Source organism: Polaromonas sp. P4_F6, from assembly GCF_056401275.1.
The window spans coordinates 278,099-374,812 of record NZ_JBFUJQ010000004.1 but is presented as its reverse complement, the minus strand read 5'-3'; the positions used below and the strand labels follow the sequence as shown (position 1 = coordinate 374,812).

The following is a 96,714-nucleotide window of genomic DNA, read 5'->3' as shown; positions in this document are numbered from 1 at the left end:
CGGTCACGGCGGCCATCGGCAATGCACGCGCACTGGCGGCCAACGACGACCTCGCGAGCGCCGCGGCCTGCCTGCAGGAGCAGCTCGCGCTGCAGCCCACGGCGCGCGACCAGCTGCTGCTGCAGATCCGCTTGTGCGAGCTGCTGCTGCAGCACCGCCCCGGCGCGGCCCTCAAGGCCTTTGCGCAAGCCGTGGTGCAAGCCATAGACCGCCACCAGCTGGGCACCTGGGACCCGGCCATGGCCCTGGACGGCCTGCAGGTCGCCTACGGCGTGATGACGCGCAACGAGGAAGACCGGGACGCGGCCGATGCGCTGCTGGCGCGCATTGTGGCCTTGGATGCGGCGACCGCGGTCAAGCTGGTGACTTGAAGACTGGCAAGCAGAAGAGCCATATCCGCAGATTACGCAGATTACGCAGATTACGCAGATTTCCGCAGATTAAAGGCAAAGAATTTGTACTCAGGACTTCACGTCTGAGTCCATTTGCTGATCACGCGGCCTTGCACTGCGATTGTCTTCATCTGTGGAAATCTGCGTAATCTGCGGATAAATTGATCTGCCAACTCTCAGCGCGCCGGAACCCCTTCGCGGCAAGCCACGCCCGGACTTCCCGGTTTTAACGATCCGGCGTCGATAAATCCAACAAAGATTGGCCGCGCACGGACAATCCGCCCCGCCCCTCTTCGCAGGCTCGCATACCGTTCAGCCTTGCCCCAAAAAAGCTCAACCAACCCATGGCAAGCAGCCAGCGGCGGAACATCAAAACACCTCCCCATCAAGCGACCGCCACGAGCTTTGCTCAGCAGGCAAAGCGACGGGAGGTTTCTGTAGCGAAGGGGAGCGATGAGGACACACACGAACGGAAAACCGGCCGCCAGTTCGGCGTCGGTGAATACGTCCTGTTTCCGCCCAATGGCGAGAACGGGCATGGCTTGTTCACCACCTAGGTGCCCGGGATCTCGCAGGCCCGGGTGATCATGAGACGCCTCAGGCTCCGGCAGGCAAAAGAATAAGCCGGCTCCCCGAAAGCGTCCGGCGAAAGGTGTGTGCACATTGACACTGGTTTGGTGACAAGTCTGTGTGCATTGACACTCATTTGTTGGGCCGCTCGCAGGCTTTTCGTGTGCGTGAATATTCACCAAAGCCCATGAATCCCTCTTAAAAAGTCCGCATGCAGACAAACCCCGCGCCTGCGCACAGGGGCGTCTGAATAATCGGCCCGTGCTTTAAAGGCGGCCCCGAAATTCCCGGCCTGGGCTACTCCTCAAAACAGATTCGTCTTCGCCTCGCAAACCTGACTCCACGCGAACCGAGAAACAAGAAACCTCGCCATGGCTCAAACATCAACCGTTTTCAAGCTCCCGCCCTTTCCAGGCCGCCAGGCCCGTGCGGCCCGTCCACCACTGTCAGTCAAGCCCATGCATGGCGAACCCCACAACACGGCGAACTTGCGTCGCCTGAGCCGCATTTTGATGCCGGCTTTGCTAGGCCTGAGTGCAGGTTGCGCCACCGAGGTGACAGAGGATCCCAAGACCTGCGGAGCTTGGAGCTTGGTCACCAGCTCACCCATTCTTTTGTTTGAACAGTCTTTACCTCAAAGAGGAAAGCCATGAAAAAATCCCTCCGCGATGTCTCGCGTTTCAGCGCAACGGCAGCTTACCGCTATCGCCTGACTTGCCTCGCCATTGTTTTTATTGTGATCGTCATCCTGGCGGTGGGCAGCGCACTGATCCTGGCCTTCGATGAGTCGGCACCGCTGCCGATCTATGGTTTTGACTTTTCGCTGGACGACGGCGCGCCGGGTTTTCTTCATCCGTTTTCTCGCGCTGGCACATGCCCATTCGGAAATCGCTCATGGGTAGCACCTTGCAGTATCCCGTGCATCTGAGCAAGCCGTCGCTGGTCAAGCAATACCCCGAGTGGGAACTACTGCGCCGCCAGATCATCGACAAGGCGATCTACTTCAGCGACCAGCTGGTGTTTGATTTCAGGCGCATGCTGACGCAAAGCCGGAACGCCGAGATGGCCGGCCGCCTCATGTGGCAACTGGTCAAGCCCTATGCACCCCAGGTGCTCATAGGCCCTGGCTTTGGCGCGTCACCCTTGTTGTTCTCGACGGCGCTCGCGGCGCTAGCCGATGGTGTGGAGCTGCAAACCCTGATGGTGCGCGACAAGCGCAAGGCGCACAACCAGAAACGCTGGGTGGAGGGCGACCACGCCTCGGCCGCCGGTAAACGCGCGGTGATGCTGGACGACTTCATGAAGGCCGGCTCCGCGCTGCCGCTGGTGCGCGAAGCGCTCAAGGCCGACTCAATCAAGCTCGACATTGTGGCCCTGGCGCTCTTCTTCGACATGTGGGAGCCACTGGGCTCGCGCCAGATCAGCACCTCGCAGCTCCCCGTCGTGAGCCTGTTCGCGCGCCACGACATAGGCCTGAGCCGCGACTGCCACGACGCAGTGCCGCCGCTGATGAAAGGCAGTGCCCCTGATTTTGTGAACGAAACTCCGCGCTGGTGGCGCGTGGGCTTGAACAGAGACATGAGCTATCCCACCAAATGCGCGCCTGTCATTGCGGACGGCGCTGTATTTGTCGCCGACGAACACAGCACGCTGTGGAAACACGACCTGGACACGGGCGACATTCACTGGTCCGTGCCCAGCCTGGAGAGCCCGAAAAAAGGCATTGTCCAGAAACTGCAGCTGGTGCAGGGCAGCCTCATCTACGGCTGCTACGACGGCAGCCTAACCCGGGTGAACGCACAGACCGGCGCCATCGAGTGGCGCTGGAAAATCGATTCCAGCATCCATGCCACACCTGCCATTGACGAAGCAGGCGGCCGGGTCTTCATCAACACCGAGCAGTGGAATGGCGGCCAGCCTTGCGGCCATCTTCAGTGCCTGGACCTCGCGACAGGCCGCCTGTTGTGGAAACACAGGCATGCCTGGTGGCCGCCGGGAAGCGCGGCTTATTGCGCGGCTACCGGCCTGGTGGTGGCTCCCTGCAATGACGAAAGCCTGTTGGCCTTGGATGCGGACTCAGGTAGCGTGAAGTGGCGCTTCAAGACCGAGGGCCTGGTGAGAGGGCAAGCACTGGTCGCCGCGGTTCAAGGAAAGAGCCGCCTCTATGTCGCCACCGAGCGCGGTCGCTTGCATTGCCTGGATACAGCCACGGGCGAAGTGATCTGGACTCGCCGCTATGGCCAAGGCCTATGGCACCAGTTCCTCGTGGCCGACGACCAAGCTGTGTTTGTGATGGACGGGAAATGGCATTTCATGGCCTTGGACCTTGAATCAGGCGCCACGCGCTGGCTCAGCCGATTGCGCAGCCCGGGGTGCTGGCAGCCCGTGCGCTGCGGCAACTACCTGGTGGTGCTGTCTCGCCAGGGTCATCTGGCGGTGTTTGACCCGGCCCGGGAAATCAAGGTCTGGGAGGGCCGCATTCCCGGCAGCTATCACCAGCCACCGGCCATCGCCGTAGACGCGTCGGGAAAAGCCGTGCTGGTAGCGGCCAGCTCGTCATCAGGGCTGCTGACCTTTGACATCCATGCCCACTATGCCGAGGCCACGACCGACCCAAAAGCCAGGCCCTCGCGCACAACCCCCCAATGCCTTACGGAAGCCACCCTATGACCTCTCATCTCCAACTCGTTGACACAACGGCGGCCGATGCTGCAGCAACAACCTGGTTCGTCGTCAGCCAGGTCAAGTCCCATCGGGTGGTCTATTTCACCGACGACCCCAACTACACACCACCCACCGAAGGCGACTGGTACTACGTCAGCCCTTACCAGGGTGAACTGCCCAAGGGCATCAGCCTGCGCAATTGCTGGGGCTGGCGCTTTAACGGCATGGAATTTACCGATGCCCGCGAAGACAAAAAGCCCGGCTCGGCACAGGCGCTGCTGTCCAGCAACAAGGAGGCATTGCACAAGCTGCTGCGCGACAAAATTGATGTTCTGCGCAAACCCCTGATGCCCCGCTCCGCGATGGGTCATGCGACGCGTACGCGCAGGCTTGAGGAGGCCAGGGCGATATTGAGTTGCAAGCCCGGTGAATCGGGCGGTGCGGCTGATGAGATACAGGGCTGGGAACTTCTACCCGCCAGCGCCGCTGCGCGGGGAATCAGCCTGCAGGCCATGGCCAGACGCACCGTTGATGCGTACAGGGACGAAATGCGTGTGCTGCTCGAAACCGAAGTGCTGCGAGACGCGATGGCCGTCGCCATTGATGCCGCCACCGATCAGGAAGAACTCATGGCCGTACGCCATCGCCTGATGAATGAGATTGCACCCCAGACCGATGAGAAATTCAAGGCCAAGCCGGAGCACACCACGCCGCGGCAATTCGCGGCGCAGCCGGTACCGGAGCAGCTTGAGCAGGAAAGGCTCAGGCTGGGCGTGCAGCTGCGCCTGAAAATCAATACCCTGCGGCGCGAATATGTCTCCGACTATCTGCTGGACGACATGGTGCTCAAGCACAAGGGGCGCATTGCGCAGGAAGTGCTGGCGCACGGCGGGCAGATGCCGCAAAACATCGACGCAGCCGTGCTGATCAGCCATGCGGCCGGGCGCGGCCAAACCCTGGCCCAGGCTGCCACCGAGGTTTTGGCCGAGATGGATGAAGCCGCCAGGGTGCTGCTCGATACCGAACAGCTCAAGGACGCCATTCTTGCCAGGATCGCCACGGTGAACTCTTTCGCCGAAATTGAGATGATCAGCAAGGCGATTCACAGGCTGTCGCTGGAAACACTGGCGGCGCCGGTGCCGGCGCCAAATCCGGTGCCCGGGCCAGTAGCGAAGGCTTCCAAGCCAACCTTGGCAGAGAACGCCAATCCCAATTCCGGCCCGCGCAATGCCAAAACCCTGGCGCGAATCCGGGAGCAGGTGATTGAAGCCTCCCACAGGGCTGCCGAGGTCACCAGCGTTCCCGAGGTCGACACACTGGGTTCGGCGGCCTTTGTGGCGATGGCCAAGGCGGGCCAGCCCTTTATCTTGAAAGGCATTGTCAAACAGTGGCCGCTGGCGGCGCTTACGCCGCAGGCCTTGCAGGAGCAGTTTGCGGCGTTGCGGGTACAGGCGCGGGTGGCTGACTATGTGGAGACGGCCTTTACGCCGCAGCGGCAACGCAGGGACATGACCCTGGCCGGCTACTTCCAGCTGATTGCCCAAGGGGATGACGGCGGCTTGCCGCCCTACCTGGGCAACCAGGTGCTGCCCGAACTCACCGCCTTGTGCCAATGGCCCGACTATTTCCAGAAATGGGACAAGCCCCGTATCTGGCTTGGCCCTGAAGGCACGGTTACCCCCTTGCACTGCGATTACGACGACAACCTGTTTGCGCAGGTCTGGGGGCAAAAGCGCTTTCTTCTTTATCCGCCGCACCACGCTCAATTCCTGTACCTCCGCGAAGCCAATCCGGCCTTGTTCGCTTCCTCGTTTGACCCCGAGGCGCCCGACTATTCGGCATTTCCGCTGGCGAAGCAGGCGCGGCCGATTGAATGTGTGCTCCAGGCTGGCGAGATGCTGTTTCTGCCGGCCGGGTGGTTTCACCATGTGCGTGCGATGAGTTTTTCCTTGTCGGCCAACCGCTGGACGCGGGAGCGGCCCCTGGCTTTGAGCGAACAGTAAACCTGCAAAAAAACTCGGGGAGATTTCTATGCGTCACTTTTCTTTTTTATTTACCGCCGTAAAAAATGGCGCTGCCTACGCGCTGCTTGTGGCGATGCTGTTCTGTGCCGGCCCTGCAAGCGCCAAGGTGGTCGAAGAGGTCACCAAAGTTCCCGTCAAGGTCACCGACGCTTACGGCAAGGCCATTGCGCAGGACATCGTGGTCACGGTGTACTTCGATGACGCCGCGCCCAAGCCCTATCCAGTGCTGGTCCTGAACCATGGCCGCGCACCCGAGCCCGAAAAACGCGCCGCCATGGGACGGGTCAGGACCTCCGCCAACTCCCGCTGGTTTGCCCGGCTGGGCTTCATGGTGGCCGTACCCACCCGCGTAGGTTACGGTGACAGTGGCGGCGAGGATGTGGAAGACACCGGCCCTTGCGGCCGTAAAAACTATCCTCCAGGCTACGCCGCCGCGGCCCAGCAAACCGTGCAGTTACTTGAATTCATGCGCCAGCGGCCTGATACGGCCAAGGACCGCGCCGTCGTCATGGGGCAGTCCATGGGCGGCGCCACCGCCATTACCGTAGCGGCCATGAACCCTAGCGGCGTGCAGGCCATCGTTAACTTCGCGGGCGGCGGTGGCGGCAACCCCGCCACCATGCCGCAAAACCCCTGCGCTACCCCCTTGCTGGAACGCATGTTTGCCACCTACGGCAAAACCGCCCGTATTCCCACATTGTGGGTTTACACCGAAAACGACATGTTTTTCGGTCCCAAGTTTCCCAAGCAATGGTTTGACGCTTTCAAGGCCGCGGGCGGCGTCGGCGAATACGTCCTGTTTCCGCCCAATGGCGAAAGCGGTCACGGCCTGTTCACCCAGGCGCCCGAAGTTTGGCGGGCCCGGGTGATCGCTTTCCTGCAGGCCAATGGCTATCCCGATAACGGCAACGGGGGCCGCATCAACCTGTACTTTGATCCCGTCACGGGCTCCGGAAATCTCTATCGTCAGGGCACTACCAGTGCCAATTTCACGCAGGAGGCTATTCCGGCAGGTAGCCGTTTTGACATGCGTGCCGATGGCAGCCTGGTCATCATCAAGCCCGGCAATAGCACCGTGACTATCAGCGCTCCGGGCATTGCGCCTGCCCCGGGCGGGGCGGTGATGCCAGGCTACCGGATCGTCACGGAGATTACTTCCGGCTTGTACCTAGGTCGCTCCAACTCGGGTGGGGGCGCGCAGGTGCTCTACACGCAAGGATTGGGCGATGCCAATCCAATCATTGCCTGGATGCCACCCGGCGCAAAGATCGAGACATTCAAAACCAACGCTTCTGACCGCAATCCCAGCGTTGTCGTCATCACCGATCCGGCGACCAACGCCAAAACTTATTACGACGCCGTCACCCGTGCTATCGGAAAATTCGACAGCCAGGGCAATGGTCAATTCACTTTGCCCGACGGTACTGTGCAGAAGGTTTCTGCGAGCGACTGGTATATCACTCCCAACGGCAGTGCTGCACTCGTCAACCTCGACGGTTCGGTGTCTTATTTGTCCAAAGTGGGCAACAGAGTCGAATTTTCTACTTACATCGGTCCCGAAATTCGCCGGCTTTCGTCCATGCCCGAGCAGCAGATGGGTGGGAATGGGAGCGGTGATGGCAACAACAGCACTGGCGCGCCGCGTGTGAGTCAGGTCGCGCAAGACATCTGGAGTACCGGCAGTACTCCCGCGCAGTTTGTCAACCTGATTGGAGTGCAGGTTGCGCAAGCTGCTGGCCCCAACTCGCTGAACTACGTTAACAGCACGAAGGTCAACGAAGACAACGAGGCGCAAATCACACTGGCTCAGTTGCAGGCCCAGGGCAACGGGGCCGACATTGACGGCACAGTAAGCGCCTTTGTCATCAAGGCCGTGAGCAGCGGCGGCCTGCGCATAGGGGCTACGGCCGCCACGGCCGCGGCCTGGAATGCCAGCACCAACAACACCGTGGACGCGACGCGCAACGCCTACTGGACGCCGGCGCTGAACGCCAATGGCACGCTCAATGCCTTTACGGCTGTAGCCAAGGACAACGGCGGTGCGGAGTCCGCGACGGCCATCCAGGCCAAAGTAGCCGTCACGGCGGTCAATGACGCGCCCACCGGAACGGTGACCATCAGTGGCACGCCTACCCAGAACCAGACCTTGACAGCAGCCAACACCTTGGCCGATGTGGATGGCCTGGGGGCGGTCAGCTATCAATGGCTGGCGGGCGGCACGGTAATCACCGGCGCCACCGGCTCTACGCTGATGCTGACGCAAGCCCATGTTGGCAAAGCCATCAGCGTCAAGGCCAACTACACTGATTTGCAGGGCACGGCCGAAAGTGTAGCCAGCGCATCCACCGCGTCGGTGGCCAATGTCAACGATGCGCCCACGGGAACGGTCAGCGTGCTGCGGGCCGGCGCAACCGTCACGACCGCCACCGCCCTTAAGCAAGGCGACGTCTTGAGTGCGGCCCACACACTCGCGGACATCGACGGCCTGGGCGCTGTGGCGTACCAGTGGTTTGCCAATGGCACAGCGATTGCCGGCGCCACGGCGGCTTCCCTGACGCTCATGCAAGCCCAGGTCGGCAAGACCCTCAGCGTCAGGGCCGCGTATACCGATGGCTTGGGCACGGCCGAAGCCGTCATGAGCGCGGCCACGGGGACGGTGGCGAATGTCAACGATGCCCCCACCGGAACCGTCAGCCTGTTGCGTGGCGGCTTGTCCGTTGATGGCGTGACGACTGTCCAGCAAGGCGACACCCTGAGCGCCGCGAGCACTCTGGCCGATGCTGATGGACTGGGCGCGCTGGGCTACCAATGGCAAAGCTCCACAGACGGGGCTAACTGGAGTGCTATCAGCGGCGCGACCGGCAGCAGCTTGACCCTCACGCCGGCCCTGGCCGGGCAAAGGGTGCGTGCGGCCATCAGCTACATCGATGGCTTTGGCGCCACGGAGAGCGTAACCAGCGCGGCTACGGCGGCCGTCAACCGCATGGTCGGCACGGCCGGCGCGGACACCCTGGCCGGCACCGTGGGCGCCGACAGGCTGGAAGGCCTGGCCGGTGACGACGCTTATACCGTCAATCACGCGGGCGACGTGGTGGTTGAGAACGCCAACGAGGGCCTGGACACTGTCAGCAGTGCCATGGACTACACCCTGACAGCCAACGTCGAGAACCTGACCCTGGCGGGCACAGCCACCATTGGCGGCACAGGTAATTCGCTGGACAACCTACTTACCGGCAACAGCGCCAGCAATGTGCTGATAGGTGGCTACGGCGCGGACACCCTGATAGGCGGACTTGGCGATGATGTGCTTGATGGCCCTGTCACAACTGCCGGTGTCTCGGCGACTGTGTATGTGACGGGGGCCGCTGCCGCAAGATACGCCGTGGACGGGACTGGTGCCGTCACCGCGTTTGCGCTCAGCGATGGCATTGTTCCTTCCGTATCGGCGGGCCAGTCCTTGAAGGTTCAGAGCGGCGGCAATCTGGTCACGGTCTATGTCACCTCGGGTAGCCGCATGGATGGCAGCCAGATATATGCGAGCGGAAGCCGCATCTACCTGAGCGGGAAGCTGGCCGACTACAGCCAGGCGATTAACCAGGAATCGGGTGTCTACACCTTCACCCGCATTGCGGGCCTGTCCGCAGGGCAAAGCGAGTCTGCCATGGCGCTTGTGTCCGATGGGAATGTCCGCCTGTACTTTGCCGATGGCAGCATTGGGCTCAACGTTTTCGCCGACACGCGCCTGGCTGATATTGATATGAATGCAGGCACCGCGCTGTTTCACCCGATACAGCAAGGCTGGCTCACGGGCAGAACGCAAGCCTGGCCCGCCAGCATTCCGCTGCTGAGCCAGGGTGCCGACCGGCTGGTGGGCGGCCTGGGCGATGACCAATATTTTGTGGATGACGCGGGCGACGTGGTGGTAGAGAACGTCGCAGAAGGCATGGACACCGTGCGGTCCAGCATCAGCTACACACTGAGCACCAATGTCGAGAACCTGACCCTGACCGGTGCAGCCGGGCTCAACGGCGCGGGCAACACCCTGAACAACACGCTCACCGGCAACAGCGGCAACAACACGCTCCGTGGCGGCTGGGGCAATGACACGCTGACGGGAGGCGCTGGTGATGATGTGATGGATAGCCACAGTCCGGAGATAAACAAGTTGTATGTCATCAACACCGGAAACGGCATGGTGGCTCGATCCACCGTGGGAGACCAAGTGGTGGAGATGACCATGTCGGGTGGCTGGCTCCCTTCTGGCCATGTGGGCCAGACCCTGCAGATTTTGGGTTCAACTTCCGTTGACAAGGTCTATGTGACGGCCGGCAGCAGTGTGGATGCCACGGGTTTGGGCGGTGGCGTTGATGAAATTTACCTCACAGGCCGCCTTGGCGACTATGCGGCGGCGTATGCGGGCAACACGATCACGCTGACGCGCCAAAGCGGTTTGCCCACCGGTCAGGCGGAGGTGGTCAAGCTCAGCGGTGGCACGGCTGTCCAGCTCGACAACGTGTACTTCAGCGACGGCTTCATTCAGAACTATGCACTGTCCAACGCCATCAAAGCCGGCACGGCCGCGGTGCTGAACCCTGGCCAGCGCACGGATGCCTCCGTTGCCGCCCCGGCGGTGTTCGGCGAGGGTGCCGATGCCATGGCGGGCGGTACGGGCAACGACATTTTTATGGTGGACGATGCGGGCGACGTGGTACTGGAAAACGCTGGCGAAGGTACAGACACGGTGCAGAGCTACCTGGCCAACTACTCTCTGACCGCTAATGTAGAAAACCTCACGCTGCTGGGCAACCTGAATGCCAGCGGCACCGGTAACGCCCAAGCCAACGTGTTGGTCGGCAATGCCGGCAACAACACCCTGGCGGGCGGTGCGGGTGGCGATACCTACCAGGCTTATCGCGGCATGGGGCAGGACCGTGTTGTCGAGAATGATGCAACACCGGGCGTCACAGATGTGCTGTCTTTCGGCGCAGGCATCAATGCTAACCAGCTGTGGTTTGGTAAATCCGGCACCGACCTACAGGTCAGCATCATAGGCACAGCCGACCAGTACACGGTGCAGAACTGGTATGCGGGTAACCCATACCACGTCGAACAGATCAAGAGCGGCGACGGCAAGACCCTGCAGGACACACGGGTTGACGCGCTGGTGCAGGCCATGGCCGCCTTCACACCGCCGCCCATGGGCCAGACAAGCTTGTCGGCTTCGCAGCAAACCGCGCTCGCGCCTGTACTGGCGGCTAATTGGCATTGAGAAAAAAAACGACGCCGGGGGAGCTCCGACCGGCTGTCGTCCCCCCCTCTTAGCGGGCGGGGGTGGCCGGTGGCGTTGATGCCGCCGGCGCGCCCTGCTGCAGCTGCGCCGCGGCCAGTTCCTTGAACAAGGCCTGGGTGTCCTGCGGCTTGTGCGGTGTCATGCGGGTATCCCAGCACACGCCGATCTGCTTGGGCAGCGAGACTTCTATGGCCGGCACTGCCGTGGCGTTGGAGAGTTTGGCCTGGATGCCGCGCTCCTCGCGCGCGAACTGGGCGTCCTGCAGGCGCTGCTTCTCGGCCGTCTTGTCTTTTTCCTGGCGCTCGAGCTGCTCGAGTTGCTGCGCCGCCTTGAGGATGGCGTCCTGGCCCTCGAAGTTGTAGCGTAGGCCGACCTGGCGCACGCCCAGGGCGTCCAGCCGCGCGCGCGCCGCCGGGAACTCGTCGACGTTGAACTGGCGCGCGCCGTCGCGGAAGTCCTGCAGGAAACGCACAACGCCGCTGGAGCCGGGGTATTTCTTGGTGAGCACCACGTCCTCGATCTTGATCTGCAGCGTGACGTCGCCGCACTGGCGATCACCCAGCGGGAAGCTGTCGCTGACCGGGAAGTTGTAGTTGTTGAGCACGCGCGCGCCAGACGCGCACTGGATGGCCAGCACCGTCACAAAGGGCTTGGCCTTGGCGCCGGGGTTGACGCTGGTGGGCTGCGCGGTGATGGTGAGCTGCTGGGCCTGGGCCTTGATGGCCTCGACCTTCTGCTTGATGTCGGCCAGTGCGCGGTCGATCTGGGCCATGGCCTGCTGGGCCTGCAGCTGCTCCTTCTGCACCGCGAGCTTGTCGGTCTGGTCCTGCAGTTCGGCGCGCTGCTGCGTCACCAGTTGCTCGACGCGCTTGCCCGCCGCGTCGTTGAGCATGGGCAGGAACTGGCGCGTGAAGGGCACGCTGTAGCCCAGGGTCTGCACGATGGCGAAGCGGTTCGCGTCGCGCTGCAAAAAGGGCTTGGCCGGGCCGTCGGCAAAGGCCCAGACGGTGCCCTTGGCGCCGTAAAGCTGGTCCACCATGGCCGCCATGTTGGGCGCGGTCTGCAGCGGCCAGTCCACCTTGGAGGCCCATTCGCTCTGCAGGCTGCAGGAGGCCTGCTCCTCGGTGTAGGCCAGCACGAAGCGCAGCGGCCCGCCCATGAGCTGCCAGACGATTTCATCGCTGGGGCTGTTGTAGCCCACCTGCCTGCGCAGCTGGACCAGGCTGTCGGCCGTGGACTGCAGGGCCGAGGCCTTGACGGCCGGGTCGGTGGAAAAGCCGTGGAAATCCACCGCCGCCTGGTAGGCCTTGGCCGGCCCCACCACCACGTCGGTGGCCACGGCGTTGAGGTCCTTGAAGAACTTCTGCAGCGTGGCCGCCGCGTCCAGGTTGTTCTTGAGGGTGTCCTGGCCCAGCTTGGGCGCGCCGCCCAGGACTTCCTTCATGGCCTTGCCGCCCACGTTGTTGATGGCCCCCACCACATTGAGCGCCTCGCCCGCGGTGCCGGAGCGCGCGGCCTGCCGGCGCAGTTCGGCCAGTTCGCGCGACAGCCGCAGCCAGCTCGGCAGCTGGGCGGCGGGAAGGTCGCCGAACTCTTCATTGAGCCTGTCCATCACGCGGAAGTAAGGGCTGCGCGCGCTGGTGATCAGGCCCATGGCGGCGCGCCATTCGGCCTCGCCCGACAGCGTGCGTTCGGTGCCTGAAAAACCGGTGGCGAACTTCTGCCAGGCCTGGATGCGGTTTTCCTTGTACCAGGCTTCGAAGGCGCCGCGCTGCGCGAGGAACTTGGGGCCGTCGTCTATGCTTTTTTCCATCTCCGCGAGGAAGCTGTCGATTTCCTTCTTGCCCGGGCTGGTGAAGGCCGCGGACACCACGGGCAGCGCCTGCCCGGCCGCGGGCGCGCGGGCCTGGCTGGTGCCGACCCAGAAATCCTGCACCGTGACGGGCTTGTGCAGCGGGTTGGTGTCGGGCAGGTCGGCCAGCCAGCTGAGGTTGGGGTCGTGGAAAGCCAGGCGGTTGAGCAGCTGCTGCTCATAACGCAGGCGCACCGGCACATAGGGGTCGGTGGGCGCCGACCAGGCGATGTTGGAGATGTAGAGGTCGTTCAGGCGCGTGTAGAGCTCGGGGGTGTAGCGCGAGATGTGCTGGCGCTGCGGCATGGCGAGCAGCGTCTGGCGGTCGGCGCCGCGCTCGTGCGCCTGCAGCAGGTTGATGTAGCGCACCAGGTTGCGCATCATGCGCGCGAACTCGTGGTTCGGGTCGTCCTTGAGGATGCGCTCCGAGTCTTCCTGGTAGTTGGCGTCGGTGGTCGGCAGGATGTAGCGGCGGAAATTGCCGGTGTAGCTGCTTTTGAGGCGGTCCTCGAGGTCGTCCATGTTGGTGGTTTCCACCATCCACTGGCTTTTCCAGCTGTCGTTGCGCCGCTCAACCAGGGAAATGGTGTCGCTCAGGCGCTCCAGCGTGGTCGCGTCCTCGTCCAGGTTGCCGGTAAAACGTATGCTCAGGCGGTCTTTCTCCTGCAGCAGCGACAGCGTCTGCATGTTGTCCAGGAAACCGATGGTGATGAAGATCGCCGCCGCGACGCTGAGCAGCACCCAGGCCAGCATGCCGAGGTTCTGCGTGGCGGTGCGCCAGGGGTTGCGCAGCGAGGCCGGCAGCGAAATGCTGCGGTCCTGCGGCAGTACCCGCCCGAAAAAATCATGCAGGAACAGCCCGGCGTTGGCGCTGGGGTGCGGCGGCACCGGCGGCAGCACCTGGCCCAGCAGGCTGGAGACGGCGCCGCCCTGCTGCAGGCCGCTGCTGAAGAACAGGCCGCGCAGGAAAGGCGTCTCAAGGTAGGCGCTGTCGCCGAAGCAGGCGCGCAGGAACACTTCCAGGCCGGGCTTGAGCTGGCCCAGCTCGTTGGGAAACATCAGCAGTTCGGGCGCGACCGGGGTGCCGCGCGCCACCAGCACGGTACGCAGCACCTGCAGCCGCTCATGGATGTTGCCGAAGGCCTTGTCGAGGAACTGGTTCTCGCCGGGCTCGCCGCCATCCGGCTCGGCCAGGTAGCCCATGGCCTGCTCCAGCGAGTTTTCGCTGAGCTGGCGGGCCCACTCTTCCATGCCGTAAATGCGGTCGCACTGCGTGACCATCACATAGACCGGGAAACGCTTGCCGAACAGGCGTATCAGCTGCTCGATGCGCTCGCGCACCACGCGGCCTTCTTCCAGCAGCGCGTCCTTGTCGGGATGGGACAGGCGCTCGGTGCTGATGGCCAGCACCAGGCCGTTGAGCCCTTCCTTGCCGCGGTACTTGGCCAGCAGGTCCAGGCCCAGCTCCCATTCGCTGCGGTCCTGCTCGAGGTCGGCCGCCTCCACGTAGCGCCCGGCGCAGTCGATGACCACGGCGCGGTCGAAATACCACCAGTCGTAGTTCGAGGTCTGCTCGATGCGCGCGCTCTGGCTGACCTTCTGGATCGAGGAGGACAGGCGCGTGCGCGTCAGCGCCGTGGTCTTGCCGGTGCCGGAGCGGCCCACCACCATGTACCAGGGCAGCACATAAAGCGGGTTGCCGAAGCGCTTGAGGCTGGACGCGCGCAGCGTGGCGGCTGCCGTCTTCCATTTGCGGATCAGCACCGCGCGCGGCGACGCCTGCTTGGCCACCTTGTCCTGGCCGGCCGATGACAGCTGCGCCATGCGGCTGCGCGAGCGATACACCTGCACCAGGCGGATGATGAAGCGCACCAGCAGGTACAGCCCCAGCACCCCGAAGAACACGGCCACGGCCGCCCACAGCGGCCACTCCATGTAAAGGGCCAGGCCCCAGCTCAGCAGCGCCAGCACCGTGAGGGCCAGCAGCCAGAGGACGATGCTACCCAGCGCCTTCATTTGATCTGCGCCATGATGGAGCTGGCCGTCTGCCAGATGATCAGGTGATAGATGCCGTAGAGCACGGCCAGCACGGCCAGCGGCGCCAGCAGCACGCTGAGCGTGAGCGAGGAGACGCGCCAGCGCCAGCGGCCCTCGCCCGGCTGCTTGCCGCCCTTGCGCCCCACGCTGGCATAGGCCTGCGGAAACAGCACCTTGCCCGAATCCCCGTAGAGGCCGTCGCCTTGCACCAGCTGCGCCAGGCTGGCCTGCTTGATGTCTTCCAGGGTCTTGGGATTGCGGTCATGGCCGTAGCGCCCGGCAAAGCCCATGGCCAGGCAAAAGAAATACACCTCGCGCACCGCCAGCTGCTGCGGGCCCAGGGCCTCCAGGCGGGTGAAAAATTCGACCCCGGCGCTGGACACGTTGAAATAGCGTTTTTGCAGCAGCAGGCGCTTCCATTCCTCGGCACCCGGCCAGGCGGTGGCCAGCAGGAGCTCGTCGGCCCAGGCGGCCACGGCGAACATGCCGCTCATCGTGTCGGCCTCGGCAATGCCGGCTTCCTGGGCCTTGCGGCGGGCGTCGGAAAGCAGGCTGTCGAGCTGGTCCTTGACCGATGCCGCGCTTGCCGAGGGCTGGCCCTGGAAGTGGCGCACATAGGCCATGAAGGGGATGAAACAGTCAACAAGGCGCACGCGTTATCTCCGCAACACAACAATTTCGGCCTTGAGGTCGGCCGGCGCATCCATCCAGTACAGCGCGACGGAGCCCTCGCGCTCCACCATCTCCCACTGCTGGCTCATCTGCTCGATGCGGAAATAGTAGGAGTATGAGCGGCGCGGCAGGCCCTGCGGCGCGGCCGCCATGTGGATCAGCTCCAGCCCCGGCAGCGCGTGCGCGATCAGGCCCGGCATCTCGTCGGTGGCGGCCAGGCGCGCGTCGCGCTGCACCGCGTCCACCACCCATTCCATGTCTTTTTCGGTGCGTATCACCAGGTAGAAGCGGTTGCGCTGGCCGAAGAAATTACGCGGCAGCTGGCCCACGTGGTAGTCGCCCTGGGGCTGCAGGATGGCCAGGAACTCCGGCCCCACGGTGATTTCATTGAGCAGGTGGCTGACCATGGTGCGCACGCGGTCGAAACACTTGCCGAGGTCGGCGTGGTCGTAGGGCGGCAGGCCCGGCGTGCCGTCCTCGGCCTCGCCCAGCATGTTGAAGCGCTCGGAAAACGAGCTCAGCTCGCCGATCAGCTGGCGCATGGCGCCGTAGGCCAGCCAGGGATGGACCTGGCGTGTCTCGGTCAGGTGGAACAGGTAGGGGCTGGCGCGGTTCAGCGAACGCAGGGCCAGCAGGAACACCATGTAGCTCGCGTCGAACTCGGCCTTTTGCATCTCGCGCGGGCTTTTGTACTCCTGCAGCTGGCGGGCGCGCCCGGTCAGCTCGTCACGGATGTCCTTGACCAGGCGCAGCAGCACGTTGGAGCCGGAGATCGCGTAGCAGGGCGGGATGAAGCTTTCGGACAGCTTGATGGCGTCGCCGTCGCGCACCAGGCGCGCGATGGGGATCAGGCTGTAGTCCTGCAGCTTGTCGATCTCGCCCTCGAAAAACACCTTGACCACATGCAGCAGCGTGCGCACCTGGGCCGCCGGGCCGTCCGAATACAGGTCGGCGACCTCGGGCGGGTTGGCCAGCGTGGCGTAGCGCGTCGCGGCGCCGCCGGCGGCCGTCAGGTCGGCCGCGATGGTCACATTGTTTTCGGTGGCGCTGAGTTTTTTCAGGCCCAGGTAGACCGTGAAGGGCTTGTCGCCCTCCACCCAGTCCACGTCGAAAGGCCTGGCCTTGATGACGGCATTGCCCGGGTACTCTATATAAGTGCGGTCCTGGAACAGCAGGCGCGCGGCCTGCACTTCCACCGTGCGGTTGCCGGCCGCCGCGGCGACCAGCTCAAGTTCGCCCACGCCCCAGAAATGCGGAAGGCCCGACTCCTGCATGGGCTTGTGCTGGAACTGGTTGTGCAGGTCAGCCATCTGGAAATGCTGGGACTGCAGGAACATGCCCTGGTGCCAGTAAATGCCTTGTTTTTCTTCCATGTGCTGCCTGCTGTCCTTATTTGTCCAGTTTCTTCACCGCGCTGTTGGCGTTCATCACATCCTTGAGCGTGTCCGGCGTCAGCTTGATCTCCCGGCCCCCGCCATCGAGCGGAACCGCTTCGCTGGCTTTTGTCCCCGCCGGGTCCCGGTTCAGCCGCTCGGCATTGAGCAGCTCATCCGGCCCGAAGTTCAGGCGCAGCGCCAGGGTCGCCGGCGCGGCCTTGTAGGTAGTGCTGACCATTCCCTCGCTCTCTATCGTCAGCGGCACCTCGAACAGGCGCGCGCTGCGGGCCGCATCCATCTGGTAATACCCGGCCGCGATGCCCACAAATTTGGCCTTCTGCGCCCGGTCCAGCTGCAGGATGCTGTGCTGGCCCGGCGTCACGACGTAGCGCGCGAAATGCACAAACCCCTCGCCGCCCTTGCCGGTTTCCAGCGATTTTCCCACCAGCGCCGCGTCCGCGATCAATTTATAGAAGGCCGCGGAGTCTTCCATCTGGTAAACACCGAGTACCAGCGTATGCGCTTCACCACTGTATTCATTGAGCCGGTTGTCGGCCTCGACTTCCACCAGGATGGCGTTGCGCGCGAAACTCCAGGCGATTTCGGCCACGGCTTCCTTGCGCGTGTTGCCGCCCATCATGGAATTGGCCGTGGCGCAGCCGCCCAGTGCCGCCAGCGCGGCCGCGGCCAGGCAGGCGCCGGCCACCCGCCATGCCCACACCCCATGAAACCTTTGTTCAACCAAGTTTTGCCTGCTCGTAATTAAAGGTAATTTTGGTGAATTCATTCGGGAATGAAGATAATAAGCCATGCAAATTGGAGCGGCAATTTACCCGGGGCTTATCTGCATCGCGCTGGCGCTGCCGGCATTGCCCGCCCTGGGCCAGGACACCGCAGCCGCCCCCGTGGCCGATCTCGAGGCCCCGCCTCCGCCCGTGGTGGCGCCCGTGCTGTACGCCTACGCCACGCTGGCAAGCACCCGCAGCGTCGAGCAAAGCTGCTGGCAGGTGCTGATTCCCGAACGCCAATACCTGGTGCGCCAGAACAACGCCAAACCCTGGCTGCTGCGCAACGCCGTGCCCCTGGTAGGCGCGGCCATGGGCGGCTTCACGGGCGGTTTCCTGCTCAAGCGCCATGCCACGGCCGCCGTCTACAAACGCTGGGCCGTGCCGGTCATCGTCGGCAGCGCCGGTGCCGGCTTTGTGCTGGGCCCGGGCGGCGTGACCGGTGCCGTCGTGGGCGGTGCCATCGGCGACAAGCTCGGCAAGCACAAACCCGCCATCACCGCCGCCGGCATGATAGGCGGCGCACTGGCCGGCAAGGCGCTGTGGGACATGGTGTTCCCGCCCGCCGTGCCGCCCGAACCACCCAATGGGCCCGACGACGACATCCCGGTGGAGGTCTTTCTGCGCGACCAGCAGTGCGGCACGCGGCTGCAGACCGCGCACAGCCAGTCGGTCTACCGCGTCGGCTACCGCTTCAACGACGAGGAGCGCGTCGCCGAACTGCCCTACGACCCGGGCGAAGCCCTGCTGGTCGGCGCGGGCGGCGAGATCACCGGCCCGGCGCGCAAACGGCTGGACTGAGAGCGGCTCTCCTGAACCCGGAAGAACCCGCTGGTTCACACCAGCCTCAGGAGGGTGGCTTCCGCATCCGTTTCCTCGGCATAAGGCATAAAAAGAATCGAGTCGGGGCAACCCTTGACCTTGACGAAGTAGGACGTGTTGTCATCGACCTGGTTGCGCACCGCCCATGCGGCGTACTCATTCCCCGCGACTTCCAGCTTCATGCCCTCCTGCGCGAACTCCAGCGTGGTTTTTTCCGGCAGCATGGCCTTGGGACCCACGGCCTGGAACTGGATCTCGGCGCCGCCCCCCGTCACGCCGAACACCACGCCATCCCAGGCGCCGGCCACCGGTCCGATCTCGAACCACTGGCCCAGGCGCTCGTTGCCCAGCACGTCGAGCCGGAATTCGGCCGGCGCCGCCTTGGGCGGCACATTGGCCTTGGCCACGATCTTGGCGGGCCAGCTTGCGCCCGACTCGAGCAGCACTTCGGCCTGCGCCATCAGCGGCGGCAGCGCGGCCTGCTCCGGTGGGGGCGAATTCCAGAGCGTGAGCATGGGAAAGCCGCCGCGCGCGCTGCGCAGCGCCGAGGCCATCAGCGACAGGCCGTAGCGCACCGAAGGCTTTTTGATCTCGTCCGCATCGACCAGCACCAGCCAGGCGTCGGCCTTGGCTTCGAGCAAGGCCTCCAGCGCGACGCGCCAGGCCATCTTGTCGGGCTGGTCGACCCAGAAATGCCCCTTGCACTGCAGGCCATAGCGTTTGAGCACCGCGGTCACGGCGGCCACGCGGGGCTGGTCTTCCTTGAGGGCGGTGATCCAGACGGTTTTCATGTTCTTTTCCTTTGCTTGGGGCCTGGTTGGGAGCGTTCAGCCCATGATCATGACAATCGCCTGGCTGGGCGCCAGCACCGAGCCCACCCCGTTGCCGTCGTTGTGTTTCGTCGGGTCGCCCAGCTTCACCGCCGGGTTGCCCTCCAGCTTGACCTTCATGCTGCCCATGATGAACTCGGCCGGCCCCATCATCTTTCCCGACACCACACCGCCAGCCACGCCCGCCTGGTCGCCGTTGCTCATGGGGATCTTCGAAGCCTTGGTCAGCGCCGGCATGCCGCCTATCAAGACCTTCATGGTGCAGGGATTGCCCATCATGGGCATGGCGATGTTCGGGTAGGGAATGGGAACCGGCGGCGCGGGCGGCGCGGGCGTCTTGCAGACGTCGGGCATGGCCATGCACTGGCCGTTCTGTTTGGTGACTGCGAACATGGTTGTTGTCCTTTTCGGCCGGCTCAGCCGAGGTCGATTTTTTCGGCGTCTATCTTGACCTGGCCTTCGGCGACCACGCTGGCGTGGCGCGACTTCAGGTGAAAGCGCTCGGCCACCTGCAGGCGCATGCGGCCGGCGCGGGACTCGTCGAGGTTTTCCGTCCAGCGAAAGCTGTTGGTCGCCTTCTGCACCAGGCGGCCCACGGTGGAGGTGACGGCCTGCGCGACCGTGCGCACGCTACCCAGGCTGGCGCTGAGCTCGCCGACCGTCGACGCCAGGCGGTTGAACTTCAGCTCCCCTTGCGCCGCCGTCACGTCAAGCTGCGGCGCCTTCATGGACACGCTGCGCGAGCCTTCCAGGCCGATGTCGCTGGCGACAAAGGCCAGCGCGCCCGCATCGGCGCGTATGCGTGCGCCGCCCGGCAGCGCCAGCACGCCATGCTGCGCATCGGCGCGCGAGAGCACGGCCAGGATGTAGGGCACGCAGGTCAGGCCCACGGCAACGCCCTGGCAGACCAGCACGGTGTCGCCGCATTCGGGCTCGACCAGGCAGCTCTCGGCGCGCAGCGCGCGGTCGGCACCGGCGGTGCCGGGGGCCGTGCCCAGAAAAAACCATTTGTCGGCCCGGCCGGTCACGACGGCGGCCACCAGGCCGGGGACGGCTTGCGGCAGGGGGGAAGCGGAAGGCAGGGAAGCATTGGACATGGCGTTCTCTTTCTCAAAAAAGTTCAGGCGGCTTGCCAGCGCTCGGCGCGCAAAAGTTTCTCATCGGTCTCACGTGCGCCGCTACGGTTGGCGCCGTCCCAGCGCGTGCCCTTGTCGAGCATGGCGTGCAGGTTGGCGTGGCTCATGTCCGCGCGGCTGAAGTCGGCGTTGGACAGGTCGGCATGCGACAGGTCGCAGTAGACCAGGCCCGCATTGGCAAAGCTGGCATCGGCGGCCTTGATGCGCTGCATCACCGACATGTGCCAGCGTGAGCCGTCGCAGCGCGCGCCGCTGAAGTCGGCGTCGCTGGCGTCGGCCATCTCAAAAACCGCGGCGCTCAGGTTGGCGCCCGCCAGGCTGGCCCCCATCAAGGCCGTGTAGGTGCCCTGCACACCGGCGAGCTGGGCTTTTTGCAGCTGGGCGCCCATGAAGCTGGTCCGGTCCAGCGCCAGTCCCGAGAAATCGGCGGCCTGGAGCTTGCAGCCGTTGAGGATGGCCATGGTCAGGTCGCACCCGGCGAAGCGCTGGCCCTCCAGCTTGCAATCCTTCAAATAGGCCTGCACCAGTTGTGTCCGTTCAAAACGCACGCTGCGCAGGTCGGCGGCCATCGCCACCCAGCGTGTGAGGTCGGCGCCCGTGAAGTCGGTGCCGTCCAGCGTGCAGCCGTCGCACGCCGCCTTGAAAAACTTCGCGCCGGCAAATTGCGCGGCGCTGAGGTTGGCGGCATCCAGCGATGCGTGGCTGAAATCGGCGCCCTTGGCCTTGGCGCCGCTCATGTCGGTCTTGGCCCAGCTCGCGTGCGAGGCATTGGCCGCCTCCAGCCTGGCGCCCGCCAGCGCCGTGTCCTGCATCTGGGTGGCCGACAAGTCGGCGCCCGAGAGGTTCGCCCCCGTGAGGTCGCAGCCTTGCCAGACGCTGCCGGCAAGCTTGCTTCCCGACAGGTCGGCGTTTGCCAGCCGCACCTTCTCCAGGTGGCAGCCGGTGAAATCCACACCCGACAGATCGGCGCCCGACAGGTCGGCGCCGGCCAGGTGGCGGCCTTGGGCCAGCTGGGCCAATGCGTCTTTTACATCCATGGTGTTTCCCCTGCTGCGGCCATTCAAACCACCGGCTTTCTGACCTGGAGAAGGGTCTGGTCGATGTTGGAGCCTTCCAGGCTGGCGATGGTCGGCGTGGTGTCATAAAAGTCCACGCCGTAGAGGTTGGCCTTGCGCAGCAGCGCGCGTTCGGTCGTGGCCTTGCGCAGCGAGCCCTTGTGCAGGTTCACGCCGGTGAAGTCGGCGCCGCTCAGGTCGGCCTTGTCAAAGCGCGCGCCTTTGGCCGATGCGCGGCCGAAGTTGGCGCCCGCTGCCTTGATGTCGCTGAAGTCGGCGTTGTCGAGCACGGCGCCGCCGAAGGCCGCGCCGGCCAGCATGGCGCCGCCCCAGGCGGCGCGCTCAAGCTGGGCACCCGGCAATTGCGCCCCGGCAAACTGGCTGCCGCCGTCGGCGCGCGAGGCGCGCAGGCTGGCGCCGGCGAAGTTCGCGCCGCTCGCGTCGGTCCGCTGGAAATCGGCGTTGTCGCCGTTCGCGCCGGCAAAACTCGCCTTGCCCACCTTGGCGCCGGCGAAAGCGGCGCCCGTCAAGGTGGCGCGGGCAAAGTCCGCGCCGGCCAGGTCGCCGTCGGCAAAACTGGTGCGCAGCGCCGTGCAGCCCGCGGCCTTGAGGCCGGCCATCTTGGCGCCGTCAAACACGGCATCGCTCAGTTTGGCGCCCGCCACGCTGGCCGCTGAAAAGTCGGCCCCGCTGAAGTCGGCGTGCGAGAGGTCGCTGCTGTCCAGCTTTGCCTGCTTGAAGACGGCCTGGCCCGCGCTGGCGCCGCCAAACTTCGCGCCCTTCAAGTCGGCCTCGCTGAAATCGCCGCCCTGCAGCAAAGCCTGGCTGAAGTTGGCGGCGGCCAGCTTGCTGCCGGCGAAACCCGTGCCTTCCAGCAAGGCCCCTGAAAAATCGGCGCCGGCAAGGTCCAGCGCCGACAGGTCGAGCCCCGACAGGTCGTGCGAAGCAAAGCCTTTGCCGGCCGCATGGCGTGCAACGACTTCCTCGCGCGTCAACTTCTGTGCCACCGGCGGTTTTGCCGCGGGCAAGGCAGGCAGCGAAACCGCCGGAAGCTTGATGGCCGGTGCCGCGACGGCCGGCGCAGCCATGGCCGCCCCGAGGGCCGCAAAGGCCTGGTCGACATCCGGGCCCGGCTTGCGGAAATCCGCGGCCAGCCCGGCCAGCTCCGGCCGCGCGTCGAACTCCTTCTGGATGTCCTGCTCGGTGATGCCGTGCTTGCGCATGGACGCTCGCGTGTCGGCCTCGATCTGCTTGACCATGTCTTTCAACTCGCCCGCGCTCGGCGCCGGCTCCGGCGGTGGCTGGCGAACCGCGGCGGCCACCTCCGCCTCGCTGATGTTGTGCTGCTTCATGAGCGCGCGGGTGTCGGCCTCGAGCTCCTGCGACATCTTTTCCAGTTCGGCCAATGTAGGCGCGGGCCCCTCAACCGGCGGCTTCAGGTACGGCGCGATGTCGGCATCCGTGATGCCGTGCTGGCGCATCAGTTCGCGCGTCTGGGTCTCCAGCGCGGCCGCCTGGGCCTGCACCGCGGCGAGCTCCGGCGGCATGGCCACGGCCACTGCCGGCACCGTCAGCGCGGCGGCCGCGGCTGGCACGGCGGCGGCCGCCGCGGCAGGGACTGCCGCGGCGGGGGCCGGTGGGATCTCGGCGGCGGCAACCGCCGGTTGCGGCAGCTTGGCCTGGAACACGCGGTAGTAATGATCCAGCGGCAGCGGCGCACTGCGCATGTCCTCCCACTCGGCCAGCAGGTGCAGCACATCGTCGGCGTCCTCGTCGGCCACCGTCGCCAGCGCGCGGAACAGCACGATGCCGCAGCCCTGCCCTGGAAACAGCCAGACGGTTTCCGCGCGCGCCGTCAGCTCCACAAACTCTTCACCGCCGGCCACGCGCCGGTTGATGAAACAACGCGCGCGAAGCTGGGGCAAGGCCGAGCTGAGCACGGCGCGTTGCGGGTGCATGTTGTGGACCGCGATTTTTTCATCGCCGCGGAAAAAGCCTGCCAGGCGCTGGTCGGGCGGTGCCACGTTGAAAAATGCGGGCTGGGTATCGTCGGGCAAATGCGGCCAGCTTGTTTTGAGCCAGGCGTCGTTGAAAGTACCGAGGTGCCGCTTGCGCAGCGGCGAGTCAGGCGGCAGCGACCAAAAGCCGGCGGCGGGCGCTTCGTCACCGGGCCGCAGCACCAGCTTGGCCATGTGCTCCACGTTGGGCAGGGGCAGGCCTTCGCTGCCATCGGCGTTTTTCAGCTTGGCCAGGCCCTTGCCGGCGGGGTTGTCAGCAGAGTCCGGTCCGCCAAAAGCCGTTTGCGGGCTGATCGCCATGCGCGTGAACGGCTTGGGCGCGCTGGCGATGCCCAGCGCGTTGAAATGCCGGTCGCCGCTAACGCGCAGCGTTTTGGACAGGCTGCCGACCTGCACACTGACAGCCACCTCGGGTGCGGCCACACCCGAAGGCGCGTGCGCGGCGCCGAACACCAGGAACTCGCCGGCCGGCTTGGGCAGGCCTTCGTCCATGACGGCGTCGCTGCCTATCGCCTCGGCCGCCACTTGCCACATCTGGGCCTCGGGCAGCAGCGCCGCGCCCGGCGTTTCGTCGAGCGCGAAGAAGGCCATCATGCCCACCGAGAGCTGGTTCTGGCGCGCAAAGCGAATGCCGCGATGCAGCAGGCCCAGCGAGTCTGGTTTGAATACTTTCATGGCTGTGCGCTCAACCCAGCTGAATCAGGTTGCCATCCAGCATGACATTGACGCTGTAAAACCGGATGCCTGCGTCACCGGGCCCGTTAATGGCGACCCTTAGCGGCGTGACCTCAATGGAAGAGGCGGCACATTCCAGTTTGACCTCCGCGGGTTTGACTTCCACCTTGCCGGCGCCGCCGGTCAAGGTCGCGCCGGCGGCGATATCCAGCTTGAGCTCCGAAATGCCGGAAGTGGCGGTCAAGCCGGCGGCGGCAAGCTTCACGCTACCGCCCAGAGGCTGCGTCAGGTTGATCTCGCCTGCCGGGTTTAAGGTTGCGAGTGTCGCCGCCTGGGTCTCAAGTTGCAACGAGCTCGGCAACAACAAACTACTGTTCGCCAATTTGACACGTGTCTGCGTGAGCTCAATGGTGGAACCCAAGGTGTCCGCGGGCGGCGCTACAAACGGAACGGGCGGCACGCCGGGCAATGCCGGCGGGGGCAAAGGCATGGGCAAGCCGGCATGCAGGGTGACGTTACCCGGCGCAAGCTTGATTCGGCCCTGGCTGACCGGCGGCAGGTTCGTCGAGTAAATCTCCGCGCCCGAAGCATCGAGCTTGATATTGCTCGCGAAGGCCAGGGACGGTTTGGTCAATTCACCGAGGGTGCTCGCCAGTCCCGCGAGCACGCGGTTGATGGCAAGGGCCGTCCCGGGCCCGGACACAATGCCCAGCGCGCGCGCGGACCAATTGCCCCAGCTGTTGTCCTTGAATTTCGCTTTTCCCTTGTCGTCCAGGTCAGCGCCCTGATTGATCAGCGCACCGGCGGCAACACCCGCCGCGACGTTCAGTCCGGTCGCCAGCAGCACGGCCTTCTTGACGGTCGCCTTGGCGGCATCGACGGCGGCGGCAAGCGGGGCGGCCTGGCCACCGGAAATCATGACCTCCTTGTTGCCGCTCAGCTTGCCCGAGTCCTTCATGGAAATGGCCTCCGAATCGTCCAGCGTGATGCTGCGCCCGAGCTTCCACGCCATATCGTTGCCGTAACTCAGCGTCGCACTGACACCCAACGCCACCTTGTTGGCGACGGAGGCGGTCACCGAATTGTCGATCGAAAGGCCAAGGGTGTTGTTGTAGCCGACCTTGATCGCATTGGTGGTGCCAAACGTGATGCTCTCGGAACTGCCGCCCGTGGAGGCCCAGATGCCGGGGTAGGTCGCCTTGGGTGCTTCCGGTGCAGCTGGGCCGGTTGCGCCCGTTGCCCCGGTTGCTCCCGTCGCCCCCGTTGCGCCGGTTGCGCCGGTTGCGCCGGTATCGCCTTTGTCGCCCTTGTCGCCTTTGCTGCCGTCCTTTCCATCCTTACCGTCTTTGCCGTCTTTGCCCACGGTGCTGTGGCGCCCCTCGGGATTGCCGATCACCAGCGCACTGTTCTGGTAGGGCGAGGTGATGTAGACCACCTCTTTGCCCTGGGTGTCATCCATCAGGATCTGGTTGCCGCCGGCGGTGGTGACCAGGCTCTGCGCCGGGTTCTTGTTGTTCACCATGCTCGGGTTTTCCGAGTTGGGCACCGCGTTGACGATCACCGGCTGGTCGGGGTCGCCGTCCACAAAGGAGAGCAGCACTTCCGCGCCCTTGTGCAGGGGGAAATGGATGCCGTGGCCGTGGCCCGCGTACGGGGTGGCCATGCGTATGCGCGCCGATCCCTTGTTCGGGCCCTTGCCGGTGCGGCTGAAGGGCAGCTGCACCTTGTACTGGCCGAGTTCGTCCATCTCGGCATACTGGCCGCTGCCCTCGGCGTCAACGATCGCGCTGATCGTGCCGGCCACATGCGGCCGGATCATGGAGCGCTTGGGGCGGAACTGCACGTCGGCCGGGATGGCGCGGAACTTCGAGCTGTAGCGGGTTTCGCCCGCCGCGTCCTCGTAAGCCGTCTTGATGCCGGCCAGCAGCACACCGGCCTGCGAGCCCTGGTGCTCGATCTCGGTGACCAGGTATTTGCCGTTGAAGTCGCTGCGATAGTGCCCGGCCATGCGGATGAAATAACCGCTGCGTATGCCGGTGGCGGTGGCGCTGCCGGTGAAGATTTTTCCCTCGCAGAGGATTTCCTGGGCCCGCAGCTTGGCGTAACGCAGGCCTTCATCCTGCGTGAGGAAGTTTTCGCCGTACAGCATCACATCGCCCATGCCGGCGTCCGACACCGGCGCGGACTGCTTGAGCGGGACCGCGGCGTTCAGGTAGTTAAAGCCCTGCAGCACCACCTGTTTGGGCAGGGGTTTTTGCCGGCAGGCGAAATCCTGCACCGAGTCCTTGGCTTCGCCGCTGGCGAGGTTCTCGACCGGCCGGTAGGTCACCGCGCGCACGTCCGCGGGCTGCTTGATCGAGGCGTCGACCAGCAGCAGTTTTTCCTTGTCGCCGCTGTGGTCGAAGCAGTAGTAGATGCCTTCCTTTTCCATCCAGCGCGTGATGAAGTCCAGGTTGGTTTCCTGGTACTGGCAAACGAAGTCGCGCTCGCGGTACTCCCCGGCCAGGCCCTTCTGGTAGTCGGCGGAAGACAGCCCGCTGTCCTTGAGCACCGTCTCGAGAATGTCCGGAATGCGCTGGCCGTCCAGGTGGACGTCGGAGGTGCGGAACTGGCCCAGGCGATGCAGGCGCGGCGCCAGCACGGCGCGGTAGAACACCAGATCGCCCACCTGGTGCAGCTGGTCGAATTCGGCGATGACGCCGTGGTAGGGCGTGGCCATGTCCTGGTCGCGCGAAAAAATCGTGAAGGTCGCCGGGTTCGACAGCATCTTGTCGAACTCGATGCCGGCGTCGTTGGACAGCAGCGTGAGCTCGAACGAAAAGTTCTGCGAGATCGCCTCGAAGCCCTTCATGTTGACGACCGCGAAGGTGTCGTCGGCAAATCCGCCGGACTTGAAGGCGAAGCGTTTGTTCGCCGCTGTCAGGTTTTTATCAAGCGAAGTCATAAATTCCCTCTTTTTTCTTTCTGCCTTGCGTCAGTCAGGCCGCGGCGGCAAGGGGCGCGTCGGAAAACACGACCGTGAAGCCGGCGTCGGCGTCCAGGCCCAGCGCCACCTCGCCGGCCTGCACGCCCGTGCTCATGCGCGCCAGGATTTCCTGGGACATCAGGGGCATGATGGTGCTGCGCAGGATGAAGTCGACGTTGCGCGCGCCGGTCTCGACCTCGGTGCAGCGCGCGGCGATTTGCGCGACGACCGCGTCGCCGTAGGTAAAGCGCATCTTGTTGTTGTGCGCCAGGCGCTTGACGATCTTGTCCAGCTTGAGCCGCACGATGCCGGCGAGTGCGTCCTGCGCCAGCGTGAAGTAAGGAATCACCGTCATGCGCGCCAGCAGCGCCGGCTTGAAGTGCGCCGACAGGATGGGCCGGATCGCCGACAGCAGCGTGGCGGCGTCGGGCTTGTCCTCGCCGGCCGTCATTTCGGTGATGACGTCGGTGGCCAGGTTGGAGGTCAGGAAGATCACCGTGTTGGAAAAATCGATGTCCTTGCCTTCGCCGTCGGAGAGCATGCCCTTGTCGAAGACCTGGTAGAACAGGTTGAGCACGTCGAGGTGGGCTTTTTCGACCTCGTCGAGCAGCACCACCGAATACGGGCGCTGGCGCACCGCCTCGGTCAGCACGCCGCCTTCGCCGTAGCCCACATAGCCGGGGGGCGAGCCTATCAGGCGGCTGACGTTGTGTTTCTCCTGGAATTCGCTCATGTTGACGATGACGGTGGATTTTTCGTCGCCGAACAGGATGTCGGCCACCGACAGCGCGGTCTCGGTCTTGCCGACGCCCGAGGGGCCGGCCAGCAGGAACACGCCCAGCGGCTGCTGCGGGTCGCGCAGGCCGGACTTGGCGGTCTTGAGCACTTCGGCGATCTGGTGCATGGCGTGGTCCTGGCCGCGTATGCGGCCGCACAGCACGGACTCCATGCGCATGACGCTTTCGGCCTGGTCGCGCAGCATCTTGCCGACCGGGATGCCGGTCCAGTCCGACACCACCTTGGCGACCACGTCCGGGTCCACGTCGACGCGCACCAGCGGGTTGGCGCCCTGGGCGGCCTCAAAGGCCTTGCCGGCCTCGGCGACTTTTTGCGACAGCGCCTCGAGTTCGGCCGGCGCCGCGTTGGCGGCCTTGGCCGCCAGGCTGGCGGCGCGCGCGGCCAGCAGCGCGTCGGCCGCGCTTTTTTGTTTGTCCCATTCGGCTTTCAGCACCTCGGCCTCGGCGGCCAGCGTGGCCACCAGGCCGGCGATGGCGTCCAGGCGCTCGCTGTCGACCGGCTGGTGGTTGTCGCGGTCGCGCTCCAGGCCGCGCTGCTCGCGCGCCAGGGCCTGCATCTGGCGTTCCTTGTCCTCGAGCACGTCGGGCTTGGCGCTTTGCAGCACCTTGACGCGCGCGCAGGCGGTGTCCAACAGGTCCACGGCCTTGTCGGGCAGCTGCCGGCCGGTGATGTAGCGGCTGGAGAGCTCGGCCGCCGCGACGATGGCGTCGTCGCGCATCACGACGCGGTGCACGTCCTCGTATTTTTCCTTCAGGCCGCGCAGGATGATGACGGCCGTGGCAAGGTCCGGCTCGTCGAGCTTGACCGGCTGGAAGCGGCGGGCCAGCGCCGGGTCTTTTTCGAAATACTTTTTGTACTCGGCCCAGGTGGTGGCGGCAATGGTGCGCAGCTCGCCGCGCGCCAGCGCCGGCTTGAGCAGGTTGGCCGCGTCGGAGGTGCCGGCCTGGCCGCCCGCGCCTATCAGGGTGTGGGCTTCGTCGATGAACAGGATGATGGGTTTGGCCGAGCCCTTGACCTCGGTGATCACGCCCTTGAGGCGGTTTTCGAACTCGCCCTTGACGCTGGCGCCGGCCTGCAGCAGGCCCATGTCCAGGCCCAGGATGGTCACGTCCTTGAGCGAATCGGGCACGTCGCCGTCGACGATGCGCAGCGCCAGGCCTTCGACCACCGCGGTCTTGCCGACGCCGGGGTCGCCGACGCAGATCGGGTTGTTCTTGCGGCGCCGTGCCAGGATGTCCACCATCTGGCGGATTTCCTTGTCGCGCCCGAACACCGGGTCTATCTTGCCGTTGCGCGCCTTGTCGGTGAAGTTTTCGCAAAAGCGCGCGATGGCGCTGCCTTCGCCGCCGGCCGCCGCCTGGCCGCCGGGCGTGCCGCCTTCCGCGGCGCCCGGGGTTTCCTCAATCGAGGCGCCGCAGGTCGCGCCGAAGCCGCTCAGCAGGCTTTCGCGGTTGAGCGCGCGCAGGGGCTCGGCGTAGTCGCCGGTGGCGTAGTAGCTGGCGCGCGCCAGGAAGGCTAGCAGCACGGCGCCGGAGCGTATGCGGGCCTCGCCGAGGTTGACCGAGGCGATCAGCCAGGCGTCCTGCATGAGCTCGAGCAGCAGCGGCGAAAACGCCGGCTTGCCGGCGTTGCCGGTGCGCATGTCCTCCAGGGCGCGGTCTATGCCGCGCTTGACCAGCGCCGCGTCCACGCCGTTCTGGCGCAGCAGCAGCGCGACGTCGGCCTGCACGTTGTCAAACAGCTTGACCAGCAGGTGTTCGACGGTGATCTCATAGTGGCTGCGCGAGACGCACAGGCCCACGCCGTCTTCCAGCGCCTGCTTGGTGAAGGCATTGAGGCGTCCGACCAGGGGTTTGAGTTCGACCAGCAGCATGATGTTTCTCTTTCTTGCGGTGTATGAAGAAGGGATGCCGAAAATTAAAGGGTGAACTGCACGCGGGTGGGCTGGCGCACGCGCTCGGGTGTGAGCCAGGTGTCCAGCCCCAGGCGCGTCCAGTTGGTGGCGGCCGATTCCGGCGCAGCGTCGGCCGCGTCGAGCGTGCGCGCGGCGCGGGCGTCCTCGTGCCGCAGCTCGAGCACGATGCGCACCTCCAGCGGGTCTATCAGGTAAAAGCGCACCAGGAACTCCAGCCGCTCGTGGCCGGGCGTGCCGGGCAGCAGCTGGTGGAAGGAGTCCTCGGGCAGGTCGCTCAGCGTGATGGTGATGCTGCCGCTGTAGTCGTCGATCTGGCTGCCCATGTAAGTCGTCTCGCCGAGCTCATGGGCCTGCTGGCCCAGGCGCAGGCGCTGGTCGGCCGGGATGGGCACGTGCTGCAGCGTGCAGCATTCGACCCAGACCCTGGCCGGCCTGAAGGCGTCGGCCAGCAGGGTGTGCAGGCCCGAGGCCGAGCGCGGGTGCATGTTGAAGAGGCCGGCGTAGCGCAGCAGCCCGTCGGCGGCGGGCAGGCCCGCGCGCAGGTCGCCGTCGCGCAAGCCTATGAAGGCATAGAGCTGGTCCAGCACGCCGGCGTCGCCGTCTTCCACCACGCGGTCCTGCAGCCGGTGCTTGCGCCAGGCGTCGAACAGCAGCGGGTACATCGCATGGTGGATGACGTCCAGGAAGTCGCGCGTGGCATGGCGGCCTTCGCGTTCTTCCTCGAACAGGTCTTCGGTGTAATACGTGGGCAGCGGCGAGGCCACGCCGTAAAGGCCGAAGAAGTTGGCCGTGATGCGGTAGCCGCCGCCAGCCCGAGGCTCTATGCGCTCGATGTCGTTTTCGGGAAAGCCCAGGCTCAGCCGCGGCCGTATGCGCAGGCTGTCGGTCGGCATGCCGCGCGCCTTGCCGAACAGGCGCAGCAGGCGTATGGCCTGGAAATAGGAGAACCTCTCGCCGTGGGCGAGGAGTTGCTCCTCTACAGCAGCGGCTGCTGACCCAATCTTGGCGGCCATTTGAAGACTGCTCCTGTGAAAGCGTCTTCAAGCTCGACGCGGGTGTAGGAATTGATGCCGGCGTAGTCCCCGATGAAACGGTCCAGGACGCAGCCGAACAAATACATGTCGCCGATGCCGGCGAAGAAATCGAGCCGGCACTTGATGCGGATCTGCTGGCCGCGCAGCAGGCTGCCGCGCCCGACCAGCCGCGTCTCGGGCGTGGCGGTGACTTCCTGGATGCCGTCGATGCGCCGGCGGTTGGCGGTTTCCGGGCCCTGCTCCTGGCGTTCGGAAAACACATAGAGGTTCAGCAGCTCGCGCAGGTTCTCGGCGCTGGCGACGGACAGGAAGTTCAGCGAGACGTGCGAAATCAGGCGCCAGAGCAAGGCCTCGCCCGAGGGCGGGTTCAGCGGCGCGGTCATGGGCCGGATGTTGCGAAAGCTCATGCGGTCGGGCGAGCTGCTGGTGGGCCGGCTCAGGTCGCCGAGCTTGAGGCTTTCCGGCAGCTGGCGGTTGGTGCAGGTGATGCGCACTGACAGGGTCTCGGGCAGGGGCAGGTCGCCGGGCGGGTAGGCCACCGACAGGAAGACCTCGCTGCCCCGCCCCACCGTGGCCTGGCGCAGCGTGGTGCGGTAGCTCAGGGTGTTGCTGCCGTCGTGGCGCAGCATGCCGAAGGGCACGTAGCTGCGCTCGCGCGAAGCTCCCTGCTGGTAGCCGACGACCTGGTCCACCGAATAGATCTGGTAGTGCTGGCGGTTGGCGGCCTCGGGCATGAGGCGGTATTCGCTGGCGCGGTGCTCGTGGTTGACCGGGTCGGCCGCGTGCTCGAACAGGTTGACCACGGGCACGATGTTGAGCATGAAGCTGTCGCCGCGTATCTCCGGCATCCAGTCGGGGATCTGGTCCAGCAGCACGGAGACCTCGAACAAGGGGCCGCTGCCGCCGGCCAGCGCCTTGTCCAGGCCGGCGATGTCCACGAAAAGGAATTTTTCGGGCAGGACAAAAAATTCCTGCAGGCTGCGGTAGCCCTGGAAGGCATGGCTGGGGTAAGGCAGCAGCTCGCTGTCGAAGCCGGCCTGGCGCAGGGCCTTGGGGCCGAGCTCGGCCACCGTGCCGTCGCCGCGCGTCAGGCTCACCGCCTTGACGTGCTTGGCCAGCAGCAGCAGCAGCTTGGAGGCCTCGGTGTAGCCRCCGCCCAGGAAAAGGCGCAGCGAGGGTGTGGTCCATTGCGCGACGTCCAGCCCGCCCTGCAGCGCGAACTTCAGGACCAGCCGCGGCGCCTGGCCGGGGCCGCTGGCCAGGCGCGCGCTTTCGAGCACGACCGGATGGACCTGCAGCTCGGTGCAGGTGCGAAAGCGGCAGGGCGTGCCGTCCACCGGCACGGAATCGATCTTGGTGCCGGCGGCGACGCGCACGCTTTCGGCCAGCATGCCCTTGGGCTCGAAGCTGACCAGGGTGCTGGCGGGAATCGGGCGCAGGTAGTGGGGGAACAGCAGGTTGGCCAGCTCCTGCACGAACTCGGGGAATTCGTCGTCCAGCTTCTGGCGCGTCAGGCCCGTGAGGAAAGCCACGCCTTCGAGCAGGCGCTCCACGTCGGGGTCGGCCGAGGAACCGGCCAGCATGGGCGCCAGCGCCGGGTTGGCCTGTGAGAACTCGACGGCCAGTCCCTTGAGCTTGTTCAATTCATCTTCATAGTACCGATTGAACATGGGGTTCTTTCACTCGCTCGGGGGACTGTTAAAGGGCCGTTGAAATCAGTTGATGTTGACCTTGCCGTTTGCGCCAACCGTGGTGGAGAGCTGAAGCGGAATCTCGCGGTCATCCACTTCAAGCCGGCCTTCCAGCGCGAACCGGATGGACAGCACGTCGGTCGACTCCCGGCTCATCACCACGCGGGGCGACTTGATGCGGGGTTCGTACTTCAGCACCATGCGGCGGATCTCTTCTTCAATATCGCCGGTGGAACCCGCGGTGAGCCCGCCGGCGATATTGGTGAAGTCGGGCACGCCGAAGAGGGGATCGAGCTGCACGCTGCCTTGCCGGGTATTGAGCAGGCGAAGAAGGTGGTTGGTGACCGACCGGACAAGAATATCGACCTGCGTCTGGTTGGTGCGTTGTCCACCGTCTTCCCAGGCCGCTATTCTTTCCAGCAGTCGCCGCTCCTTCACCGTTGTGGTCTCTCTACTCAGCCAGGCCGGCGTGCCGCTTGCCCGTCATTACTTCGGAGCGAGCCAGGAATCCTCTGCCTCGATGCCATCCGGCTCGAAGGTCCAGGTGATCTTCTCGTAGGTGAAGGAGATGTCTTCCATGTGGCCCATCTGCTTGTTGTCGGGGTTCAGGCAGTTGGGCGTCCAGGACCGGGCGTTGGTCAGGATGGCCGAGGACAGCTTGACCGTGTAGTACTTTTCTTCCGTGCCCTTGGGGGAGATGCGGTAGAACTCCAGGCTCACGCTCTTGAGCTGCTCGCCCGAGGTCAGGGCCTGGAACAGTTTGGGCGAGGCCTTGTCGATTTCCTTGGTGACCGTCATGGGGCAGTGCACGCGCTTGCCGGTGGGCAGGCCGGTCTGCGGGCTCTTGGGGATCTCGATGACGTGGTCCACGGCTTGCACGAGGATCTTGCCTTCGTGGCCCTTGACCTTGACGGAGCCTTCGATCTTCCCTTGTTTTTCGCCTTCGAGGATGAGGTAGCATGGCATTGGCATGATGATTTCCTTTAAGTTGGTACTGTCGTAAAACTGTTTCAGATTCGCTCAAGGCCCCCGCAACAATCAGCGGGGCTTGAACCTCTTTACCACCCCGCCCCTTGGCTGCCCGGGTGATCTGCACATCTCTTAAACATCTGCTCTGTGCATGACCTGTATTCTGGAAGGCCCCTGTTTCGGGTCCATGTCAGAAGCCAGGCGGCAAAGTTACAACCGAAATACAGGCGTTTCCCCCGCGGGAAACCGCCCGCCCGGTGTCACTTTTTCTCGAGCTTCCCAACGAGAGACAGGCTGAAGGACGCGCCCATGTACTTGAAGTGCGGACGGACCTTGAGGTCGACGCGGTACCAGCCTGGATCGCCTTCGACGTCAGCCACGGTGATCTCCGCCTGGCGCAGGGGCCTGCGGCTGCGCACGCCTTCGCCCGGGTTGTCCATGTCGGCCACGTACTGGCGTATCCACATGTTCAACTCGCTTTCGAGGTCGGCACGTTCTTTCCAGGTGCCGATGTTCTCGCGCTGGATCACCTTGATGTAGTGGGCCAGGCGGCTCACCACGAACATGTAAGGCAGCTGGGTGCTGAGCTTGTAGTTGAGCTCGGCTTCCTTGCCTTCCTTGCTGTTGCCGAAGAACTTGGGCTTTTGCGCCGAGTTGGCCGAGAAGAAGGCCGCGTTGTCGCTGTTCTTGCGCATGGTGAGCGCGATGAAGCCCTGCTCGGCAAGCTCGAACTCGCGGCGTTCGGAGATCAGCACCTCGGCGGGGATCTTGTTCTGCAGCTCGCCCATGGACTCGTAGGTGTAGACCGGCAGGTCTTCCACCGCGCCTCCGCCCTGCGGGCCGATGACGTTGGCGCACCAGCGGTAGTCGGCGAAGCTGCCGGTCAGGCGCGAGGCGAAGGCGAAGGCCGCGTTGCCCCAGAGGAAGCTGTTGTTGCCGCCGGAGACGTCTTCCTTGTAGTTGAACTTCTTGGTCGGCACCGTGTCGGCGCTGTAGGGCACGCGCAGCAGGAAGTGCGGCAGCGTCAGGCCCACGTAGCGCGCGTCCTCGGTCTCGCGGAAGGCGTTCCACTTGACGAACTGCGGGCCTTCGAAGACCGAGGCCAGGTCCTTGAGGTTGGGCAGCTGCTCATAGGACTCGACGCCGAAGAACTCGGGCGCGGTGGCGGCGATGAAGGGCGCGTGGCCCATGGCCGCGACGCTGGCCATGTACTGCAGCAGCTTGATGTCCTGGCCGCCGGGGCCGAACTCGTAGTTGCCGATCATGGCGCCGAAGGGCTGGCCGCCGAACTGGCCGTATTCGGCCGTGTAGAGGTTTTTGTAGAGGCCGGACTTGGTGATGTCGGCCGCGTCCTGGAAGTCGTCGAGCAGCTTGCTCTTGCTCACGCTGAGCATCTGGATCTTGACGTTCTCGCGGAAGTTGGTGCGGTCGACCAGGAATTTCAGCGAGCGCCAGGCCGATTCCAGCTTCTGGTAGTCGGGATGGTGCAGGATGGAGTCGACCTGCGCGCAGAGCTTTTTGTCCAGGTCGGCGATCATGTCGTCGACCGTGGCCTGCGTCACGCGCTCGACGGAGCGCTGGGGCTCGAGCAGCTGCGAGACAAAGGCCTGGATGCCGTGGCGGGTGATGGAATAGGCGTCGTCGCCCTGCTTGATGCGCGCGGAGTTGACCAGCTGGTCGAGCAGCGAGCCGCCCGCGTCTTCGGCCGCGCCTGGCGCCGCTTCTGTTTGCTTGTTGGTTTCAGCCATGATGGTTCCTTCGGTGCGGTTCTTTTACTGGTCTTTGACGCCGAGTTCGGACATCAGCCGCGCGCGCACGCCTTCGTCCTGCACCAGCTCCTGGACCTTTTTGCGGAAGTCCGGAATGTTGCCCAGCGGCCCCTTGAGCGCCTTCAGGGCGTCGCGCAACTCGATCATCTGCTTGAGCTCGGGCACCTTGTCGACGATGGCGTCGGGCGAGAAGTCGTTGATCGAGCTGAAGTCGATGTTCATGGCCAGCACCGCGTCCTTGTCGGCCTTGGGATCGAGCTTGTTGGGCACCGACATGCTCAGCGACAGCTTTTGCGCCTTCAGGACTTCATTGAAGTTGTCCTTGTCGATGTTGATCGGCTTCATTTCCTCCAGCGGCGTCTCGTCTTCACGCAAGGTGTAGTCGCCCATGACCAGCAGCTTGAGCGGCAGCTCAACCTCGGCCTTGGCGTCCCCCGTGGCGGGACGATAAACAATATTGACACGCTCTTTTGGTGCTACTGACCCATCGGTTGCCATGGTGGTTTCCTTCGATTCGGTGAGAGTTGAGGGGAGGCCACACGTTTCACACGTGTAACAAGTCGAAAACGATAGTACTCGATATCCTTTGATTTAAACAGCCATGTTTCAGCCGTAATACGGGGGAAAAGCAGGGGAGCGGAGCCGCGAAAGCGTGCGGCAAAATCAGCCAGGCCAAGCCCTATACCTGTAGCACGTTTGTGCGACAAAAATCATCGGCACCACGGCATAGCGATGCGAGGCGCCACAGTGTCCCGCCTTGCCCGCCGGCGGGGCATAGGAACAACCCTAGGCCGTGACGCGGCAAGGCCGCGAGGGAAATATTTGCCGGCGCGCGGCGCGGCAAAGCCGCAACACCGCGCGATGCGGCACGTGGCGAAACGGCGGCGCGGCCCTCAGTTGAAGGTGACGCCGGCCCAGCGCACCCGGCCCAGCACCGCGAAGTCGCGGTCGGCCGACTCATGGCCCTGGATGTCGAAAGGCTCGTAGGCCGGGTTGTGGCTGCTGACCCGCAGGATTTTTCCGGGCAGGCGCTGCAGCCGCTTCATCAGCAGCGCGCCGTCCAGGCGTATCAGGTGCACGCCCTCGGTCAGCGCATCGCGGTCGCGCAAGTCCGCCAGCACCGCATCCCTGGCATGCAGCCACGGCTCCATGGACGCGCCCACCACGCCGAACATCGCCAGGTCGTCGTGCGCGATGCCCAGGTCGTAGCGTATGAACTGCGCATCGAAAGGCCGCATGGCCAGCACCGAGTCGGCGTCGGTGAAGGCGGCCCCCTCCGCCTGCTCGCGCAGGTCGAACAGCGGGACGTAGATCAGCTCATCGACCTTCACCGCGCGCACGCCATGGGGCACAGCCGCGGACCGGCCCGCATCCTGCGCCTGGCCGCCCAGCAGCTGCGTCGGCGTGGTGTTGTATTCGCGGGCCAGCACTTCCAGCTCGAAGGCATCGGGCAGGCTGTCGCCGCGCTCGACGTTCCAGATGGTGTTGCGGTGAACGCCGACCGCGGCCGCCACGTCGTTGATCTCGCGGGCGCCGCGCGCGGCCCTGCAGCGCTGGCCGAACTGCTGCATAAAAACGTTGCGCGCCTCCGTCCTGACGGTTTTGACCTCCTCCTTGCTGGCAGCCGCCGCGGCGTGGTAGCGGTACCAGGCCACCGGCTCATCGGCCTTGACGGGCGACACCGAGGCCAGGGGATAGGGCTGGTCGGCGTTCTGGGCGCCAGGCGCTTTTTCCGTAGGCGCCTGATCGAAAGGCGCCGCGTCTTTTGTGCTCATGAACACTATTTTGTGTCAATGAACACAGACATGCAAACCTCAGCCCCTCCATTTACCCGATATGCATAAAAATATAAGCAATACTCATAACTATGGGCCAGCCCGCGCTTGACTTCAGGACTCGCAAGCTCAAAATAGTGGACATGAGCATAAATAAAACAACAATCTCACAGGAAGATATGCACCCCGCCGACGTCATTGCTGCCTTGCGCAAGCGCGGTACCAGCCTTCGCAAGATCGCCCACGACAACGGCTACAGCCACATCCAGCGCGTGCTCACCAGCCCCTGGCTGGCAGCCGAGCAACTGGTGGCCAAAGCCCTGGACACCACGCCCCAGGCCTTGTGGCCCTCCCGCTACCGCGACCCCGCGGCAAGGATCCTGGCTTTCCGGCAAACCCGCAAGATCGCGGTAACCATGCCCGGCGCCCGCGACAGGGCAGCGGCGCCTGGCGCGCCGGCCGGCGCCCGGCCCGGCCGCAACCGCAAGCCCTGACATCAAAGGAAACTCCATGCTGCTTTCCAGCAAGGACATCAAGCTGCGCATCTACCTGCGCACCCGTGAAGACGAGCTGGTTCTGGTTGAGCTGGAGCGGGAAGACCTCGAAAAAGCCGCCATCGGCAAGACCCAGTTCGCCGAAGAGCAGCTTCATCCCATCCGGCTGCTGCATTTCGAGCTGGCCTGAGGGTGCGCGGCCACCCCCGGGGCCTCAGAGTGCGCCGGGATGCGAGTCGTACTCGCCGTGGTCTATGTACTTGATCTGCATGCCGGCCCGGGCCAGCTCGGCGATGCGCGAAGCGACACGCCGGTAGAACTCGCCCGCATCCGCCAAGGGTCCTATGGTTTGATTGAAGGTCATGTCCTGACCGGCTTCCTTGAGGATGTATTCCCCCGATGGCTGAAGCTTGACCTTGAGCAGTGCGAGCATCTTTGTTGTCCTCCTTGAATGGCCATGGCGTCCGCCCCCACTGCGGCGGGGAGGCACCAGATTGCTCAGTGCCCACTTTAGACCTCAAGGCGGGCCAGGCTCTGTAGGAAAACACCTTCTTTGGTCTAACCGGCACGATCACCACGGGAAAAGCTGGTACTTAGGACTTATCCAGCGCCATAAGCCGACAGTCGCGGCCCTGGGTTCTTATCGCAAATCCCCATGCCCGGTCGCTCCCCGGTCCAGCGGATCCACCACCAGCTCATAGATTTCGTTGATGCGCCAGACCGGGCTTTCATAGGCGGCCTGGCCCCGCACCTTGACCAGAAAGGAGCTGCCGCGCTCCCGGGCTTCCAGTGTCAGCTCGCACGAAAAATCGATGCGCCCGGCATCCGTCGAGATCGCGCTGACCAGTTCATGGCCCGCCAGCGAGAGCCGGTGCTCACAGCCCCGCGGCAACAATTGCTCCACCTCATAGGTCCGCATCACGATGGCCGCGATGCGGCCTATCAGCTCAGCCACGACGGAATCGGGATTGGAAACCATCAGGGGATGCATTTTGGGCATTCTCCTACAAGGCCCCGGAAAATGAGAAGCTATATTCATCTGGCGGCTTGTCATGAGCCGCTCCCTCCCTCGCTGGCCTTGCCAGCTTCCACGCCCGGTTTGTCCCGGGCTTTTTTTTGCCATGGCGACTTGTGAGCGCGCGTGCCAGCCGACACGAACCCGATGCCAGTGGCAAATGGCCGCAACGTCCTGTAACAATATGGCAATGACAAAAAAAATATTCCCCGCCTTGACCTGGCTGGTTGCCGCAGCCATTTTGTTTCCCTTGTTTATCCAGCTCTCCCGCGGCATTTACCGCGACCTGGACCCGATCTACGACTCGGGCGGGATCCTGGGGTCGCTGCCCCTGCCGATCTCCATCGCGGCCTGCGTGGCCTGCATCCTCGCGCATGCGCGCAGCCTTGGCCCGGCAAGGCCGGCGATGGCCTTCATCGCCGCCTTTGTGGGCGCCATGGCCGCGTCCTTCGCCTTCGCGGAAGGCACGCCGGACGGCCACGCGACAAAGCTGCTGTACGCCGCGCAAACCTTGTTGCCCACCATGGGTTTCATGTTCGGGCTGTTTCTGGCCGCCGAACGCAAAACGATTGCCAGCGCTTTTTGCTGGGTACTGCTGGTGCTGTTGCCCTTGCAGCTGCTGGCCGGGTGGCTCCAGGGCGGCTTGATGCTGACGAATTATTTGTATGTTTTCAGCATTTACCAGCACATCCAGTTCGTGCCCATCGTTCTGGCCGTGGCATTCGGCTTTGTCATGGTGCACCAATGGGAGCGCCAAAAAAACCTGATGCGCGTCCTGGCGGCCGTCACGGGAATTTATGTACTCGCCAGCGGCGCTTTTCTGGCCATTGGCTTTTACGCGGGATTCCTGTTGCTGTTTTTCGGCGCGGCGGTACTGAAGCGCTCGCACAGCCGTGCGACAGGCCTTCTGGCCATTGCCGCCGGCATCGCGGCGGCAGTGTTTCTGGGCAGCCTGTACTACGGCAACGTCAAGGGCGATACGGACAGGTTCGGCGACGCCCATGCCTATGTGCAAAAGTTCCGGGACGTGGCCGAGGGAAAGTTGCCCGGCAACATGGCCCAGCGCCTCTACGACTGGAAGCTCTACGGCGGCTGGATCACCGAAAGCCCACGCAGCTTGCTGTTCGGCCACACCAAGCCACCTTCGCGCGACGTCATCACCAGCGCGCACAACTGGTACCTGGATATCGTCTACAACCTTGGCCTGGTCGGGCTGCTGCCCGTGGCGGCACTCGTAGGCATGACCGCGTGCAAGCTCTGGCAGCAGCGAAAATCCCTGCCCGCTGAAATCTGGTGGCTGGCGGGCATGACCGCCTTCATGGTGCTGGTCGACAGCAGTTTCAAAGTGACGCTCAGGCAACCCTATCCCGGAATATTCGCCTATTTCCTGTGGGGCTTGCTGTTCGCGCATTCGCAGGGCGCTGATGATGCCCGGCGCAAGGCCCAAGCCAGCTGAACCGCCGGAAACGAAAAAGCCCCGATCAACGGGGCTTTTAAGGCATTTCTCAGACCAACCTGGATTGTTCCGGATGCGAATTTGGCGGAGAGGGTGGGATTCGAACCCACGGTACCTTGCGGTACGCCTGATTTCGAGTCAGGTACATTCGGCCACTCTGCCACCTCTCCTAGAGTGAACCCGTGATTCTAGCAGGCCTGGAACGTGGCCCCCACGGTCGCTCACTTCGTGTAGCCTGCGGCCTCTCCCTGCCCCTTTCATCACCAGAGGGGGCCGCTGCGCCTGCGGCCTGGCAAAGCCAGTTCCGCGGCCCCGGCTGGGCTGGAACTCCTCGGTTAACTACTTCCCGGCTGGGGTCAGCACCTTGATGCCGCCCATATAGGGCTGCAATGCAGCCGGCACGGCGACCGAGCCGTCGGCGAGCTGGTAGTTCTCCAGCACGGCCACCAGGGTGCGGCCCACGGCCAGGCCCGAGCCGTTGAGGGTGTGGACGAACTCGTTCTTGCCTTGCGCGTTCTTGAAGCGGGCCTGCAGGCGGCGCGCCTGGAAGGCTTCGCAGTTGGAGACCGAGCTGATCTCGCGGTAGGTGTTCTGCGCGGGCAGCCAGACTTCCAGGTCGTAGGTCTTGCTGGCGCCGAAGCCCATGTCGCCGGTGCACAGCAGCATGACGCGGTAAGGCAGGCCCAGCTTTTGCAGGATGGCTTCGGCATGGCCGGTCATGGCCTCCAGCGCCTCGTAGCTTTTGTCGGGATGGGTGACCTGCACCATCTCGACCTTGTCGAACTGGTGCTGGCGGATCATGCCGCGCGTGTCGCGGCCGTAGCTGCCGGCCTCCGAACGGAAGCATGGCGTGTGCGCGGTGAACTGCAGCGGCAGGTCCGACTCGGCGACGATTTCATCGCGCACAAAATTGGTCAGCGAGACCTCCGAGGTCGGGATCAGGTACAGCGAAACGCTTTCGGCTTCGGCCGCGCCCTCCTGGCCGCCCTTCTTGACGGCGAACAGGTCTTCTTCAAACTTGGGCAGCTGGCCGGTGCCGCGCAGCGAATCGCCGTTGACGATATAGGGTGTGTAGCACTCGGTGTAGCCGTGCTCCTGGGTCTGCACGTCGAGCATGAACTGCGCGAGCGCGCGGTGCAGGCGCGCCAGTGGGCCCTTCATGACGGTAAAACGCGCGCCCGTGAGCTTGCTGCCGAGTTCAAAGTCCAGGCCCAGGGGCTGGCCCACGTCGACATGGTCCTTGACCTCAAAGGCGAACGCGGCCGGCTCGCCGCCCGGGCCTTCGATGGGGCTCCATTTGCGCAGCTCGACATTGCCGGCTTCGCCCGCGCCCTGGGGCACGCTCTCGTGCGGCAGGTTGGGCACGGCCAGCAGCAGGGACTGCATGTCGGCCTGGATCTGCTCCAGCCGGGTGGCGGAGGATTCAAGTTCAGCCTTGGAAGCGCTTACTTGCGCCATGACGGCGCTGGCGTCTTCGCCCTTGGATTTGAGCTGGCCGATCTGCTTGGACAGGGTATTGCGCTGGTTCTGCAGCTCTTCGGTGCGGATCTGCAAGGCCTTGCGTTCGGCCTCCAGGGCCTGGAAGGCCTCCACATTGAGGAAGGTTTGCGGGGTCTTGCGGGTTTCCAGGCGGCGAATGGCCGACGGCAGGTCTTTGCGGAGCAGGTTGATGTCTAGCATGGGGCCATTGTATTTTGTGCGGGGGCCCGCTCGGCTCAGTTGAGGCTGGCCGGGTCCAGGTTGGCGCCGCAGATGATGAGGCAGACTTTTTCGTCGGCGCGCGGGCGGTAGCGGCCGCTTTGCAGCGCGGCCAGCGGCAGGGCCGCGGCGGGTTCGACGGCGAGCTTGAGCTCTTTCCAGAGCCAGAGCTGCGCCGCGCGTATGGATTCGTCCGTCAGCAGCAGCGCGTCGCGCACATGGGCCTGGGTGACTTCCCAGGCCAGGCTGCCGATTCGCCGGGCGCCCAGCGAGTCGGCGGCGATGCCGCCGACGGCGACGTCCACCGGTTCGCCGGCCTCGCGGGCCTTGAAGAGCGTGGGTGCCAGCTCGGGCTCCAGCGCGACCACGCGGCTGCGTTGTTCGAACCAGCTGGCGACGCCGCCAATCAGGCCGCCGCCGCCCACGCTGACCAGCACCGAGTCGGGCACACCGCCCTGCTGCTCGATTTCGGCGGCCATGGTGCCGGCACCGGCCAGCACTTCGGGCTGGTCGTAGGCATGGGTGAGCAGCGCGCCGCTTTCCTGCTGGCGCGCCAGGCAGGCCTTGAGCGCGTCGGCGTAAGCCGCGCCCGTCACCACCACCTCGGCGCCCAGCGCGGCCAGCTTGGCGCGCTTGGCGGGGGGTGAGACTTCGGGCACAAACACCTCGCAGCGCACACCCAGCTCACGGGCCGCGGCCGCGGTGGCGATGCCGGCATTGCCGCCCGAGGCGACGATCACGCCGCTGGCGGGGATGGGGTTGGACAGCAGGCGATTGAGCATGCCGCGCGCCTTGAAGCTGCCGCCGGTCTGCAGGTGCTCCAGCTTGAGCCAGACCTCGCCGCAGTCCACGCCCAGCGCCTTGCCGGGCAATTGCCACAGCGGGGTCTGGCGGATGAAGTGGCCGTAGCCGGCCTTGAACGCGCGCAGGCAGCGCTCGATGTGATCGCGATCAGTCATGGGAAAAACTCAGCTGAGTTGGTGGAGCTGGCTGTCGTTGACTTCCAGCATGTGGCCTTGTGCGTCTAGCTTCAGGCCCTTGGGCAGCGGGAACTTGATGGTTTCCTCGATGCCGTCCATCTTGCGCACCGACACTGCGCCCAGCGCCTTGATACGGTCTATCACCTGCTTGACGAGGATTTCGGGGGCCGAGGCGCCGGCCGTCAGGCCCACCCGGCCCTTGCCCTCGAACCAGGATTCCTTGAGTTCGCTGGCATCATCGACCATATAGGCTTCGGTGCCCAGCTTGGCGGCCAGTTCGCGCAGGCGGTTGCTGTTGGAGCTGGTCGGGCTGCCGACCACGATGAGGATGTCGACCTGCGGGCTCAGCACCTTGACGGCGTCCTGCCGGTTCTGCGTGGCGTAGCAGATGTCCTGTTGCTTGGGCTCGCGCACCTGCGGAAAGCGCTGCTTCACGGCGGCGCTGATCTCGGCCGCGTCGTCCACGCTCAGCGTGGTCTGCGTGACCACGGCCAGGCGCTCGGTCTGGGCCGGGGTGATGCGCCAGACGTCGGCCGCGTCCTCCACCAGGTGGATGCCGCTCTCAAGCTGGCCCATGGTGCCTTCGACCTCGGGATGGCCCTTGTGGCCGATCATGATGAACTCGTAGCCTTCCTTGTGCAGCTTGGCGACTTCCACATGCACCTTGGTCACCAGCGGGCAGGTGGCGTCAAAAATCTGGAAGCCGCGGCGCTCGGCCTCCTTCTGGATGGCCTGGCTCACGCCGTGGGCGCTGAACACCAGCGTGGCGCCCGGCGGCACGTCGTCCAGCTCTTCGATGAAGATCGCGCCTTTTTCCTTGAGGTCGTTGACGACGTAGGTGTTGTGCACGATCTCGTGGCGCACATAAATCGGCGCGCCGAATTTGGTCAGCGCGCGCTCGACAATTTCAATCGCGCGGTCGACGCCGGCGCAAAAACCGCGCGGCTCGGCCAGCAGGATTTCTTGCGGGAGTTTTTTCGATTCAGTCATAGGACACCAATCACTTGCACTTCAAACACCACGGGCTGGCCGGCCAGCGGGTGGTTGAAGTCGAATTGCACCGCATCGCCGCCCTCTTTGACCTGCTGCACCGCGCCGGCGTACTGGCCCATGCCGTCGGGCGTGGGGAACTGCACCACGTCGCCGACCTTGTACTGCTCGTCCGGGTCCCCCAGTTCATTGAGCAGCTTGCGCGCCACCCATTGGACGAGTTCCGGGTTGCGCTCGCCGAAGGCCTCGCCGGCCGGCAGCTCGAAGGTGGTGCGCGTGCCTTCTGGCAGGCCCAGCAGGCGCTGCTCGATGGCCGGCGAGAGCTCACCCGTGCCCAGGCTCAGCGTGGCGGGTTTGCCTTCAAAGGTGTTGATGATGTCGGCGCCCGGCTTGCCGTCCACCGAAGGCCCGGCCATGCGGTAGTGCAGGGTCAGGAAAGAGCCCTGCTGGATCAAGGGGGCGGCGGAGAGTTCCACGGTGGACATAAGGCTGAGGCTTTCGGGGGCCGGCCGGAACGGCGGGCCAATGTTTGTAAACTGCCTCTATTGTAGAAAGGACGGCCTGACCGGGCCAAACCCGGTTTTTTGGCCTTTTTTGCGCGGTGCCCCCCTGGCCGCTCCCTGCCAGCCCCATAACAAGAGATCGATCCATGATCCTGAAAGACCTGCCTCAAGACAGCCGCCCCCGCGAAAAATTGCTGGCCCGCGGCCCCGGCGCGCTCAGCAACGCCGAACTGCTGGCCTTGCTGCTGCGCACCGGCATCCCCGGCAAAAACGTGCTGCAGATGGGCCAGGAGCTGCTGGACACCTTCGGCGGCGTGGCCGGGTTGCTGCATACCACGGCAGACAGCCTCAAGCGCATCAAGGGACTGGGCGGCGCAGCCAAGCGCTCGCAGCTGGTCGCCGTGCTGGAACTGGCCCGCCGCGCGCTGGCCGAGAACCTCAGCCAGAAAACCCTGTTCGACACGCCCCAGGCCGTGCGCGACTACCTGCAGCTGCAGCTGGGCAGCCGGCCGCACGAGGTCTTCGCCATGCTGTTTCTGGACAGCCAGAACCGGCTGATCGTGCTCGAGGAGCTGTTTCGCGGCACGCTGACCCAGACCTCGGTCTACCCGCGCGAGGTCGTCATACGCGCCCTGGCCCTGAACGCCGCCAGCGTGGTGCTGGCCCACAACCACCCCAGCGGCTGGGCCCAGCCCTCGCGCGCCGACGAGGCGCTCACGCACAACCTCAAGGCGGCGCTGGCGCTGGTGGATGTGCGCGTGCTTGACCACTTCGTGGTGACCAGCACCCAGGCGGTGTCCATGGCCGAGCTGGGAATGTTGTAAGGTAAGTCCATGAAATCCCCCGCCCTCAAAAGCCTGCAGGACCTCAAGGCCGTCAAGCAGGCCATCGAAACCCGGGCCCGACTGGAAAAAGAAGCCGCCGCCGTAAAGGCCGCCGCGGCGGCCAAAGCCAAAGCTGAGAAAGAGCTGTTCTCTCGCGCCATCGGCCCCGTCAAGGCCCTGCCCGCCAAACACCTGCCCGGCCACAAGGCCGCGCTGCCGGTGCAGCAGGCCGCGCCCATCCCGGTGCAGCAGCAGCGCGACGAACTCGCGGTGATGCGCGAGGCGATCTCCGACGAGTTTGACGTGGAAACCCTGCTGGACACCGACGAGGCGCTGAGTTTCAGGCGGCCCGGCATGGGGCCCGACGTGGTGCGCAAGCTGCGCCGCGGCGGCTGGAGCATACAGGGCCAGCTCGACCTGCACGGCCTGCGCCGCGAGGACGCGCGCGAGGCGCTGGCGGATTTCATCAAGGACGCCCACAAGATGGGCTGGCGCTGCGTGCGCGTGGTGCACGGCAAGGGTTTGGGTTCACCGGGCAAGACACCGGTGCTCAAGGGCAAGGTGCAGAGCTGGCTGATCCAGAAGCAGGAAGTGCTGGCCTTTGTGCAGGCCAGGCCGGCCGAAGGCGGCGCCGGGGCGCTGGTGGTGCTGCTCGTGCAGAGCTGAAGCTATAGCGGTCGCCTGCCGTGCATTAAATATGCCCGCCGAAAACTGGTGGACTTATCGGCCAGCTTTCAACATATCTTCGCAGTTCCGGCAATCCGATAAATCTTTGAGCCCAGCGATGGTTTTTATCGTGACGGTTTCCCGTGGGGTGTATCGTTCAGAACCCAAACTCCGGGTTTTATCAAGCTCCGGAAAGTCCAGTCCGGCCATGTCCGCGATCGTATGGAAAACCCCATCTGAAGTGAAAGGCCTCTTTGCATTGGCAAGAAGAGTTTTCCATTTCTCGGGTTCCTGCGTTTGATATTCCTGGCTTGCCCAGATAAAGGCGGGAATATGCAATTCACCTTTGCTCATACTGGGTGAACCGTGACCGGCTGCAACGTCCGAAGAAAAGAAATTTTCCCCGTGGTCCGGGACATAGACGACGATCGCCTTTTTATGTGTGGCGGCGACTTGGTAAATAACCTGGGCAACAACATGATCGGTATATCTGATGGAGTCCTCATACGCAGGGCGAACCATGGCCTCCGTATTGCGGGTCATCAATGATTGAGCAGCTCTTTGTTTAGCTTGTGCCTTGCTGTTCCGGGTATCGAATTCATCGGGATACCTGTTTTCGTATTCCCAATGTGATCCTGAAGTGTGCAGACCGATAAATTGGGCTTTCCCACTACCGCGTAAAACAGCCGCCAGTTTCGGAAGCAACACCCCATCAGGCAAGGACCTTCCAAATACGGTCTGCTTTCCATCCAAGGGGTAATAAAAAAAGTCTGGATTGGGTCCAAATATGCGTCCAACATTGATGTCTTGGTTCACCAACCATGCGGTCGAATAGCCCGCCTCCTTGAATAAATCCAGAATGCTCCCGTGAATGGCATCCTCCCGGTAAGAAGCAGGAGCCAAACCCGTCATGAGCATGGGTACCGCATACATGGTCAGATTGGACGTCGTCAGGACATGCGGCATCGAGACGACGCCGATTTCTTCCAGTTCCGGGCTAGTCGGGCTGGCATAGCCGTTGATATGGAAAGTGTCATATCTCGCAGCCTCACCCACAACCAAGACATACACTTCCTCCCCAAGGTTTTTCTTCGAAGTCACCCCATACGCCGATTTATGGATAGAAGGGCCCCGGTTCTCCAGGGCATCAGGAAGGTTCAATGCGAGGTATTGCAAGGCCCCGATGGGATGCGTCCAGATTACCTGCTCCACCATGGAGTTTGTAATTTCCTCCGACGGAAATTGAACCTTGGCGACAACAACAGGTGATACAACGGCCACAAAGGCGACAAGAAGAATTGCATAGAGATTGATGAATCTGAAACCAGCTACACGAGTTTTCCAGAGAACCACACAGCCGCCGAGGTAGAGCGCCAGAATACCGGCGGAGAAAGCCAGTACTCCAGTCCATCCAAATACCTTGATAGTCCCCAGTACCTCTTCCAGGCTGGAATTCACGACAAGCATGAGCGCATCACTATTGGGGAGCGCACCGTAGCTTCTCAAATAAAGTTGATAGACCATTCCCAGAAACGTGATGGGCAATATCAACAAAAAATACACGCCCCATCGTTTCACAATGATCAAGGGCACCATCAGCAGCAACAGCGATTCAGCTGCTGTGACCCATAAAAATGGTTTTGCTTTCGATCCAACCAGAGAGAAGATCACCGGAAATGCCACAACAAAAAAATTGAACGCCAGGCACAACAATGTTGCCGATCCATTCCGATCCGGAGTTTGCCGCAGTTTGTTTGTCATTGTTGAATGACTGTCATCTGAACAATTGTGATCAATTCGATAGCCGATCATGATATCGCGGCAATTGTCGCGGCTTATTCGCCCCGGTTGCGCATCCAGTCGGCCGTCTGGAAAAAAGACGCATTGAGCCGCGTGCGCAGGCCTTCATCCACCCCGGTCTCGCGCATGGCCTGGTCCATGCAGGCCAGCCACTGGTCTCGTTCCGCAATGCCGATGGAGCCGCCGCCGGTCTGCTGCGGCATGTGGCGCATGCGCAGGCGCGGATGGCCAAAACGGTCGGTGTAGTACTGCGGCCCGCCCAGCCAGCCGCACAAAAACCAGAACAGGCGCTGGCGCGCATTGTCCAGCGTGCTGCCATGCGCGGCGCGCAGGGCTGTGTAGCCCGGCTCCAGGTCCATCAAGTCATAAAAGCGCTCAACCAGCGCCTTGACGCGCTCCTCGCCGCCTATCCAGGCAAAAGGGGTTTCAAAGGGAGGGTTTCCGGGAGGACGTTCTTCTATCTGCATGGGGGGATTATCAAATGGTCGAGGAGCCGGTTCCGGCGTGGGGCCAATACGGTCCACCCCGCCGTCACTGCGCCTTCCGCAAAGTCTCCACCACCGGCGTATTCAAAACCGACCTCAAACCCCACCACCCCGCAGCCAAGGCCAGCACAGCCCCGGCCAGACTGCCAAAAACCGGCACCGTCCAAGACCCACTCCAGCTGAAATCAAACACAAACCGCGCCAAGCCCCATCCCACGGCCAGCGCAACGACAGAGGCCAGAAAGCCGGCCAGCAGGCCGACACCGGCCAGCTCCGCCCGCTGAACCTGGCGCAGCAGCGAGGCTCGCGCCCCGACGGCCCGCATGATGGCGAATTCTTTGGCACGCTCCTCACGGGTGGCGGTGATGGCGGCGAACAGCACGACCAGGCCGGCGGCGAGCGTGAAGCCGAATAAAAATTCCACCGCGCGTATCACCTGGTCGAGCACGCGCTGCACCTGGGCCAGCGTGCTGCTCATGTCGACATTGGTGATGTTGGGAAAGGCCTTGACCAGGGTGTTGTCAAAGCTTTGCGGGCGCGGCTGGCCGGCCACGGCGGCCGCGGGTTCGGGCGCGCGGAAGGCGCTGATGAAAGAGACAGGCACGTCGGCCGGCAGTTTGGCGACCGGGTACATCACAAAAAAATTGACGCGCATGGAACCCCAGTCGACCTTGCGCAGGCTGGTGATTTTGGCTTCGCTGGCCTGCCCGCCTATGTCAAAGCGCAGGCTGTCGCCGAGCTTGAGGCCCAGGGTCTTGGCCAGGCCGTCCTCGACGCTGACGGCGTCTTGTTCGCCGGCCGTCCAGCGCCCGCCGCTGAGCTGGTTGTGCGAGGGCATGTCCGCGCTGTTGGAGAGGTTGAACTCACGGTCCACCAGGCGCTTGGCGCGGTCGTCCTCGAAGTCGTCGGGGGTGACGGGCTTGCCGTTGACCGCGATCAGGCGGCCGCGGATCATGGGGTACCAGTCGAATTTTTTCACGCCGCCGTCGCGCAAGGCCTGCTGGAAGGCCTCGCCCTGCTCGGGCTGCACGTTGATGACAAAACGGTTGGGCGCGTCGGGCGGCGTGGCCCTGCGCCAGCTGCTGATGAGGTCGGTGCGCAGCAGCACCAGCAGCATCAGCGCCAGCAGGCCCACGGCCAGCGCGCTGGTCTGCACCACGGCGTACACCGGCCGCGCCGAGAGCTGGCGCGTGGCCAGCACCAGCCAGCGCGGCGCGGTCGCCTCATGCACGCTGGCGCGCAGCAGCTTGACGGCGGCAAAACTGGCGACGGCAAACACCCCTACCGCGCCGGCAAAACCGCCCACGGCGATCAGGCCCAGCTTCAGGTCGCTGCTGGCGGCCACCAGCAAGGCCGCGAAACCGGCCATGCCCACGCCCAGCACCGCGAGTGAGGCGGGTTTGAGGTTGCCGACGTCGCGGCGTATCACGCGCAGCGGCGGCACCTGGGCCAGCTGCAGCACGGGCGGCAGGCCGAAGGCCAGCAGCAGCGTGAGGCCCATGCCCATGCCGAACAGCACGGGCCAGAAGGTGGCGGCCGGCAACGCGGTCTCGACCAGGCCGGCCAGCAGCAGCACAAAACCGTAATGCACGGCAAAACCCAGGGCCACGCCCAGGGCGCTGGCGAACAGGCCCGCCAGCACGAACTCAAAGGTGTAGGCCAGCGCGATGGTGCGCTGGGGCTGGCCCAGCACGCGCAGCATGGCGCAGTCGTCCAGGTGCTTGGCCGCGAAGCCGCGCGCCACAATCGCCACCGCCACCGCACTCAGCAAGGCCGCCAGCAGCGCCACGAGGTTGAGGAATTTTTCGGCGCGGTCCAGCGTCTGTCGCATCTCGGGGCTGCCCGATTCGAGCGACTCCAGGCGCACGCCGCGCATGCCGGATTGTTCAAACGGTTTTTTGATTTCGGCGTCGGCCCATTTCACATAGGCCTTGACCGCCTTGTCATCACCGGCGACGGCAAAACGGTAGTTGGTGCGGCTGGCGGGCTGTATCAGGTTGGTGGCCGCGACATCGGCCTGGTTGACCATCACGCGCGGCGAAAAGCTGATGAAGCCCGCACCGCGGTCCGGCTCCTGCACGATGATGCGCGTGAGCTTGAAGCCGGCATCGCCCAGCAGCAGGGTCTGGCCCAGCTTGAGGCCCAGCGCGTCGAGCAGCGAGGCATCGGCCCAGGCCGTGCCGGGGGCCGGCACCTCGCGCGTGTCGGCGCCGGGCTCGTCCAGGCCGGCGGCCACCTTCATGCTGCCGCGCAAGGGATAGCCCTGGGGCACGGCCTTGAAGGCCACCAGCTTGCTGGCGCCGCCGTCGGCATCGCCGGCGCGGCCCATGGTGGGAAAAGTGACGGTGGAAATGCCCTGCAGGCCCAGTTCCCGCGCTTTGGCGATAAAGGCCGCCGGGGTCTGGCCGTCGCTGCGGATCACGGCGTCGCCGCCCAGCAGCTGCCGCGCATCGCGCTGCAGGCCGCCCTTGAGCCGGTCGGCAAAAAAACCGACGGCGGTGAGCGCCGCGACGGCCAGGGTGACGGCCACGATCAGCAGGCGCAACTCGCCCGCGCGCAGGTCGCGCAGCATGGTTTTCCAGCCGAGCTTGAGGAAAAGGGTATTCATGCGCAGACCATAACGCAAAGTCCGGGGCTCCGCGCGATGGCCGGGTTTGGAGCCGGGGTATCGGGTGTTATGGCCTGGCGGCGCTGGCGGCGGCCACGGGCACGGCGGCGGCCGGCGGCAGCGCGTCCAGGCGTTTTTCGAGTGCGCGCAGCACCGGCGCAATGCCGGCGCCCACCCGGATCTGCGGGTTGGAAAAGCCGTCTTCCTTGCCGGCGTCGATTTCGCGCTGCTTGATCAGCGGCACGGCCCGCGCAAAAGCCTGCTCGAAGGAGTGCGTCTTGCGCAGCTGCTCGTCAAACAGGGCCCGGCCGAAAAAGGTCAGCTCGGAGCGGCGGCCGCAGCCGTAAGAGGTATGTGTCGCGTCGGCCGCCGTCATGACCAGCGTGGTGTCGCCGGCCAGCGCGTCGGCCCAGCCGCCCGAGTAGCAGGCGGAAATCGCGATCACGCGGTGGCGTATGCCCGACCTGTCCAGCGCCTCGCGCAGTTCATCGGGACTTACAGGCGGCACCTGCAGCGGCCAGTGGGCGGCAGCCAGCTTGAAGTCGCTGGCGCCGTGCGAGGTCATGTAGACCACCAGCAGGTCGTTGTTGCGGTCCATGCGCTGGGCGATCGCGTCGATGGCGCGCTCCATGTTGAGCCCGGTGGCCCAGAGGTGGGTCTGCGCGGTGCTGGCGTGGTTGACCAGCTGCACCACACGGCCCTCGGCGTCAAAGCGCTCGGCCAGCACCCGGCTGACCATGGTGCTTTCACGCAGGAAGACGTCTTCCGCGGCGTAGGGGGCGAACACCAGGGCGTAGACATCGGTCACGCCAGGCCGCTCATGCGCGATGGCGGCCATGGTTTTTTCCCACAGCGCCTGCTGTTCTTCAAAGGTCTGCTGGCTCAGCTGCAGCCGGGGCCGGTCATCGGCATTGCCGCGCGCGGCGTAGTCTTGTTGCCAGGTGCGGGCCTCGAATTGCCAGGCCATAAGGCCGCTGGAGACTACCAGCACCAGCGCGAACACCGCCGTGCGCCAGCCTGGCCCGGCAAAGCGCCAGACCAGCACGATGGCCGTGCCTACGCCCCAGGTGATGAACAGGCCGTAAAAGCCCCAGTAAACCCATGGCGACGAAAACACCGAACTCTTGACCCAACCCTGGGCGAAGGCGGCAATCACCCCCTGGTACAGCACCGTGGCCGGAAGCGATGAGAGCAGCCACAGGACAAAGCAGGCGGCGATGCCCTTCAGGCCTTCGCCAGAGGGTTCATCCGGGCCGGCATCCGGCGCGGTGCCCCGCGTGGGAAGCGCCCACCAGGCCAGGCCCAGGAACAGGCCGGCGGTCCACCAGCCCGACAGCCACGCCTGCAAGTCCAGGCGCGCGGGGCCGGCCACTTCCAGGCGGGACAAGGCCAGTTCAAAACCAAGGACCAGCACCGTCAGGAGCAGCACTTGCAGCGGCGTGGGCGCACTCCCCGCCACGCGAGGTTTCAAAAACACTCCCGCACGCAGGCCCTCGCCCACCCAGCGCAGCAGCGAGAGGCCGGTGCCCGGCTTGCCGCGCATCGGCAAGGCTTCGGGAATTCCAGGAAGCGTGGGCTGGACGTCGGTATCTGTAGCGATCATGTCGGCACGGTGGAAAAAGAGGCCGGCCTGGCGCCAGCGAGCTCGGGCTGCAGCGTGAGCCGCTGCGGATGGGCATAGCAGACAAAACGTTTGTGGGTGGCCCGGCCAATGGCACACAGGCCGACCGTCTGCGCCACCTGGTGCCCCATCTGCGTGATGCCGCTGCGCGAGACCACAATGGGCACCCCCATTTGCGCGGACTTGATGACCATTTCGCTGGTGAGGCGGCCCGTCGTATAAAACACCTTGTCCGATTTGCTCACGACAGGGCTGTCCTGCATCCAGATCCAGCCGGCGATGGTGTCTATGGCGTTGTGGCGGCCCACGTCTTCGACAAACAGCAGCATCTCGGGGTCGCCGTCCGTCATCGCGAACAGCGCACAGGCATGGACCGAGCCGGCGGATTTGTAAGTCGTTTCCTTGAGCCGTATGGTGTTGACCAGGGCGTAGAGCTGGCCCTGGCTGATGCGCGCATCGGCAGGCAGCACAATGCCGTCGACCTCGTCCATCAGGCCGCCAAACACGCTGCCCTGGCCGCAGCCCGTGGTGACCACGCGGCGCGCGGTTTTTTCCTCGATGTCCTCAATGCCGTGGCGGGTCTTGACGGCGGCGGCGCCCACCTCCCAGTCCACGGTGATGGAGTCAATGTCGGCCACATCCTTGACCAGGCGCTGGTTGCGCAAATAGCCCAGCACCAGCAATTCGGGATGGGCGCCCAGCGTCATCAAGGTCACGAGTTCACGCTTGTCGACATACACCGTGAGCGCGCGCTCGGCCGGGATGGAGACCTGCTGCGTTTCGCCGTATTCGTTGACGGTCTGGACCTCGCAGGTCAGGGGCGCCCTGGCGTTTGTCAGGCGGGGCAAAGGTGATGGCGAAGGCATGCGGCAAGACTACAACAAAAAAGCCGGCCCTTGCGGAGTCGGCTTTTTGAAGAGCGGGAAGGATTCAGGACTTCTTGGCGGGGTTGCCGACCGCGTCCGGCTGTTTGGTGCTGGGCGGGCTGGTGGCCGTTCCGGCCGGCGAATGCGCACCGGCGGCTTCCAGCGGCTTGGCTTCAGGCGGGGTGTAGGCAAAGGGGCCGGGATAGGCGCAGGCCGGCGCGGCGGCGGGGGGCTTGGTGTCCTTGCCGGCGGCTTTTGCCGATTTGTAATAAGCGGCGGCCACCTTGTCCTGCGCCTTGCAGAGCTGGTAGGCCTCGAGCTTGCCGGTCCAGGCCGTCTTGGCGGCGGCTTCGGCGGCCTTGGCCTTGGCTTCGTCGCTCAGCGGCGGCAGTTTGGCCAGCACCGTGGCCGACGCAGCGGCCAGCAGGCCCAGGGTCAGGAGTTTTTTCATGGCGTCCTCATTTCGCTCTTCAAGCTTGCGCGATCTGGCCGGGTGGATCAACAGGCGTGGTGCTGCGCTGGGCCGGAATGTTGCCGGCCTTGATGTCGTCGTACCAGTATTCGTGGTGTTCCTTCGCCCAGGTCTCGTCGACATAACCGGTGCGCATGGCCTGGTAGGCGCCCTGCATGCCGATGGTGCCCAGGTAGATGTGGCCGAGGAACATGCACATCATGAGCACGGTCGCAACGGCATGCACCATGTGCGCGACCTGCATGGTGGCGCGCTCGTAAACCAGGCCGGGCAGCAGCTTGTCGAGCACAAAACCCGAGGACACGACCACGATGCCGAGGAAAAACACGCCGCCCCAGAAAATGAGTTTTTCGCCCGCGTTGAAACGGTTCGAAGGCGGTTCTTCGCCGCCCGTGACCAGGCCGCCGCCCTTGGCCAGCCAGCGCAGGTCGCCCTTTTGCGGCCAGTTGTCGCGCAGGAAAGTGAAGAACACGATCACCAGCGACACCGCGAACAGCGGGCCCGCGAAGTTGTGCATAGTCTTGAGCACCCAGGTCAACCAGCCGAAGAGCGCACCGCCAATGACGGGCTGCAGGAAGAACTTGCCGAAGGCCATCACCAGGCCGGAGATCGCCAGGATGGAAAACGCGATCGCATTGGACCAGTGCGCGGCGCGCTCAAAAGGCGTGAAGCGCTCTATCTTGCGGCCGGTGTCGGCGCCGTGGGTCTTGATGGAACCCTTGCTGAAGTAAAAAATCGCGATCGCCAGCAGCACGATCAGGAACAGCGAACCGCCGTAGGGAATGATCCAATGGTTGCGCACCTGGCGCCAGGCCTCGCCGGCGTTGGTCAGGCGCGAGCCGGGGTACTGCACAAAGGGCTGGATCAGGTTGCCGGCTTCGGGCGCTTCGCTTTTGGGCAGGCTGCTGTAGCCGGTGACGCCCTCGCCCACCTGGCGCCACATGGGCGCGTTGTTGCCGGGCTGGACCTTGGCGCGTTCGCCGTTGCTTTGCTTGGCGTAATTGGGATCGGCGCTGGCGTCGGGCTTGACCTCAAAAATGTTCTGGCCCTGGATGCCGCTGGTGGCCGCCGGCGCGGCGGCAGGAGCGACAACGCCCTGGGCCTGCGGTGCGGCTGCCGGCGCAGGGGCCTGCGCTGCCGCCAGCCCGGCCAGGCCGGCTGCCAGCAGAAAGAGAACGGGTCGCGCAAGAAACATAAGGCCTCCGCTCGCTATTTCGACGTGCCCGTCTTGGTGTATTCGTTCTGGCTGTTCTGGGCCCGGGCCTTGAGGCCCTGCTCCCAGCTGGCCTTGTCGCCCTTGGTCCAGCCGGGCGCCGCGAAGGCATTGTCGGTGCCCTGGAAGGCCGCGGTGTCGCTTCGCGCGCCGCTACCCAGGGTTTGCGGCTTTTCGCCGCAAGCGCTCAAGACAGTGAAGGCCGCCGTGACGCAAAACAGTATCGCGAGGCGCCTCATGATTTGGCCCCCGCGGGCGGCTGGCCCGCTTGTTTGGACCCATAGGCCGTGCCCCAGCCCCAGACTTCTGCCCCCTTGCCGCGCTGCACCACGCGGTTGCGGAAGATGTCGGCGACCACATCGCCGTCGCCGGCCAGCAAGGCTTTGGTCGAGCACATTTCGGCGCAGGCCGGCAGCTTGCCTTCGGCCAGGCGGTTGCGGCCGTATTTCTCAAACTCGGCCTGGCTGCCGTTGACTTCTGGGCCGCCGGCGCAGAAGGTGCATTTGTCCATCTTGCCGCGCACGCCAAAAGTGCCCGCCGCCGGGAACTGCGGCGCGCCGAAGGGGCAGGCATAGGAGCAGTAGCCGCAGCCTATGCAGATGTCCTTGTCGTGCAGCACCACGCCCTCGTCGGTGCGGTAAAAGCAGTTGACCGGGCAGACGGCCATGCAAGGCGCGTCGCTGCAATGCATGCAGGCCACCGAGATGGATTTTTCGCCGGGAACACCGTCGTTGAGCGTCACCACGCGGCGCCGGTTCACGCCCCAGGGGACCTCGTTCTCGTTCTTGCAGGCGGTGACGCAGCCGTTGCATTCGATGCAGCGCTCGGCGTCACAGACAAATTTCATGCGTGCCATGGTGATTCCTTATGCTCGTTCGACGTTGCAGACGGTGGTCTTGGTTTCCTGCATCATCGTGACGCTGTCGTAACCGTAAGTCGTCGCCGTGTTGATGGCTTCGCCGCGCACCACCGGCGCCGCGCCGTTGGGGTAGTAGGCCAGCATGTCGGCGCCCTGCCAGCGGCCCGAGAAGTGGAAGGGCATGAACACCGTGTCGGGGCCCACGCGCTCGGTCACCATGGCCTGCACGTTCAGGCGCGCGCCCGTGGGGGTGCTGACCCAGGCGCGTTCGCCGTTGCGTATGCCTTTTTCGGCGGCCACCTTGGGGTTGATCTCGATGAACATCTCCTGCTGCAGCTCGGCCAGCCAGGGGTTGGAACGGGTTTCCTCGCCGCCGCCCTCGTACTCGACGAGCCGGCCCGAGGTCATGACCAGCGGGAATTTCTCGTGCACCTTGTCGGCGATGTTTTTCTGCTGGATGGTCTTGTACAGCGTGGGCATGCGCCAGAAGGCTTTCTTGTCGTCATGCGTGGGGTACTTGGCCTGCAGGTCGGCGCGGTTGCCGTACAGCGGCTCGCGGTGCTGCGGGATCGCGTCGGGGAAGTTCCAGACCACGGCGCGCGCCTTGGCGTTGCCGAACACATGGCAGCCGTGCAGCTTCATGGTGACGCGGATGATGCCGCCGGAAGAGTCGGTCTTCCAGTTCTTGCCCTCGGCCGCGGTTTTTTCGGCGTCGGTCAGGTCGTCCCACCAGCCGAGTTTTTTGAGCAGCAGGTGGTCGAACTCGGGGTAGCCGGTGGCGATCTCGGCGCCCAGCGAACAGGAGCCGTCTTCGGCCAGCAGGTTGACGCCGTCTTTTTCGACGCCGAAGTTGGCGCGGAAGTTGCCGCCGCCGTCCATGACGTGTTTGGAGGTGTCATAAAGATTGGGCGAGCCGGGGTGCTTGAGCTCCGGGGTGCCGTAGCACGGCCAGGGCAGGCCGAAATAGTCGCCCGTGGTGTCGTAGCCGGTTTCCTTGTCCTTGCCGCCTTTGGACTTGAGGGTCTTGACGTCGAACAGGTGCATATTGCGCATGTGCGCCTTCAGGCGCTCCGGGCTCTGGCCGGTATAGCCTATGGTCCAGCAGGTCTTGTTGATCTCGCGCAGGATGTCCTCGGGCACGGGCTCGTCCATGCCCTTGACCTTTTGCATCTTGTAGTTCTTGGACAGCTCCTTGGCGAAGCCGAGCTTTTCGGCGAACTGGTGCATGATCATGTGGTCGCTGCGGCTTTCCCACAGCGGCTCTATGACCTTCTCACGCCATTGCAGCGAGCGGTTGGAGGCGGTCACCGAGCCGCTGGTCTCGAACTGCGTGGCGGCCGGCAGCAGGTAGACCGCGCGTTTGGGATTCTGGTCTTCGGCCTTGCCGGGCATGGCGGCCATGGCCGCGGTGGCCGAAGGGTACGGGTCCACCACCACCAGCAGGTCCAGCTTGTCCATGGCCCGCTTCATCTCGAGGCCGCGCGTCTGCGAGTTGGGCGCATGGCCCCAGAAGAACACGCCGCGCAGGTTGGACTCCTGGTCTATCAGCTCGTTTTTCTCCAGCACGCCGTCTATCCAGCGCGACACCGTGATGCCGGGCTTGCCCATCATGGCGGCCGAGGCGTAGCGGCCCTTGATCCAGTCGAAGTCCACGCCCCAGATCTTGGCGAAGTGTTTCCACGAACCTTCGGCCAGGCCGTAGTAGCCGGGCAGCGAGTCGGGGTTGGGGCCGACGTCGGTCGCGCCCTGCACATTGTCGTGGCCGCGGAAAATATTCGTGCCGCCGCCGGACTTGCCGACATTGCCCAGCGCGAGCTGCAGGATGCAGGAGGCGCGCACGATGGCGTTGCCTATGGTGTGCTGGGTCTGGCCCATGCACCAGACGATGGTGCTGGGGCGGTTCTGGCTCATCATGGTGGCCACCTTGAGCGTGGTGGCCTCGTCCACGCCGCAGGCTTCCAGCACCTTGTCGGGCGTCCACTTGGCCATCACGTCGGCCTTGACCTTGTCCATGCCGTAGACGCGGTCGTTGATGTACTTCTTGTCTTCCCAGCCGTTCTTGAAGATGTGGTACAGCACGCCGAAGAGGAAGGGAATGTCCGAGCCCGAGCGTATGCGCACGTAGTCGTCGGCTTTGGCGGCCGTGCGCGTGAAGCGCGGGTCCACCACGATCAGCTTGCAGCCGGTTTCCTTGGCGTGCAGCATGTGCAGCATGCTGACCGGATGGGCCTCTGCCGCATTCGAGCCTATGTACAACGCGCACTTGCTGTTCTGCATGTCGTTGTAGGAATTGGTCATGGCGCCGTAGCCCCAGGTGTTGGCAACGCCGGCCACCGTGGTCGAGTGGCAGATGCGGGCCTGGTGGTCGCAGTTGTTGCTGCCCCAGAAGCTCACGAACTTGCGCATCAAATAGGCCTGCTCGTTGTTGTGCTTCGACGAGCCCACCCAGTAGACCGAGTCGGGGCCGCTTTCCTTGCGCAGCTCGAGCAGCCTGGCGCTGATTTCGTTCAGCGCCGTGTCCCAGCTGATGCGCTCGTACTTGCCGTTCACCAGCTTCATGGGGTAGCGCAGGCGGTACTCACCGTGGCCGTGCTCGCGCAGCGCTGCGCCCTTGGCGCAGTGCGCGCCCAGGTTGATGGGCGAGTCGAACACCGGCTCCTGGCGCACCCAGACGCCGTTTTCGACCACGGCATCGACCGCGCAGCCGACCGAGCAATGGCCGCACACCGTACGCTTGACTTCTATCTTGCCGCCGGCCTCGGTAGCGCCGGGCGTGGCGGCCTCGGCTTTTTTGACCAGGCTCAGCTGCGTCGCGGCCAGGCCCACGCCGACACCGAGGCCGGAGCGGCGCAAAAAGGCGCGGCGGTCCATGGTGGGCAGGGCATTGGACAGGCCCCGCGACAGGCTGTGCACAAAACGCGTGGAGGCGCGGTGCGCGGGATGGACTTCGGAAGTTTTTTTCGTGAGCAGCATGAAGCTCTCCGTGGGAAAGTGAAACCGGGCCGGGTGCTGGCGGTCGAACGGGCTAGACGCGGGTGGTCTTGTAGTAGCGCTGGACGTGTTCCGAGAGGCTGTAGCCGCCGCCTTTTTCAGGGGCCGGCTTGGGCGCCGGGAGTTCGGCTTGAAGGGCTGGTACGCCGGGCAGGGCCACGACGGCCGCTGCGGCCGCGCCTGTGGCGGCGGCACCGAAAAAGAATCCCCGTCGCGAGGGTTTTGGCTGGCTGTCCTGCATGGTGTTCTCCAGGGGAAGGCTTGCTCGGTATGCAACCGTTTGCATAGTACTGTACGTCAGAGGGCCCTGCGCCACAATGGATTGTCCGACTCAATCCGGGGGGCTAGGGAAAACGATAGGCTATCTTATGATCGCGCCGCCACGGGCTGTCTCATATTGAGAAAACATTCGCCGCTGCGAGCGGCACACCCTCAGGCCAGCATGTCGAAGCCTTGGGCCTCGACGCTCATGAAAACCTGCGTGAAGGCCGCCAACGCCGCGTAAAAGCGCGCCTTGGGGTGTTGCGTGATGGCCTCGCACATCAGCGGCAGCCAGGGCTGCAGGTGGCGCGCGAAAAACTCGCGCTGCCGCGTGAGGTTGGCCACGGCCACGTCGTCGCCGGCGATCAGGTAGCGCATGACTTCGCAGAGGTAGGCCACATGGTCTTCGGTCTCGGGCATGGCCTCGTCGCGCGCCAGGCCCAGCGCCGCGAGTTCGGTGCGCAGGGCGGCCAGCGGCTTTTCGTTGAGGAAACCGCTGAGGTAATGAGAACCAAAGAGGTATAGCTCGGGCTTGCCCACGCCGCCAAACAGCGCATCGTGCTCCTGGGCGATGGCCTCCCGGCTTTGTGCGCGCGCCGCGGCCACCAGCTCACCCCAGGAGCTTTCGAGCAGCGCGCCTTCGGCGGGCGCGGCCGTCACGGCGACGCGCAGGTTGTCATAGAGCTCGGCCGAGGGCGCGGCGTAATACAGCGCGGCCAGCAGGCCGTAGACCTCGGCGCGCGCGGTTTCTTCGTCCAGGGTGGTGGCGGTCAGGGAGGCTGGCGTCATGAGCGGCGTCTTATGTCCTGTTCTAGCGGATGTCAGTGATCTTGACTTCGTTCTCGGCGGAATACAGGTCGATCACGCGGCAGTCGCCGCACATCTTGAGGCGGTCGGCCGCCGCGCCCTGGAACATCGCATGGCCGGCCAGCTTGCCCAGCATGGACTCTATGGCCTTGAGCGTGCCGAAGGGCTTGGCGCAGCGTATGCAGTGGTAGGGCGGGCTTTCGTTGAGCACCCTGGCCTCCTTGCGCTGCGGGCCCAGCAGCAATCGCGGCTGCAGCGTGATCGCGTCCTCGGGGCAGGTGGTGGCGCACAGGCCGCACTGCACGCAGTTTTTCTCGATGAACTTGAGCTGCGGGCGATCCGGGTTGTCCTGCAGCGCGCTGGCCGGGCAGGCGCTCACGCAGCTCAGGCACAAGGTGCAGCTGTCGGCATTGACCACCAGGCTGCCGAAGGGCGAACCCTGGGCGGGCAGCGCAATCGCCTCGGGCAGCGCAGCGGGCGCCTGCTGGATCAGGTGGTCCAGCGCCATGTCCAGCGTGCTGCGCTTTTCCTGGGCGACGGCAAAGCGCGCCGGGGCGGCGGGCACGGCGGGCCGGTTGCGGGCCAGGGCCTGCAGGCCGGCGTCCAGGCCGGCGACGTCGCCGGCTTGCGCGCGCAGCAAATGGAAGTGAACGCCCGCATAGCCCAGGCCGTTCATCAAAGCTTGCGCCACGCGCATCTGCTCCATGAGTCCTTCGAGATAAGCCGGGGCTTCCTCGTCGGTCACCAGCACGGCGACTTGCGAAGCGCCAAAGGCGACGGCGCTGAGCCACAGGTCCAGGCCCAGGCTGGCCGTGTGCCACAGCGCCTGCGGGATCACGTTGGCCGGCACGCCACGCACGGTTTTTTGCAGGCGCGCGGCGCGGCCCAGGGCTTCAACGGCCTGCTGGCCGCGGCCCTGGCTGTGGAACAGCAGGGCCGGCTGCGTGCCGCCGGCTTTTGCATAGGCCGACAGCAAGGTCTTGAAACGCACGCCCTGCTCGCTCGCGCGCGGATAGGCGTAAGTGAGCGCCCCGGTCGGGCACACCGTGGTGCAGGCGCCGCAGCCGACGCAGAGATTGGGGTTGACGACGATCTGCTGGCGTTTTTTCTCGCTGCTGACGGCGCCGGCCGAACAGATGTCCACGCAGGCATTGCAGCCCACGGTGTCATTGCGGCTGTGGGCACAGAGTTTTTGTTTGTAGGCAAAAAACTTGGGCTTTTCAAACTCACCCACCATGTCGCGCAGCTTGAGCACGGTGGCCGGCAGGCCGGGCGAGGCCAGGCCGGCTGAGGCAGCTTGCGCGAAATAGCCTTGCGGCGGCGCATGCAGCGTGAACAGCGGTTTGGCGCCCAGGTCCAGCACCAGGTCAAAGGCTTCGGTGAGGCTTTGCGGCGCGCGGTTGAAGTCGATGGCGCCGGCCACTTTGCAAACGGCCGTGCAGTCGCGGTGCGATGTGCATTTGGCGCTGTCGACCTGGTAGCTCAGGTCTATGGCGCCTTCGGGGCACACGGCCACACAGGCGTTGCAACGCGTGCAGAGATCCAGGTCTATGGGGTTGGTCTTGTCCCAGCTCGCTTCAAACGCACCCAGCCAGCCCTTGAGCGCCAGATGCTCGCCGCTGATCACCGGGTATTGCCGCTCCTGCGCGGGAAGACTGCCAGGAAGGCCGACCTGCGCGCCAGCGGAAACGCCCTGCGCGAAGATGGTGACTTCCAGCGTGTCGGCCAGCAATGCGGCCACCTGCTCGGCATGGTCCACCGGGCCGACGATCAGCAGTCGGCCGGCGCTCTTGTACGTCACGGTGGCCACGGGTTCGGCATCGGGCAGCTGGGCCGCGGCCAGCAGCGCCGCGATCTTGGGGCCGGCGCTGGAAGCGTCCTTGCTCCAGCCGCCGGTCTCGCGGATATTGACGAACTTGACGACCGATGTCGCGCCCTGGGTTTGCGCGCCGACCTCGGCGAACAGGCGCTTTTCCTGGGTGCAGGCCACCACCACGTCGTCGCCCGATTGCACGGCCTTCTGGAAAGCCCCGGCTTCGCGCCGGCACAGCGCCGAATGCAGCGTCAGGCTCTCATTGAGGGCCTCGCCCAGCGCCTGGGGCTGGAGCGGCATGGTCTGGTTGCAGTCGCAAATCAGTGTGGGCATGGTCTGGTTGGCTACCGGCCACGGGGGGCTCGGCTTGGCTGGTCTGTGCGGGCCCGGCCGGCTCGGGAGGAGCTATGTCCGGGTTTTCATAGGAGGACTGTGCCACGGTTTCATCCGTGGGGTTATTCGCGCTTTCCCGTGAAGCGGCGGCCGCTTTCTCTTTGTTCTTTTCCTCATCCTCATCATCAAACAGCTTGAGGAACTTCGCGCTGGCCATCTGCCGCAGCATGGACTCGGGAATTGGCTCGAACTTGGAGTAATCGTCGATGTACGTGTCCAGCCCATCCATCACGTTGAAGTGCGGGTCGGCAAAGAGTTGTTTCATGGCCGCGTTGCGCACCTCGGGACTCACATTGCCGGCCATAAAAGGCTTGAAGTCGGAATCGCGGGTCAGCAGCCTGGCGTCCTCCAGCGTCAGCACTTTGGGGGCTTGGTCATCAGCCGGCGCGGTCGCCGGTGCGGCGACCGGCTGCGGCTCCACAGGCGCAGACGATACAGGCCCGGCCGGGGCGGCAACGGCCGCCGGTTCGTCCAGGGCTTTGCCCTGGCGCGCCTCTTCCTTGCGGCGCGCCCAGCGGCCCAGGAAACCGGTGGGTTCCTCAGCCATGGCCGCCTCCACCGGTTTTTTTGCCTGTGCTCACGCTGGCGGGGTTGCCGAAGCGGTCGGTCAGGGACTTGAAGCTTTGCGGGCGCTGCCGCCGCTTGGGCTCAGCCACATGGTGTTTGTCGACGAAGTCGCGCAGCCAGGCCACGACCTCGGGCGGCGCGGGCACCTGCTCCACGGTTTCCTGCGCGTCCAGCCAGCGGCCGGCATCGTGGTAGCTCAGGGTCACGGTCTGGGGCACGGCAATCGGCTCGTCGGCCAGCAAGGCTTCTTCCTCCATGCGCCACAACACCCAGAAGCAGGGCTGGGCGGTGCTGGCATTGAGGTAATAACCTTCGGCGTCGTCGGTGAACAGCTCGACCGCAAAGCCCGGGTGCAGCCAGCGCTCCTCGCGCTCGTCTTTCAGAAGCAGCCGCGGCGTGGCGCCGAAGCCGTCTTCATGGGGCACCACGTCGGCCAGCACCCAGCGCCAGGGCTGCCAGCGGTTGTCTATTCGCTCGCGGCGCATGACAACGGCCACGGCCGTGCAGGGCCGGGGCACGCCGGCGTCTGTTTCGGGGGAACGCAGCTGGAAGTCAGACATGCCCGCAGTGTACGGCGGGCTTCTGCCTCTGTAGAAAAACCCTAGCGGGCTATCCCCTCGCCATAGCCCTGGGTGGCCGACACCTGGCCGCCGCGGCGTATCGCGACGGCACAGTACTTGAACTCCGGGATCTTGCCGAAAGGGTCCAGCGCGGCATTGGTCATCAGGTTGGCGGCCGCCTCGTAATAGGCAAAGGGGATGAAGACCGCGCCGTGCGGCGTGCCGTCATCGCGCCGCACGTGGATGGCAACCTGGCCGCGGCGCGACTGCACGGTGATCACGTCGCCGGCCTGCAGCCCGAGTTCCGCGAGGTCGTCGCCGCACAGCGAGGCCGTGGCCATGGGCTCGATCGCATCGAGCACCGTGGCGCGCCGCGTCATGCTGCCGGTGTGCCAGTGCTCGAGCTGCCGCCCGGTGATCAGCACAAAGGGGAAGTCCGCATCGGGCCGCTCGTTGGCCGGGATGATGTCGGCGGGCACCAGGTGCACGCGCCCGTCGTGGGTGGCGAAGCGGTCTATGAAGACGGTGGGCGCGCCGGGGTCGTCTTCGGTGAGGCAGGGATAGGTCACGCTGGACTCGCGCTGCAGCCGCTCCCAGCTGATGCCCGAGATCGCCGCGTGCATGGCCTGGCGCATTTCCTCATAAACGGCCGCCACGCCCGAATGCTCGCCCGCATAGTTCCAGTTAAGGCCCATGCGCTGCGCGATCTGCTGGATGATCCACAGGTCGGGCTTGGCTTCGCCGGGCGGCGTGATGGCCTGCTTGCCCAGCTGCACCATGCGGTCGGTGTTGCTGACCGTGCCGGTTTTTTCGGGCCAGGCGGTGGCCGGCAGCACCACGTCGGCCAGCCAGGCGGTTTCGGTCATGAAGATGTCCTGCACCACCAGGTGCTCCAGGCTGGCCAGCGCATGGCGAGCGTGGTTGAGGTCGGGGTCGCTCATGGCCGGGTTCTCGCCCATGATGTACATGCCGCGTATCTTGTGCGGATCGCTGTCGGGCGCGAGCGCCTTGTGCATGATCTCGACCACGGTGTAGCCGGGCTTTTCGTCCAGCGGGGTGTCCCAGAATTTCTCGAACCAGGCGTGCGCGCCGGCGTTGTCCACGCGCTGGTAGTTGGGGAACATCATGGGGATCAGGCCCGCGTCGCTGGCGCCCTGCACATTGTTCTGGCCGCGCAGCGGGTGCAGGCCGGAGCCGGGCTTGCCGATCTGGCCGGTCACCGTGACCAGCGCGATCAGGCAGCGCGCGTTGTCGGTGCCGTGCACGTGCTGGCTGATGCCCATGCCCCACAGAATCATCGCGCCCTTGGCCTTGGCGAATTCGCGCGCCACCTCGCGCAGGGTTTGCGCCGGGATACCGCAGATGGGCTCCATGGCCTCGGGGCTGTAGCCCTTGACGTTTTCTTTCAGCGCCTCGTAGTTGCTGGCGCGCTTGCTGATGAAGTCCTGGTCGGCCAGGCCTTCGTCGATCACGGTGTGTATCAGCGCGTTGAGCATGGCCACGTCGGTGTCGGCCTTGAACTGCAGGGTGCGCCAGGCGTGCTTGCCGATGTCGGTGACGCGCGGGTCGGCCAGCACGATTTTTGCGCCGTTCTTGGCCGCATTTTTCATCCAGGTGGCGGCCACCGGATGGTTGGCCGTGGGATTGGAGCCGATCACGAAGATCAGGTCCGAATGCTCCACGTCGTTGACCTGGTTGCTGACCGCGCCCGAGCCCACGCCTTCGAGCAGGGCCGCGACGCTGGAGGCATGGCACAGCCGCGTGCAGTGGTCCACATTGTTGGAGCCGAAGCCGGTGCGCACCAGCTTCTGGAACAAATAGGCCTCTTCATTGCTGCCCTTGGCCGAGCCGAAGCCGGCCAGGGCTTTTTTGCCGTGCGTGTCGCGCAGGCCCTTGAGGCTGCCGGCCGAGAGCGCCAGCGCCTCTTCCCAGCTCGCCTCGCGGAACACCTCGGACCAGTCGGCGCTGTCGCGATTGAGGTTTTGCAGCGCCTCGGGGTCCTTGCCCACGCCTGCCTTGCGTATCAGCGGCACCGTCAGGCGTTGCGGGCTGTGCGCATAGTCAAATCCGAAGCGGCCCTTGACGCACAGCCGTGAATGGTTGGCCGGGCCGTCGCGCCCGTCCACGCTGACGATCTTGTTGTCCTTGACGTTGTAGGTCAGCAGGCAGCCGACGCCGCAGAAGGGGCAGACCGAGTCGACCTTTTTATCAACCACTTGCGAGCCGACCTGCGATTTGGGCATGAGCGCGCCCGTGGGGCAGGCCTGCACACATTCGCCGCAGGCCACGCAGGTGCTGTCGCCCATGGGGTCGTCCAAGTCGAACACGATCTCGCTGTGCGAGCCGCGCATGGCGTAGCCGATCACGTCGTTGACCTGTTCCTCGCGGCAGGCGCGCACGCAGCGGTTGCACTGGATGCAGGCGTCCAGGTTGACCGCCATGGCGGGATGCGAAACGTCGGCCGCGGGCTGCTCGCGGCGCAGGGCTTTGAGCGCGGGGCGCACCTGCACTTCCATGCGGTCCGCCCATTCGCTGAGTTCGCCGTGCTCCAGCGACTCGTCTTTTTCATTCCATTTGTAGCCGGTGTCAGGCATGTCCGACAGCAGCATCTCCAGCACCATCTTCTGGCTCTTGAGCGCGCGTTCGCTTTGGGCCTGCACCTCCATGCCGGCCGTGGCGCTGCGGCAGCAGCTGGGGGCCAGTGTGCGCTCGCCCTTGACTTCGACCACGCAGGCGCGGCAGTTGCCGTCGGGCCGCAGCCCGTCCTTGTAGCAAAGGTGGGGAATGTCCACACCGTGGCGCGCGGCGGCCTTGAAGATGGTTTCGCCTTCATAGGCGTGGACGGTCTTGCCGTCGAGCTTGAACTCGACGGTTTGCGGCATGACTTCAGCGAGTTTGGCGGGGGCGTTCATGCCGTGACTCCGATCTCATGCGGGAAATATTTCTGGATGCTGCGCACCGGGTTGGGCGCAGCCTGGCCCAGGCCGCAGATGGAGGCGTCGGTCATCACGATGTTGAGGTCTTCCAGCGTGTCGCCGTCCCAGCGCTCGGCCTGCATCAGCCGCGCGGCCTTGGCCGTGCCGACGCGGCAGGGCGTGCACTGGCCGCAGCTTTCGTGTTCAAAGAACTTCATCATGTTGAGGGCGGCGTCGCGCGCGCGGTCCTGGTGGCCCAGCACCATGACGGCGGCCGAGCCTATGAAGCAGCCATAAGGCTGCAGGGTGTCGAAGTCCAGCGGAATGTCGCCCAGGGAGGCCGGCAGGATGCCGCCCGAGGCGCCGCCGGGCAGGTAGGCGTAAAAGTCGTGGCCCTCGGCCATGCCGCCGCAGTATTCGTCTATCAGCTCGCGCACCGTGATGCCGGCCGGCGCCAGCTTGACGCCGGGCTGCCTGACGCGCCCGCTCACGCTGAAGCTGCGCAAGCCCTTGCGGCCGTTGCGGCCGAAGCCGCTGAACCACTGTGGGCCTTTTTCGACGATGTCGCGCACCCAGTACAGGGTCTCGAAGTTGTGCTCCAGCGTGGGCCGGCCGAAGAGGCCCACCTGCGCGATGTAGGGCGGGCGCATGCGCGGCTCGCCGCGTTTGCCTTCTATGCTTTCGATCATGGCCGACTCTTCGCCGCAGATGTAGGCACCCGCGCCGCGCCGCAGCTCGATCAGCGGCAGCTCGCAGGGCGGGTCGGCACGCAGTTTGTCGAGTTCGGCCTGCAGGATGGCGCGGCAGTCGTGGTATTCATCGCGCAAATAGATGTAGCAAGCCTCCACCCCCACCACCTGGGCCGCGACCAGCAGGCCCTCGAGGAAGCGGTGCGGGTCGCGCTCAAGATAAGTACGGTCCTTGAAGGTGCCGGGCTCGCCCTCGTCGATGTTGACGGCCATCAGGCGCGGCGCGGGCTGATCGCGCACGATGCGCCATTTGCGGCCGGCCGGAAAACCCGCGCCGCCCAGGCCGCGCAGGCCGGAGTCTTCCATGGCCTTGATGATGCGCTCGGCGTCTTCCTCGCCATTGACCACCGCGGCGGCCAGCGCATAGCCGCCGTGTTCGCGGTACAGCGCATAGCCGGTGTACGCCGGCACGGCGGCTGTATCGATGCCGGTCACGCTTTGTTCGGCAAAATCGGCCGCGTTAAAAGGCACGGCAGCTTGGGCCACGGCGGCGGCGCTTTGCGCCTGGCCGACTGCCGCGACCACGGCCCGCGGCGTCGCAAACGGTACGGCCTGCTGGTGCACCGCGACGGCGGGCGCCTGCTCGCAGCGGCCTATGCAGGGCGCAGCGACCACACGCACATCCTGCGCGCCCAGCAGCGCCGGCAAGCGCGCCAGCAAATCCTGCGCGCCGGCCAGTTCACAGGCCAGGCCGTCGCAGACCCGCACCGTGAGGCCGGGGGCTTTGCCGTCGCCGCGAATCACTTCGAAGTGGTGGTAGAAGGTCGCGACCTCGTAGACCTCGGCCATGGGGATGTTCATTTCCTTGGCCAGCGCCACCAGATGCCTGTCGTGCAGGCAGCGGTAAGCGTCGTTGAGCGCGTGCAGGTGCTCGATCAGCAGGTCGCGCCTGTGGCCGGCCTCGGGCCGCGCGCCTAGCAGTGCGCGCACCTCGTCCAGAGACGCATCGTCGGCCTGACGCCCCTTGAGTTTGCTCTTGCGGCGTATGCGCTCGCGCATTTCGTCGACCGTTGCGACGGCAACGGCCTTGACTTCGGGACTGCGACCAGGATGGTTCATGAGTGGCTGGGCCGGCGTTCCCGCGCACGGCGCGGGAACGGCTTGGCTTGAAACGGAAAGGTCAATGAATCAATAACAACAATGAATCAGGCGAAAAACTTGGCCACGCTTTGCAAAGTGCGGTAAATGCCCCAGGCCAGGGGGATGCCCACCGCAAGCCAGGCCAGCACCACCACGGCCGGGCTGATCGTGCCGCCGTTGCCGCCATTGGTGCGGTGCAGCTCAGAGGCCGCGGCTTTTTCATGCGCCAGGCGTTTTTCTTCCGCGAGTTCGCTGTCGGTCATGAACCACTTGGGGTTCAGCGGGCGCACCAGCAGGTTGCAGATGAGGCCCACCACCAGCATGCCCACCAGGATGTACATGGTCTGGTTATAGACCTGTTCACGGGGGATGCCAAGGCCGAGCTGGTATTCGCGCATGTAGTTCACCACCACCGGGCCCAGGATGCCCGCCGTGGCCCAGGCCGTCAGCAGGCGGCCGTGGATGGCACCCACCATCTGGGTGCCGAAGATGTCGGCCAGGTAAGCCGGCACGGTGGCAAAGCCGCCGCCGTACATGCTCAGGATGACGCAGACGGCCCCCACAAACAGCACGATGCTGCCGGCCGCTGCGCTGCCCGGAATGCTGGCGTACAGAATGCCGCCCAGCACGAAGAAGACCACATAGGTCAGCTTGCGGCCCAGCTTGTCGGAAAGGCTGGCCCAAAAGAAGCGGCCGCCGATGTTGAACAGGCTCAGCAGCGCGGTAAAGCCCGCGGCAACGGTGGCGATGGCCGCCAGCTGGGCCTTGTCGAGCTCGCCGAATTTCTGGTTCAGGCCGATCAGGTGGCCGCCAAAGACTTCCTGCAGCATGGGCGAAGCCATGCCGATCACGCCGATGCCGGCGCTCACGTTCATGCACAGCACCATCCAGATCAGCCAGAACTGGGGAATGCCCCAGACTTTTTTCACATGCACATGGCGCTGCGTGATCATGGTGTTGGTGGCGGCGGGCGGCGGCGTCCAGCCTTCGGGTTTCCAGCCGGTTTCGGGCACGCGGTAGCCAAAGGCGCCGGCCATCATGAAGACGAAGTACACGACGGCCATGACCACAAAGGTCTGCATCACGCCCACGCTGGTGGGCGTGGCGAAATACTTCATGAGGTCGGCCGCGAGCGGCGAACCAATCATCGCGCCGCCGCCAAAACCCATGATGGCCATGCCGGTGGCCATGCCGCGGCGGTCCGGGAACCATTTGATCAGCGTGGAGACCGGCGAGATATAGCCCAGGCCCAGGCCTATGCCACCGATCACGCCGGAGCCCAGGATCATGAGCCAGAACTGGTGCAAATAAATGCCCAGCGCCGAGATCAGCATGCCGCCGCACCAGCAGACGGCCGATACCACGCCGGCCTTGCGCGGGCCGGCGCGCTCCAGCCAGCCGCCCCAGGTGGCCGCGGAAATGCCCAGCAGCACAAAGAACAGGGTGTACATCCAGCCCAGGGTGGAAATTTTCCAGTCGCAACTGGTGGTGAACAGCTCGGCGATAAAGCCGACCTCAGGGCCGCACTTGATGGACTCCTTGATGCCCAGCGCCTTGGACAGCGGCAGCCAGAACACCGAAAAACCATAGGCCATGCCTATGCACAGGTGGATCGCCAGGGCGGCGGGAGGCACCAGCCAGCGGTTGAAGCCGGGGCCGGCAATGATGCGCTCTTTATCGAGGAATCCAGACATGTCTTCTTATCTCCGTGTTATGGCTTATTGGTATTTCCCACCCTGAACGAGTGCGCGAAGTGTCGCGGCCGCACGGCAACACGGTCAAATTGAATCGAGACATGCCCCCATTCAAAAACTAAATCAAGAGCGCGCCGCTTCGTTGGCGAATCCCCGCATACCCCTATCAGGTGTGTCCAAACCAAGCAGGGGCCGCGGAACCGGCTTTGCCGGGCCGCAGGCGCAGCGGCCCCCTCGGGGGGCAGGGAGCTACACGCAGTGAGCGACCGTGGGGGCTCTTAAACGCTGAGCAAGCCGCTGTGCGCCGCGGCATGGCGCAGCCAGCCGGCGTCCTGGGCCAGGGCCAGGGCGGCCTCGAGGGTGCGCGAGGGGTCGCCGCCCTGGGCCATAAAGCCTATGGTGGTGCGCACCTCGGGGCTGACCAGGGGCAGGGCTTCGAGTTCGCGGTAGCCGCGCACCGCACCCACCAGCGCGCCGGGCATGACGGTGCAGACATTGCCCTCGGCCACCGACAGCGCCAGCGTGAGGATGGAGTTGGTCTGGATGACCGGCTCGCAGGCCTCGCCGGCCTCCTGGAAGGCCTTGTCGACGATGGTGCGGTTGTGCATGTCGCGCGTGAGCAGGCACAGCGGGTGTTTGGCGGCTTCGGCCCAGGTGATCCTGGGGCCGATTTGCATCTGGTCCTTGCTGGCCTTGGCGGCGCGGCGCACGAAAAAATAGTGCTCGGTGTACTGCTTGATCTGGCGCAGGCTGGGCCCGTTGGCGCGCAGCCGGTCGGTGTAGCCCAGGCCCATGTCCAGCGCCAGGCTTTCCAGGCCGGCCTCCAGTTCGTTGGAACTCATGGAGCGCACTGTGGGCGAGATGCCCGGGTAGCGCGCCTGCAGCAGGGCGCAAAAGCGCGCGGCCACCGGCATGGCGGTGGGCACGGCCCCTATGGCCAGGCTCCCCTGCGGCTTGCCGATGCCGCTGTCGAGCTCCTGCTGCAGCAGCTCGCGCTCATGCAGCATGCGCTGGGCGCTGAGCAGCACGCGCTCGCCTTCGGGCGTGAAGCCTTCGAAGTTGCGCCCGCGCCGCACGATGACGGTGCCGAACTCCCGCTCCAGCGCGCGCAGCGCGTTGGACAGCGCCGGCTGCGTGATGTGGCAGGCCTGGGCCGCGCGGCCGAAATGTTTGTGCTCGTCGAGCGCGGCCAGGTAACGCAGGGATGCCAGCAGGTTCATGGGGCGCCGCGCCTGGGCTGTTTCAGGTGTTCTTGCTGATGGTGATGGTCGGGAACTTGGCGGAAAAGTCCTTGGACTTGGCCGCCACGGTGACGGCCATCTTGCGCGCCACGGCCTTGTAGATGCCGGCGACCTCGCCGTCCGGGTCGGCCACCACGGTGGGCCGGCCGTTGTCGGCCTGCAGGCGTATCTGCATGTCCAGCGGCAGCGCGCCCAGGTAGTCCATCTTATAGTCGGCCGCCATTTTTTTGCCGCCGCCCTCGCCGAAGATGTGCTCGGCATGGCCGCAGTTGCTGCAGATGTGCACCGCCATGTTTTCGACGATGCCCAGGATGGGCACGCCGACTTTCTCGAACATCTTGATGCCCTTTTTGGCGTCCAGCAGCGCGATGTCCTGCGGCGTGGTGACGATGACGGCGCCCGTCATGGGCACGCGCTGCGACAGCGTGAGCTGGATGTCGCCGGTGCCGGGCGGCATGTCGACGATCAGGTAGTCCAGGTCTTTCCAGTTGGTCTGGCGCAGCAGCTGCTCCAGCGCCTGGGTGGCCATGGGGCCGCGCCAGATCATGGCTTCGTCCTGGGCCACCAGGAAGCCTATGGACATCACCTGGATGCCGTAGTTCTCCATGGGCTCCATGTTCTTGCCGTCCACGCTCTCGGGCCGGCCCTCTATGCCCATCATCATGGGCTGGCTGGGGCCGTAGATGTCGGCGTCGAGCAGGCCCACGCTGGCACCCTCGGCCGCCAGGGCCAGGGCCAGGTTGACGGCGGTGGTGCTTTTGCCGACGCCGCCCTTGCCCGAAGCGACGGCGATGATGTTCTTGACGTTGGGCAGCAGCTGCACGCCGCGCTGCACGGCATGGCTGGCGATCTTGACCGTGACATTGACCGAGACGTTGCCGGCGCCGGGCACGGCCTTGACGGCGGCGATCAGGCTTTTGCGCAGGCCGGCAACCTGGCTTTTGGCCGGGTAGCCGAGTTCAATGTCGAAAGACACGTCGCTGCCGCTGATCTGCAGGTTTTTCAGGGCCTTGGTGCTGACAAAGTCTTTGCCGGTGTTGGGATCCAGCACGGCTTGCACGGCGTTCAGGACGGCCTGTTGGTCCAGGGACATGGGGAAATACTCCGTTGAATCTGTCAAATGGGGCGGCGCTCTGGCGGCGGCGGGGGTTGGGCTGAAGTCTAACGCCGTGGCGCCGGCCCTGGGGTCATGGGGGCTTGCCAGGGCGGCTTCCGGTCCGGGCGACTTAAAATCGCCGGTTCCCCCTTTCCAAGCCATAAGCACCCTATGTCCCAGCGCCGCCTGTTTGTCACCACCGCCCTGCCCTATGCCAACGGCAATTTCCATATCGGCCACATCATGGAATACATCCAGGCCGACATCTGGGTGCGTTTCCAGCGCATGCAGGGCCATGCGGTGAACTTTGTGGGCGCCGACGACACCCACGGCGCGCCCATCATGATCGCCGCCGAAAAGGCCGGCAAGACGCCGCAGCAGTTCGTGGCCGACATCGCCGCGGGCCGCAAGCCCTACCTGGACGGCTTTCACATCAGCTTTGACAACTGGCATTCGACCGACGCGCCGGAAAATCACGAACTGGCAAAGCAGATTTACCGTGACCTGCGCGACAACGCCCAAGGGTCGCTGATTGAAACCAAAACCATCGACCAGTTCTTTGATCCTGAAAAGAACATGTTCCTGCCGGATCGCTTCATCAAAGGCGAGTGCCCGAATTGCCATTCGAAAGACCAGTACGGCGATAACTGCGAGGTCTGCGGTGCGGTCTATGCGCCCACCGACCTGATCAACCCCTACTCGGCCCTGTCGGGCGCCAAGCCGGTGCTCAAAAGCTCCGAGCATTTTTTCTTCAAACTGTCGGACGAGCGCAGCGTCAAGTTTTTAGAAGACTGGATTGACGGCAACAACGCCAAAGGCAAGCCCCGCCTACAGCCGGAAGTGGCGAACAAGGTCAAGGAGTGGTTTTCTGTCCGGACCAACGCCGACGGCACCAAGAGCGAAGGCCTGGGCGACTGGGACATCAGCCGCGACGCGCCCTATTTCGGCATCGAGATCCCCGATGCGCCGGGCAAATACTTTTACGTGTGGCTGGATGCGCCTGTCGGCTACCTGGCCTCGCTCAAGAACCTGCTGGAAAAGCGCGGTGAAGACTACACCGCGTACATGGCCGACCCCGACCTGGAGCAAATCCATTTCATCGGCAAAGACATCGTGACCTTCCACACCCTGTTCTGGCCGGCCATGCTGCATTTCAGCGGCCGCAAGACGCCCGACAACGTGTTTGTGCACGGCTTCCTGACGGTGAACAACGGCGAGAAGATGAGCAAGAGCCGCGGCACCGGCCTGGACCCGCTCAAGTACCTGAGCCTGGGCATGAACCCCGAATGGCTGCGCTACTACCTGGCCGCCAAGCTCAATGCGCGCAACGAGGACATCGACTTCAATGCCGACGACTTCATGGCGCGCGTCAACAGCGACCTGGTGGGCAAATACATCAACATCGCCAGCCGCGCCGCGGGCTTTATCAGCAAGCGCTTTGCCGGCCAGCTCGGCGAAGTGTCGGCCGACGGCGCGGCGCTGCTGGAGGCGTTGCGCGCCGCCAGGGACGTGATCGCGCCCCTGTATGAAAGCCGCGAATTCGCCAAGGCCTTGCGCGAAACCATGCTGCTGACGGACCGCGTCAACGCCTATGTGGACCAGAACAAGCCCTGGGAACTCGCCAAGCAGGCCGGCATGGACGCGCGCCTGCAGGACGTCTGCACGGTCTGCATCGAGGCCTTCCGCCTGCTGACGATTTATTTGAAGCCCGTGCTGCCCGCACTGGCCGCGCAGGTCGAGGACTTCCTGAAAGTGGAAGCGCTGAACTTTACGCACGCCGGCGCCATGCTGGGCAAAGGCCACGTGATAGGCGACTACAAACACCTGATGCAGCGCGTCGACGTCAAGCAGCTCGACGCGCTGTTCGAGCCGCCGGCCCAGGCCGAAGCCGCGCCGGCCGCGCCTGCGGACTTGCCGGGCGGCGAGGCGATCGCGCCCGCCATCACGATTGACGATTTCGCCAAGGTCGATCTGCGCATTGCCAAGATCGTCAGCTGCGAAGCAGTGGAGGGTTCGACCAAGCTGCTGCGCCTGACGCTGGATGCCGGCGAAGGCCGCATGCGCAATGTGTTCAGCGGCATCGCCTCGGCCTACAAGCCCGAGGACCTGGTCGGCAAGCTGACGGTGCTGGTGGCCAACCTGGCGCCGCGAAAAATGAAGTTCGGCATCAGCGAAGGCATGGTGCTGGCCGCCAGCCATGCCGACGAAAAAGCCCAGCCCGGCATCTACGTGCTGGAACCCCTGCCGGGCGCCACGCCGGGCATGCGCATCCACTAAGCCACATACGGCCGGCCTCAGCCGGCCGCCGCGTTGATAAAACGCAAGCCGGTGCCGGAGCGGCCCGACAGCTCCCTGAGCACATTGCCCATGGCGTGCAACAGCTGCTCGGCATCGGGCGCGTTGAAAGGCGCCTCTGCCACGGCGATCCTGAACTGCATCATGGTGCCGGGCGGCAGGCTGGGGCTGTCGGCCAGGCCCCGGGCGATCAGGCGCTGCGCGATCTGCGTGAGCTCGTCGCGCGTGAGGTGACCCTGCAGGATCAGTAAAAAATCGCCGTCGCGGTGGCGCGCGACGGTGTCGCCATCACTTGCCACGCCGGCCACGCAGGCTCCGGCCTGCACCACCGCGCTTTGCGCTGCTTCCATGCCGTAGTCCTGGCGGATGTCGATGGCATTGCCCAGCCGCACGCGCATCACCGCGCCCGCACCGGGGTCGCGCCGCTGGCGCACCAGCAGGGCGTCCAGCCGCTGCAGCAGCACGCGGTGGTTGCCCAGGCCGGTCAAGGGATCGACGCGCGTGAGAGCGCCGACGCGGACCTGGTTGTCGCGCTTTTCGCGGCTGCGCAGGTAGAGGGCCAGCAGCAGCAGCAGGATCTCGAAGGCCGCGCCTATCTGCGCGCCGTACTGCGTGGCAGTGCCCAGCGGCAGCATGGCCTGCGTGCGCAGGATGGGGAAAATCGAGCCCACCGTCAGGCAGACCATGGCGGCCAGCACCCACAGGCCGACGCGCGGGCGGCGCCAGACATACCAGCCGGCCACGCTGAGGTAGACGGCCATGCTGCCCAGGTAATAGGGCGTGGCCAGGTTGAAGGAGGACTTGTTGCCCATCACCAGGAAAGCCGTGAGGATGCCCGCGCCCAGCACCGTCATCAGCAGCAGGCCGCGCGACAACCAGGGCGCGTCGCGGTCGACCACCATCTGGCGCAAAAACAGGTGCAGCAGCGCGGCGGTGGCCAGCGTCAGGGCGACCGGCGCGCTGTCATTCCACCAGGCGTTGCCCGGCCAGAGAAACTCACCGGCCAGCCCGGTCAGCGCCAGCTGGCCGGCGGCCACCACCAGCACGTAGCCGGCGAAAAAAAGATGGATGCTGTCGCGCCAGGACGCGGCGTGCAGCGTGCTCATCAGCGCGATCAGCAGGACCAGCCCGATGTACACGCCCAGCAGCAAATGCGACTCCTTGGACTGCTCATGGAAGCTGTCCGGGTCGGACAGCTCCCAGGGCACGCTGATGGGGTAGTTGTGCGCCACCCTCAGGTAGCTGGGCCTTTCGCCGGGCTGCAGCAGGAGCTCGAAGGCCGGGGTCAGGTGCCGCACCGGCCACTGCGCGACAGGCACCGCGTCGCCGGAGCGCTCCAGTTGCCACAGGCCGCCGGCCGCCGGGCGGTACAGGTCCACGCTGTCCATATTGGGGTGGGGAATGGTGAGCACCAGCGGCGTGGGCGCGGCGACCGCCGGCAAGGCCAGGCGGTACCACAGTGCCGCCCCGCCCCCGGTGGGCATGATCTCGCTGGGCTGGACGGCACGCCCTTCGCCGGCATCAAACTTGCTGCGCACCTGCTCGAAAGTGAGGGTGCCCGCGCTGTCGACCAGCACCTGGCCCTCGCCCAGCACGCCGCGCCCGGCCTTGAAGGGGGCAGGCACCACGGCCGCAGGGCTTGCGGTGGAATTCTCGACGGGGGCAAGCTCCCCCACCGGGGAAGCAGGGGGTTCTTGCGCCACAGCCATGGCGTGTGCCAGCAACAACGCCGCCAAAGCGGCTGCCCGCCGCGGCAGGCGCCATCCGGGCATCCACGAAAAACCGAAAAAACCGGGCAATCACTTCTCCAGGAAAAGCACGCTGGGACAGTCCGGAACCAGGCGCCATGAAGCCCAAAGCTTATCCAGTCCGCGAAAGGCTGTAAAAGTAAGTATTTTGAACTACTAATTCAGCATTACTGTAACCAGCCTTTACATTGCCGGCAATGGAAAAATGTCACGCCAAGGACTTCTCGCCGGCACATGCCTGGCACCACAATCAAAGCCCATGCACCTGCCCGCCTACCTTGCGCCGTTTCGCCCTCGCCTGCTTTCAGCACTCGCCGGCTACACGCGTGAACGGTTCTTGAAAGACGCCGGAGCAGGCGTCACCGTCGGCATCGTGGCCTTGCCGCTGGCCATGGCCTTTGCCATCGCCTCCGGCCTCAAGCCCGAGGCCGGCATCTGGACCGCCATCATCGCCGGCGCGCTGATCTCGGCGCTGGGCGGCTCGGCGGTGCAGATCGGCGGCCCCGCCGGCGCCTTTATCGTGATTGTCTACGGCATCCTGGAGCGCTACGGCCTGGCCAACCTGCTGATCGCCACCGCCTGCGCCGGCGTGCTGCTGTTCCTGCTGGGCCTGTTCAAGCTGGGCACGCTGGTGCGTTATGTGCCGGTCAGCATCGTGGTGGGCTTTACCAACGGCATCGCGGTGCTGATCGCGCTGTCGCAGGCCAAGGATTTGCTGGGCCTGGTCGTGCCCAAGATGCCGGCCGACTTTTTCTCGCAGATCAAGGTCCTGGGCAGCCACCTGGACAGCTTCAACCCTTATGCGCTGGGCCTGGGCCTGGTCTGCCTGCTGGGCCTGTTCATCTGGCCCCGGCTGTTCGACACGCAAACGCGCGTTGCGGGCGGTTTTTTCACCATGCGCCTGATCCGGCTCATGCAGGCGGTCGAGGGCGTGCAACTCAAGCGCGCCACACGCATGGCTTCGCGGATGCCCGGCCCCATCGTGGCGCTGGTCACGCTGACGGCTTTTGCCTATTTCCTGGCCCTGCCGGTGGAAACCATAGGCACGCGCTTTCACGGCATTCCGCGCGCCCTGCCCGCGTTTGCCCTGCCCGACTTTTCATGGGAGACGGTGCGCCTGCTGGTGGCGCCCACCATCACCATCGCGATGCTGGGCGCGGTGGAGTCGCTGCTGTGCGCGCGCGTGGCCGACCAGGTCTCGGGCCTGCCGCGCCACGACCCCAACCAGGAACTGATGGCCCAGGGCGTGGCCAACTTCGTCGTGCCCTTTTTCGGCGGCATGCCGGCCACCGGCACCATCGCCCGCACCGTGACCAATGTGCGGTCCGGCGCCAGCTCGCCGGTTTCGGGCCTGGTGCATGCGCTCACGCTGGTCCTTATCGTGCTGGCGGCCGCGCCGCTGGCGGTGCACGTGCCGCTGGCCGTGCTCTCGGGCATCTTGCTCTACGTGGCCTGGAACATGGGCGAATGGCGCGAGTTCGCCCGCCTGCCCCAGGCCAGCAGCCACTACCGCCTCATCATGCTGGGCACGTTTTTCCTGACCGTGGTGTTCGACCTCACGGTGGCGCTGCAGGTCGGGCTGATCCTGGCCTGCGTGCTCTTCGTGCGGCGCATGAGCAGCCTGTTCCAGGTGGTCGAGGTCTCGCGCGACGCGGACTCGGCGAGCTTCCAGCTCTATGGCTCGCTGTTCTTCGGTGCGGTGGCCAAGCTCGACCCGATACTGAACGTGGTGGAAAGCGCACCCAAGGGCCTGGTGGTGCGGCTGGACGTTCAGTCCCTGCAGTCGCTGGACACCTCGGGGCTGGACGTGCTGGAGCAACTGCACAAGGCCATCGTGCTGCGCGGCGGCCGGCTGGTCATCGCAGGGCTCAATGCCCAGCCGCTGGCCGTGATGGAGCGCTCGGGCTTTCTGGCAAAGGTGGAGACGGTTTAGCCGGCCTTCAGCGTGTGCCGCCCGACGGGCTGACACTTTCTTCATCCACCGAAGCCGTCCCCTTGACCTTGAGGTCGGCGTCAAACACCACCGTGAAGATGCGCGCCGTCGAAGGCGGGTTCAGGTAGCGCCAGTCGTAATGGGTTTCCTGCCTGAGCGCATAAGGCGTGACCTTCATGGGCTTGCCGAGCATCTTGCGCACCTGTTCCATGCGCATGCCGGGCAGCACTTTCTCAAAATTCTGCGGCGTCAGCACCTGCCTGAGCGCGCTCATCTTGCCGTCCGCGCCTAGGGTGATCATGTAGTTGGCCTGGCCCTGCGGCTGGCGGTTGTATTCAAAGGTGCGGGCGCCCGGCGCCGCGGCCGCGCCGGGCAGGGGCGTGTCGGCCATGTCGGTGGCATCCCAGATTTTTTCGGGTTCGCCGAAGCGGGCGCGCACATCGGCTTCAGTGGCCACGCCTTCTTCAAGCTCGGCGATGCGCTGCGGGTCGCAGCCCACCAGGCCCAGGACAAATGAGAGCAGACCCATACAGGCAAACATCCTTCTTGAGGGAAAAGCGGCCGAAAAGGGTGAAAACAAGGAAGGCATGGCAGACCCCGGTAAAATCAGCCCACTATACGTTTCAGGCAGTTTAGACCCCATGGCCCTCCTCAACATCTTCCGCCGCTCCGACTACACCTCCGACACGACGCAGTTCATCGACCAGCTCAAGGCTAAAAAGCCCACGCTGGAAGCGGAGCAGCGCGCCGGGCGCGCCCTGTTGTGGGACAAAAACCTGAACCGCAGCGAGCAGGCCGAGTACAGCGAAGCCCGCGTACCCCAGCAGCCCTACGTCTACGGCACCAGCAGCCACCCCAACGGCAAATAAGGGCGCCACAGCCCTTCGCGACGCCCGTAGCCGCTGCTTTTTTTCATGTCCCAGCCCCATTTCCCACCCGAACCCCAGGAACTGCCGCCGGCCGCTGGCCAGGCGCAGCCCGTGGTGGGCACGGACATGCCCGAAGTGATAGACCAGGTCGCGCTGGCACGCCTGTACGGCGAGCCGCTGTTCGCGATGCCGCACGACCTGTACATCCCGCCCGATGCGCTGCAGGTTTTCCTCGAGGCCTTTGAAGGCCCGCTGGACTTGCTGCTTTACCTGATCCGCAAGCAGAACTTCAACATCCTCGACATCCCGATGGCGGCGGTCACACGCCAGTACCTCACTTATGTCGACGAGATTCGCGCCACCAACCTGGAGCTGGCGGCCGAATACCTGCTGATGGCGGCCATGCTGATCGAGATCAAGTCGCGCATGCTGCTACCACCCAAGAAGGTGGCCGAGGGCCAGGAGCCCGAAGACCCGCGCGCCGAGCTGGTGCGCCGCCTGCTCGAGTACGAGCAGATCAAGCTGGCCGCCCACAAGCTCAACGAGGTGCCGCAGTTCGGCCGCGACTTCCTGCGCGCCCAGGTCTATGTCGAGCAGTCGCTGCAGCCGCGCTTTCCCGACGTCAATGTGGTCGACCTGCAGGAAGCCTGGCGCGACATCGTCAAGCGTGCCCGCCTGGTGCAGCACCACGTCATCAGCCGCGAGGAACTCTCGGTGCGCGAACACATGAGCATCGTGCTGCGCAAGCTGCAGGGCCGCAAGTTCCTGGAGTTCGAGGAGCTGTTCGACGCCGCGCGCGGCATGCCGGTGCTGGTCGTGACCTTTATCGCGCTGCTCGAGCTCTCCAAGGAAGGCCTGCTGGAAGTCACGCAGGCCGAGGCCTTCGCGCCGATTTACGTGCGCCTGGCTTACACGCCGGCCTGAACGCGCCGCGGCGCCCGGGCGGCGAGCGGCCGCACCCCAAATCTTCGCCTTCCAAGCGCCTCGGCCTGCGCAACGCGCGACTACGGCACGCCTGCGTCAGCGCGGCGTCCTACACCTCTTTACCGTTTTTACACCCATGCTCGGGGCAGGAGTCAAGGCCTATCGGACATGAAAGCGTGCACGCACCCGATTTCCCCCCTGTGATTTCGAGGCCCATGCGCATGAAGGGGTCTCTTGCACCCCGCTGCCCGCAACCGCATCCATGCGGCCGGAAGCAACGTCATTCATGCCGAAAGGGCTTCCGTGAACCTCAAACTACTCCCGCTGGCACTGCTGGCCGTGGGCCCCCATCTGCTGGCCCAGACCCTGCCCGGCGCGGGCAGCCAGCTGCAGCAGCTCCCCTCGGTCCCGCCGCCGCAACCCGCGCCGCCTGAAATCCGTGTCGAACCGGGCAAGCCGGTGCCGGTCCGCGTGACCGAGGAAGCGAAGATCCCCGTCGACAGCCTGCGTATCACCGGTGCCCGGGCATACACGGAAGCCCAGTTGCTGGCCGTGGCCGGCTTCACGCCGGGCAAAGAATTGACGCTGGCCGAACTGCGCGCCATGGCGGCGAGGATCACGGCGCACTATGCCAAAAACGGCTACTTCGTGGCCCAGGCCTACCTGCCCGCGCAGGAAATCGCCGACAAGACCGTCACCATCGCCGTGCGCGAGGGCGAATACGGCCAGATCATCGTGCGTAACCAGACCAATCTCTCCGGCGGCATCGCCGACAGCCTCCTGTCCGGGCTCAACAGCGGCGACGCCATCACCGCCGCGCCGCTGGAAAGCCGGCTGCTGCTGCTGTCGGACGTCCCCGGCGTCAAGGTCCATTCGACGCTGGTTCCGGGCGGCGCGGCGGGCAGCTCCGACCTGCTGGTGGACATCACGCCGGCACCGCGCGTCAGCGGCAGCGTCGACGCCGACAACGCCGGCAACCATTACACAGGCGAATACCGCCTGGGCGCCACAGTGAACCTCAACAACCCCCTGGGCCTGGGCGACGTCGCCAGCCTGCGCGCGGTGACTTCCGGCTCGGGCCTGAACTACGCGATCGCGTCCTACCAGCTGCAGGTCGGCAAGGGACGCGCCGGCGTCTCCTACAGCAAGCTCCACTACGTCCTGGGCGAGGAATTTGCCAGCCTGCGCGCCAACGGCACGGCCGAGGTGGCCAGCATCTTCGGCAGCTACCCGCTGATCCGCTCACGCGACAACAATCTCTACGTCCGCCTGGGCTACGACGCGAAAACCTTCCAGGACAGGGTGGACGCCATTCCTTCCGTGACGGACAAAAAGGCCGGCGTCCTGACCACCAGCCTCTATGGCAACCACCGCGACAACCTGGGCGGCGGGGGCGTCAGCGCCTATGCGCTGTCTTTCTCGGCGGGCAATCTGGACATACAGACACCCGCGGCGCTCGCCGTCGACGCGGCCAGCGCGCGCAGCAACGGCAGCTACGGCAAGCTCGGCTTCAACCTGATGCGGCTGCAGCGCGTCACCGACACGGTGTCGCTCTATGGGGCTGTCAGCGGGCAGCTTGCCTCGAAAAACCTTGATTCCTCGGAAAAAATGGAGCTGGGCGGCATGAACGGCGTGCGCGCCTATCCCCAGGGCGAGGCGCCTGCCGACCAGGGTTACCTGATGACGCTGGAAGCACGGCTGCTGCTGCCCAAATTTCCCGAGAACCTGCCGGGGCAGGTGCACCTGATCGGCTTTGTCGACCACGGCAGCGTGACCATCAACAAAAACCCCTGGGCGGCCGGGCAAAACCACAGAAGCCTGAGCGCCGCCGGCGTGGGCCTGACCTGGAGCGAAACCGACAACTTCATGGTGCGGGCCTACTACGCCCGCAAGATCGGAAGCGAAACTGCCACTTCCGCCCCGGACAAATCGGGTCGGTTCTGGATACAGGCGATCAAATATTTCTGACGCGGCGAACGGCACACACAGGCCGAACAGGTATTGCAACCCACAAGGATTCACCATGAACCGCATAGCCCCCTCTTTGAAGAACAACACTACAACCAGCGACACGCGCTTTGCGCTCAGGGCGCTGCCGGTCTGCCTGCTGCTGGCCTTCGGGATTTCCGCCCACGCCCTGCCCCAGGGCGGCGTGGTGGCGGCCGGCAGCGCCAGCATCGCCAGCGGCGCGGCGAGCACGACCATCACACAGTCCAGCCAGAGCGCCGTGATCAACTGGCAGAGCTTCGGCATAGGCGCCGGCCAGAGCGTGCAGTTCGTGCAGCCCGGCACGGGCTCGGTGGCGCTGAACCGCGTGCTGGGCGCGGACCCCTCCAGCATCATGGGAAGCCTGTCGTCGAACGGCAAGGTGTTCCTGCTCAACCCCAACGGCATCCTGTTCGGCAGCGGTGCGTCGGTCAACGTGGGCGGGCTGGTCGCTTCCACGCTCAGCATCAGCGACGCGAACTTCATGGCGGGGCAATACGCCTTGTCCAATCCCGGCGGCGGTGCGGTCGTCAACCAGGGAACGATCACCGCCGCCGACGGCGGCTATGTCGCCCTGTTGGGCCGCAACGTCAGCAACCAGGGCGTGATTTCAGCCAGGCTGGGCACCGTGGTCCTGGCAGCGGGCAGCGCCATGACGCTGGACGTGGCGGGCGACGGCCTGCTCAACGTGTCGGTGGCGCAGGGCAGCGTGAACGCGCTGATTGAAAACGGGGGCATGATCAGCGCCGCCGGCGGCAGCGTGCTGCTGACGGCCCAGGGCGCAGGCCACCTGCTGCAGACCGTGGTGAACAATACCGGCGTGATCCAGGCGCAAACCATCGCCAGCCGCAACGGAAAAATCATGCTGCTCGGCGACATGGAGACCGGCACCCTGAACGTGGCCGGTACGCTGGACGCCAGCGCGCCCAACGGTGGCAACGGCGGCTTCATCGAAACCTCGGCGGCGCGCGTCAACGTGCTGGACGGCGCGCGCGTCACCACCGCAGCCGCGGCGGGCCTGACGGGCCACTGGCTCATAGACCCGCAGGACTTCATCATTGGCGCCGGCGGCAACATCTCCGGCGCCACGCTGTCCGCCCAGTTGGTGACCAACAACATCACCATCGTCAACGCACCCGGCGCCGGCAACGGCGATATCTTCGTGAACGATGCAGTGAGCTGGACGGCCGCCGGAGCGCCCACCACCTTGACCCTGAACGGCGCGCGCGACGTGAACATCAACGCAGCGGTCACGGCTGTCGACGCGAATTTTTCGGTCTGCTGCGGCCGCGACATCAATGTGAACGCGGCCGTCACGGCGACCCGCGGCAGCGTGCTGCTCGGCGCCGGGCGCAACCTGAACCAGAATGCGGCCATCACGGTCACCGACGGCAACCTCGCCATGTGCGCGGCCAACGACGTCAGCATCAACAGCGCCATCACGCTGACGCGCGGCAGTTCCGACCCGACGCGCAGCCTGGGCCTGGCGCCGGGCCTGACGCTGCGCGCCGACAGTGACGGAACGGGACCCGGCCGGATCGGCGGCACGGTGGTCATCAACCCGCTGGCGCCCATGGTGACGGTGACCGGGCCCAACGCGCCGGTCGACATCTTCTACAACCCGGTTTCCTACACCGTGCCCACCGACTATTCGCCCCGCTTCACCTTGACTGGAGGCGCCACGCTGACGCAGCACATGCTGGTGTTTCCCGAAGCAAGCAAATCCTACGACGGCACCACCAATGCCGTCCTCACAGGCCTGAAAGGCAACCCCGCCGGCGTCACGCTGATCGCCGACCCCGGCAGTACCGCCACCTTCGACAGTGTGGATCCGGGCACAGGCAAGACCGTGTCATTCACCGGTTACCGACTCGGCGGCCCGAACGCCGCCCAATATGCCCTGGCCTCTTCATGCTGCGGACCCATCGCGGGAAAAACCACCGCAAACATCACACCGGAAAACCGGCTGCCTTCATACGCCAGTGTCGCGGCATTCGCGAGTTTTCTCGCTTATTCAGAAGGCTTCATGCCCGTCAGCTATGCGACCTCCGAAGGCGATATTTTTGTGCCTGGAGAGCGGGTGGCTGAAGTTGTGGAGCCCATCGAGATACCGCGCAGGAAATATGTTGCTCCGCGCTATTTGCCCAGGCAGCCGCGCAACTGACAGGCGCAGGAAGTCACCGTCATGTTTCACTTCCCGGGGGAAATCCCGCATCGCCGCCGCAAAGCAGCCTTCGTCAAGGTTCTGGGCCTGGGCTTCGTTCTGTTGGCAGCCGGTTTTGCCGTACACGCCGCAACTGCGGCGGCAACAGATGATGCCCGGCCGGCACCGGTGGGGCCCGGCAGCACAAGCGCCGTTGATGGAAAACGGCCTCGCCACGCCGACTTCGGCCGTGAACACGCATCAAAGGAGACCTTGCACGTCGCCCACTGGGTCGTCGCCTCCGGGGACAACCAGGGCATGCCTTTCCTCATCATCGACAAGGTGAACGCCAAGGTTTTTGTCTTTGATGCCCTGGGAAACCTGAGCGGCGCCGCGCCTGTCCTGCTGGGCCTGGCGCGCGGCGACGACTCCACGCCCGGCATCGGCGAGCGCAAGCTGTCCACGATCCGTCCCGAGGAGCGCACCACGCCTGCAGGCCGCTTCGTGGCCTCGCTGGACCACGACCTCCATGGCGTGGAAATGCTCTGGGTCGACTACGACACCGCCATCTCTCTTCACCGTGTGGTGGCCATCGCGGGTGAACGGCGCGCCCAGCGCCTGGAAAGCGCGACCAGCGCGGACAACCGGATTTCCTACGGCTGCATCAATGTGCCCGCGAAGTTCTACGACAAAGTGGTCAGCCCGGCCTTCACCGGCACCAACGGCATCGTCTACATACTGCCTGAAACGCGCCCGGCGCGCGAGGTCTTCAAGTCCTACGACGTGGATGCGCCGGCGCGGGCGCAGGGCGCGGGTTAGCCGCTCCCCGGCCCGCCGCGGGCCTGCCCGATAATCGACCGTGTACGCGGCAGCTTCCCCGAGCCCGCAAACAGGCAAAAGGCGCCCCGTCCTCGCATGAACCCTATTTCCCATCCACACCACGAGCACGCCTTTGACGTCCTCATCATCGGCAGCGGCCTGGCGGGCCTGGCCTCCGCGTTGCTGCTCGCCCCGGGCCGGCGCGTGGCGGTGGTCACCAAACGTGAACTCAACGACGGCTCCAGCGCCTGGGCCCAGGGCGGCATGGCCGCCGTACTGGCCGAGGGCGACACGCTGGCGCAGCACGTCCAAGACACCCTGGTCGCGGGCGCGGGCCTGTGCGACCTGCCGGCCACGCAGGCCGTGGTGCAGGGAGCGCCCGAGGCCATCGCCTGGCTGCGCCAATTGGGCGTGGCATTTTCGGAAGACGGCGAACACCCGGGCGAGCTGCACCTGACCCGCGAAGGCGGCCACAGCCAGCGCCGTATCGTGCACGCGGCCGATGCCACCGGCGCGGCCGTGCAGCGCACGCTGATCGAAAAGGTGCGCGCCACGCCGGGCATCACGCTGTTCGAGCACCACATGCTGGTCGACCTGATCACCGACCGGCGACTCAAACGGCCCGGCAAGCGCTGCCACGGCGCCTATGTGCTGGACACCCTGGGCGGCCAGGTGCTGACCTTTAGCGCCGGCCAGACCATCCTGGCGACCGGCGGTGCCGGCAAGGTCTACCTCTATTCCACCAACCCCGACACCGCCACCGGCGACGGCATTGCCGCCGCCTGGCGCGCGGGCTGCCGCGTCGGCAACATGGAATTCATCCAGTTCCACCCGACCTGCCTGTACCACCCCGAGGCCAAATCATTTTTGATCACCGAGGCGGTGCGCGGCGAAGGCGGCAAGCTGCTGCTGCCGCCCTCGGCCGGCGGCGGGCGCTTTATGCCGGCACACGACGAGCGCGCCGAACTCGCGCCGCGCGACGTGGTGGCACGCGCCATCGACTTTGAAATGAAAAAGCACGGGCTGGACTGCGTCTACCTGGACATCACGCACCAGAGCCCGGCGTTTTTGCGGGAGCATTTCCCCAACATCCTCCAGCGCTGCCTGGAGCTGGGCATAGACATCACGCGCCAGCCGATCCCGGTGGTGCCGGCCGCGCACTACACCTGCGGCGGCGTGATGACCGACCTGCAGGGCCGCAGCGACGTGGCCGGCCTGTACGCCATCGGCGAGACCGCCTGCACCGGCCTGCACGGCGCCAACCGCCTGGCCAGCAACTCGCTGGTCGAATGTTTGGTGCTGGCGCGCGCCGCCGCAAACGCCATCGCGGCCGAGGCCGCCGCCGAAACACCGGCCCTGCCGGCCTGGGACGAAAGCCAGGTCACCGACGCCGACGAGACCGTGGTGATCTCGCACAACTGGGACGAGCTGCGCCGTTTTATGTGGAACTACGTGGGCATTGTGCGCACCACCAAGCGGCTGGAGCGCGCGGCGCACCGCATTGCCCTGCTCGACGCCGAGATCCAGGAGTTTTATGCCAACTTCCGCGTCACGCGCGACCTGCTGGAGCTGCGCAACCTGGTGCAGGTGGCCGACCTGATCGTGCGCTCGGCCCACGGCCGGCATGAAAGCCGCGGCCTGCACTTCAGCCGCGATTACCCCGGCATCGCGGAACAGGCCGTTCCCACCGTGCTGGTGCCGCCCGCAAGCTGATTCCTCCCCATTCTTTCCCCGCCATTTTTATCTGGAGCCCCTATGCCTCATTTGATCGTTGAATATTCGAACAATCTCACCGGCTTCCCCAAAGCCGAGGTGCTGCAGGCGCTGAACAAGACTCTTACCGCCAGCCCCGAAATCAAGGATGAAGCCGACCTGAAAAGCCGGCTGGTCACGCTGGACAATTTTGAAATCGGCACCGCGCCGGCCTCACGCGCTTTTGTCCATGCCCAGCTGCGCCTGCTCTCGGGCCGCACGCCTGAAGCCAAGAAGGACCTGGGCGAGCGCATCGCCCAGGTGCTGCGCCGCCTGACGCCGCGGCCGGCGGGCTTGATGGTGCAGCTGAGCGTGGAGATGGTGGACATGGACCGCGCGTCCTACGTCAAGGAAAAGCTTTAATTTAGACCAGGGTCGCGTCCAGCCAGCCCCTGAGGCTGTTCACAAAGGCCCAGGCCTCTACCTTCGCCGATTCGTCCACCCGCACGACGGCTTCGCTGAGCCGGCCTTCCCGCAAGGCCAGCGCCCGGCCCACACCCGGCAACAAGCCGCAGGCCAGCGGCGGCGTGACCCAGCGGCCGTCCACCCGCATCGCGACATTGCCGCGTGTGCATTCGGTGATCTCGCCCCGGGCATTCCACAGCACACAGTCAAATACCCCCGGCGCGGCCGGCGTGAAGGCGTCGTAGTGGGCGCGGCGCGTCGTCTTGAAGCGCACAAACTCGCCGTGCGCCGCGTCCAGCGGACGCTCGGCCAGCTGCAGTTGCACCTGGGGCGGTGAGGGCTCCATGGCATAAGCCTGGGCGCTGAATGTCCCGCCGGCGGCCAGCAACAGGCGCACGCGCCAGAGGCCTTGCGGATGCGCCTGCACCATGTCCCGCAGGCAGGCTTGGACCTGCGCCGCATCCCATGGATGGCCAAAGTGGGCGGCACTGGCCGCCATGCGCGCCAGGTGCGCATCGAGGTGGCGCAGCCGGCCCGCGTCCAGCGCCAGGGTTTCAAGGATGTCAAAAGGCATGCTGGCACGCTCCAGAAACGCACGCTTGTGGCGCCATTCCTGCCACTCGGCTTCGGCCACGGAGCCCGAGGTGATACCGCTGCCTATACCGCAGCGGGCTTCCTTGCCGCGCAGGCTCACGGTACGGATAGGCACGTTGAAGGTCGCCGCGCCGCCGGGCCGCAGCACACCCATTGCCCCGCAATACACACCGCGCGGCGCCGGCTCCAGTGCCTGAATCGCCCGCATGGCCCGCACCTTGGGCGCGCCGGTGACAGAGCCGCAGGGAAACAGCGCGGCAAACACATCGGCCAGGCTGCAGCCAGGCCGCGTGCGCGCCTCCACGTCCGAGGTCATCTGCCAGACCGCGGGCAAGGCCTCGGTGTGGAACAGGCGCGGCACGCGCACGCTGAAGGGTTGGGCGATGCGCGACAGGTCGTTGCGCAGCAAGTCCACAATCATCACGTTTTCGGCGCGCTCCTTGGGCGAATTGCGCAAGGCCTCGGCTTGCGCGGCATCGTCCTCGGGATTGGCACCTCGCGGCGCCGTGCCTTTCATGGGCCGCGTAAGGAGCAAACCTTCGCGCCAGTCGAAGAACAGCTCGGGCGACACCGACAGCAGTTGCTCCTCGCCCGTGTCCAGAAAAGCCGCATAGCCGCCCGGCTGGGCGCGCTGCAGGGCCTGGAACAGGGCCGGCGCGCTGTGCGACTCGCCGTCCAGCGCAGCCCGCATCTGCGCCGTGAAATTGACCTGGTAGTACTCGCCATCGGCAATCGCGCGTTGCAGCTGGGCCAGGGCGGCCTCAAACGCGGGGCGTGCCATCGCTTCCTGCCACTGAAGCTGTGGTGATGCCTCTTGTACGGGACCAGGCCAGGGCAGCGCGGTGTCGTGCACGGCAAACCAGGCCAAGGGCCCATCAGCCAGGTGCACAACCAGCGCGGCATCAAAAGCGGCGGCGGCTTCATAACGCAAATAGCCCACGCACCAGGCGCCTTGGCGTGCCGCGGCCTGAGCGGCGTCCAGCACCGCGCGCACCTCCTCGGGCCGCCGCGCCACCAGTACTTCACGGGCTGTGCCAAAGGCCTGGCGCAAACGCGGCCCCTCGGGCTGGTGGGGGTCGGTGAAATCGATGAGCGCTGAAACCGCGTGCGCCACGTGCTGGGCGCCCGTCAGGCCGCGCCTATGTTAGGCACCAGGCCCGTGACCGGCCGCCCTGCCTTCAAGGCTTCGGTGAAGGCCAGCATGCGGTCTATCGGCAAACGCGCGCGTTGGCCCAGCGCCGCATCGACCTTGATTTCGTTCGTTCCGGTTTCCAGCACCTGCGCCAGCCCGGCCAGGCCGTTCATGGCCATCCAGGGGCAGTGCGCGCAGCTCTTGCAGGTGGCGCTGTTGCCGGCGGTAGGCGCTTCGATAAACACCTTGCCCGGGTTCAGCGTGCGCAGCTTGTGCATCATGCCGTTGTCAGTGGCGACGATAAATTCTTTGGCATCCATCTCGCGCGCGGCCTTCAAGATGCCCGAGGTGGAGCCCACGGCATCGGCCAGCGCCACCACGTCGGCGGGCGACTCGGGGTGCACCAACACGCGCGCGCCGGGGTGTTCGGCTTTCAGGGCCTGCAGCTCAAAGGCCTTGAACTCGTCATGCACGATGCAGGCGCCGTTCCAGAACACCATGTCGGCACCGGTCTCGCGCTGGATGTAGCCGCCCAGGTGGCGGTCGGGTGCCCAGAGGATTTTCTGGCCCTGGTCTTTCAGCGCGCGCACGATGTCAAGTGCGCAGCTGGAGGTCACCAGCCAGTCGGCGCGCGCCTTCACGGCGGCGCTGGTGTTGGCGTAGACCACGACGGTGCGGTCCGGGTGGGCATCGCAGAAGGCGCTGAATTCAGCGGCCGGGCAGCCCAGGTCCAGCGAGCAGGTCGCGTCCAGGTCGGGCATGAGCACGCGCTTTTCGGGCGACAGGATTTTCGCCGTCTCGCCCATGAAGCGCACGCCGGACACCACCAGGGTCTGCGCCGCATGGTCGCGGCCGAAGCGCGCCATCTCCAGCGAGTCCGAGACCAGGCCGCCGGTTTCTTCGGCCAGGTCCTGCAAATCGGGATGCATGTAATAGTGCGACACCATGACGGCGTTGCGCGCCTTGAGCAGTTCGCGGATGCGGGTTTTGAGCGCCGCGCGCTCGGCCTGCGTGGGCTCGGCCGGCACGCGGGCCCAGGCCTGGTGCGTGCTGCAGGCGCCGGCCGCCTCGGGCTGCTCGTAATCGACGCGAATCGGCACGGCTGTTTGCATGTTCACACCGCCTGCGCATCAAAGCGCATGGAAAAATCAATCGCCCGCACGTCCTTGGTCAGCGTACCGATGGAAATGCGGTCCACGCCGGTTTCGGCCAGGGTGCGCAGGCCGTCCAGGGTGACACCGCCGGAAATCTCCAGCACGGCGCGCCCGGCGTTGATGCGCACGGCCTCTTTCAGCTCGGGCAGGCTCATGTTGTCCAGCAGGATCATGCGCGCACCGGCATCCAGGGCCTGGGCCAGCTCGCCCAGGTTCTCGACTTCAATCTGCACAAAATCGGCCTGCGCGGCGATTTCGGCCGCGCGCGCCAGCACCTGCGCGATGCCGCCGGCAGCCGCGATATGGTTTTCCTTGATCAGCACCGCGTCATACAAACCAACCCGGTGGTTGGTGCCGCCGCCCGTCACCACGGCGTATTTCTGCGCGAGCCGCAGGCCGGGCAGGGTCTTGCGCGTGTCGACGATCTGCGCGCGCGTGCCCTTCACGATGTTGACATAGACCGCCGTCTTGGTGGCCACGGCGCTGAGCAGCTGCAGAAAGTTGAGCGCCGTGCGTTCGGCCGACAGCAGGGCACGAGCGTGGCCGCGCACCTCAAACACCACCTGGCCGGCTTCGCAGCGCCCGCCGTCCTTCACATGCCAGAGCAGCTGGGCCTGCGGGTCGAGTTGCCGCATCGTGGCCTCCACCCAGGCGCTGCCGCAGACCACGGCACTTTCGCGCGCCAGCACCTGGGCCCGCGCCTGGCGGGCCGCATCGATCAGGCCGGCCGTCAGGTCGCCGGCGCCTATGTCCTCGGCGAGCGCGCGCGCCGCGTCTGCCTGGGCCAGGTCGGCCAGTGCCTGGCTGGAGAAATCAAATGACTTTTTCATGAGCAATCTAAGAAAGAAACCGCAACATACCGTGCACTAAACTATTAAATAGAGCCTGAAACTGTCGCGAATGTTACAGCGACCGGCCAGAGGCCTGAAGGCCGCGAGCTGCCCGCCCACCATAGCGCCTTCCCCCGGCCCCCATTTTCATCCACGCCCATCACCATGTTCAGAACCCTGCTTAAATCAAAAATCCACCGCGCCGCGGTGACGCACTGCGAACTCAACTACGAAGGCTCCTGCGCCATCGACGAAGACCTGCTGGACGCCGCCAACCTGGCCGAGAACGAGCAGGTGCATATCTGGAACATCAACAACGGCGAGCGCTTCATCACCTATGCGATACGCGCCGAACGCGGCAGCCGCATCATCTCGGTCAACGGGTCGGCCGCGCGCCGCGCCGCCGTGGGCGACCTGGTCATCATCGCCGCCTTCGCGCAGGTGCATGAAGAGCACGTCGCGGGCTTCAGCCCCAAGCTGGTGTTCGTGAACCCCGACAACCGCATCAAGGAAGAGCGCTCCACCATCCCGGTGCAGCAGCCCTGAGCCGTTTCAGGCCTTTCCCCGCCTCCTTCACACAAGGCTCCATGGACAACGCAGCGATGATCCGGCGCAGCCTGCGCCACGTGTGGCACCCCTGCACGCAGATGAAGCTGCATGAGGCCCAACCGCCCGTGCCCATCGCGCGCGCCGAAGGCGTCTGGCTTTACGACTTTGAAGGCAGGCGCTACCTGGACGGCGTGAGCTCCTGGTGGGTCAACCTGTTCGGCCACGGCCACCCGCACATCAAGGCGGCGCTGCGGGACCAGCTCGACACGCTGGACCACGTCATGTTGGCCGGCTTCACGCACCAGCCCGTCGTGGAACTCTCCGAACGCCTGGGCGCGCTGACCGGCCTGGGCCATGCCTTTTACGGCAGCGACGGCGCCAGCGCCACCGAGATCGCGCTCAAGATGAGTGCGCATTACTGGCGCAACAGCGGCCGGCCCGAAAAAAGCCGCTTCATTGGTCTCGCCGGCGGCTACCACGGCGAAACCGTGGGCGCGCTGGCGGTGACCGACATCGCGCTCTTTCGCGAAGCCTATGCGCCGCTGGTGCGGCTGGCCGCCACCGTGCCCAGCCCCGACGCGCGCGGTGCCCAGGCCGGCGAAAGCCCTGCCGATACGGTACGCCGCGCCGCCGCGGGCCTGCAGGCCTGGCTGGAACAGCACCATGCGCAAACCGCCGCGCTCATCGTCGAGCCCCTGGTGCAATGCGCCGCCGGCATGGCCATGCACGACGCGGCCTACCTGCAGGAAGCGCGTGCGCTGTGCGACCGCTATCAGGTGCATTTGATCGCCGACGAAATCGCCACCGGCTTCGGCCGCACCGGCACCATGTTCGCCCACCAGCAGGCCGGTATACGGCCTGACTTCATCTGCCTCTCGAAAGGGCTGACCGGCGGCACGCTGCCGCTGTCGGCCGTGCTGACCACCGACGCGGTCTACGAGGCGTTCTACGACGACGAGGTGGCGCGCGGTTTTTTGCATTCACATTCCTATACCGGCAACCCGCTGGCCTGCCGCGCGGCGCTGGCCACCCTGGAGCTGTTTGAGCAGACCGATGCCCTTGCGCGCAATGCCGAAACAGCCCGGCTGCTGGATGCGGCCTTCGCGCCCCTCACGCAGCACCGCGCCGTGCGGCATGCGCGCCGGCTGGGCATGATCTGGGCCTGGGACGTGGAGCCCGGTAGCCTCCCCCACTTCGCGCGCCGCTACACACAGCACGCCATGGCCAACGGCGTGCTGCTGCGCCCCATTGGCCAGACGATTTACGCCATGCCGCCCTACGTGATGGACGCGGAATCCGCCCAGCACCTGGCGCGCGGCGCGCTGGCAGCGCTGGAGGCCACGCTGGCCGAGGAAGGCGGCGCCCATGGCTGAGGCCACGCACAAGCTCTCGCTGTTTGTGACCGGCACCGACACCGGTGTGGGCAAGACCCTGGCCAGCGCCGGGCTGCTGCACGCGCTGGCGCGCCACCATGTGCGCGTCGTCGGCATGAAGCCGGTGGCGGCGGGCACGGTCCAGGTCAACGGCGAAGACATCAATGAAGACGTGCTTGCGCTGCGCGCCGCCTCCAATTACCGCGTGCCGCCCGAACTCGACAACCCGGTGCTGCTGCCCGATCCGGTGTCGCCGCATATCGCCGCGGCCCGCGCCGGCACACGGATTGACATCGCACACCTGGTGGCCTGCCAGCGCCGCCTCGCGCAGCTGGCCGACGCCGTGGTGGTGGAAGGCGCGGGCGGTTTCCTGGTGCCGCTGTCGGACAGCGAAACCGGCGCCGACCTGGCCCAGGCCCTGGGCCTGCCGGTGCTGCTGGTGGTCGGCCTGCGCCTGGGCTGCCTGAACCACGCGCTGCTAAGCGCCGAGGCGATACGCGCGCGCGGCCTCACGCTGGCGGGCTGGGTGGCCAACCACGTTGATGCCGCCATGCTGGCGCAAGAGGACAACATCGCCTTCCTGCGGAAAAAACTGCAGGCGCCGCTGCTGGCCACCATCCCCTACCAGGCCGCGCCCGACCCGCGCGCCATCCACTTTGAGCTCCCCTCCACATGGCAATGACAATGACCGCTTCCTGGCTTGATGAATTTCCGGCGCGCCTGGCCGAACTGGATGATGCCCACCTGCGCCGCCAGCGCCGCGCGGTGCGGCCCGAAAGCGGCGCGCGCCTGACGGTGGACGGCCGGAGCATGCTGGCTTTTTGCAGCAACGACTACCTGGGCCTGGCCACGCATCCGGTGCTGGTGCAGGCCGCCTGCGAAGGCGCGAAAACTTATGGCGTGGGGGCCGGCGCCTCGCCGCTGGTCAGCGGCCACAGCGAGTCCAACGCGGCGCTGGAGCGCGAGCTCGCCGCCTTTGTGGGCCTGCCGCGCGCGCTGTATTTTTATGCGGGCTATGCCACCAACATCGGCATCGTGCCGGCGCTGGTGGGCGCCGGCGACGCGATTTTTTCGGATGCACTCAACCACGCCTGCCTGATTGATGGTGCAAGACTGTCGCGCGCAAAAATTCATCGGTATGCCCATGCCGACCTGGATGCATTGGGCCGCGAACTCGCGCAAAGCGAGGCGCCGCGCAAGCTGGTGATCAGCGACGCCGTCTTCAGCATGGACGGCGACAGCGCCAACATCCCCGCGCTGCTGGCGCTGTGCGAACGCCACGACGCCCTGCTGCTGCTGGACGACGCCCACGGCTTCGGCGTGCTGGGCCCACAGGGCCGCGGCAGCCTGGCCGCCGCCGGCCTGCATGGCGCGCAGGCCTCTCGCCGCGTGCTCTACATGGCCACGCTGGGCAAGGCCGCCGGTGTGGCCGGCGCCTTTGTGGCGGGCGACGAGGCGCTGGTCGAATGGCTGCTGCAAAAAACCCGCAGCTATATTTTTGCCACCGCCGCGCCCGCGCTGCTGGCCAGTGCGCTACGCGCCAGCCTGATGGTCATTGAGCAGGACGAGTGGCGGCGTGCGCATTTGCAGCGCCTGATCGCACGCCTGCGCGGCGGCCTTGCAACAGGCCTTGAAGGCAGCGACTGGCAGCTGTCGCACTCGCAGACCGCCATCCAGCCGCTGCTGATAGGCGCCAACGACCAGGCCCTGGCCGTGATGGAGGGCCTGCGCGCGCGCGGCATCTGGGTGCCGGCGATACGCCCGCCCACCGTGCCCGAAGGCACGGCGAGGCTGCGCATCGCGCTGTCGGCCGCGCACAGCGAAGCCGACGTCGACCAGCTGGTTGAGGCCCTGGCCGCGCTGGCCAGGCAGGCCACCTAATCACTCCAAAATCTCTTCAGCTAGACTCCAAAACCACCCCCTGGAAGGAAGAACCATGTCCCACGTTGCAGAACAAACCGTTACCTTGCACCGCCCCCGGCCCAAGGCTGAGCCAGCCCCCGCCGGCGACCAGCGCTGGAGCGTGGATGCCATCGAGGCGCTGTTCAACCTGCCCTTCCCTGAATTGATGCACCGCGCGCAAACCGTGCACCGTGAAAACTTCGACCCGACGCGTGTCGAGTTCGCCACCTTGCTGTCCGTCAAGACCGGCGGCTGCGCCGAAGACTGCGGCTACTGCCCGCAGGCCGCCCGCTACGACACCGGCGTGGAAGCCAGCAAGCTCATGGAGCCGGCCGAGGTGCTGGCCGCCGCGCAGCGCGCCCAGGCGGCAGGCGCCACGCGCTTTTGCATGGGAGCGGCCTGGCGCTCGCCCAAGGACCGCGACATCGAAAAAGTCGCCGAACTCGTGCGTACCGTCAAAGCCCTGGGCCTGGAGACCTGCGCCACCCTGGGCATGCTGGAAGACGGCCATGCGCAGACCCTGCAAAGCGCGGGCCTGGACTACTACAACCACAACCTCGACAGCGCGCCCGATTTTTACGGCGACATCATCACCACGCGCGACTACCAGGATCGCCTGGACACGCTGGCGCGCGTGCGCAGCGCCGGCGTCAAGGTCTGCTGCGGCGGCATTGTCGGCATGGGCGAAACGCGCCGCCAGCGCGCCGGCCTGGTGGCCGAACTCGCCAACCTCACGCCCTACCCCGAGTCGGTGCCCATCAACAACCTGGTGAAGGTCGAAGGCACGCCGCTGGCGAACCAGGCCGACCTGGACCCGTTTGAGTTCGTGCGCACGATTGCCGTGGCGCGCATCACCATGCCGACCGCGCGCGTGCGCCTGTCGGCCGGCCGCCAGCAAATGGGCGACGGCGTGCAGGCCCTGTGCTTCCTGGCCGGCGCCAATTCGATTTTTTACGGCGACAAGCTGCTGACCACCGGCAACCCCGACACCGAGGCCGACGTGAAGCTGCTCGAACGCCTGGGCATGAGCCGCTCCGCACCCGAAACGCGCTAACACGCACTGCTTGTCTGGGCTCTCTAAACCGCGCGTAAAAAAGCACGGTGAAGCTGGTTAGACTCTCGCTAAATTCCGGATCGCTGCCATGACCTCCCCTTCCAACACCTCGGTCACGCCCTACGGCACGCTGCCGCCCTCCTCCACGCCGTCGGCGCGCAAGCCGGTGAGCCTGCCACGCCTGCGCGAAATGCAGGCGCACGGCGAAAAGATCGCCATGCTGACGGCCTACGACGCGACCTTCGCGGCCGTGGCCGACGCGGCGGGCGTGGAGTGCATCCTGGTGGGCGACTCGCTGGGCATGGTCTGCCAGGGCCTGACCAGTACCGTCGGCGTGACGCTGGAGACCATGCGCCACCACACCGAATGTGTGGCCAACGGCCTGCGCCGTTCGCAGGCCACGGCCTGGCTGATAGGCGACCTGCCCTTCGGCAGCTACCACGAATCCAAAGAGCAGGCCTTGCGCAGCGCCGTGGTGCTGATGCAGGCCGGCGCCCACATGGTCAAGCTCGAAGGCGGCGGCTGGACGGCCGAAACCGTGCGCTTCCTGGTCGAACGCGGCATTCCCGTCTGCGCCCACCTGGGCCTCACACCGCAGACCGTGCATGCACTGGGCGGCTACCGCGTGCAGGGCAAGGGCGAGGAAGCCGCCGCCACGCTCAAGCGCCAGGCCCACGAGCTGCAGGACGCCGGCGCCGCCATGATGGTACTGGAGATGGTGCCCGCGGCCCTGTCGGCCGAACTGACAAAAGAGCTGACGCACTGCGCCACCATAGGCATAGGCGCGGGCAGTGGCACGGCCGGCCAGGTGCTGGTGCTGCACGACATGCTGGGCATGAACCTGGGCAAGATGCCGAAGTTCGTGCGCAACTTCATGGAAGGTGCGGACAACAAGACGGCCAGCGTGCGCGGCGCCATGGAAGCCTATGTGCGTGCCGTCAAGGACGGCAGCTTTCCGGTGAACGCCACCCACGCCTGGTGAGCCCCTCTCCCTTGCGCCACCCCTTTCTGGAGACATGATGCAGATCGTCCACACCATCCCCGAACTGCGCGAGGCCTTGAGCCCCTACAAGCGCCCGGCCTTTGTGCCCACCATGGGCAATCTGCACGACGGCCACATCGCGCTCGTCAAACAGGCCAAGCCATTGGGCGACGTGAGCGTCTCCAGCATCTTCGTGAACCGGCTGCAGTTCGCGCCGCATGAGGATTTCGACAGCTACCCGCGCACCCTGGACGCCGACGCCGAACGCCTGAAGGCCGCCGGCTGCAATGTGCTGTTTGCGCCGCTCGAAAAACACCTGTATCCCGAGCCGCAGACCTACAAGGTGCACCCGGCCACGGATTTGAGCGACATCCTGGAAGGCCATTTCCGGCCCGGCTTTTTCATCGGCGTCAGCACCGTGGTGCTCAAGCTGTTTTCC

The 96,714-nt window shown here is 65.3% G+C and carries 77 protein-coding genes and 1 tRNA gene (1 of these 78 running past the window's edge); 27 read left to right on the top strand and 51 right to left on the bottom strand.

Annotated features, from left to right (window positions below; all coding sequences use genetic code 11):
• Positions 1 to 371 (top strand): type VI secretion system domain-containing protein (locus AC1DUN_RS13455; protein ID WP_477714370.1); only part of this gene is annotated, 371 nt, incomplete at its 5' end.
• Between the two features lie 197 nt (positions 372 to 568).
• On the opposite strand, the gene AC1DUN_RS13450 is transcribed toward AC1DUN_RS13455, so the two are convergent.
• Positions 569 to 931 carry a hypothetical protein gene (locus AC1DUN_RS13450; protein WP_477714369.1) on the bottom strand — a complete coding sequence of 121 codons (363 nt, stop codon included), beginning with the start codon at positions 929 to 931 and terminating at the stop codon, positions 569 to 571.
• A 680-nt stretch (positions 932 to 1,611) separates the two neighbouring features.
• On the opposite strand from AC1DUN_RS13450, the gene AC1DUN_RS13445 reads away from it, so the two are divergent.
• From AC1DUN_RS13445 to AC1DUN_RS13430, 4 genes are read left to right on the top strand one after another with little or no spacing between them, the layout of a single operon-like run.
• The gene (locus AC1DUN_RS13445) at positions 1,612 to 1,890 is read left to right on the top strand and encodes a hypothetical protein (protein ID WP_477714368.1); all 279 of its coding nucleotides are present in this window, start codon (positions 1,612 to 1,614) and stop codon (positions 1,888 to 1,890) included.
• Positions 1,857 to 3,632 (top strand): outer membrane protein assembly factor BamB family protein, encoded by a 1,776-nt coding sequence (locus AC1DUN_RS13440; protein WP_477714367.1) that lies wholly within the window; start codon positions 1,857 to 1,859, stop codon positions 3,630 to 3,632. Before AC1DUN_RS13445 ends, AC1DUN_RS13440 begins: the two co-directional genes overlap by 34 nt.
• Positions 3,629 to 5,629 carry a cupin-like domain-containing protein gene (locus AC1DUN_RS13435; protein WP_477714366.1) on the top strand — a complete coding sequence of 667 codons (2,001 nt, stop codon included), beginning with the start codon at positions 3,629 to 3,631 and terminating at the stop codon, positions 5,627 to 5,629. Before AC1DUN_RS13440 ends, AC1DUN_RS13435 begins: the two co-directional genes overlap by 4 nt.
• A gap of 28 nt (positions 5,630 to 5,657) precedes the next feature.
• Entirely contained in the window at positions 5,658 to 10,919 is a 5,262-nt protein-coding gene (locus AC1DUN_RS13430) for a serine aminopeptidase domain-containing protein (RefSeq protein WP_477714365.1), read from the top strand.
• Positions 10,920 to 10,968: 49 nt separating this feature from the next.
• Here the strand turns inward: AC1DUN_RS13430 and AC1DUN_RS13425 are convergent, their stop codons facing one another.
• Genes AC1DUN_RS13425 through tssJ form a run of 4 tightly spaced genes read right to left on the bottom strand, consistent with a single transcriptional unit; the run spans position 10,969 to position 17,622 of the window.
• Positions 10,969 to 14,808: a type VI secretion protein IcmF/TssM N-terminal domain-containing protein gene (locus AC1DUN_RS13425; protein WP_477714364.1), complete on the bottom strand. Its 3,840-nt coding sequence runs from the start codon at positions 14,806 to 14,808 to the stop codon at positions 10,969 to 10,971.
• Complete coding sequence (locus AC1DUN_RS13420) at positions 14,805 to 15,482, bottom strand: DotU family type IV/VI secretion system protein (RefSeq protein ID WP_477714363.1); 678 nt, start codon at positions 15,480 to 15,482, stop codon at positions 14,805 to 14,807. Before AC1DUN_RS13420 ends, AC1DUN_RS13425 begins: the two co-directional genes overlap by 4 nt.
• 3 nt (positions 15,483 to 15,485) lie before the next feature.
• On the bottom strand, positions 15,486 to 16,874 hold the full coding sequence (gene tssK, locus AC1DUN_RS13415; RefSeq protein ID WP_007863895.1) for a type VI secretion system baseplate subunit TssK: 1,389 nt from the start codon (positions 16,872 to 16,874) through the stop codon (positions 15,486 to 15,488).
• 16 nt (positions 16,875 to 16,890) lie between these two features.
• Complete coding sequence (gene tssJ / locus AC1DUN_RS13410) at positions 16,891 to 17,622, bottom strand: type VI secretion system lipoprotein TssJ (protein ID WP_477714362.1); 732 nt, start codon at positions 17,620 to 17,622, stop codon at positions 16,891 to 16,893.
• 64 nt (positions 17,623 to 17,686) lie between these two features.
• Here tssJ and AC1DUN_RS13405 point away from each other — a divergent pair, with 64 nt between their 5' ends.
• A complete protein-coding gene (locus AC1DUN_RS13405; RefSeq protein ID WP_477714361.1) occupies positions 17,687 to 18,463 on the top strand; it encodes a hypothetical protein in 777 nt (258 codons plus the stop codon).
• A 35-nt stretch (positions 18,464 to 18,498) separates the two neighbouring features.
• On the opposite strand, the gene AC1DUN_RS13400 is transcribed toward AC1DUN_RS13405, so the two are convergent.
• The 14 genes from AC1DUN_RS13400 to AC1DUN_RS13335 all read right to left on the bottom strand — a co-directional run bounded on the left by AC1DUN_RS13400 (position 18,499) and on the right by AC1DUN_RS13335 (position 37,114).
• Positions 18,499 to 19,275: a hypothetical protein gene (locus AC1DUN_RS13400; RefSeq protein ID WP_477714360.1), complete on the bottom strand. Its 777-nt coding sequence runs from the start codon at positions 19,273 to 19,275 to the stop codon at positions 18,499 to 18,501.
• A gap of 36 nt (positions 19,276 to 19,311) precedes the next feature.
• A complete protein-coding gene (locus AC1DUN_RS13395) occupies positions 19,312 to 19,707 on the bottom strand; it encodes a DUF4150 domain-containing protein (RefSeq protein ID WP_477714359.1) in 396 nt (131 codons plus the stop codon).
• 23 nt (positions 19,708 to 19,730) lie between these two features.
• The gene (locus tag AC1DUN_RS13390) at positions 19,731 to 20,411 is read right to left on the bottom strand and encodes a DUF3540 domain-containing protein (protein ID WP_477714358.1); all 681 of its coding nucleotides are present in this window, start codon (positions 20,409 to 20,411) and stop codon (positions 19,731 to 19,733) included.
• 23 nt (positions 20,412 to 20,434) lie between these two features.
• Complete coding sequence (locus AC1DUN_RS13385; RefSeq protein WP_477714357.1) at positions 20,435 to 21,487, bottom strand: pentapeptide repeat-containing protein; 1,053 nt, start codon at positions 21,485 to 21,487, stop codon at positions 20,435 to 20,437.
• Positions 21,488 to 21,510: 23 nt separating this feature from the next.
• Complete coding sequence (locus tag AC1DUN_RS13380) at positions 21,511 to 24,198, bottom strand: DUF2169 family type VI secretion system accessory protein (RefSeq protein WP_477714356.1); 2,688 nt, start codon at positions 24,196 to 24,198, stop codon at positions 21,511 to 21,513.
• A 10-nt stretch (positions 24,199 to 24,208) separates the two neighbouring features.
• A complete protein-coding gene (locus tag AC1DUN_RS13375) occupies positions 24,209 to 27,142 on the bottom strand; it encodes a type VI secretion system Vgr family protein (protein WP_477714355.1) in 2,934 nt (977 codons plus the stop codon).
• 34 nt (positions 27,143 to 27,176) lie between these two features.
• The gene (gene tssH, locus AC1DUN_RS13370; protein WP_477714354.1) at positions 27,177 to 29,834 is read right to left on the bottom strand and encodes a type VI secretion system ATPase TssH; all 2,658 of its coding nucleotides are present in this window, start codon (positions 29,832 to 29,834) and stop codon (positions 27,177 to 27,179) included.
• A 44-nt stretch (positions 29,835 to 29,878) separates the two neighbouring features.
• Positions 29,879 to 30,889, bottom strand: coding sequence for a type VI secretion system baseplate subunit TssG (tssG, locus tag AC1DUN_RS13365; RefSeq protein ID WP_477714353.1), 1,011 nt, complete (start codon positions 30,887 to 30,889; stop codon positions 29,879 to 29,881).
• Positions 30,853 to 32,580 (bottom strand): type VI secretion system baseplate subunit TssF, encoded by a 1,728-nt coding sequence (gene tssF / locus AC1DUN_RS13360; RefSeq protein ID WP_477714352.1) that lies wholly within the window; start codon positions 32,578 to 32,580, stop codon positions 30,853 to 30,855. Before tssF ends, tssG begins: the two co-directional genes overlap by 37 nt.
• A 45-nt stretch (positions 32,581 to 32,625) precedes the next feature.
• Positions 32,626 to 33,039 (bottom strand): type VI secretion system baseplate subunit TssE, encoded by a 414-nt coding sequence (gene tssE, locus AC1DUN_RS13355; RefSeq protein WP_007873556.1) that lies wholly within the window; start codon positions 33,037 to 33,039, stop codon positions 32,626 to 32,628.
• A gap of 48 nt (positions 33,040 to 33,087) precedes the next feature.
• Entirely contained in the window at positions 33,088 to 33,573 is a 486-nt protein-coding gene (locus AC1DUN_RS13350; protein ID WP_477664112.1) for an Hcp family type VI secretion system effector, read from the bottom strand.
• A gap of 257 nt (positions 33,574 to 33,830) precedes the next feature.
• Positions 33,831 to 35,318 carry a type VI secretion system contractile sheath large subunit gene (gene tssC, locus AC1DUN_RS13345; RefSeq protein WP_007873559.1) on the bottom strand — a complete coding sequence of 496 codons (1,488 nt, stop codon included), beginning with the start codon at positions 35,316 to 35,318 and terminating at the stop codon, positions 33,831 to 33,833.
• Positions 35,319 to 35,342: 24 nt separating this feature from the next.
• Positions 35,343 to 35,837, bottom strand: a complete 495-nt coding sequence (tssB, locus tag AC1DUN_RS13340; protein ID WP_007873560.1) for a type VI secretion system contractile sheath small subunit — start codon at positions 35,835 to 35,837, stop codon at positions 35,343 to 35,345.
• Positions 35,838 to 36,232: 395 nt separating this feature from the next.
• Entirely contained in the window at positions 36,233 to 37,114 is an 882-nt protein-coding gene (locus tag AC1DUN_RS13335; RefSeq protein WP_477714351.1) for an XRE family transcriptional regulator, read from the bottom strand.
• Between the two features lie 179 nt (positions 37,115 to 37,293).
• On the opposite strand from AC1DUN_RS13335, the gene AC1DUN_RS13330 reads away from it, so the two are divergent.
• Together AC1DUN_RS13330 and AC1DUN_RS13325 are read left to right on the top strand one after the other, a co-directional pair.
• Positions 37,294 to 37,608, top strand: coding sequence for a helix-turn-helix domain-containing protein (locus AC1DUN_RS13330; RefSeq protein WP_477714350.1), 315 nt, complete (start codon positions 37,294 to 37,296; stop codon positions 37,606 to 37,608).
• 16 nt (positions 37,609 to 37,624) lie between these two features.
• Positions 37,625 to 37,798, top strand: coding sequence for a hypothetical protein (locus tag AC1DUN_RS13325; protein ID WP_175456127.1), 174 nt, complete (start codon positions 37,625 to 37,627; stop codon positions 37,796 to 37,798).
• 24 nt (positions 37,799 to 37,822) lie between these two features.
• On the opposite strand, the gene AC1DUN_RS13320 is transcribed toward AC1DUN_RS13325, so the two are convergent.
• Both AC1DUN_RS13320 and AC1DUN_RS13315 read right to left on the bottom strand, forming a co-directional pair.
• Positions 37,823 to 38,041 carry a hypothetical protein gene (locus AC1DUN_RS13320; protein ID WP_074578065.1) on the bottom strand — a complete coding sequence of 73 codons (219 nt, stop codon included), beginning with the start codon at positions 38,039 to 38,041 and terminating at the stop codon, positions 37,823 to 37,825.
• A 207-nt stretch (positions 38,042 to 38,248) separates the two neighbouring features.
• Positions 38,249 to 38,587: a hypothetical protein gene (locus AC1DUN_RS13315; RefSeq protein WP_477714349.1), complete on the bottom strand. Its 339-nt coding sequence runs from the start codon at positions 38,585 to 38,587 to the stop codon at positions 38,249 to 38,251.
• Positions 38,588 to 38,813: 226 nt separating this feature from the next.
• Between AC1DUN_RS13315 and AC1DUN_RS13310 the strand changes: the two genes are divergently transcribed.
• Positions 38,814 to 40,079: a hypothetical protein gene (locus AC1DUN_RS13310; RefSeq protein WP_477714348.1), complete on the top strand. Its 1,266-nt coding sequence runs from the start codon at positions 38,814 to 38,816 to the stop codon at positions 40,077 to 40,079.
• A gap of 82 nt (positions 40,080 to 40,161) precedes the next feature.
• Here the strand turns inward: AC1DUN_RS13310 and AC1DUN_RS13305 are convergent.
• The 5 genes from AC1DUN_RS13305 to AC1DUN_RS13285 form a co-directional block, all read right to left on the bottom strand.
• Positions 40,162 to 40,249: transfer RNA gene (locus tag AC1DUN_RS13305), tRNA-Ser, on the bottom strand.
• A 169-nt stretch (positions 40,250 to 40,418) separates the two neighbouring features.
• The gene (gene serS, locus AC1DUN_RS13300) at positions 40,419 to 41,759 is read right to left on the bottom strand and encodes a serine--tRNA ligase (protein WP_477714347.1); all 1,341 of its coding nucleotides are present in this window, start codon (positions 41,757 to 41,759) and stop codon (positions 40,419 to 40,421) included.
• A 35-nt stretch (positions 41,760 to 41,794) separates the two neighbouring features.
• Positions 41,795 to 42,736, bottom strand: coding sequence for a threonine/serine dehydratase (locus AC1DUN_RS13295; RefSeq protein ID WP_477714346.1), 942 nt, complete (start codon positions 42,734 to 42,736; stop codon positions 41,795 to 41,797).
• A 9-nt stretch (positions 42,737 to 42,745) separates the two neighbouring features.
• Positions 42,746 to 43,747, bottom strand: coding sequence for a 4-hydroxy-3-methylbut-2-enyl diphosphate reductase (gene ispH / locus AC1DUN_RS13290; protein ID WP_477714345.1), 1,002 nt, complete (start codon positions 43,745 to 43,747; stop codon positions 42,746 to 42,748).
• A complete protein-coding gene (locus AC1DUN_RS13285) occupies positions 43,744 to 44,232 on the bottom strand; it encodes an FKBP-type peptidyl-prolyl cis-trans isomerase (protein ID WP_477714344.1) in 489 nt (162 codons plus the stop codon). The genes ispH and AC1DUN_RS13285 overlap by 4 nt, the downstream gene beginning before the upstream one ends.
• A gap of 164 nt (positions 44,233 to 44,396) precedes the next feature.
• Here AC1DUN_RS13285 and radC point away from each other — a divergent pair, with 164 nt between their 5' ends.
• Both radC and AC1DUN_RS13275 read left to right on the top strand, forming a co-directional pair.
• Positions 44,397 to 45,074, top strand: a complete 678-nt coding sequence (gene radC, locus AC1DUN_RS13280; protein ID WP_413330435.1) for a RadC family protein — start codon at positions 44,397 to 44,399, stop codon at positions 45,072 to 45,074.
• 9 nt (positions 45,075 to 45,083) lie between these two features.
• Positions 45,084 to 45,740: a Smr/MutS family protein gene (locus AC1DUN_RS13275; protein WP_477714343.1), complete on the top strand. Its 657-nt coding sequence runs from the start codon at positions 45,084 to 45,086 to the stop codon at positions 45,738 to 45,740.
• Positions 45,741 to 45,794: 54 nt separating this feature from the next.
• Here AC1DUN_RS13275 and AC1DUN_RS13270 read toward each other — a convergent pair whose 3' ends face one another.
• From AC1DUN_RS13270 to apbC, 20 genes are all read right to left on the bottom strand, one after another.
• Positions 45,795 to 47,501, bottom strand: a complete 1,707-nt coding sequence (locus AC1DUN_RS13270) for a phosphoethanolamine transferase (protein ID WP_477714342.1) — start codon at positions 47,499 to 47,501, stop codon at positions 45,795 to 45,797.
• A 74-nt stretch (positions 47,502 to 47,575) separates the two neighbouring features.
• Positions 47,576 to 48,007, bottom strand: coding sequence for a group II truncated hemoglobin (locus tag AC1DUN_RS13265; RefSeq protein WP_477714341.1), 432 nt, complete (start codon positions 48,005 to 48,007; stop codon positions 47,576 to 47,578).
• A 64-nt stretch (positions 48,008 to 48,071) separates the two neighbouring features.
• Positions 48,072 to 50,633, bottom strand: coding sequence for an ABC transporter permease (locus AC1DUN_RS13260; protein ID WP_477714340.1), 2,562 nt, complete (start codon positions 50,631 to 50,633; stop codon positions 48,072 to 48,074).
• Positions 50,634 to 50,700: 67 nt separating this feature from the next.
• Positions 50,701 to 52,236, bottom strand: coding sequence for a C13 family peptidase (locus AC1DUN_RS13255; RefSeq protein WP_477714339.1), 1,536 nt, complete (start codon positions 52,234 to 52,236; stop codon positions 50,701 to 50,703).
• Entirely contained in the window at positions 52,233 to 53,120 is an 888-nt protein-coding gene (locus AC1DUN_RS13250) for a formate dehydrogenase accessory sulfurtransferase FdhD (RefSeq protein ID WP_477714338.1), read from the bottom strand. Before AC1DUN_RS13250 ends, AC1DUN_RS13255 begins: the two co-directional genes overlap by 4 nt.
• 64 nt (positions 53,121 to 53,184) lie before the next feature.
• Positions 53,185 to 53,571, bottom strand: coding sequence for a hypothetical protein (locus AC1DUN_RS13245; protein ID WP_477714337.1), 387 nt, complete (start codon positions 53,569 to 53,571; stop codon positions 53,185 to 53,187).
• Between the two features lie 19 nt (positions 53,572 to 53,590).
• On the bottom strand, positions 53,591 to 54,787 hold the full coding sequence (locus tag AC1DUN_RS13240) for a formate dehydrogenase subunit gamma (RefSeq protein ID WP_477714336.1): 1,197 nt from the start codon (positions 54,785 to 54,787) through the stop codon (positions 53,591 to 53,593).
• A gap of 14 nt (positions 54,788 to 54,801) precedes the next feature.
• On the bottom strand, positions 54,802 to 55,044 hold the full coding sequence (locus tag AC1DUN_RS13235; protein ID WP_477714335.1) for a hypothetical protein: 243 nt from the start codon (positions 55,042 to 55,044) through the stop codon (positions 54,802 to 54,804).
• On the bottom strand, positions 55,041 to 55,661 hold the full coding sequence (fdh3B, locus tag AC1DUN_RS13230) for a formate dehydrogenase FDH3 subunit beta (RefSeq protein ID WP_007873612.1): 621 nt from the start codon (positions 55,659 to 55,661) through the stop codon (positions 55,041 to 55,043). Before fdh3B ends, AC1DUN_RS13235 begins: the two co-directional genes overlap by 4 nt.
• Positions 55,662 to 55,670: 9 nt before the next feature.
• Positions 55,671 to 58,637: a formate dehydrogenase subunit alpha gene (locus AC1DUN_RS13225; protein ID WP_477714334.1), complete on the bottom strand. Its 2,967-nt coding sequence runs from the start codon at positions 58,635 to 58,637 to the stop codon at positions 55,671 to 55,673.
• A 52-nt stretch (positions 58,638 to 58,689) separates the two neighbouring features.
• A complete protein-coding gene (locus AC1DUN_RS13220; protein WP_477696339.1) occupies positions 58,690 to 58,896 on the bottom strand; it encodes a formate dehydrogenase in 207 nt (68 codons plus the stop codon).
• Positions 58,897 to 59,087: 191 nt separating this feature from the next.
• Positions 59,088 to 59,705 (bottom strand): TorD/DmsD family molecular chaperone, encoded by a 618-nt coding sequence (locus tag AC1DUN_RS13215; protein WP_477714333.1) that lies wholly within the window; start codon positions 59,703 to 59,705, stop codon positions 59,088 to 59,090.
• 22 nt (positions 59,706 to 59,727) lie between these two features.
• Positions 59,728 to 61,869 carry a 4Fe-4S binding protein gene (locus AC1DUN_RS13210; protein ID WP_477714332.1) on the bottom strand — a complete coding sequence of 714 codons (2,142 nt, stop codon included), beginning with the start codon at positions 61,867 to 61,869 and terminating at the stop codon, positions 59,728 to 59,730.
• Positions 61,796 to 62,476 (bottom strand): DUF3306 domain-containing protein, encoded by a 681-nt coding sequence (locus tag AC1DUN_RS13205; RefSeq protein ID WP_477714331.1) that lies wholly within the window; start codon positions 62,474 to 62,476, stop codon positions 61,796 to 61,798. Before AC1DUN_RS13205 ends, AC1DUN_RS13210 begins: the two co-directional genes overlap by 74 nt.
• The gene (locus AC1DUN_RS13200; protein ID WP_477714330.1) at positions 62,469 to 63,056 is read right to left on the bottom strand and encodes a DUF3305 domain-containing protein; all 588 of its coding nucleotides are present in this window, start codon (positions 63,054 to 63,056) and stop codon (positions 62,469 to 62,471) included. The genes AC1DUN_RS13205 and AC1DUN_RS13200 overlap by 8 nt, the downstream gene beginning before the upstream one ends.
• A 41-nt stretch (positions 63,057 to 63,097) precedes the next feature.
• Entirely contained in the window at positions 63,098 to 65,968 is a 2,871-nt protein-coding gene (gene fdhF, locus AC1DUN_RS13195) for a formate dehydrogenase subunit alpha (RefSeq protein ID WP_477714329.1), read from the bottom strand.
• Positions 65,965 to 67,779: an NADH-ubiquinone oxidoreductase-F iron-sulfur binding region domain-containing protein gene (locus AC1DUN_RS13190; RefSeq protein ID WP_477714328.1), complete on the bottom strand. Its 1,815-nt coding sequence runs from the start codon at positions 67,777 to 67,779 to the stop codon at positions 65,965 to 65,967. The genes fdhF and AC1DUN_RS13190 overlap by 4 nt, the downstream gene beginning before the upstream one ends.
• Before the next feature lie 86 nt (positions 67,780 to 67,865).
• Positions 67,866 to 69,494 (bottom strand): OFA family MFS transporter, encoded by a 1,629-nt coding sequence (locus tag AC1DUN_RS13185; protein ID WP_477714327.1) that lies wholly within the window; start codon positions 69,492 to 69,494, stop codon positions 67,866 to 67,868.
• A 278-nt stretch (positions 69,495 to 69,772) separates the two neighbouring features.
• Positions 69,773 to 70,714 carry a LysR family transcriptional regulator gene (locus tag AC1DUN_RS13180; protein ID WP_477714326.1) on the bottom strand — a complete coding sequence of 314 codons (942 nt, stop codon included), beginning with the start codon at positions 70,712 to 70,714 and terminating at the stop codon, positions 69,773 to 69,775.
• A gap of 22 nt (positions 70,715 to 70,736) precedes the next feature.
• The gene (apbC, locus tag AC1DUN_RS13175; RefSeq protein ID WP_477714325.1) at positions 70,737 to 71,828 is read right to left on the bottom strand and encodes an iron-sulfur cluster carrier protein ApbC; all 1,092 of its coding nucleotides are present in this window, start codon (positions 71,826 to 71,828) and stop codon (positions 70,737 to 70,739) included.
• A 174-nt stretch (positions 71,829 to 72,002) separates the two neighbouring features.
• On the opposite strand from apbC, the gene metG reads away from it, so the two are divergent.
• The gene (gene metG, locus AC1DUN_RS13170; RefSeq protein WP_477714324.1) at positions 72,003 to 74,108 is read left to right on the top strand and encodes a methionine--tRNA ligase; all 2,106 of its coding nucleotides are present in this window, start codon (positions 72,003 to 72,005) and stop codon (positions 74,106 to 74,108) included.
• Positions 74,109 to 74,125: 17 nt separating this feature from the next.
• Here metG and AC1DUN_RS13165 read toward each other — a convergent pair whose 3' ends face one another.
• Positions 74,126 to 75,802: a sensor domain-containing diguanylate cyclase gene (locus AC1DUN_RS13165; protein ID WP_477714323.1), complete on the bottom strand. Its 1,677-nt coding sequence runs from the start codon at positions 75,800 to 75,802 to the stop codon at positions 74,126 to 74,128.
• 331 nt (positions 75,803 to 76,133) lie between these two features.
• Here AC1DUN_RS13165 and AC1DUN_RS13160 point away from each other — a divergent pair, with 331 nt between their 5' ends.
• Positions 76,134 to 77,807, top strand: a complete 1,674-nt coding sequence (locus AC1DUN_RS13160) for a SulP family inorganic anion transporter (RefSeq protein ID WP_477714322.1) — start codon at positions 76,134 to 76,136, stop codon at positions 77,805 to 77,807.
• 7 nt (positions 77,808 to 77,814) lie between these two features.
• Here AC1DUN_RS13160 and bamE read toward each other — a convergent pair whose 3' ends face one another.
• Complete coding sequence (gene bamE / locus AC1DUN_RS13155; protein ID WP_477714321.1) at positions 77,815 to 78,336, bottom strand: outer membrane protein assembly factor BamE domain-containing protein; 522 nt, start codon at positions 78,334 to 78,336, stop codon at positions 77,815 to 77,817.
• Between the two features lie 112 nt (positions 78,337 to 78,448).
• Between bamE and AC1DUN_RS13150 the strand changes: the two genes are divergently transcribed.
• From AC1DUN_RS13150 to AC1DUN_RS13120, 7 genes are all read left to right on the top strand, one after another.
• Positions 78,449 to 78,676 carry a DUF3460 family protein gene (locus tag AC1DUN_RS13150; protein ID WP_007867807.1) on the top strand — a complete coding sequence of 76 codons (228 nt, stop codon included), beginning with the start codon at positions 78,449 to 78,451 and terminating at the stop codon, positions 78,674 to 78,676.
• 45 nt (positions 78,677 to 78,721) lie between these two features.
• On the top strand, positions 78,722 to 79,600 hold the full coding sequence (locus AC1DUN_RS13145) for a segregation and condensation protein A (protein ID WP_007867820.1): 879 nt from the start codon (positions 78,722 to 78,724) through the stop codon (positions 79,598 to 79,600).
• A gap of 303 nt (positions 79,601 to 79,903) precedes the next feature.
• Positions 79,904 to 81,568 (top strand): ShlB/FhaC/HecB family hemolysin secretion/activation protein, encoded by a 1,665-nt coding sequence (locus tag AC1DUN_RS13140; protein ID WP_477714320.1) that lies wholly within the window; start codon positions 79,904 to 79,906, stop codon positions 81,566 to 81,568.
• Between the two features lie 55 nt (positions 81,569 to 81,623).
• On the top strand, positions 81,624 to 83,750 hold the full coding sequence (locus AC1DUN_RS13135) for a two-partner secretion domain-containing protein (RefSeq protein ID WP_477714319.1): 2,127 nt from the start codon (positions 81,624 to 81,626) through the stop codon (positions 83,748 to 83,750).
• A 252-nt stretch (positions 83,751 to 84,002) separates the two neighbouring features.
• The gene (locus tag AC1DUN_RS13130; protein WP_477714318.1) at positions 84,003 to 84,548 is read left to right on the top strand and encodes a L,D-transpeptidase; all 546 of its coding nucleotides are present in this window, start codon (positions 84,003 to 84,005) and stop codon (positions 84,546 to 84,548) included.
• 96 nt (positions 84,549 to 84,644) lie between these two features.
• The gene (gene nadB / locus AC1DUN_RS13125; protein WP_477714317.1) at positions 84,645 to 86,261 is read left to right on the top strand and encodes an L-aspartate oxidase; all 1,617 of its coding nucleotides are present in this window, start codon (positions 84,645 to 84,647) and stop codon (positions 86,259 to 86,261) included.
• A 42-nt stretch (positions 86,262 to 86,303) separates the two neighbouring features.
• Positions 86,304 to 86,663 (top strand): 5-carboxymethyl-2-hydroxymuconate Delta-isomerase, encoded by a 360-nt coding sequence (locus AC1DUN_RS13120; protein WP_477714316.1) that lies wholly within the window; start codon positions 86,304 to 86,306, stop codon positions 86,661 to 86,663.
• Position 86,664: 1 nt separating this feature from the next.
• Here the strand turns inward: AC1DUN_RS13120 and pabB are convergent, their stop codons facing one another.
• From pabB to nadC, 3 genes are read right to left on the bottom strand one after another with little or no spacing between them, the layout of a single operon-like run.
• Complete coding sequence (gene pabB, locus AC1DUN_RS13115) at positions 86,665 to 88,413, bottom strand: aminodeoxychorismate synthase component I (RefSeq protein WP_477714315.1); 1,749 nt, start codon at positions 88,411 to 88,413, stop codon at positions 86,665 to 86,667.
• Between the two features lie 14 nt (positions 88,414 to 88,427).
• A complete protein-coding gene (gene nadA, locus AC1DUN_RS13110) occupies positions 88,428 to 89,543 on the bottom strand; it encodes a quinolinate synthase NadA (RefSeq protein WP_477714314.1) in 1,116 nt (371 codons plus the stop codon).
• A gap of 2 nt (positions 89,544 to 89,545) precedes the next feature.
• A complete protein-coding gene (gene nadC / locus AC1DUN_RS13105) occupies positions 89,546 to 90,415 on the bottom strand; it encodes a carboxylating nicotinate-nucleotide diphosphorylase (RefSeq protein WP_477714313.1) in 870 nt (289 codons plus the stop codon).
• 165 nt (positions 90,416 to 90,580) lie between these two features.
• On the opposite strand from nadC, the gene panD reads away from it, so the two are divergent.
• The 7 genes from panD to panC all read left to right on the top strand — a co-directional run.
• Positions 90,581 to 90,961: an aspartate 1-decarboxylase gene (gene panD / locus AC1DUN_RS13100; RefSeq protein WP_007867856.1), complete on the top strand. Its 381-nt coding sequence runs from the start codon at positions 90,581 to 90,583 to the stop codon at positions 90,959 to 90,961.
• 41 nt (positions 90,962 to 91,002) lie between these two features.
• Positions 91,003 to 92,337: an adenosylmethionine--8-amino-7-oxononanoate transaminase gene (locus AC1DUN_RS13095; protein ID WP_477714312.1), complete on the top strand. Its 1,335-nt coding sequence runs from the start codon at positions 91,003 to 91,005 to the stop codon at positions 92,335 to 92,337.
• Positions 92,330 to 93,019 (top strand): dethiobiotin synthase, encoded by a 690-nt coding sequence (gene bioD / locus AC1DUN_RS13090; protein ID WP_477714311.1) that lies wholly within the window; start codon positions 92,330 to 92,332, stop codon positions 93,017 to 93,019. Before AC1DUN_RS13095 ends, bioD begins: the two co-directional genes overlap by 8 nt.
• Before the next feature lie 2 nt (positions 93,020 to 93,021).
• Positions 93,022 to 94,218: an 8-amino-7-oxononanoate synthase gene (gene bioF / locus AC1DUN_RS13085; RefSeq protein WP_477714310.1), complete on the top strand. Its 1,197-nt coding sequence runs from the start codon at positions 93,022 to 93,024 to the stop codon at positions 94,216 to 94,218.
• A 55-nt stretch (positions 94,219 to 94,273) separates the two neighbouring features.
• Complete coding sequence (gene bioB, locus AC1DUN_RS13080) at positions 94,274 to 95,293, top strand: biotin synthase BioB (RefSeq protein ID WP_477714309.1); 1,020 nt, start codon at positions 94,274 to 94,276, stop codon at positions 95,291 to 95,293.
• 88 nt (positions 95,294 to 95,381) lie between these two features.
• Positions 95,382 to 96,275 carry a 3-methyl-2-oxobutanoate hydroxymethyltransferase gene (gene panB, locus AC1DUN_RS13075; RefSeq protein ID WP_477714308.1) on the top strand — a complete coding sequence of 298 codons (894 nt, stop codon included), beginning with the start codon at positions 95,382 to 95,384 and terminating at the stop codon, positions 96,273 to 96,275.
• A gap of 37 nt (positions 96,276 to 96,312) precedes the next feature.
• Positions 96,313 to 96,714: the start of a pantoate--beta-alanine ligase gene (gene panC, locus AC1DUN_RS13070; RefSeq protein ID WP_477714376.1), read on the top strand. The gene runs 447 nt beyond the window's last position; the window shows 402 of its 849 coding nt (coding positions 1-402); it begins with the start codon at positions 96,313 to 96,315; its stop codon lies beyond the right edge, outside the window.

Coding starts and splice junctions, on each gene's coding strand:
- AC1DUN_RS13450 (WP_477714369.1), bottom strand. CDS start 931: ATGCCCGTTCTCGCCATTGGGCGGAAACAGGACGTATTCACCGACGCC.
- AC1DUN_RS13445 (WP_477714368.1), top strand. CDS start 1,612: ATGAAAAAATCCCTCCGCGATGTCTCGCGTTTCAGCGCAACGGCAGCT.
- AC1DUN_RS13440 (WP_477714367.1), top strand. CDS start 1,857: ATGGGTAGCACCTTGCAGTATCCCGTGCATCTGAGCAAGCCGTCGCTG.
- AC1DUN_RS13435 (WP_477714366.1), top strand. CDS start 3,629: ATGACCTCTCATCTCCAACTCGTTGACACAACGGCGGCCGATGCTGCA.
- AC1DUN_RS13430 (WP_477714365.1), top strand. CDS start 5,658: ATGCGTCACTTTTCTTTTTTATTTACCGCCGTAAAAAATGGCGCTGCC.
- AC1DUN_RS13425 (WP_477714364.1), bottom strand. CDS start 14,808: ATGAAGGCGCTGGGTAGCATCGTCCTCTGGCTGCTGGCCCTCACGGTG.
- tssK (WP_007863895.1), bottom strand. CDS start 16,874: ATGGAAGAAAAACAAGGCATTTACTGGCACCAGGGCATGTTCCTGCAG.
- AC1DUN_RS13405 (WP_477714361.1), top strand. CDS start 17,687: ATGCAAATTGGAGCGGCAATTTACCCGGGGCTTATCTGCATCGCGCTG.
- AC1DUN_RS13400 (WP_477714360.1), bottom strand. CDS start 19,275: ATGAAAACCGTCTGGATCACCGCCCTCAAGGAAGACCAGCCCCGCGTG.
- AC1DUN_RS13395 (WP_477714359.1), bottom strand. CDS start 19,707: ATGTTCGCAGTCACCAAACAGAACGGCCAGTGCATGGCCATGCCCGAC.
- AC1DUN_RS13390 (WP_477714358.1), bottom strand. CDS start 20,411: ATGTCCAATGCTTCCCTGCCTTCCGCTTCCCCCCTGCCGCAAGCCGTC.
- AC1DUN_RS13385 (WP_477714357.1), bottom strand. CDS start 21,487: ATGGATGTAAAAGACGCATTGGCCCAGCTGGCCCAAGGCCGCCACCTG.
- AC1DUN_RS13380 (WP_477714356.1), bottom strand. CDS start 24,198: ATGAAAGTATTCAAACCAGACTCGCTGGGCCTGCTGCATCGCGGCATT.
- AC1DUN_RS13375 (WP_477714355.1), bottom strand. CDS start 27,142: ATGACTTCGCTTGATAAAAACCTGACAGCGGCGAACAAACGCTTCGCC.
- tssH (WP_477714354.1), bottom strand. CDS start 29,834: ATGCTGCTGGTCGAACTCAAACCCCTGGTCGGACGCCTCAATGCCTTC.
- tssG (WP_477714353.1), bottom strand. CDS start 30,889: ATGGCCGCCAAGATTGGGTCAGCAGCCGCTGCTGTAGAGGAGCAACTC.
- AC1DUN_RS13350 (WP_477664112.1), bottom strand. CDS start 33,573: ATGCCAATGCCATGCTACCTCATCCTCGAAGGCGAAAAACAAGGGAAG.
- tssC (WP_007873559.1), bottom strand. CDS start 35,318: ATGGCTGAAACCAACAAGCAAACAGAAGCGGCGCCAGGCGCGGCCGAA.
- tssB (WP_007873560.1), bottom strand. CDS start 35,837: ATGGCAACCGATGGGTCAGTAGCACCAAAAGAGCGTGTCAATATTGTT.
- AC1DUN_RS13335 (WP_477714351.1), bottom strand. CDS start 37,114: ATGAGCACAAAAGACGCGGCGCCTTTCGATCAGGCGCCTACGGAAAAA.
- AC1DUN_RS13330 (WP_477714350.1), top strand. CDS start 37,294: ATGCACCCCGCCGACGTCATTGCTGCCTTGCGCAAGCGCGGTACCAGC.
- AC1DUN_RS13325 (WP_175456127.1), top strand. CDS start 37,625: ATGCTGCTTTCCAGCAAGGACATCAAGCTGCGCATCTACCTGCGCACC.
- AC1DUN_RS13320 (WP_074578065.1), bottom strand. CDS start 38,041: ATGCTCGCACTGCTCAAGGTCAAGCTTCAGCCATCGGGGGAATACATC.
- AC1DUN_RS13315 (WP_477714349.1), bottom strand. CDS start 38,587: ATGGTTTCCAATCCCGATTCCGTCGTGGCTGAGCTGATAGGCCGCATC.
- AC1DUN_RS13310 (WP_477714348.1), top strand. CDS start 38,814: ATGACAAAAAAAATATTCCCCGCCTTGACCTGGCTGGTTGCCGCAGCC.
- serS (WP_477714347.1), bottom strand. CDS start 41,759: ATGCTAGACATCAACCTGCTCCGCAAAGACCTGCCGTCGGCCATTCGC.
- AC1DUN_RS13295 (WP_477714346.1), bottom strand. CDS start 42,736: ATGACTGATCGCGATCACATCGAGCGCTGCCTGCGCGCGTTCAAGGCC.
- ispH (WP_477714345.1), bottom strand. CDS start 43,747: ATGACTGAATCGAAAAAACTCCCGCAAGAAATCCTGCTGGCCGAGCCG.
- AC1DUN_RS13285 (WP_477714344.1), bottom strand. CDS start 44,232: ATGTCCACCGTGGAACTCTCCGCCGCCCCCTTGATCCAGCAGGGCTCT.
- radC (WP_413330435.1), top strand. CDS start 44,397: ATGATCCTGAAAGACCTGCCTCAAGACAGCCGCCCCCGCGAAAAATTG.
- AC1DUN_RS13275 (WP_477714343.1), top strand. CDS start 45,084: ATGAAATCCCCCGCCCTCAAAAGCCTGCAGGACCTCAAGGCCGTCAAG.
- AC1DUN_RS13270 (WP_477714342.1), bottom strand. CDS start 47,501: ATGACAAACAAACTGCGGCAAACTCCGGATCGGAATGGATCGGCAACA.
- AC1DUN_RS13265 (WP_477714341.1), bottom strand. CDS start 48,007: ATGCAGATAGAAGAACGTCCTCCCGGAAACCCTCCCTTTGAAACCCCT.
- AC1DUN_RS13260 (WP_477714340.1), bottom strand. CDS start 50,633: ATGAATACCCTTTTCCTCAAGCTCGGCTGGAAAACCATGCTGCGCGAC.
- AC1DUN_RS13255 (WP_477714339.1), bottom strand. CDS start 52,236: ATGATCGCTACAGATACCGACGTCCAGCCCACGCTTCCTGGAATTCCC.
- AC1DUN_RS13250 (WP_477714338.1), bottom strand. CDS start 53,120: ATGCCTTCGCCATCACCTTTGCCCCGCCTGACAAACGCCAGGGCGCCC.
- AC1DUN_RS13245 (WP_477714337.1), bottom strand. CDS start 53,571: ATGAAAAAACTCCTGACCCTGGGCCTGCTGGCCGCTGCGTCGGCCACG.
- AC1DUN_RS13240 (WP_477714336.1), bottom strand. CDS start 54,787: ATGTTTCTTGCGCGACCCGTTCTCTTTCTGCTGGCAGCCGGCCTGGCC.
- AC1DUN_RS13235 (WP_477714335.1), bottom strand. CDS start 55,044: ATGAGGCGCCTCGCGATACTGTTTTGCGTCACGGCGGCCTTCACTGTC.
- fdh3B (WP_007873612.1), bottom strand. CDS start 55,661: ATGGCACGCATGAAATTTGTCTGTGACGCCGAGCGCTGCATCGAATGC.
- AC1DUN_RS13225 (WP_477714334.1), bottom strand. CDS start 58,637: ATGCTGCTCACGAAAAAAACTTCCGAAGTCCATCCCGCGCACCGCGCC.
- AC1DUN_RS13220 (WP_477696339.1), bottom strand. CDS start 58,896: ATGCAGGACAGCCAGCCAAAACCCTCGCGACGGGGATTCTTTTTCGGT.
- AC1DUN_RS13215 (WP_477714333.1), bottom strand. CDS start 59,705: ATGACGCCAGCCTCCCTGACCGCCACCACCCTGGACGAAGAAACCGCG.
- AC1DUN_RS13210 (WP_477714332.1), bottom strand. CDS start 61,869: ATGCCCACACTGATTTGCGACTGCAACCAGACCATGCCGCTCCAGCCC.
- AC1DUN_RS13205 (WP_477714331.1), bottom strand. CDS start 62,476: ATGGCTGAGGAACCCACCGGTTTCCTGGGCCGCTGGGCGCGCCGCAAG.
- AC1DUN_RS13200 (WP_477714330.1), bottom strand. CDS start 63,056: ATGTCTGACTTCCAGCTGCGTTCCCCCGAAACAGACGCCGGCGTGCCC.
- fdhF (WP_477714329.1), bottom strand. CDS start 65,968: ATGAACGCCCCCGCCAAACTCGCTGAAGTCATGCCGCAAACCGTCGAG.
- AC1DUN_RS13190 (WP_477714328.1), bottom strand. CDS start 67,779: ATGAACCATCCTGGTCGCAGTCCCGAAGTCAAGGCCGTTGCCGTCGCA.
- AC1DUN_RS13185 (WP_477714327.1), bottom strand. CDS start 69,494: ATGTCTGGATTCCTCGATAAAGAGCGCATCATTGCCGGCCCCGGCTTC.
- AC1DUN_RS13180 (WP_477714326.1), bottom strand. CDS start 70,714: ATGAACCTGCTGGCATCCCTGCGTTACCTGGCCGCGCTCGACGAGCAC.
- apbC (WP_477714325.1), bottom strand. CDS start 71,828: ATGTCCCTGGACCAACAGGCCGTCCTGAACGCCGTGCAAGCCGTGCTG.
- metG (WP_477714324.1), top strand. CDS start 72,003: ATGTCCCAGCGCCGCCTGTTTGTCACCACCGCCCTGCCCTATGCCAAC.
- AC1DUN_RS13160 (WP_477714322.1), top strand. CDS start 76,134: ATGCACCTGCCCGCCTACCTTGCGCCGTTTCGCCCTCGCCTGCTTTCA.
- bamE (WP_477714321.1), bottom strand. CDS start 78,336: ATGGGTCTGCTCTCATTTGTCCTGGGCCTGGTGGGCTGCGACCCGCAG.
- AC1DUN_RS13150 (WP_007867807.1), top strand. CDS start 78,449: ATGGCCCTCCTCAACATCTTCCGCCGCTCCGACTACACCTCCGACACG.
- AC1DUN_RS13145 (WP_007867820.1), top strand. CDS start 78,722: ATGTCCCAGCCCCATTTCCCACCCGAACCCCAGGAACTGCCGCCGGCC.
- AC1DUN_RS13135 (WP_477714319.1), top strand. CDS start 81,624: ATGAACCGCATAGCCCCCTCTTTGAAGAACAACACTACAACCAGCGAC.
- nadB (WP_477714317.1), top strand. CDS start 84,645: ATGAACCCTATTTCCCATCCACACCACGAGCACGCCTTTGACGTCCTC.
- AC1DUN_RS13120 (WP_477714316.1), top strand. CDS start 86,304: ATGCCTCATTTGATCGTTGAATATTCGAACAATCTCACCGGCTTCCCC.
- nadA (WP_477714314.1), bottom strand. CDS start 89,543: ATGCAAACAGCCGTGCCGATTCGCGTCGATTACGAGCAGCCCGAGGCG.
- nadC (WP_477714313.1), bottom strand. CDS start 90,415: ATGAAAAAGTCATTTGATTTCTCCAGCCAGGCACTGGCCGACCTGGCC.
- panD (WP_007867856.1), top strand. CDS start 90,581: ATGTTCAGAACCCTGCTTAAATCAAAAATCCACCGCGCCGCGGTGACG.
- AC1DUN_RS13095 (WP_477714312.1), top strand. CDS start 91,003: ATGGACAACGCAGCGATGATCCGGCGCAGCCTGCGCCACGTGTGGCAC.
- bioD (WP_477714311.1), top strand. CDS start 92,330: ATGGCTGAGGCCACGCACAAGCTCTCGCTGTTTGTGACCGGCACCGAC.
- bioF (WP_477714310.1), top strand. CDS start 93,022: ATGACCGCTTCCTGGCTTGATGAATTTCCGGCGCGCCTGGCCGAACTG.
- bioB (WP_477714309.1), top strand. CDS start 94,274: ATGTCCCACGTTGCAGAACAAACCGTTACCTTGCACCGCCCCCGGCCC.
- panB (WP_477714308.1), top strand. CDS start 95,382: ATGACCTCCCCTTCCAACACCTCGGTCACGCCCTACGGCACGCTGCCG.